This window comes from Amycolatopsis coloradensis, from assembly GCF_037997115.1.
Classification (GTDB): domain Bacteria; phylum Actinomycetota; class Actinomycetes; order Mycobacteriales; family Pseudonocardiaceae; genus Amycolatopsis; species Amycolatopsis coloradensis_A.
The window spans coordinates 3,356,444-3,468,350 of record NZ_CP150484.1; the positions used below are offsets into that span (position 1 = coordinate 3,356,444).

110 protein-coding genes, 3 tRNA genes and 2 pseudogenes (2 of these 115 cut by a window edge) are annotated in these 111,907 nt (G+C 68.5%); 73 read left to right on the forward strand and 42 right to left on the reverse strand.

What is annotated here, in order from left to right:
* Window positions 1–80: the end of a bifunctional 1-(5-phosphoribosyl)-5-((5-phosphoribosylamino)methylideneamino)imidazole-4-carboxamide isomerase/phosphoribosylanthranilate isomerase PriA gene (gene priA, locus LCL61_RS16050; RefSeq protein WP_007029948.1), read on the forward strand. Its footprint begins 658 nt before the window's first position; only the last 80 of its 738 coding nucleotides appear in the window; its start codon lies off the left edge, out of view; its stop codon occupies window positions 78–80.
* Window positions 81–160: 80 nt separating this feature from the next.
* Entirely contained in the window at window positions 161–508 is a 348-nt protein-coding gene (locus LCL61_RS16055) for a DUF1330 domain-containing protein (RefSeq protein ID WP_340687550.1), read from the forward strand.
* A 50-nt stretch (window positions 509–558) separates the two neighbouring features.
* Here the strand turns inward: LCL61_RS16055 and LCL61_RS16060 are convergent, their stop codons facing one another.
* Window positions 559–834: a MerR family DNA-binding protein gene (locus LCL61_RS16060; RefSeq protein ID WP_340687551.1), complete on the reverse strand. Its 276-nt coding sequence runs from the start codon at window positions 832–834 to the stop codon at window positions 559–561.
* On the reverse strand, window positions 756–935 hold the full coding sequence (locus LCL61_RS16065) for a MerR family DNA-binding transcriptional regulator (RefSeq protein WP_340688600.1): 180 nt from the start codon (window positions 933–935) through the stop codon (window positions 756–758). The genes LCL61_RS16060 and LCL61_RS16065 overlap by 79 nt, the downstream gene beginning before the upstream one ends.
* On the opposite strand from LCL61_RS16065, the gene LCL61_RS16070 reads away from it, so the two are divergent.
* The 3 genes from LCL61_RS16070 (at window position 850) to LCL61_RS16080 (ending at window position 3,360) form a co-directional block, all read left to right on the forward strand.
* Window positions 850–1,431, forward strand: coding sequence for a methyltransferase domain-containing protein (locus tag LCL61_RS16070; protein WP_340687552.1), 582 nt, complete (start codon window positions 850–852; stop codon window positions 1,429–1,431). The genes LCL61_RS16065 and LCL61_RS16070 overlap by 86 nt on opposite strands.
* Window positions 1,432–1,463: 32 nt before the next feature.
* On the forward strand, window positions 1,464–1,598 hold the full coding sequence (locus LCL61_RS16075) for a hypothetical protein (RefSeq protein WP_340687553.1): 135 nt from the start codon (window positions 1,464–1,466) through the stop codon (window positions 1,596–1,598).
* Between the two features lie 508 nt (window positions 1,599–2,106).
* Window positions 2,107–3,360, forward strand: coding sequence for a hypothetical protein (locus LCL61_RS16080; RefSeq protein WP_340687554.1), 1,254 nt, complete (start codon window positions 2,107–2,109; stop codon window positions 3,358–3,360).
* Window positions 3,361–5,099: 1,739 nt separating this feature from the next.
* On the opposite strand, the pseudogene LCL61_RS16085 reads toward LCL61_RS16080, so the two are convergent.
* Window positions 5,100–5,243: pseudogene (locus LCL61_RS16085) on the reverse strand (metal-sensitive transcriptional regulator); the annotation flags it as partial.
* A 171-nt stretch (window positions 5,244–5,414) separates the two neighbouring features.
* Here LCL61_RS16085 and LCL61_RS16090 point away from each other — a divergent pair.
* Window positions 5,415–5,777: a YciI family protein gene (locus LCL61_RS16090; protein WP_340687555.1), complete on the forward strand. Its 363-nt coding sequence runs from the start codon at window positions 5,415–5,417 to the stop codon at window positions 5,775–5,777.
* Here LCL61_RS16090 and LCL61_RS16095 read toward each other — a convergent pair.
* Window positions 5,774–6,442 (reverse strand): M protein, encoded by a 669-nt coding sequence (locus LCL61_RS16095; RefSeq protein WP_340687556.1) that lies wholly within the window; start codon window positions 6,440–6,442, stop codon window positions 5,774–5,776. The two genes, LCL61_RS16090 and LCL61_RS16095, sit on opposite strands and share 4 nt — an antisense overlap.
* A gap of 299 nt (window positions 6,443–6,741) precedes the next feature.
* Between LCL61_RS16095 and LCL61_RS16100 the strand changes: the two genes are divergently transcribed.
* Window positions 6,742–7,350, forward strand: coding sequence for a maleylpyruvate isomerase family mycothiol-dependent enzyme (locus tag LCL61_RS16100; protein WP_425342047.1), 609 nt, complete (start codon window positions 6,742–6,744; stop codon window positions 7,348–7,350).
* On the opposite strand, the gene LCL61_RS16105 is transcribed toward LCL61_RS16100, so the two are convergent.
* The 4 genes from LCL61_RS16105 to LCL61_RS16120 all read right to left on the reverse strand — a co-directional run bounded on the left by LCL61_RS16105 (window position 7,351) and on the right by LCL61_RS16120 (window position 10,943).
* Window positions 7,351–8,685, reverse strand: a complete 1,335-nt coding sequence (locus tag LCL61_RS16105; RefSeq protein WP_340687558.1) for a copper resistance CopC/CopD family protein — start codon at window positions 8,683–8,685, stop codon at window positions 7,351–7,353.
* Complete coding sequence (locus LCL61_RS16110; RefSeq protein ID WP_340687559.1) at window positions 8,682–9,260, reverse strand: hypothetical protein; 579 nt, start codon at window positions 9,258–9,260, stop codon at window positions 8,682–8,684. Before LCL61_RS16110 ends, LCL61_RS16105 begins: the two co-directional genes overlap by 4 nt.
* Window positions 9,261–9,375: 115 nt before the next feature.
* Window positions 9,376–10,062, reverse strand: coding sequence for a helix-turn-helix domain-containing protein (locus LCL61_RS16115; protein WP_340687560.1), 687 nt, complete (start codon window positions 10,060–10,062; stop codon window positions 9,376–9,378).
* A gap of 41 nt (window positions 10,063–10,103) precedes the next feature.
* Window positions 10,104–10,943, reverse strand: a complete 840-nt coding sequence (locus LCL61_RS16120; protein ID WP_340687561.1) for an AfsR/SARP family transcriptional regulator — start codon at window positions 10,941–10,943, stop codon at window positions 10,104–10,106.
* A 221-nt stretch (window positions 10,944–11,164) separates the two neighbouring features.
* On the opposite strand from LCL61_RS16120, the gene LCL61_RS16125 reads away from it, so the two are divergent.
* The 16 genes from LCL61_RS16125 (at window position 11,165) to LCL61_RS16200 (ending at window position 34,497) form a co-directional block, all read left to right on the forward strand.
* Window positions 11,165–13,438: a TOMM precursor leader peptide-binding protein gene (locus LCL61_RS16125; RefSeq protein ID WP_340687562.1), complete on the forward strand. Its 2,274-nt coding sequence runs from the start codon at window positions 11,165–11,167 to the stop codon at window positions 13,436–13,438.
* 42 nt (window positions 13,439–13,480) lie between these two features.
* A complete protein-coding gene (locus LCL61_RS16130) occupies window positions 13,481–14,926 on the forward strand; it encodes a SagB family peptide dehydrogenase (protein WP_340688601.1) in 1,446 nt (481 codons plus the stop codon).
* A 363-nt stretch (window positions 14,927–15,289) separates the two neighbouring features.
* Window positions 15,290–16,192: a helix-turn-helix transcriptional regulator gene (locus LCL61_RS16135; RefSeq protein ID WP_425342007.1), complete on the forward strand. Its 903-nt coding sequence runs from the start codon at window positions 15,290–15,292 to the stop codon at window positions 16,190–16,192.
* A gap of 170 nt (window positions 16,193–16,362) precedes the next feature.
* Window positions 16,363–17,307: a DUF1702 family protein gene (locus LCL61_RS16140; RefSeq protein WP_340687563.1), complete on the forward strand. Its 945-nt coding sequence runs from the start codon at window positions 16,363–16,365 to the stop codon at window positions 17,305–17,307.
* Window positions 17,304–19,268 carry a CRTAC1 family protein gene (locus tag LCL61_RS16145; protein WP_340687564.1) on the forward strand — a complete coding sequence of 655 codons (1,965 nt, stop codon included), beginning with the start codon at window positions 17,304–17,306 and terminating at the stop codon, window positions 19,266–19,268. The genes LCL61_RS16140 and LCL61_RS16145 overlap by 4 nt, the downstream gene beginning before the upstream one ends.
* Window positions 19,265–20,260, forward strand: a complete 996-nt coding sequence (locus LCL61_RS16150; RefSeq protein WP_425342008.1) for an enediyne biosynthesis protein — start codon at window positions 19,265–19,267, stop codon at window positions 20,258–20,260. Before LCL61_RS16145 ends, LCL61_RS16150 begins: the two co-directional genes overlap by 4 nt.
* Window positions 20,257–21,609 carry a cytochrome P450 gene (locus LCL61_RS16155; RefSeq protein WP_340687566.1) on the forward strand — a complete coding sequence of 451 codons (1,353 nt, stop codon included), beginning with the start codon at window positions 20,257–20,259 and terminating at the stop codon, window positions 21,607–21,609. Before LCL61_RS16150 ends, LCL61_RS16155 begins: the two co-directional genes overlap by 4 nt.
* 5 nt (window positions 21,610–21,614) lie before the next feature.
* The gene (locus LCL61_RS16160) at window positions 21,615–22,172 is read left to right on the forward strand and encodes a DUF5987 family protein (protein ID WP_340687567.1); all 558 of its coding nucleotides are present in this window, start codon (window positions 21,615–21,617) and stop codon (window positions 22,170–22,172) included.
* Window positions 22,169–23,836 (forward strand): GMC family oxidoreductase, encoded by a 1,668-nt coding sequence (locus tag LCL61_RS16165; protein ID WP_340687568.1) that lies wholly within the window; start codon window positions 22,169–22,171, stop codon window positions 23,834–23,836. The genes LCL61_RS16160 and LCL61_RS16165 overlap by 4 nt, the downstream gene beginning before the upstream one ends.
* Before the next feature lie 2 nt (window positions 23,837–23,838).
* Window positions 23,839–24,762, forward strand: coding sequence for a carboxymuconolactone decarboxylase family protein (locus tag LCL61_RS16170; RefSeq protein WP_340687569.1), 924 nt, complete (start codon window positions 23,839–23,841; stop codon window positions 24,760–24,762).
* Window positions 24,763–25,566: 804 nt separating this feature from the next.
* Window positions 25,567–31,395, forward strand: coding sequence for a type I polyketide synthase (locus tag LCL61_RS16175; protein WP_340687570.1), 5,829 nt, complete (start codon window positions 25,567–25,569; stop codon window positions 31,393–31,395).
* A 1-nt stretch (window position 31,396) separates the two neighbouring features.
* Entirely contained in the window at window positions 31,397–31,837 is a 441-nt protein-coding gene (locus LCL61_RS16180) for an acyl-CoA thioesterase (protein ID WP_340687571.1), read from the forward strand.
* 1 nt (window position 31,838) lies between these two features.
* Window positions 31,839–32,411: a flavin reductase family protein gene (locus LCL61_RS16185; RefSeq protein WP_340687572.1), complete on the forward strand. Its 573-nt coding sequence runs from the start codon at window positions 31,839–31,841 to the stop codon at window positions 32,409–32,411.
* A gap of 15 nt (window positions 32,412–32,426) precedes the next feature.
* The gene (locus LCL61_RS16190) at window positions 32,427–32,594 is read left to right on the forward strand and encodes a DUF6222 family protein (protein ID WP_340687573.1); all 168 of its coding nucleotides are present in this window, start codon (window positions 32,427–32,429) and stop codon (window positions 32,592–32,594) included.
* Window positions 32,591–34,294 carry an acyl-CoA carboxylase subunit beta gene (locus LCL61_RS16195; protein ID WP_340687574.1) on the forward strand — a complete coding sequence of 568 codons (1,704 nt, stop codon included), beginning with the start codon at window positions 32,591–32,593 and terminating at the stop codon, window positions 34,292–34,294. Before LCL61_RS16190 ends, LCL61_RS16195 begins: the two co-directional genes overlap by 4 nt.
* A gap of 26 nt (window positions 34,295–34,320) precedes the next feature.
* The gene (locus tag LCL61_RS16200) at window positions 34,321–34,497 is read left to right on the forward strand and encodes an acyl-CoA carboxylase subunit epsilon (protein ID WP_340687575.1); all 177 of its coding nucleotides are present in this window, start codon (window positions 34,321–34,323) and stop codon (window positions 34,495–34,497) included.
* A gap of 163 nt (window positions 34,498–34,660) precedes the next feature.
* On the opposite strand, the gene LCL61_RS16205 is transcribed toward LCL61_RS16200, so the two are convergent.
* Entirely contained in the window at window positions 34,661–34,837 is a 177-nt protein-coding gene (locus LCL61_RS16205; protein WP_340687576.1) for a hypothetical protein, read from the reverse strand.
* 306 nt (window positions 34,838–35,143) lie between these two features.
* On the opposite strand from LCL61_RS16205, the gene LCL61_RS16210 reads away from it, so the two are divergent.
* From LCL61_RS16210 to LCL61_RS16245, 8 genes are all read left to right on the forward strand, one after another.
* Window positions 35,144–35,266, forward strand: a complete 123-nt coding sequence (locus tag LCL61_RS16210; protein ID WP_340687577.1) for a hypothetical protein — start codon at window positions 35,144–35,146, stop codon at window positions 35,264–35,266.
* A gap of 92 nt (window positions 35,267–35,358) precedes the next feature.
* Window positions 35,359–35,667 (forward strand): DUF6235 family protein, encoded by a 309-nt coding sequence (locus LCL61_RS16215; protein WP_340687578.1) that lies wholly within the window; start codon window positions 35,359–35,361, stop codon window positions 35,665–35,667.
* Between the two features lie 221 nt (window positions 35,668–35,888).
* A complete protein-coding gene (locus LCL61_RS16220; RefSeq protein WP_125792998.1) occupies window positions 35,889–36,374 on the forward strand; it encodes a DUF6423 family protein in 486 nt (161 codons plus the stop codon).
* A gap of 8 nt (window positions 36,375–36,382) precedes the next feature.
* Complete coding sequence (locus LCL61_RS16225; RefSeq protein WP_340687579.1) at window positions 36,383–37,702, forward strand: FAD-dependent oxidoreductase; 1,320 nt, start codon at window positions 36,383–36,385, stop codon at window positions 37,700–37,702.
* Window positions 37,695–38,177 (forward strand): DUF6187 family protein, encoded by a 483-nt coding sequence (locus LCL61_RS16230; protein ID WP_340687580.1) that lies wholly within the window; start codon window positions 37,695–37,697, stop codon window positions 38,175–38,177. Before LCL61_RS16225 ends, LCL61_RS16230 begins: the two co-directional genes overlap by 8 nt.
* Window positions 38,149–38,694: a peroxidase-related enzyme gene (locus LCL61_RS16235; protein WP_340687581.1), complete on the forward strand. Its 546-nt coding sequence runs from the start codon at window positions 38,149–38,151 to the stop codon at window positions 38,692–38,694. Before LCL61_RS16230 ends, LCL61_RS16235 begins: the two co-directional genes overlap by 29 nt.
* Before the next feature lie 284 nt (window positions 38,695–38,978).
* Window positions 38,979–39,167, forward strand: a complete 189-nt coding sequence (locus LCL61_RS16240) for a hypothetical protein (RefSeq protein ID WP_340687582.1) — start codon at window positions 38,979–38,981, stop codon at window positions 39,165–39,167.
* 246 nt (window positions 39,168–39,413) lie between these two features.
* Window positions 39,414–40,022, forward strand: coding sequence for a response regulator transcription factor (locus LCL61_RS16245; protein ID WP_340687583.1), 609 nt, complete (start codon window positions 39,414–39,416; stop codon window positions 40,020–40,022).
* A 17-nt stretch (window positions 40,023–40,039) separates the two neighbouring features.
* On the opposite strand, the gene LCL61_RS16250 is transcribed toward LCL61_RS16245, so the two are convergent.
* The gene (locus LCL61_RS16250; protein ID WP_340687584.1) at window positions 40,040–42,361 is read right to left on the reverse strand and encodes a sensor histidine kinase; all 2,322 of its coding nucleotides are present in this window, start codon (window positions 42,359–42,361) and stop codon (window positions 40,040–40,042) included.
* A 357-nt stretch (window positions 42,362–42,718) separates the two neighbouring features.
* Here LCL61_RS16250 and LCL61_RS16255 point away from each other — a divergent pair, with 357 nt between their 5' ends.
* A complete protein-coding gene (locus LCL61_RS16255; RefSeq protein ID WP_340687585.1) occupies window positions 42,719–43,339 on the forward strand; it encodes an L-threonylcarbamoyladenylate synthase in 621 nt (206 codons plus the stop codon).
* Window positions 43,340–43,382: 43 nt separating this feature from the next.
* Here LCL61_RS16255 and LCL61_RS16260 read toward each other — a convergent pair whose 3' ends face one another.
* The 3 genes from LCL61_RS16260 to LCL61_RS16270 all read right to left on the reverse strand — a co-directional run bounded on the left by LCL61_RS16260 (window position 43,383) and on the right by LCL61_RS16270 (window position 45,671).
* A complete protein-coding gene (locus LCL61_RS16260) occupies window positions 43,383–44,069 on the reverse strand; it encodes a winged helix-turn-helix transcriptional regulator (RefSeq protein ID WP_340687586.1) in 687 nt (228 codons plus the stop codon).
* Between the two features lie 47 nt (window positions 44,070–44,116).
* A complete protein-coding gene (locus tag LCL61_RS16265; protein WP_340687587.1) occupies window positions 44,117–44,929 on the reverse strand; it encodes an AfsR/SARP family transcriptional regulator in 813 nt (270 codons plus the stop codon).
* A 163-nt stretch (window positions 44,930–45,092) separates the two neighbouring features.
* Complete coding sequence (locus LCL61_RS16270) at window positions 45,093–45,671, reverse strand: response regulator transcription factor (RefSeq protein ID WP_340688603.1); 579 nt, start codon at window positions 45,669–45,671, stop codon at window positions 45,093–45,095.
* Window positions 45,672–46,134: 463 nt separating this feature from the next.
* On the opposite strand from LCL61_RS16270, the gene LCL61_RS16275 reads away from it, so the two are divergent.
* On the forward strand, window positions 46,135–47,130 hold the full coding sequence (locus LCL61_RS16275) for a DUF1702 family protein (protein ID WP_340687588.1): 996 nt from the start codon (window positions 46,135–46,137) through the stop codon (window positions 47,128–47,130).
* 78 nt (window positions 47,131–47,208) lie between these two features.
* Here LCL61_RS16275 and LCL61_RS16280 read toward each other — a convergent pair whose 3' ends face one another.
* Entirely contained in the window at window positions 47,209–47,907 is a 699-nt protein-coding gene (locus tag LCL61_RS16280; protein WP_034313799.1) for a helix-turn-helix transcriptional regulator, read from the reverse strand.
* 465 nt (window positions 47,908–48,372) lie between these two features.
* Here LCL61_RS16280 and LCL61_RS16285 point away from each other — a divergent pair, with 465 nt between their 5' ends.
* Window positions 48,373–48,978, forward strand: coding sequence for a response regulator transcription factor (locus LCL61_RS16285; RefSeq protein ID WP_340688604.1), 606 nt, complete (start codon window positions 48,373–48,375; stop codon window positions 48,976–48,978).
* A gap of 12 nt (window positions 48,979–48,990) precedes the next feature.
* Here the strand turns inward: LCL61_RS16285 and LCL61_RS16290 are convergent, their stop codons facing one another.
* Window positions 48,991–50,070, reverse strand: coding sequence for a glutamate--cysteine ligase (locus LCL61_RS16290; RefSeq protein WP_340687589.1), 1,080 nt, complete (start codon window positions 50,068–50,070; stop codon window positions 48,991–48,993).
* A gap of 132 nt (window positions 50,071–50,202) precedes the next feature.
* On the opposite strand from LCL61_RS16290, the gene pip reads away from it, so the two are divergent.
* Complete coding sequence (pip, locus tag LCL61_RS16295; RefSeq protein WP_340687590.1) at window positions 50,203–51,138, forward strand: prolyl aminopeptidase; 936 nt, start codon at window positions 50,203–50,205, stop codon at window positions 51,136–51,138.
* Window positions 51,139–51,166: 28 nt separating this feature from the next.
* On the opposite strand, the gene LCL61_RS16300 is transcribed toward pip, so the two are convergent.
* Window positions 51,167–51,784: a tyrosine-protein phosphatase gene (locus tag LCL61_RS16300; RefSeq protein WP_340687591.1), complete on the reverse strand. Its 618-nt coding sequence runs from the start codon at window positions 51,782–51,784 to the stop codon at window positions 51,167–51,169.
* 236 nt (window positions 51,785–52,020) lie between these two features.
* Between LCL61_RS16300 and LCL61_RS16305 the strand changes: the two genes are divergently transcribed.
* Window positions 52,021–52,170 (forward strand): hypothetical protein, encoded by a 150-nt coding sequence (locus LCL61_RS16305; RefSeq protein WP_340685644.1) that lies wholly within the window; start codon window positions 52,021–52,023, stop codon window positions 52,168–52,170.
* A gap of 117 nt (window positions 52,171–52,287) precedes the next feature.
* Here the strand turns inward: LCL61_RS16305 and LCL61_RS16310 are convergent, their stop codons facing one another.
* Complete coding sequence (locus LCL61_RS16310) at window positions 52,288–52,701, reverse strand: VOC family protein (RefSeq protein ID WP_340687592.1); 414 nt, start codon at window positions 52,699–52,701, stop codon at window positions 52,288–52,290.
* A gap of 104 nt (window positions 52,702–52,805) precedes the next feature.
* Here LCL61_RS16310 and LCL61_RS16315 point away from each other — a divergent pair, with 104 nt between their 5' ends.
* A complete protein-coding gene (locus LCL61_RS16315; protein ID WP_340687593.1) occupies window positions 52,806–53,660 on the forward strand; it encodes a sigma-70 family RNA polymerase sigma factor in 855 nt (284 codons plus the stop codon).
* 4 nt (window positions 53,661–53,664) lie between these two features.
* Entirely contained in the window at window positions 53,665–54,063 is a 399-nt protein-coding gene (locus tag LCL61_RS16320) for a VOC family protein (RefSeq protein ID WP_340687594.1), read from the forward strand.
* Here LCL61_RS16320 and ligD (LCL61_RS16325) read toward each other — a convergent pair.
* Entirely contained in the window at window positions 54,041–55,006 is a 966-nt protein-coding gene (gene ligD / locus LCL61_RS16325; RefSeq protein ID WP_340687595.1) for a non-homologous end-joining DNA ligase, read from the reverse strand. The genes LCL61_RS16320 and ligD (LCL61_RS16325) overlap by 23 nt on opposite strands.
* A gap of 46 nt (window positions 55,007–55,052) precedes the next feature.
* Here ligD (LCL61_RS16325) and ligD (LCL61_RS16330) point away from each other — a divergent pair, with 46 nt between their 5' ends.
* The 5 genes from ligD (LCL61_RS16330) to LCL61_RS16350 all read left to right on the forward strand — a co-directional run bounded on the left by ligD (LCL61_RS16330) (window position 55,053) and on the right by LCL61_RS16350 (window position 59,809).
* The gene (ligD, locus tag LCL61_RS16330; RefSeq protein WP_340687596.1) at window positions 55,053–55,970 is read left to right on the forward strand and encodes a non-homologous end-joining DNA ligase; all 918 of its coding nucleotides are present in this window, start codon (window positions 55,053–55,055) and stop codon (window positions 55,968–55,970) included.
* Window positions 55,971–56,030: 60 nt separating this feature from the next.
* Window positions 56,031–56,303 carry a hypothetical protein gene (locus LCL61_RS16335; RefSeq protein ID WP_340687597.1) on the forward strand — a complete coding sequence of 91 codons (273 nt, stop codon included), beginning with the start codon at window positions 56,031–56,033 and terminating at the stop codon, window positions 56,301–56,303.
* A 105-nt stretch (window positions 56,304–56,408) separates the two neighbouring features.
* Window positions 56,409–56,942, forward strand: a complete 534-nt coding sequence (locus tag LCL61_RS16340; RefSeq protein ID WP_340688605.1) for a MarR family winged helix-turn-helix transcriptional regulator — start codon at window positions 56,409–56,411, stop codon at window positions 56,940–56,942.
* A 79-nt stretch (window positions 56,943–57,021) separates the two neighbouring features.
* Window positions 57,022–58,386 carry a pyridoxal phosphate-dependent decarboxylase family protein gene (locus tag LCL61_RS16345; RefSeq protein ID WP_340687598.1) on the forward strand — a complete coding sequence of 455 codons (1,365 nt, stop codon included), beginning with the start codon at window positions 57,022–57,024 and terminating at the stop codon, window positions 58,384–58,386.
* A gap of 34 nt (window positions 58,387–58,420) precedes the next feature.
* Window positions 58,421–59,809: an amino acid permease gene (locus LCL61_RS16350; protein WP_340687599.1), complete on the forward strand. Its 1,389-nt coding sequence runs from the start codon at window positions 58,421–58,423 to the stop codon at window positions 59,807–59,809.
* Here the strand turns inward: LCL61_RS16350 and LCL61_RS16355 are convergent.
* Complete coding sequence (locus tag LCL61_RS16355) at window positions 59,787–60,761, reverse strand: ROK family transcriptional regulator (protein WP_340687600.1); 975 nt, start codon at window positions 60,759–60,761, stop codon at window positions 59,787–59,789. The genes LCL61_RS16350 and LCL61_RS16355 overlap by 23 nt on opposite strands.
* Before the next feature lie 8 nt (window positions 60,762–60,769).
* Window positions 60,770–61,198: a winged helix-turn-helix transcriptional regulator gene (locus LCL61_RS16360; RefSeq protein ID WP_083649928.1), complete on the reverse strand. Its 429-nt coding sequence runs from the start codon at window positions 61,196–61,198 to the stop codon at window positions 60,770–60,772.
* Window positions 61,199–61,289: 91 nt separating this feature from the next.
* Between LCL61_RS16360 and LCL61_RS16365 the strand changes: the two genes are divergently transcribed.
* Window positions 61,290–62,738, forward strand: a complete 1,449-nt coding sequence (locus LCL61_RS16365) for an MFS transporter (RefSeq protein ID WP_425342009.1) — start codon at window positions 61,290–61,292, stop codon at window positions 62,736–62,738.
* On the opposite strand, the gene LCL61_RS16370 is transcribed toward LCL61_RS16365, so the two are convergent.
* Window positions 62,678–63,142: an SRPBCC family protein gene (locus tag LCL61_RS16370; protein ID WP_340687601.1), complete on the reverse strand. Its 465-nt coding sequence runs from the start codon at window positions 63,140–63,142 to the stop codon at window positions 62,678–62,680. The genes LCL61_RS16365 and LCL61_RS16370 overlap by 61 nt on opposite strands.
* Window positions 63,143–63,251: 109 nt before the next feature.
* Here LCL61_RS16370 and LCL61_RS16375 point away from each other — a divergent pair, with 109 nt between their 5' ends.
* On the forward strand, window positions 63,252–63,671 hold the full coding sequence (locus LCL61_RS16375) for a hypothetical protein (protein WP_340687602.1): 420 nt from the start codon (window positions 63,252–63,254) through the stop codon (window positions 63,669–63,671).
* Here LCL61_RS16375 and LCL61_RS16380 read toward each other — a convergent pair.
* From LCL61_RS16380 to LCL61_RS16390, 3 genes are all read right to left on the reverse strand, one after another.
* On the reverse strand, window positions 63,652–64,650 hold the full coding sequence (locus LCL61_RS16380; protein WP_340687603.1) for an aliphatic amidase: 999 nt from the start codon (window positions 64,648–64,650) through the stop codon (window positions 63,652–63,654). The genes LCL61_RS16375 and LCL61_RS16380 overlap by 20 nt on opposite strands.
* Complete coding sequence (locus LCL61_RS16385) at window positions 64,637–65,260, reverse strand: AmiS/UreI family transporter (RefSeq protein ID WP_340687604.1); 624 nt, start codon at window positions 65,258–65,260, stop codon at window positions 64,637–64,639. The genes LCL61_RS16380 and LCL61_RS16385 overlap by 14 nt, the downstream gene beginning before the upstream one ends.
* Before the next feature lie 84 nt (window positions 65,261–65,344).
* Window positions 65,345–66,370, reverse strand: a complete 1,026-nt coding sequence (locus LCL61_RS16390) for a substrate-binding domain-containing protein (protein ID WP_340688607.1) — start codon at window positions 66,368–66,370, stop codon at window positions 65,345–65,347.
* A gap of 138 nt (window positions 66,371–66,508) precedes the next feature.
* On the opposite strand from LCL61_RS16390, the gene LCL61_RS16395 reads away from it, so the two are divergent.
* A complete protein-coding gene (locus LCL61_RS16395; protein ID WP_340687605.1) occupies window positions 66,509–66,919 on the forward strand; it encodes a MarR family transcriptional regulator in 411 nt (136 codons plus the stop codon).
* Window positions 66,920–66,922: 3 nt separating this feature from the next.
* Here LCL61_RS16395 and LCL61_RS16400 read toward each other — a convergent pair whose 3' ends face one another.
* Window positions 66,923–67,540, reverse strand: a complete 618-nt coding sequence (locus LCL61_RS16400; RefSeq protein ID WP_340687606.1) for an MFS transporter — start codon at window positions 67,538–67,540, stop codon at window positions 66,923–66,925.
* A gap of 315 nt (window positions 67,541–67,855) precedes the next feature.
* On the opposite strand from LCL61_RS16400, the gene LCL61_RS16405 reads away from it, so the two are divergent.
* The 4 genes from LCL61_RS16405 to LCL61_RS16420 are packed head-to-tail and all read left to right on the forward strand — an operon-like array spanning window position 67,856 to window position 70,695.
* Window positions 67,856–68,170 (forward strand): hypothetical protein, encoded by a 315-nt coding sequence (locus LCL61_RS16405; protein ID WP_340687607.1) that lies wholly within the window; start codon window positions 67,856–67,858, stop codon window positions 68,168–68,170.
* The gene (locus LCL61_RS16410; RefSeq protein WP_340687608.1) at window positions 68,170–69,867 is read left to right on the forward strand and encodes an alpha/beta hydrolase; all 1,698 of its coding nucleotides are present in this window, start codon (window positions 68,170–68,172) and stop codon (window positions 69,865–69,867) included. The genes LCL61_RS16405 and LCL61_RS16410 overlap by 1 nt, the downstream gene beginning before the upstream one ends.
* Before the next feature lie 45 nt (window positions 69,868–69,912).
* Window positions 69,913–70,431: an LppA family lipoprotein gene (locus LCL61_RS16415; RefSeq protein WP_340687609.1), complete on the forward strand. Its 519-nt coding sequence runs from the start codon at window positions 69,913–69,915 to the stop codon at window positions 70,429–70,431.
* 33 nt (window positions 70,432–70,464) lie between these two features.
* Entirely contained in the window at window positions 70,465–70,695 is a 231-nt protein-coding gene (locus tag LCL61_RS16420) for a hypothetical protein (RefSeq protein ID WP_340687610.1), read from the forward strand.
* Between the two features lie 953 nt (window positions 70,696–71,648).
* Here LCL61_RS16420 and LCL61_RS16425 read toward each other — a convergent pair.
* The 3 genes from LCL61_RS16425 to LCL61_RS16435 form a co-directional block, all read right to left on the reverse strand.
* A tRNA-Arg gene (locus LCL61_RS16425) sits at window positions 71,649–71,722 on the reverse strand.
* A gap of 242 nt (window positions 71,723–71,964) precedes the next feature.
* Window positions 71,965–72,354, reverse strand: coding sequence for a peptidase inhibitor family I36 protein (locus tag LCL61_RS16430; protein WP_340687611.1), 390 nt, complete (start codon window positions 72,352–72,354; stop codon window positions 71,965–71,967).
* Between the two features lie 187 nt (window positions 72,355–72,541).
* On the reverse strand, window positions 72,542–73,591 hold the full coding sequence (locus LCL61_RS16435) for a LacI family DNA-binding transcriptional regulator (protein WP_340688608.1): 1,050 nt from the start codon (window positions 73,589–73,591) through the stop codon (window positions 72,542–72,544).
* A 121-nt stretch (window positions 73,592–73,712) separates the two neighbouring features.
* Between LCL61_RS16435 and LCL61_RS16440 the strand changes: the two genes are divergently transcribed.
* Together LCL61_RS16440 and LCL61_RS16445 are read left to right on the forward strand one after the other, a co-directional pair.
* A complete protein-coding gene (locus LCL61_RS16440) occupies window positions 73,713–74,891 on the forward strand; it encodes an MFS transporter (RefSeq protein WP_340687612.1) in 1,179 nt (392 codons plus the stop codon).
* A 62-nt stretch (window positions 74,892–74,953) separates the two neighbouring features.
* On the forward strand, window positions 74,954–76,126 hold the full coding sequence (locus LCL61_RS16445) for a sensor histidine kinase (protein WP_340687613.1): 1,173 nt from the start codon (window positions 74,954–74,956) through the stop codon (window positions 76,124–76,126).
* Here LCL61_RS16445 and LCL61_RS16450 read toward each other — a convergent pair.
* Complete coding sequence (locus tag LCL61_RS16450; RefSeq protein WP_340687614.1) at window positions 76,117–76,755, reverse strand: histidine phosphatase family protein; 639 nt, start codon at window positions 76,753–76,755, stop codon at window positions 76,117–76,119. The two genes, LCL61_RS16445 and LCL61_RS16450, sit on opposite strands and share 10 nt — an antisense overlap.
* A 42-nt stretch (window positions 76,756–76,797) precedes the next feature.
* Here LCL61_RS16450 and LCL61_RS16455 point away from each other — a divergent pair, with 42 nt between their 5' ends.
* The 9 genes from LCL61_RS16455 to LCL61_RS16495 all read left to right on the forward strand — a co-directional run bounded on the left by LCL61_RS16455 (window position 76,798) and on the right by LCL61_RS16495 (window position 91,087).
* Window positions 76,798–78,819, forward strand: a complete 2,022-nt coding sequence (locus tag LCL61_RS16455; protein ID WP_340687615.1) for a cytochrome c oxidase assembly protein — start codon at window positions 76,798–76,800, stop codon at window positions 78,817–78,819.
* Between the two features lie 93 nt (window positions 78,820–78,912).
* Window positions 78,913–79,461 (forward strand): hypothetical protein, encoded by a 549-nt coding sequence (locus LCL61_RS16460; RefSeq protein WP_340687616.1) that lies wholly within the window; start codon window positions 78,913–78,915, stop codon window positions 79,459–79,461.
* A 189-nt stretch (window positions 79,462–79,650) separates the two neighbouring features.
* Window positions 79,651–80,100: a single-stranded DNA-binding protein gene (locus LCL61_RS16465; RefSeq protein ID WP_340687617.1), complete on the forward strand. Its 450-nt coding sequence runs from the start codon at window positions 79,651–79,653 to the stop codon at window positions 80,098–80,100.
* Between the two features lie 96 nt (window positions 80,101–80,196).
* Complete coding sequence (ettA, locus tag LCL61_RS16470) at window positions 80,197–81,873, forward strand: energy-dependent translational throttle protein EttA (protein WP_125676410.1); 1,677 nt, start codon at window positions 80,197–80,199, stop codon at window positions 81,871–81,873.
* A 16-nt stretch (window positions 81,874–81,889) separates the two neighbouring features.
* Window positions 81,890–84,370 carry a hypothetical protein gene (locus LCL61_RS16475; RefSeq protein ID WP_340687618.1) on the forward strand — a complete coding sequence of 827 codons (2,481 nt, stop codon included), beginning with the start codon at window positions 81,890–81,892 and terminating at the stop codon, window positions 84,368–84,370.
* 346 nt (window positions 84,371–84,716) lie between these two features.
* Complete coding sequence (locus LCL61_RS16480; RefSeq protein ID WP_340687619.1) at window positions 84,717–89,690, forward strand: NAD-glutamate dehydrogenase; 4,974 nt, start codon at window positions 84,717–84,719, stop codon at window positions 89,688–89,690.
* Entirely contained in the window at window positions 89,690–90,109 is a 420-nt protein-coding gene (locus LCL61_RS16485) for a thioesterase family protein (protein ID WP_340687620.1), read from the forward strand. Before LCL61_RS16480 ends, LCL61_RS16485 begins: the two co-directional genes overlap by 1 nt.
* Window positions 90,102–90,737 (forward strand): hypothetical protein, encoded by a 636-nt coding sequence (locus LCL61_RS16490; RefSeq protein WP_340687621.1) that lies wholly within the window; start codon window positions 90,102–90,104, stop codon window positions 90,735–90,737. Before LCL61_RS16485 ends, LCL61_RS16490 begins: the two co-directional genes overlap by 8 nt.
* 62 nt (window positions 90,738–90,799) lie before the next feature.
* Entirely contained in the window at window positions 90,800–91,087 is a 288-nt protein-coding gene (locus tag LCL61_RS16495; RefSeq protein ID WP_340687622.1) for a hypothetical protein, read from the forward strand.
* A gap of 13 nt (window positions 91,088–91,100) precedes the next feature.
* Here the strand turns inward: LCL61_RS16495 and LCL61_RS16500 are convergent, their stop codons facing one another.
* Window positions 91,101–91,742: a DUF305 domain-containing protein gene (locus tag LCL61_RS16500; protein WP_340687623.1), complete on the reverse strand. Its 642-nt coding sequence runs from the start codon at window positions 91,740–91,742 to the stop codon at window positions 91,101–91,103.
* Between the two features lie 87 nt (window positions 91,743–91,829).
* Between LCL61_RS16500 and LCL61_RS16505 the strand changes: the two genes are divergently transcribed.
* Entirely contained in the window at window positions 91,830–93,290 is a 1,461-nt protein-coding gene (locus LCL61_RS16505; RefSeq protein WP_340687624.1) for a hypothetical protein, read from the forward strand.
* A gap of 112 nt (window positions 93,291–93,402) precedes the next feature.
* On the opposite strand, the gene LCL61_RS16510 is transcribed toward LCL61_RS16505, so the two are convergent.
* The 3 genes from LCL61_RS16510 to LCL61_RS16520 are packed head-to-tail and all read right to left on the reverse strand — an operon-like array spanning window position 93,403 to window position 96,349.
* Window positions 93,403–94,956: a glycoside hydrolase family 13 protein gene (locus tag LCL61_RS16510; protein ID WP_340687625.1), complete on the reverse strand. Its 1,554-nt coding sequence runs from the start codon at window positions 94,954–94,956 to the stop codon at window positions 93,403–93,405.
* The gene (locus LCL61_RS16515; protein WP_125676391.1) at window positions 94,956–95,351 is read right to left on the reverse strand and encodes a globin; all 396 of its coding nucleotides are present in this window, start codon (window positions 95,349–95,351) and stop codon (window positions 94,956–94,958) included. The genes LCL61_RS16510 and LCL61_RS16515 overlap by 1 nt, the downstream gene beginning before the upstream one ends.
* A gap of 20 nt (window positions 95,352–95,371) precedes the next feature.
* Window positions 95,372–96,349 (reverse strand): mechanosensitive ion channel family protein, encoded by a 978-nt coding sequence (locus LCL61_RS16520; RefSeq protein ID WP_340687626.1) that lies wholly within the window; start codon window positions 96,347–96,349, stop codon window positions 95,372–95,374.
* Window positions 96,350–96,760: 411 nt separating this feature from the next.
* Between LCL61_RS16520 and LCL61_RS16525 the strand changes: the two genes are divergently transcribed.
* Window positions 96,761–97,255 (forward strand): HNH endonuclease, encoded by a 495-nt coding sequence (locus tag LCL61_RS16525; protein WP_340687627.1) that lies wholly within the window; start codon window positions 96,761–96,763, stop codon window positions 97,253–97,255.
* Window positions 97,256–97,373: 118 nt separating this feature from the next.
* Here LCL61_RS16525 and LCL61_RS16530 read toward each other — a convergent pair whose 3' ends face one another.
* Window positions 97,374–97,709, reverse strand: coding sequence for a hypothetical protein (locus tag LCL61_RS16530; RefSeq protein WP_034313895.1), 336 nt, complete (start codon window positions 97,707–97,709; stop codon window positions 97,374–97,376).
* A 291-nt stretch (window positions 97,710–98,000) separates the two neighbouring features.
* Here LCL61_RS16530 and LCL61_RS16535 point away from each other — a divergent pair, with 291 nt between their 5' ends.
* Complete coding sequence (locus LCL61_RS16535) at window positions 98,001–98,258, forward strand: hypothetical protein (RefSeq protein WP_340687628.1); 258 nt, start codon at window positions 98,001–98,003, stop codon at window positions 98,256–98,258.
* Complete coding sequence (locus tag LCL61_RS16540; RefSeq protein WP_340687629.1) at window positions 98,245–98,727, forward strand: DUF5130 family protein; 483 nt, start codon at window positions 98,245–98,247, stop codon at window positions 98,725–98,727. The genes LCL61_RS16535 and LCL61_RS16540 overlap by 14 nt, the downstream gene beginning before the upstream one ends.
* A 64-nt stretch (window positions 98,728–98,791) precedes the next feature.
* Here the strand turns inward: LCL61_RS16540 and pepN are convergent.
* Window positions 98,792–100,597, reverse strand: a pseudogene (gene pepN, locus LCL61_RS16545) (aminopeptidase N); the annotation flags it as partial.
* A 170-nt stretch (window positions 100,598–100,767) separates the two neighbouring features.
* On the opposite strand from pepN, the gene LCL61_RS16550 reads away from it, so the two are divergent.
* On the forward strand, window positions 100,768–101,388 hold the full coding sequence (locus tag LCL61_RS16550) for a disulfide bond formation protein DsbA (RefSeq protein WP_340687630.1): 621 nt from the start codon (window positions 100,768–100,770) through the stop codon (window positions 101,386–101,388).
* Here LCL61_RS16550 and LCL61_RS16555 read toward each other — a convergent pair.
* Together LCL61_RS16555 and LCL61_RS16560 are read right to left on the reverse strand one after the other, a co-directional pair.
* Window positions 101,385–102,188, reverse strand: a complete 804-nt coding sequence (locus LCL61_RS16555; protein WP_340687631.1) for an MBL fold metallo-hydrolase — start codon at window positions 102,186–102,188, stop codon at window positions 101,385–101,387. The two genes, LCL61_RS16550 and LCL61_RS16555, sit on opposite strands and share 4 nt — an antisense overlap.
* The gene (locus tag LCL61_RS16560; RefSeq protein WP_340688609.1) at window positions 102,185–102,904 is read right to left on the reverse strand and encodes a 2-phosphosulfolactate phosphatase; all 720 of its coding nucleotides are present in this window, start codon (window positions 102,902–102,904) and stop codon (window positions 102,185–102,187) included. Before LCL61_RS16560 ends, LCL61_RS16555 begins: the two co-directional genes overlap by 4 nt.
* A gap of 45 nt (window positions 102,905–102,949) precedes the next feature.
* Between LCL61_RS16560 and LCL61_RS16565 the strand changes: the two genes are divergently transcribed.
* Both LCL61_RS16565 and LCL61_RS16570 read left to right on the forward strand, forming a co-directional pair.
* Window positions 102,950–103,423, forward strand: coding sequence for a ribose-5-phosphate isomerase (locus LCL61_RS16565; protein WP_340687632.1), 474 nt, complete (start codon window positions 102,950–102,952; stop codon window positions 103,421–103,423).
* 1 nt (window position 103,424) lies between these two features.
* A complete protein-coding gene (locus tag LCL61_RS16570) occupies window positions 103,425–104,234 on the forward strand; it encodes an Fpg/Nei family DNA glycosylase (protein ID WP_340687633.1) in 810 nt (269 codons plus the stop codon).
* A 187-nt stretch (window positions 104,235–104,421) separates the two neighbouring features.
* Here the strand turns inward: LCL61_RS16570 and LCL61_RS16575 are convergent, their stop codons facing one another.
* Complete coding sequence (locus LCL61_RS16575; RefSeq protein WP_340687634.1) at window positions 104,422–105,192, reverse strand: hypothetical protein; 771 nt, start codon at window positions 105,190–105,192, stop codon at window positions 104,422–104,424.
* A 110-nt stretch (window positions 105,193–105,302) separates the two neighbouring features.
* Here LCL61_RS16575 and LCL61_RS16580 point away from each other — a divergent pair, with 110 nt between their 5' ends.
* Both LCL61_RS16580 and LCL61_RS16585 read left to right on the forward strand, forming a co-directional pair.
* The gene (locus LCL61_RS16580) at window positions 105,303–106,178 is read left to right on the forward strand and encodes a TIGR03619 family F420-dependent LLM class oxidoreductase (RefSeq protein WP_340687635.1); all 876 of its coding nucleotides are present in this window, start codon (window positions 105,303–105,305) and stop codon (window positions 106,176–106,178) included.
* Between the two features lie 3 nt (window positions 106,179–106,181).
* The gene (locus LCL61_RS16585) at window positions 106,182–106,628 is read left to right on the forward strand and encodes a nuclear transport factor 2 family protein (protein WP_340687636.1); all 447 of its coding nucleotides are present in this window, start codon (window positions 106,182–106,184) and stop codon (window positions 106,626–106,628) included.
* Here LCL61_RS16585 and LCL61_RS16590 read toward each other — a convergent pair.
* The 4 genes from LCL61_RS16590 to LCL61_RS16605 all read right to left on the reverse strand — a co-directional run bounded on the left by LCL61_RS16590 (window position 106,625) and on the right by LCL61_RS16605 (window position 109,078).
* The gene (locus tag LCL61_RS16590; RefSeq protein ID WP_340687637.1) at window positions 106,625–107,839 is read right to left on the reverse strand and encodes an RNA polymerase sigma factor; all 1,215 of its coding nucleotides are present in this window, start codon (window positions 107,837–107,839) and stop codon (window positions 106,625–106,627) included. The genes LCL61_RS16585 and LCL61_RS16590 overlap by 4 nt on opposite strands.
* Window positions 107,840–107,866: 27 nt before the next feature.
* The gene (locus LCL61_RS16595) at window positions 107,867–108,376 is read right to left on the reverse strand and encodes a hypothetical protein (protein ID WP_340687638.1); all 510 of its coding nucleotides are present in this window, start codon (window positions 108,374–108,376) and stop codon (window positions 107,867–107,869) included.
* A 59-nt stretch (window positions 108,377–108,435) separates the two neighbouring features.
* Window positions 108,436–108,876 carry a GNAT family N-acetyltransferase gene (locus LCL61_RS16600; protein ID WP_340687639.1) on the reverse strand — a complete coding sequence of 147 codons (441 nt, stop codon included), beginning with the start codon at window positions 108,874–108,876 and terminating at the stop codon, window positions 108,436–108,438.
* Window positions 108,877–109,001: 125 nt separating this feature from the next.
* Window positions 109,002–109,078: transfer RNA gene (locus LCL61_RS16605), tRNA-Pro, on the reverse strand.
* A gap of 84 nt (window positions 109,079–109,162) precedes the next feature.
* Here LCL61_RS16605 and LCL61_RS16610 point away from each other — a divergent pair.
* The 3 genes from LCL61_RS16610 to LCL61_RS16620 all read left to right on the forward strand — a co-directional run.
* A tRNA-Gly gene (locus tag LCL61_RS16610) sits at window positions 109,163–109,236 on the forward strand.
* An 84-nt stretch (window positions 109,237–109,320) separates the two neighbouring features.
* The gene (locus tag LCL61_RS16615; protein WP_340687640.1) at window positions 109,321–110,856 is read left to right on the forward strand and encodes a 4Fe-4S dicluster domain-containing protein; all 1,536 of its coding nucleotides are present in this window, start codon (window positions 109,321–109,323) and stop codon (window positions 110,854–110,856) included.
* Window positions 110,857–111,054: 198 nt separating this feature from the next.
* Window positions 111,055–111,907 carry the 5' portion of a hypothetical protein gene (locus LCL61_RS16620; protein WP_340687641.1) on the forward strand. The gene runs 98 nt beyond the window's last position, so only the first 853 of its 951 coding nucleotides appear in the window; it begins with the start codon at window positions 111,055–111,057; the stop codon falls past the right edge of the window.

The window sequence follows — 111,907 nt, forward strand, 5'->3', positions numbered from 1 at the left end:
AGGGATCCATCGTCGGCAAGGCGCTCTACGCCGGCGCGTTCACCCTGCCCGAGGCGCTCGCGGCCGTCGCGGAGTTCTGAGCTTTACCTCCCGGGTAATCGACGCCACGCGCCGGCTCGGTCAGGATTCCTTCCAGGACAACGAAACCTGGAGGGACACCATGGCCGCCTACGGACTCGCCCACCTTCGCCCCGCCACTGTGCTGGCCGAAGAGGTCTTCGAGTACATGGAACGGATCCAGGCCACGCTCGATCCCTTCGGCGGCAGATTCCTCGTGCACGGAGCCGGGGTCCACGTCGTCGAGGGGGAGTGGCCGGGGGCGCTCGTGCTCATCGAGTTCCCGAGCCTCGACGCCGCGCGGGAGTGGTACGACTCGCCCGCGTACCGGGAGATCCTGCCGCTGCGGGCCGACCACATCCCCGGCGATCTGATCCTGGTGGAGGGATGCGGGCCGGACCACGACTCGGCGGCGCTGGCGGCCTCGCTGCGGGCGCTGCAGGCCTCGTGAGTGGTGAGGACGGTGTACGACGAGGACGGCAAGGCGTATCTCGACTTGGGTCATCCGGCCCGCGCCACCGCCTCCCGGAAGTACGCGCACTGGGTGAAGTCGTCGTGCTCGCACCCGAGCGCGCAGTCGGCGATCGCGAGCGAGGCCTGCGCGGCCGCGATACGTTGCTCGAGTTCTTTCTTGTGGCGCTTGAGGATCGCTTCGCGCTCGCTGGGCCAGCGGAACATCTCACGGATGCCATCGAGGCTCAGGCCCGCCTCCTTCGAGCGCAGAATGATCGCGATCCGGCCGCCCGCGCCGGCTTGAGGAGGCCGACGGACTCCCAATGGCGTAAGACATGCGTGGCCAGGCCGAAGCGCTCCGCGACCTCGCCGACGCTCAAGGTGCTTGACTTCATGTCGACATTAAGCCGGACGATCTGCGGTATGTCCATGTTGCAGCGGCTCGACGCCGCCGATGTCCTGCCGGCAGCCGCAGAACTTCGGGCCCGGACCTACGAACTGCTCCGGCTCGAACCTGGTTCCGCCGTGATCGACGTCGGCTGTGGTGCCGGGCCGGCCGTATCCGAGTTGTCGTGGCTGGGTTTCCGCGCTGTCGGTGTCGACCTTTCGGCCGAGATGCTGGAAGAGGCCCGGCGGCGCTCACCCGATCGCGATTTCCTGATCGGGGACGCTTACGCCTTGCCGGTCGACGGTGGATTCGCGGGTTATCGGGCGGACAAGGTGTTCCATGAACTCGCGGAGCCCGAGGTCGCCCTCGCGGAGGCGCGGCGGGTTCTGGTCCCTGGTGGACGAGGCGCTGGTGATCGATTCCTCAGATCCGGCGCTGACCCGGGAGATCGTGCGCGCGCGGGCTTCGGTGATCACCGCACCCCGGATCGCGCGGGGATTCCGACGGCTGCTCGCCGGAAACGGGTTTCGTGAGGTGTCGGTCGAGGGAGTGGTCGGATTCCTCGGTGGGGAGCCGTTCCTGCGCGGGCTGGTGGACGTTGCTGTCCGGGGCGATTTCCTTGGCGGAAGGGGAGCTTTGGCTGGCGGATCAAGTCGGTGATGTGGCGGTGCCGCAGTTCTTGGCTGCCGGGGTGGTGTGAGGTGGTCGACGCCGAAAATCGGCGACCATGGTGCCGCGTTGTGCGGAAGTCGCGCGGTGGCCGAAGATTTCCGTTGCTGTGTAACGGAAATGATCGTGGGTCCGGAGACTGTCGGTGGTCGGTTGTAGGTTCCTGTGTGTGGATACCCGCAACGCCGCTGTGGCGCTACTCAAGGAAATCACTGCTTCTGATGTATTGAAGGAGGTCAATGTCGCGCTGGATTCGTTGGAGGACGGCGATGCTGTCGACGCCGCTGTCGCGGCATCGGAAGGGATCNGCGGATATCGCTCCGGTGGGGGCGGTGCCGTTGTGGCCGTCGATTCCGTCGGATCCTGAGGGTGCTCGTGCTTGGGTGGATGGTGGTGGTGGGCTTTCGCGGCAGTTCGGCGAGGGTTCTGTCCAGGAGGTTCGGTCTTTCCTCGATCGGGCTGCGCGGATCGTGTCGCGGTTTCCTTGGGTGCCGGTGTGGGGTGAGAATCCGGGTCGGGAGTATGCGGACGCTGTCCGGTTGCACGATGCGGTGAAGGACGTCGTCGCGGGGTATCTGGCGAACGGTTTGTCCGAACAGGACGCTGAGAGGCTGGCTGAGGAGCTCGCGACGAAACTCGGCACCGCGCCTGCCGCTCTTCCTGGTAGCGCGGAAACCGGTGCTGGTCTTTCCGATGAGTCGCGGCTTGCTGATTTTGGTGAGTCGCCGCGTCGGTCAGAGCCAGAGCCGTTCACTGCTGTCGCACAGATGGAGGATGTGGTGCGGTGGCGGCCGGATCCAGTCGATGCGGCCGGGCCGAGAACATTTCGGGCTTACGTGGACACCCTTGTTCTTCCTGAAGGTATTTATTTCGACAAGGCTGCCGTGTTGCAGCTGAACAACAATTCCATGGCTTGGCTGCGGGCGTGGGCGCAGGGCCTGGCCGCGGAAAAAGACAGCGAAGGCCGGTGGCGTTATAAGCCGAAAGAAATTCTCGCTCTTGGCGGTGAGGGGCTTTTTTCCCCCCACACCGTCACAGTTTGGATCAGAGAGGCGCGCGGGGCTGTGGTGGATGCCGGGGCGGCGCGTGCTGGGGTGGGAGGGGCCCATCTGGCGCCGGCGGCTGCCGCGAAAAAGGAGGATGTGGCGCGGTGGCGGCCGGATCCGGTAAATGCGGTCGGCCCGAGGACATTGCGGGCTTACCTGGACACGGTGACCCTGCCCAAGGGTGTTTTCTTCGACAGGACCACCACGAAGCTGAACGATGCTGCTCGGGACTGGCTGCAGGCGTGGGTGCAAGGCATGGCTGCGGAAAAAGACAGCGAAGGCCGGTGGCTTTACTCGACGGGCGAAATTCTCGCTCTTGGTGGTGAGGGGCTCCTCAAGCGCAGAACAACCCAAAAATGGATCAGCGCGGTGCGCCAGCCTGTCGTGCCCGCTCAGCCCCTTGAGGAATCGGGCGGCCTTGGTTCTCCTGCCGAGGCTCCTTCGGATCGCGACGTCGTCGGCGACGCGGTACATGGCTCGGCGGACCGAGTGTCGCGGGTGCCGGAAATCGGTGACGAGCGTGGTGGATGGTGGTGGTGGGCTTTCGCGGCAGTTCGGCGAGGGTTCTGTCCAGGAGCTTCGGTCTTTCCTCGATCAGGCTACGCGGATCGTGTCGCGGTTTCATCGGGTGCCGGTCTGGACCGAGAGTCCTGGGCCGGAGCATGCGGACGCTGTCAGGCTGAACGATGCGGTGAAGGACGTCGTCGCGGGGTATCTGGCGAACGGACTGTCCGAGCAGGACGCTGAGAGGCTGGCCGAGGAACTCGCGACGAAACTCGGTACCTCGCCTGCCGTTCTTCCTGGTAGCGCGGAAACCGGTGCTGGCCTTTCCGATGAGCCGCGGCTTGCTGATCTTGGTGAGTCGCCGCGTCGGTCAGAGCCGTTCACTGCTGTCGCACAGATGGAGGATGTGGTCCGGTGGCGGCCGGATCCAGTCGATGCGGCCGGACCGAGAACATTTCGGGCTTACCTGGACACGCTTGTTCTTCCTATAGGCATTTCTTTCGACAGGGCCGCTGTGGCGCAGCTGAACAACAATTCCATGGCTTGGCTGCGGGCGTGGGTGCAGGGCCTGGCCGTGGAAAAAGACAGCGAAGGTCGGTGGCGTTACTCGCCTGGCGAAATTCTCGCTCTTGGTGAGAAGGGGCTTTTTGTCCCCCACACCGTCAGGGTTTGGACCAAAGAGGCGCGCGAGGCTGTGGTGGATGCCGGAGCGGCGCGTGGGGTGGGAGGGGCGCACCTGGCGCCGGCGGCTGCCGCGAAAAAGGAGGATGTGGTCCGGTGGCGGCCGGATCCAAATGATGCGGTCGGCCCGAGGACATTGCGGGCATATCTGGACACGGTGACCCTGCCCAAGGGTGTTTTCTTCGACAGGGCCCTCACGAAGCTGAACGATGCTGCTCGGGACTGGCTGCTTGCGTGGGTGCAGGGCCTGGCTGTGGAAAAAGACAGTGAAGGCCGGTGGCTTTACTCGACTGGCGGAATTCTCGCTCTTGCTGGTGGGGGGCTCCTCAAGCGCAGAACAACCCAAAGATGGATCGACGCGGCGCGCAAGCCTGTCGTGCCCGCTCAGCCCCCCGGGGAATCGGACGGTCTCGATTCTCCCGCTCTTGACGAAGTGGTGGGCAGGCCGGAGTCGTCCTCTGCTGTCGTGGCCGGTGTCGCGAAGATGGAGGATGTGGTGCGGTGGCGCCCGGATTCAGTCGATGCGGCCGGGCCGAGAACATTTCGGGCTTACCTGGATACGCTTGTTCTTCCTGTGGGCATTTCTTTCGACAGGGCTGCTGTGGGGCAACTGACCAATCATTCCATGGCTTGGCTGCGGGCGTGGGTGCAGGGCCTGGCTGCGGAAAAAGACAGCGAAGGTCGGTGGCGTTATGAGCCGGAAGACGTTCTCGCACTTGGTGGAGAGGGCGTTTTTGTCGCGAAGACCGTCAGAGTTTGGATCAGAGAGGCGCGCAAGACTGCGGTCGATGCCGGGGTGGAGAACGATCAGGTAGGAGGGTCGCACCCGGAGCCGGGCGAATCCGGCCTGGCGGCTGTCGCGACGATGGAGGATGTGACGCGGTGGCGGCCGGGCTCGGACGACGAGTTCGGTCCGGAAACCTTGCGGGCCTACCTGGACTCCCTGGTTCTTCCTAAAGGTATTTCTTTCGACAGGGCCGCCACGAAGCTGAACAACAATTCGGTGGCTTGGCTGCGGGCGTGGGTGCAAGGCCTGGCTGCCGAAAAGAGCAGCGAAGGCCGGTGGCGTTATCAGCCGAAAGACATTCTCGCTCTTGGTGGCGAGGGGCTTCTCAGGCGCGAATCGGTCCAGAACTGGATGAAGGCGGTGCGCCAGCCTGTCGCGCCCGCTCGGCCCCTTGAGGAATCGGGCGGCCTTGGTTCTCTAGCCGAGGCTCCTGCGGATCGCGGCGTCGTCGGTGACGTGGTACATGGCTCGGCGGACCGAGTGTCGCGGGTGCCGGAAATCGGTGACGAGCGTGCGCCTTCGTGGCCGCGGACACCTGCGTCAGGATGTCGATGCAGTACTTGTCCTCCTCCACCATCCGCTGCAAGCCGCGGATCTGTCCCTCGATCCGGCGCAGGCGCTTGAGATAGGCCTCCCGCTCGGTGCCGTAGCCCGTCATTCCGCACCCGTTCTCTCGTCGTTCCCTGCCACCGGCCACTATACCCTCCCCTCGTATGTGCCCGGGGGGCGCGGAATTTCCGGGTGCCAGGATGTCGAGGACGATCCGGCCGCTCCGACTTCCACGTGAGCGGCCGGGCACCGGCCGCCGGAACGACCAGGAGGAACCCCGATGAAGTACATGATCATGATCACGATGAACCCCACCGCCTGGGACGCGCTCCCCGAGGAGGAGCGCAACGAGGTGGTCGCCCGCATCGACCCTTTCACGAAGAAGCTCACCGAGAGCGGCGAACTGCTGGGGACGCAGGCGCTGGCGGAGCCGAAGGAGAGCACGGTGGTCCGGGTGCGTGACGGTGTCCCGGTGGTCACCGACGGCCCGTTCGCGGAGTCGAAGGAGTACCTGGCCGGCTTCTACCTGGTCGAATGCGACAGCAAGGAGCGCGCGATCGAGATCGCGGGCCAGATCCCGGACGCGCACATCAACGCGATGGAGATCCGGCCGGTCGTGTTTTCGTCGGGCGACCCCGCTTAGGTCGCGGCCGCTTCGGTGCCGGTGCGGGCTTCGGGCCTGCTCCGGCGCTGAACGGGCACTTCCGGTCTCGGTGAGTCGGGCACGGCCAGTACCGAGCCGGCCTCGGTGAGCAGTTCGCGGCAGCCGACCAGCTGTTTCAGCACGTCATCGCGCAGGCGGAGGGCCACGTCGGCCTTCTGCCGCGCTTCGGCGACCAGACGCTCGCTCTCTTCGGTGGCGTCGTCGAGCAGTTTTCGCGCCCGGGCCTGCGCGGCTTCGTCCTGTGCGGCGAGGGCGCGCATCGCCTCCGCGCGGCGCAGCGACATGGCGAGCTCGAAGTCTTCGGCGACCCGCTTCCGTTCCGCCTCGGCCTTGGCGGCCTCCTCGGCGGCGCGCGCGGTGATGTCCTCGGCTTCTTCGCGGGTGAGTTCGAGCATCCGGCGCGAGCGCTCCTGCAACGCGTCCGGCGCGATCGGGACACGGCTGATCCGGTCGACCGTCGCCTTCAATTCGCGAATGTCCTCGCGCGCGCCGGTGAGTTCGGCGGCGAGAACCTCTTCGCGGCGGAGGGCCTCGTCGCGTTCGGCTTTCACCCGTCGTAGTTCGGCTTCCACCTCGCGAACGAATTCCCGGACCTGAGCGCGATCGAAACCACGCCACGCCAGATCGAAGCCGGGCATCTCCATTGGTCACCTCCACAGTGGTCGATGTGTCGCCATTGGGCGCTTTCTCTTGCCACACGGGGCTTTCACCGACCAGTGTGCCTGAAGCCTCGGCGACACGCGCCACGGGTGGGTGGTCTTTGCTTTGAACGGTACGCGCAATCGGGAAGAAGGGTGAAGCTCCGAAGCGGTGGGAGAATGGACGACCATCGCTTACCCCTACTGGAGGTGGCCGCGTGACGATCAGCCGAATTCGGGTCCCTGGCTGGAATACGGCGACAGCGGCCGAAGGGTATCGGCAGGTCAGAGAGAACTTCGCGGTCTTGGTCGCCGACCATGCCGACGCCGCCGAGCGGGCCGTCCCGGCTTGTCCACAGTGGACTGTGCGCGAGTTGATCGCGCATCTGGCCGAGATCTGCGATCGGGTGATCACCCGGTTCGGTGGCGAGTCCTGCCCGGTGCCGGAGACGGCGTCGGCCGCCGAAGTGCTGAAGCTCTGGCTCGAACGCGGTCACGAAGCCGACACCCTCCTCGCCGCCGACAGCGACGGGAAGGGGCGCGGCGACATCATGGTGATGGACGCCTTCACTCACGAACTCGATCTCCGGTACGCGCTCGGCGTTCCGCCGCCCGGGGCGCACGCCGCTTGGCTGCGGGGATTCGAAGTGCTCGTCCGCGGCCTCGGCGACTCGCTGGGCAGGCACGGACTGCCCGGGATGCGGATCGAGACCGAGGGCGCGACCTGGATCGCCGGCACCGAGCCGGTCGCCGCGGTGCTCGCGGGCGCGCCCGTGGACCTGTACCGGTCGCTCGCCGGGCGCCGGAGCCCGGCCCAGATCGCCGCCATGGACTGGCTGGGCGATCCCGAGCCGTGGCTCCGGGCCTTCACCTGGGGGCCGTTCACCCCGCCGGACGCGGAGATCGAGCGGTGATCAGCCGGTCGGGGACATCGAGGACAGCGCCGCGGCCAGCGCGAGCACCACGGCCACGATCAGTACCTCGATCCCGACGCTGATCCGCAGTTTCCGCAGGTCGGCGGTCACCACGCCGGTACCGCCGCGTCCGGAGAGCCCGCGTCGCACGGCGTTGCGGCTCAGGTTCGCCACCAGCAGCAACGCGGCGAACCCGGTCAGCTTCAGCAGGAAGACGATGCCGTACGCGGACGTCCAGAGCGCCTCCACCGACGGCACGAGCCGGAAGCCCAGGTAGGCGCCGCTGACCACCATGATCACGATCGACCGGGTGGCGATCGGGTGGAACCGCGCCAGCGCCGGCTCGGCCTCGGACGCCGGGTACCTGCCGCGCAGGAGCACGGCCAGCTGGATCAGCCCGCCGACCCAGACGGCCATCGCGCCGAAATGCGCCAGGTCGGCGCTGACCGAGAGGAACATGATCTTGTCGGCCACCGCGTGCCCGGTCGCGGAGAAGCTCAGCATCACGATGAATCCGGCGGCGATGCCGAGGTTCTCGTAACGCGAGCGCAGCCGATCCGGCAGGTCACCCGCGAGCAGCCGTCGCGCGATCACGGCGAGCGCGACGATCGCGGCCAGGCGCAGGAGCAGGAGTTTCCCGTACGCCACCCGCAGGGTCGCCTCGATCAGCGCCGGATCGAAGATCGCGCCCACCCCGCGGCCCGCGACGTACGGACCTTGCAGCAGGAATCCGGCCACGGCCGTGACCCCCGAGAGCCACAGACCCGCGGTGATCAGCTTCCGCGCCGACGGGTCGGTGCGGCCGTCCGGACGGCAGACCAGCAGGAATACCAGTCCGCCCACCAGTGCGACACCGCCGAAGGAGCCCCAGCGGAAGATGGTGAACAGCGCGTCGGTCACCGGATCGGTCCCGGTGGAGGCGGACACCGCGCCCGCCGACGTGATCAGGGGGCCGGTGCCGATCACGAAGGCGATCGTGCCGCGCACGGGATGCGAATCGGTCGAGACGAAGGCGTACTCGACGAGGTAGCTGCCGTTCGGAAGGTCGGGTTCGAGTTCGACGGCGACCTCTTCGGCGACGTCACCCGGCTGGAACACCGGACCGGACACCACGTCGGTGCCCTGCTGGTCGACGACCTTGATCGAGTTCGGCTGGATGCCGATGTTCTCCGACAGGGTGAGCGAGACCCGGGCGGGGGCCGAGGTGAGCCGGGCGCCGTCGGCGGGGGTCGAGGACAGGAGTTCGACGTGAGCCGAGGCCGGGGCCGCGGTGAGCACCGCGACCCCGAAACACGCCGCCAGCAACGCCAGTAGCGCGAAGAGCCTCCTGGTCACGACGCCGCGGTCGCCAGCTCGCGCCGGCTTTCGGGCGAGCACGTGCACCCGGTCAGCTCCCGCTCGGCGGCGGGGGCCTTCCGGTGCACGATCATCGCGATGATCATCGGGATGGTGACGATCGTGTTGTAGAACAGGTGCAGTTCCACGCGCGGGATGAACAGCTGGATGATGCTGCTCGGCGCGGTGCCGCCGCCGAGGCGCCAGCCGGTCTGCGCCTGGATCAGCAGGAGCAGGTGCTCGATGTGGTGCCAGAACTGCAGGCCGAGCGCGAGGTTCCACCACTGCCGCGAACGGCCGGCGAAACCTTTGCGCAGGGCGAACAGGAAGACCAGCATGACGATGGCGTAGCCGTAGTGCAGCCATTCGGAGCTGATCAGTTTCGGGAAGGGGATCCCGAGTACGCCGCGCGCGTCCGGGGTCTTCCAGCCCAGGGCGTAGATCTGGAACGCCTGCACCAGGTGTTCCGCCCAGTGGGCCACGACCACCACCGCGAAGGCAAGGAGCGCCGCGCGGTGGTATTTCCCGTTGAGCGAGGCGAGCAGACCCGGACGACGCGAATCCAGTGTGGCCATGAAGGGCTCCTATGACGAAAGACCGACCGGTGACGGATCTTGACGATAGCTCGCGATCCGTAGTTTTCCGTTACTCCGGATTGCTGATCCGACCTGCGGTATTACGCCGGATGGCTCAACGAACGACGATTCCTTCCGTCACTTTCGGAGCCGCGGGAATATGGAACAGTTCCGCGAACAGTTCGAGGTATTCGAAGGCGCCTTCGAGGCGGATCTTGCCGGTTCGGGTCGCGTCGGCGGCGGTGAGGTCCCCGGTCAGCAGGTCCTTGATGAACGGGCCCAGTGGTTCGATGACCGCGTCGGCGCCGGGGTGCGCGCCCTCCGCGACCTTGAGCGCGCCGTCTTCGACGATCGCGTGCAGGAGCATCTCGCCCGGGTAGCGCAGTTCGTAGGTGACCTGGACGCCCTTGGCCTTTTCGCTCCGGAAGGTCGTGTACAGCGAGAGGATCGCCGAGTCCAGGGTGAAGACGTCGTCGGCGGACTGCTGCCCGAGCGACCGCGCGCCCCAGAGGCCGAGGTCCAGCACGATCTGGTCGAGTTCGCTGCCGTACTCGGTGAGTTCGTAGACCACCGCGGCGTCGAGCTGGGGGAGCAGGCGGCGGCGGAGCACCCCGGACTGCTCGAGTTCGTTGAGCCGCGCGGACAGCGTGCTCGGCGGGATCTTGGGCAGGCCGGCCTGCAGCTCGGTGAACCGCTTCGGGCCGAGGACGAGGTCACGGACGATCAGCAGCGACCAGCGTTCGCCGATGATTTCCAGCGCCCTGGCCAGACCGCAGAACTGCCCATAGGTACGAATGCTCATCCGTCGATCCTCACTTTCGTTTCCGTTGCCGGGAGTGGTGTTCACGCGGGTTCACCCTCGGAAAGCAGGCCATGGTGCAGTACCTGCAGTTCGTCACAGGGTTCGACGCCGAGTTCGTAGTTGAGGCGGGTCCGCACCTGACGGTACGTGGCGAGCGCGTCGGAACGCCGCCCGCTGCGGCCGAGCACGCGGATCAGCTGCCCGTGCAAGGCCTCGTCCAGCGGGTTCGCGGCGACCAGGGACCGCAGTTCGCCGATCAGCTCGTGCCGCATCCCGGCCGCGATATCCGCCTCGATCCGCAGGTGCAGCGTGCTGCGCCGCTGCTCGACCAGATCGACCGAGTACGCCGACAGCACCGGTCCACAGTGGACGTTCGCGAGCGGCGGGCCCGACCACAGGGCGAGCGCGGAACGGAAGGCTTTCGCCGCTTCGGGGTGCTCGCCCCGCTGCTGCAGCTCCCGGGCCCGCCGCTGCAGCTCCTGGAACTCGAACACGTCCACCTGCTCGGGGGCGATCCGGAACACGTATCCCGGCGGTTTCGTCGCCAGCATGGTCTCCCCGTACGGGGCGAGCTCGTTCTCCTCGATGCACTTGCGCAGCTGGTAGAGGTAGGTGTGCATGGTGGTGCGGACGCTGCGCGGCGGGTCGTCGGCCCACAGTTCCCGCACGATCGTGTCGATGGGGACGATCTTCCCCGGGCTCATCACCAGCAAGGCGAGCACCTGCAGCAGCTTCGGTGTCGTCGGCGCGTAGTCGATCCCGTCCCGCACGAGTTCGAGCGGGCCGAGGAGGGTGAAACGGACGGGGCTTGCGGGCGCGACCGGAATCGGGTTAGGTGCCGAGCCGTGGTGCGTGTCCGCTACTCGTGATCCGGTGTACATCGCAAGCGCCCTCCAGCTCGATACGCGTCGAGACCTGAATCCCAGTACTTCGACAGTGGCAGAGCGGCCCGGCGCGGGCCAGTGAGCCGTCCACCAGCTGTCGCGTGCGTGCGTCCCGGAAGAACGTGGGTTTTTCATATCCGAGGCGTGAATCGCGCACTGGCCGAGGCGGAGCCCGCCGAGCAGGATTCGAGAATCGGACCGACCTACTGGGGGTCTTCATGCGCGAGGCATCTTCCACGACCGGCTCGATCAACGGTGCCCTGGGGTTCAAACGGCATCTACGCGCGGAGATCCGCGAGGGGAGCGGTGCCTACCTGTTTTCCGAACAAGGGGTCATCGCGATGCGCGGCGCGCAGGTCGCGTCGGTGGCGGCCCTGCTCGACGGCACCCGCGACCTCGACGGGCTCTTGGCCGCCCGCCCGGACGGGATGAGCGCCGAACAGGTCACCGGCGTGCTGGCCAGGCTGGTCGAGGCCGGTCTGGTCACCGTCCACGTCCCGGACGAGATCAGCGGCGACGAACGCGCGCTCGCGTACTGGGACGCGTGCGGTCTCGACGCCTCCGCGGTGGCCGGCCGCCAGAAGCCGGCGACGGCGAGCCTGACCGCGGTCGGCCGGGGCGTCGACACCTCGCAGGTGGCGAACGGGCTGGCCGCGAGCGGGATCGAAGTGGTCGGCACGGCGTCCGAACTGGCCATCGTGCTGTGCGACGACTACCTCGACCCGCGGCTGGCGGAGATCGACGCCGAGCACCGGCGTACCGGGCGGCCCTGGCTGCTGGCCCGGCCGTCGGGTGCGCAGGTGTGGATCGGCCCGATCACGCAGCCCGGCCGGTCCGGCTGCTGGCACTGCCTGACGAACCGGCTGTGGGGGCACCGGCACGCCGAGGCCTGCGTGCAGGAAGTCCTCGGGCACGACGGCCCCGCGTCGTTCCCGATGCCCGCCGTGCCGCCGCTGACCGCGGCCGCGTCGCACCTGATCTCCCTCGAAGCGTCCAAATGGCTGGCGGGACACCGCTATCCGGGGCAGCAGGCCGTGTGGATCCTGGACACGCTCGACCTCCAGGGCCGCCTGCACGAACTGCGCCGCCGCCCCCAGTGCCCCGAATGCGGTGACGAGGGGATCGTCGCCGCGCGGACGGCCGAGCCGGTGGTGCTGCGGGAGGCCAAGAAGGCGACCTCGGGCGGTGGCGGGCATCGGACCCTCACCCCGGTCGAGGTGCTCGACCGCTACGGCCACCTGGTCAGCCCGGTCACCGGGATCGTCAAGGAGATCTCCCGCGACCCGCGGGCGCCTGCGTTCGTGAACGCGTACCACTCCGGCAAGAACGTCGCGCGCCGCGTGCGCGGTGAGGCGGGGCTGCAGGCCGGGCTGCGCGGGGAGAACGGCGGCAAGGGCGCGAGCCCGATCGACGCCGAGGTCGGCGCGCTGTGCGAGGCGATCGAGCGGTACTCGGCGAATTACCAGGGCGACGAGCTGCGGATCCGCGACACCTTCCACGCGCTCGGCGAGGACGCCGTCCACCCGAACTCGTGCATGCTCTTCGACGAGCGTCAATACGACGGCCGCGCCGAGTGGAACGCCCTGCACGCCGACTTCCAGTACGTCCCGGAACGGTTCGACACCGAGGCCGCCATCGACTGGACGCCGCTGTGGTCGCTCACGCGGCAGCGCCGGAAGCTGATGCCGACCGCGTACCTCTATTACGGGGTGCCGTGGGAATGCGGGCTCACCGGGATGCGCGCGGACTCCAACGGTTGCGCGGCCGGAAGCAGTATCGAGGACGCGATCCTGCAAGGACTGCTCGAACTCGTCGAACGCGACGCCGTCGCGATGTGGTGGTACAACCGGCTTCCCGTTCCCGGCGTGGACATCGCTTCGTTCGACGACCCGTGGGCCGAGGAGATGGTCGGCCAGTACGCGCGCGCCGGCCGGGAACTGTGGGTCCTCGACCTGACGGCGGACCTCGGTGTTCCGGTGATGGTCGCGCTTTCCAGGAGTATCGTCGGGCCCCGCGAAAACGTCATGATGGGTTTCGGCGCCCACCTGGATCCCAGGACGGCGCTGCGGAGGGCGGTCAGCGAGCTCAACCAGCTGATCCCGGCGGTGTTCGCGAACGACGTCGAACTCGACGATACCGACGCGGCACGGTGGCTCCGGTACGCGACGGTCGCGAACCAGCAGTATCTGCTGCCGGCGCCCGGCCGGTCGGCGAAACGGGCCGCGGACTTCAAGTTCGTCCGTCGTCCCGACGTCCGTGACGATGTGGAGTGCTTGGTACGGAGGCTTTCCGTGCTGGGAATGGAGACGCTGGTGCTGGACCAGACGAGGCCCGACATCGATCTCCCGGTGGTCCGGGTGGTCGTTCCGGGGCTGCGTCCGTTCTGGAGCCGCTTCGCCCCCGGACGGCTGTTCGACGTACCGGTGCGCCTGGGCAGGCTCGCCGAACCGACTCCCTACGAGCGGTTGAATCCGTTCCCCATGTTCTTGTAGATCAAGCTGGAGCAACAGTTGACGACAGATCCCCCCGGCGGCGTGGCCGAAACGATCCCCCTGTGGTCGCTCACCGACGACAGCCTCGTCGAAATCAGTGAGGACGGCTCACTGGTGGTCGTCACGCGCTGGGGTGAGCACGAATTCCCGCAGGCGGAACCGCTGGTGGTGGAATCGTTGCGGCGGATGGCCTTGGGGCCGGTGTCGCTGGCGAACGTGACGTCGTCATGGGAGCCCGTCGAACGGGAACCCGATCTCGAAGGCGAACTGAGCTGGACGGCCGAGGGCGCCGACGCGCTGCGGCAGGTGCTCAAGGAACTCGGCGGTTCCGTGGTGCGCTCGCTCGGTCTCGCCGACGGCCGCGGCCCGCTCCTGTCGGTGATCCCGGTCGTGCTCGCACCGGTGTTCGCACCGGTGGCGATCCCCGCCGCGCGCCCGATCCGGTTGTCCCGCTTCAGTTCCTTGCGTTCCGACGCCGACGGGATGGGGCTGGAGTCGCCGTCCGCGCGTTATCGCGTGGTGCTGTCCCAGCCGTGGGCGGTGCACGTCGCGGCGACCCTCGCGACGGCGAAGTCGGTCGGGGAGATCGTGACCACGACCGGGATCGATCGCGGCGTGGTCGGCGCGATCGTGTCCTATCTGGTCGCCGCGGGGGTCGTCCAGGCCGCCGAGGAGAACGGCAGGTTCGCCGAAGACGACGATCCCGAACTGGGCGTGTGGTCTCCGGACGAGTTGTCGTTCCACACCACGAGCCGCACCTGGCGGCCCGGCGGACCGGCCGACCTCGCCGGGCTCGGGAATCCGCCGGTGGTCAAGGCCCCCACCGGCGAAGGCCCGAGCTACTCGCTGTTCCGGCCGGATCTGGCCGAGCGCGCGGAAACCGATCCGACGCTGACGGCGTTGCTGGAGAACGACCACAGCTGCCCGGAGTTCACCGAAAGCGTGCTGTCGGCCGAGCAGATCGGCGAGTTCCTGTTCCGTGGCGCGAGAATCCGGTCGATCGGGCCCGCGCATCTTCCGAACGGGCCCGCGCACAGCGCCTCGCAGCGCCCGTATTTCAGCGTCGCCTGCCTGTACGAACTCGAGCTGTACTTGTCGGTGAACCGCTGTTCGGGGCTGGACCGCGGGATCTACCACTACGATCCGTTCGACCACCGGCTCAGCCTGGTCAACGACGACGTGGCCGATCTCGACGAGATGCTCGACATCGCGATGATCGGCGGCGGCAACCACCGGCGGCCCTCGGCGCTGATCACCGTCACCGCGCGGATGCCGCGGATGGCGTCCGTGCTCGGCGGTGGCGCGTACGCCACGACGCTGGCGCATGTCGGCGCGTTGCAGCAGACGCTCTACCTCGTCGCCCGCGCCATGGGACTGGCCGCGCACGCCGTCCCGGTGGACGCCGGCGACCGCGTCGACCGCGCACTCAAACTCGACTGGCCCGCCGAGGTCGGTGTCGGTGAATGCGTGCTCGATTTCCCGGGTTGAGGCCGTGGGGGTCGTGAGTGGTGCCAGAGCCGGCGGCACAAAGATCCGACGCGGCCAAGACTGTCCGTAAGGGACAGTTTCCGAGGTGCCAGTGCCCGAATTGCGATTTGTATCGTATGGCGAGGGTCGTGAGTGGTAAAGAGGGTTAGAACGACACTTGCCACTCACGACCCCCGCGCAAAGCCTGTCACGTTTGACGACCTCGTGCCGGAGCCGTTCGTGCCACCGGCCCGACCGCCCGCCGATAGCGCACGTTCGGACAAGACCGCAGGACCCATCTCGATCGCTCGTCGAGCCCGCTGAAATCGATGACGCGTTAGCTGGCGTACAGAGAAAAGCGACAGCGAATCCGAGGTTGGTCTGATGCAGCTACGAACAGTCGCCATGGCGGCGAACGAGAAAGGCGTCACCGAACCCGGTCGGCATCCTGAGCCGGCGTCCCCCTTGCAACCTGCGGTGCTGCAGGCCATCTCCGCGATGCACGCGAGGTATTTCGACCCGATCACCTTGAGCGACCTGGCACAGGAAGTCTTCGTCAGCCCGTTCCATTTCTCGCGGATCTTCGCAAAGGCGACCGGTGTCACCCCCGGCCGGTACCTCACCGCGATCCGGCTCTTCGAAGCGAAACGACTGCTGCTGACGACATCGCTGACGGTGTCGGACATCGTGTGCAGCGTCGGCTACAGCAGTGTCGGCACGTTCACGAGCCGCTTCACCCGTGCGGTCGGGATGACCCCGACCCAGTACCGCGATCCCGAGGTCGGCGAACTGCTCGTGGCGATGGCCCCGCACCTCCAGCGACTGCCGACCCTGGAAGCGTTGCACAGCGCCGGAATGGGCAGCCCCACGATGCGAACCGGTACCGGCACGATCAGCGTGCGGGTCGAGACCCCGCGCGGGGCCGGTCCGGCGACCGTCCTCATCGGACTGTTCGCCGAGTCGATCCCGCAGTGCGGCCCGGTCGCCTTCGGCGGCAGGGCGAACGTCCTGTCGGCGGACATCGAGATCCAGAACGTCCCCGAGGGCCGGTGGACCGTCATCGGGGTGGCCGAGCACGCCGCCGGGACCGCGGCGTCCTCGTTCTCCATGGGGACCTTGCCCAGCCGCGTCGACATCACCCGGTACGGCATGGTCCACCTCCGGATGCCGATGCGCGCCCCGCTGCCGACCGACGCGCCGATGGCGATCACCCTCGCCGGTGGCCCGACGTCGGCGGGGAACCGGATGGTCGCGCCGGCGCCAGGGTACCTGCGCGCGGTGGCCTGACCGAAGTCGTTCCGCGTTCTCTCGGTCTCGCAAACCGGGAGAACGCGGACGCAACCGTGGAGTAGCTGGGCTATCACCACGCATGTGACGCTTTAAGCGATCCGGAATTCGAATCCACCCGTTAGGGGGAGAGTGCGTTGGGCAATGGTTGGCGCACGATCAGACGTCGCATGATCACGCCGGACGTCTCCGAGACGTCACTGGACAAGCGCGGTTTCCACAAGAAGAGCCCGGCCGCTCAAGAATTGCTGGAGACCGTCGGTGAGAAATTCCTGCTCGGTTACGCGCACGCGGTCGAAGCGCGTTCCGTCGGGCAGGCGGAAGAATGGCTCGAACGTATTCCGGTGAAATACCGCGGCTTCGCCTACGAAGGCGCGGGAATGGGTTACGGAATGCTGGACGGGCTGCCAGGCGGCGGACGCCGTCACATCGAGGAGTTCCTCGCCGGGCCCGGTGAGAAGCACGACTACATCATCTACGTCGGCGTCGGATGGGCGATGGCGCGGCTGCCGCGCTTCCGCTGGCCCTCCGCCGAGGACTTCGATCCGTTGCTGCGCTGGCTGGTGCTCGACGGTTACGGCTTCCACCAGGCGTACTTCAAGACGGCGAAGTACATCGACGGGCAGTTCCAGGACCCCGGTTTCTCGTGGCCGCCCGGCAATGGCGGCTACGCGCTGCGGGCGATCGACCAGGGCATCGGGCGGGCGCTGTGGTTCATCTGCGGTACCGACGTCGATCTGGTCGCCGACGCGATCGCGCGCTTCCCGGAGCGGCGCCACGGAGACCTCTACGCCGGCGTCGGGCTCGCCTCGACCTACGCGTGCGGTGTCACTTCCGACGAACTGCTGAAGCTGGCCGAGTTCGCCGGTGAGCACCGCGGGAACCTCGCCCAGGGCAGCGCTTTCGCCGCCGAAGCCCGCGTCCGCGCCGGGCTGCTGATCCCCGAGACGGAGGTCGCCACGCAGGCGATCTGCGGGCTGCCTGCCGAGCGGGCGGCGGCCATCACCCAGGAGGTGCGCCCCGCGACCGTGGTCGACGGCGAACTCCCGGCATTCGAAACCTGGCGACAGCGCATCGCCACCGAGGTACTCACTTCTGGAGGTGCAGGGAAATGACCGCGACCTTGGGCTGGCTCCGCAAGCAGCTTGCGGGCATCGTGGCGTTGTTGCTGATGGCGGGTCTGTTCGTGGTGGCGCAGCTGCCCACGGTATCGACCGCCGAGGCCGACACGATGGCCTCGAAGTACGCGTTCGAACCACTGACGATCGCCCTGCCGGAAGCGGCGAAGAGCCAGTCGATCCGGACAGTGAACAAGGACTACGAGCACATCCGGGCCTGGATCTCGTCGGTCGGCGCCGCGATCGCGGTCAACGACCTCGACGGCGACCGGCTCGCGAACGATCTGTGCTTCGTCGACCCGCGCAGCGACCAGGTCGTCATCACCCCGACGCCGGGCAAGGGCGGTGACCGCTACGCGCCGTTCGCGCTCGACGCGGCGCCGCTGCCGATGGGCAAGTACATCGCGCCCATGGGCTGCGTGCCCGCCGACTACAACGAGGACGGCCGGGTCGACCTGCTGGCCTACTACTGGGGCCGAACCCCGATCCTCTTCCTCTCGAAGCCGGGCGCCACGAAGCTGGAGCCGAAGGCCTACGAGCCGGTGGAGCTGGTACCGGGCAACAACTCCAAGAACGGCGAATACGCCGGTCCACTGTGGAACACGAACGCCGCCTCGGTCGGTGACTTCGACGGCGACGGCCACCAGGACATCTTCATCGGCAACTACTTCCCCGACAGCGCGGTGCTGGACGAGCGCGTGCAGGGCGGGGTCGAGATGAACAAGTCGATGTCGCACGCGGACAACGCGGGTGGCAAGTACATCCTGCGGTTCACCGGCGCCACCCAGGGCGCGAAGCCGACCGCGTCGTTCGCGCTCGACGACAAGGCCATCCCGGCCGACGCCCAGGGCGGCTGGTCGCTCGCGGCGAGCGCGACCGACGTCGACGGGGACAACCTGCCGGAGCTCTACATCGGCAACGACTTCGGGCATGACCGCTTGCTGTACAACAAGTCCCGTCCCGGTCACATCGAGTTCGCCGAGGTGAAGGGCGTCCGCGGGCCCAACGAGCCGAAGTCCAAGGTGATCGGCAACGACTCCTTCAAGGGCATGGGCGTCGACTTCGCCGACCTCGACCACGACGGTCTCTACGACCTGTACGTCAGCAACATCACGACGTCGTGGGGCATCGAGGAAAGCCACTTCCAGTTCATGAACACCGCCAAGGACACCGCGGATCTGCGCGGCCGTCTGCAGGGCGGCGAGGCGCCGTGGGTCGACCGCAGCGCACAGGCGGGCACCGCGTGGTCCGGCTGGGGCTGGGACGTCAAGATCGCCGACTACAACAACAGCGGCGAATCGGTGATCACGCAGGCGACCGGGTTCGTCAAGGGCGACGTCAACCGCTGGCCGCAGCTGCAGGAACTGGCGACCTCGAACGACGAACTGCTGAAGCACCCGTCCTTCTGGCCGAACATGGTCGCCGGTGACGACGTCGGTGGCGACCACACCCTGCACTTCTGGGCGAAGAGCTCCGACGGCCGCTACACCGACCTGGCCCCGCGCCTCGGGCTCGCGGTCCCGGTGCCCACTCGCGGTATCGCCACCGGCGACGCCGACGGCGACGGCAAGCTCGACTTCGCCGTGGCACGCCAGTGGGAGCAGCCGATTTTCTACCGCAACGTCAGCCCCGACTCCGGGTCGTACCTGAACCTGAAGCTGGTGCACGACAAGGCTTCGGCGGACGGACCGCTCAAGGCGGCGGGCACCGCGGCGATCGGCGCGCAGGTCACCGTCATCACCCCCGACGGCAAGAAGTACATGGACCGGGTCGACGGCGGCAGCGGCCACTCCGGCAAACGCAGCCACGAGATCCAGATCGGACTCGGCAAGGTCACCGGGCCGGTGAAGGTCTGCCTGCAGTGGCGCGACCTGACCGGGCAGATCCGCACGCAGGAAGTCCAGCTGACCCCGGGCAGCCACACCTTCCAGCTCGGCGCTCAGGCTAAGGAGAAATGACCGTCATGGCTGAGCAGACACTCACGGCACCGAAGAGCAACAAGACGATCACGGCCCTTCGCCGGTTCGCGATCTCGATCACCATCTTCAACATCATCGGCTACACCGTGCTCGGTTTCGAGCAGCCCTACACCTATCCGTTCATCGCGCTGGCCACGGCCTACGCCACGGAAATCCTGCTGGAGATCATCGGCGCCCGGACACAGGGCCGGGGCGTCCGCTTCCGGGGCAACGGTTTCAAGGGGCTCGTGGAGTTCCTCTTCCCAGCGCATATCACCGGTCTCGCGCTGAACATGCTCACCTACGTCAACGACCAGGTGCTGGTCATGATGTTCGGTGTCGTCGTCGCCGTCGGCGCCAAGTGGGTGCTGCAGGCCCCGGTGCGCGGCCGGTTGCGGCACTACATGAACCCGTCGAACTTCGGCATCACGATCATCCTGCTGGTGTTCCCCTGGGCGAGTATCGCGCCGCCCTACCACTTCACCGAGCAGGTCGACTCGTGGGTCGGCTGGCTGATCGTCGGCATCATCATCGTCTCGGGCACCGTCCTCAACGCGATGCTGACGCAGCGGATGTGGCTGATCGGCGCCTGGCTGATCACCTTCGCGCTCCAGGCGATCATCCGTGGGTGGATGTTCGACACCGCGATCCCCGGCGCGCTCGGGATGATGACCGGTGTGGCGTTCGTGCTCTACACGAACTACATGGTCACCGACCCGGGCACGACCCCGTCGAAGCCCGCGTCGCAGGTCCTGTTCGGTTCGGGTGTGGCGCTGGCGTACGGGTTCTTCATGGTCGTGCACGTGGCCTACGGCCTGTTCCTCGCCACCGCGCTGGTCTGCCTCATCCGCGGCGCGTTCCTGTGGGGCCTGCACTTCTCCAAGAAGGCCACCGAGAAGTGGGAGGCCGAGCAGGCGAAGTCGGCCGAAGTCACGTCCCTGCCCAAGCCGGCCGAGAAGCCGGAGACGGAAACCGGGGCCGTGGCGGCATGACCCACGGTGCGGAAACCAGCCGGGCGGCGCGTCTCGCGCCGCCCGGCCCGCCGCGCCGGGCGACCTTCGGTCTGCTGAAGAAGCTCTTCACCGACCGGCTGACGCTCATGTCGGACTCGGCGGAGGCGCACGGGGACGTCGTCCGGATCGCGATCGGTCCCAAGACGATGTACCTGGTGAACCACCCCGACCTGGCGAAACACGTGCTCGCGGACAACGCGGCCAACTACCACAAGGGAATCGGCCTCCAGGAGGCGAGGCGGGCGCTCGGTGACGGGCTGCTCACCAGTGACGGTGACGTCTGGAAGAAACAGCGCCGGACCATCCAGCCCGTGTTCCAGCCCAAGCGGATCGCGCGGCAGGCCTCGGTCGTCGCGAACGAGGTCGAAGGGCTCGTGAAACGCTTGCGGGACACCGAAGGACCGGTGGAGATCCTGCACGAGATGACCGGGCTGACCCTCGGTGTGCTCGGCAAGACCCTGCTCGACGCGGACCTCGGCGGCTTCACCTCGCTGGGGCATTCGTTCGAAGCCGTGCAGGACCAGGCGATGTTCGAAGCCGTGACGCTGAGCATGGTCCCGCAGTGGGCCCCGCTGAAGAAACAGCTGCGGTTCCGGGAATCGCGGGCCGACCTCCGCCGTATCGCCGACGAACTCGTCGAACAGCGGCTGGCGAACCCGGTCGAGAACGGTGAGGACGTGCTCTCCCGTCTCATCGCGACCGACGGGACCCGCGAGCAGATGCGAGACGAGCTGATCACGCTGCTGCTGGCCGGGCACGAGACGACGGCGAGCACGCTGGGCTGGGCGTTCCACCTGCTCGACGAACATCCGGAGATCGCGGCGAAACTGCGCGCCGAGGCGGACGCGGTACTGGGCGACCAGCTGCCGACGCACGACGACCTGCACCGGTTGCCGTACACGGCGAGGGTGGTCGAAGAAGTCATGCGGCTGTATCCGCCGGTGTGGCTGCTGCCGCGGGTGGCGCAGGCCGACGACGAGATCGGCGGCTATCACGTCCCCGCCGGATCCGACGTAGTCGTCGTGCCCTACACGCTGCACCGGCATCCGGAGTTCTGGCCGGAGCCGGAGCGGTTCGACCCGGACCGGTTCGATCCGGACCGGCCGAGCGGACGGCCCCGGTACGCCTACATCCCGTTCGGCGCCGGGCCGCGGTTCTGCATCGGCAACAGCCTCGGCGTGATGGAGGCCGTCTTCGTGCTGACGATGGTCCTGCGGGACCTCGAACTCAGGAAGCTCCCCGGCTACGAAGTGGTGCCCGAAGCGATGTTGTCGCTCCGGGTGCGGGGCGGGCTGCCGATGACCGTGCACACCAGGAACAGGAGGTAGGTTCCGTGGATTCGGACGAACAGGTCAAGGTGTCCACTTTGGAGGCCTACGCGGACACGATCCTGCCGGGGGAGAAGCGATTCCCCGGCGACCACGCGATCGCCGGCGCGGCGGAGGGGCCGGGCGCGGTCGTGGCGGGTGCGCTCGAACTGCTGCACACCGACGCGACCGGGGTGACCGTCGGGCTGCCGTATCTGGCGCAGTCCCTCAACGAACACGCGAAGGGCTACGCCAAGGAGCACGACCTCGCGCTCGACGAGTCGCTGCCACCGTTCGTCGCGTTGTCCTTCGCCGACAGGACGGCGCTCGTGCGGTCGCTGACCGCGCCCGGCCATCCGGAGAAGGACGGCTGGGTGAGCCTCGCCTTGTTCTGCAACATGTCCTTCGACAGCGCCGCGCACAAGCACACCGCCGAAGCCATCGCCGAGGGCCACCCCGGCCTGCTGGCGATGGGGTACACCGCGCCGGACGAAGACGGGCTGTGGCGGTTCCCGAAGTTCTCCTATCGCCGCGAGCTGGCGCGGCTCCACCCTGACACGACACCTTCCGGGAGCCCGGCATGAACGCCTACGACAAGACCGACGTCGTCATCGTCGGCAGCGGGTTCGGTGGCTCCATCCCCGCTTACCACTTGGCCGCGGGCGGGGCGAAGGTCACCGTGCTGGAACGCGGGCCGTGGCTGGAGACGAAGGATTTCGAGCACGACTATCTGCTCGGCTCGTCCTACACCCGGGCTTTCGACTTCGTCGTCGGCGACGGGATGAGCGTGCTCGGCGGGAACTGCGTCGGCGGCGGCAGCGTGGTGTACTTCGCCGCGATGCCGCGCGCCCCGAAGTTCGTCTTCGAACGGCACGGCAGCATCGGCCGTCGCATGTGGCCCTCGGCGATCACGCGGGACTCGCTGGAGCCTTGGTACGACCGGGTTTCGGAATCGCTTCCGGTGTCCAAACAGGACTGGAACGACGTCTCGTACGCGGGCGGGCTGTGGGCGTCGTTCTGCGACCACTCCGGCCGGACCGCCAACCCGGCGCCGGTCGCGGTGGACAACGACCGGTGCGTGAACTGCAACTTCATGATGGCGGGCTGCCGGTTCGACGCGAAACGCTCGCTGCTGACCAACTATCTGCCCGCCGCGCTCGCGCACGGCGCGAAGATCCGGCCGCTGCACGAGGTCCAGCGGATCGAGCGGATCGACGGCGGTGACTACCGCGTGCACTTCAACGTCGTCGACGACGAGGACTACCGCCTCCAGTCCGGCAGTGGGACGATCGACGCGAAGATCGTGATCATCGCCGCGGGTGCCGGCGCGACCCCGGTGATCCTGCAGCGTTCCGAGGCGGCGCTGGGCACCATGCCGCACGGGGTCGGCCGGTACTTCTCGGGCAACGGTGAGCGGCTCAACACCGCGATCATCAACGAGGAACGGGTCCGCGAGGTGCTCGGACTGTCCCGTGAGGACGGGAAGGTCTACGAGGCCAACCACATCGGCAAGGGCCCGACCGTGGCGAACTGGGACAAGCTCGACGGTTCGCTGCCGGAGTACGAGCGGTACTCGCTGGAGCAGCTGTACTTCCCGCCGGGGCTCGGCACGATTCTCGCCCAGGTGCCCGACGGTGCTGGATCCGATAAAGATGTACCGCGCTGGTTCGGGGTGGAAAAAAAGGAGATCCTCAAGAAGTGGGCCTCCTGGCTGACCATCTTCCTGATGACCGAGGACGACAACGAGGGTGTCTTCGGCACGCCGCCGCCCACCGGCAACGCCTACCGCATCTCGCAGCAGATGCTCGGCCGCGGTCCGCTGAAGTACGACCCGACGCCGAACACCCGGCACGGCTGGGCGCTGGCCGACGCGGAGTGCAAGGAGATCCTCGAGAAGGACGGCCTGGCGAAGGTGGCGCCGTGGACCAACGACGTCGTCGGCGCGTACACCGTGCACCCGCTGGCGTCGTGCCGGATCGGTGACGACCCGGAGACCTCGGCGCTGCACCCGAACCACGAACTCCGCGATCACCCCGGGATCTTCGTGACCGACAGCGCCTCCGTGCCGGGCGCGCTGACGGTGAATCCGGCGATGACGATCGCGGCGCTGGCCGAACGTTCGGTGCCGGGTATCGTGCGGGCGCTTCAGGCACGTGGCGTCGACGTCACCTACGGCGCTCCCGCCCCGGACGGCTCCATCACCGGGCGGCGCGCCGTCAGCAAGCTGTCGCTGGTGTCCGGGACCTGATCATGGCGCCTGCGCTGGTGAAGCTCGCGCTGCGGCGGGCGTTGCACGAAGTCCGGTACGTCCGGCCGGTGCCCTTCGGCCGGGCGACCGGACTCGTGCGCGACGTCTACGGGCAGCTGGAACGCGACTTCGGCATGCTGGCCCCGCCGGTGGCGCTGCATTCTCCGTCGCCGGCGGTGCTCGCGGCGAGCTGGGTGATGCTGCGGGAATCGCTGGTGGCGAAGGGAGAGACGAGCCGGGCGGACCGGGAGGTCGTCGCGACACTGGTGTCGCGAGAGAACTCTTGTCCGTACTGTGTCGAGGTCCACGGGATGGCGCTGGACTCGCTCGGGCGCTCTTCGGAGGCCGATCCTCGTGCGGGGTCCTTGACGGCGGGTGCCCGTGCGGAGCTGACCGCCGTCGCGTTCGCGTTCCACTACCTGAACCGGGTGGTGAGCGTGTTCCTCGGGCCGTCGCCGTTACCTTCGTCCGTGCCGGATTCGGCGCGTGCCAAGGCCAAGGCGGTCCTGGGGCGGTTCCTTCGTCCGGTGGAGGATGCTTCGCCGGGGGAGTCGCTGGAGCTGCTTCCCCCGGGTTCGGGAGATTTCGGCTGGGCCGCGGGCAATGCTGTGGTCGCGGACGCCTTCTCCCGTGCTTCGTCGGTGTTCGGCGCATTGGCGGTGCCTTCGGCCGTTCGGGAGGCCGTGGAGCGCGATCTGTCCACTTGGGACGGTTCGCCACCTGGGCTGAGCCGGTCTTGGGTGGACGCGTTCGACAATCCCGGTGTCCGGTTGGCCTTGGTGGTCGCGAAGGCGCCTTACCAGGTCGACGAAGCTTTGGTCGCGGCCGCGGGGCTGGCTGATCGAGAGCTGGTCGAGCTGGTGGGGTGGGCGAGTTTCACGGCCGCCGCTCGTGCTGTTTCGGTCGCTTCGCTGCGTGGTCGGTGAGGCCGCGCGGTCGGTGTTGTGTCGCGAAAGCCACTTTCCCAACGTTCAACGTTGCGAAAGTGGCTTTCGCGACGTCGTCGGCCCGCCCTCGGGACGTGATTCTGGGCGCCGGCGGGGTCCCGTCCGTCCCTTGAGGACAGTGGTCGGCTCCTGAGTGCCCGATCTGGGGCGATATGTGCGGTTTCGAGCGGGGTCGTGAGTGGTAATGAGGGTTATTGACAGGTAAATCAAAGGTGTCGTGTTCAGACTCGGCGCCGGACGCCTCCCTTCGTCGGACCGCGTCCCTCACTGTGTGGATTTTGGTGCGTTGGATGACCCGAAATCCACACAGTCCGGCGAGACCGTCCCTGTCGCGACCAGTGCAGGACGGGTGTGGAAATAGGGATACTCAACGTCCCTATTTCCACCCGCCCCCAACCGGCGACACCTTTGCCTTGCCCCTCAATAGAGCGCTCTTTTGTCACTCAAGACCCGGTCGAGAGGCGCTCGAATCGGGCGCTTCGATCTCGACACTGTCCCTAGTGGACAGTCGAGGTCGCGTCGGGCCTCTTTGGGTGTTTGCGCTCCCGGCCCACCCGGTTCACGACGGAGGCACTGATGCCGACATCCGAACGTGCCTGGCCCTGATCGCTCGGCCAGATGACCGATCCCGGTCAACAAGCAGAGAGAAGACTTCGCGCCTGCCGCCGGTTCATGCTTGACCGGACTGCGCGAACGGACGGCGGCCGCGTTTCTGGGAACAGAGCCCGGCGCCGGGACCGGATTCCGTGACTTGAGTCTTGAGAGCTAGGGGAGTGCGGTGGCATGAGCGTTGAGCGGATTTCGATTGTCGGTATCGGTCTCCGATACCCGGACGCCGGTTCCCCGGAAGAACTGTGGGAGAACGTCCTCGCCGGCCGCAGGGCGTTCCGGCGACTGCCCGACGAGCGGATGAACCGCGAGGACTACTACTCGCCCGACCCGAAGGCGCCGGACCGTTTCTACGCCCAGAAGGCCGCGGTGCTCCGCGATTGGGAATTCGACCGGATCAAGTACAAGGTCGCGGGCAGCACGTTCCGGTCGACCGACACCACGCACTGGCTGGCGCTCGACGTCGCCGCGCAGGCGCTGGCGGACGCGGGGTTCCCCGAGGGCGAGGGGCTGCCGCGGTCCGCCACCGGCGTGGTCATCGGCAACAGCCTCACCGGCGAGTTCTCGCGCGCCAACATCATGCGGCTGCGCTGGCCGTACGTGCGCCGCACGGTCGCGGCGGCCCTCGCCGAGCGCGGCTGGGCCGAAAGTGACACCGCCGAGTTCCTTCACGACCTCGAGGCGCAGTACAAGGCCCCGTTCCCCGCGATCGACGAGGACACGCTCGCGGGCGGGCTGGCGAACACGATCGCCGGCCGCGTCTGCAACTTCTTCGACTTCGGTGGCGGCGGGTTCACCGTGGACGGCGCCTGCTCGTCTTCGCTGCTTTCGGTGGTCACGGCGGCGAACGCGCTTTCCGAGGGCGACCTCGACGTCGCCATCGCGGGCGGTGTCGACTTGTCGATCGACCCGTTCGAGGTGATCGGTTTCGCCAAGACCGGCGCGCTCGCCAAGCGGGAGATGAAGGTCTACGACGCCGATTCCAACGGTTTCTGGCCCGGCGAAGGTTCCGGCATGCTCGTGCTGATGCGCGAGGACGACGCGATCGCGCAGGGCAAGCGGATCTACGCCAGCATCGGCGGCTGGGGTGTCTCTTCCGACGGCAAGGGCGGCATCACCCGTCCGGAGGCCTCGGGTCACCGTCTCGCGCTTCAGCGGGCGTACGAGAAGGCGGGCTACGGCGTCGAAACCGTTTCCTACTTCGAGGGCCACGGCACCGGGACCGCGCTGGGCGACGCCACCGAGATCGAGGCGCTCTCCACCGCCCGCCGCGACGCCGACCCGCTCGCCGATCGCGCCGCGCTGAGCACGATCAAGGGCAACATCGGCCACACCAAGGCCGCGGCCGGTGTCGCCGGGCTGATCAAGGCGACGCTGGCGGTGTACCACCAGGTCATCCCGCCCGCGACCGGCCACTACGAGCCGCACGAGTCGCTGGTCGGCGACTCCGCGCGGATGTACGTCCCGACCGAGGCCGGGCTGTGGCCCGCGGACCACCCGGTCCGCGCGGGTGTCTCCGCGATGGGCTTCGGCGGCATCAACTCGCACGTCACCGTCACCGAGGCGCCGGGCGCGGCCCGGCGCAAGGACCTCGACGAGCGGACCCGCTCGCTGGTCGCCGGACGGCAGGACAGCGAACTGCTGCTCCTCGACGCCGACGACGCCGCGTCGCTGCGCGGCAGGCTGACCGGTCTGCTGGAAGTCGTGCCGAAGCTCTCGCTGGCGGAGCTCGGGGACCTCGCGGCCACGCTTTCCGCGGAACTGTCCGGGAAACCGGTCCGCGCCGCGATCGTCGCGACCAATCCCGAGGACGCCGAGCGCAAGCTGGCCAAGCTGCTCGACCTCCTCGGCGAGGGAGAGCCGGAAGTCTTCTCCACCGGCGACGGCATCTTCGCGGGCTCCCGCGTCAAGGACCCGAAGATCGGGTTCCTGTTCCCCGGCCAGGGTTCCGGGCGCGGTACGGTCGGCGCGCTGCGCAAGCGCTTCGCCCACGCCGACGACATCTACCGCGCGGCGGGCCTTTCGACCGGCGCCGACCAGGTCGCCACCGAGGTCGCGCAACCGCGCATCGTCACCGGTTCGCTCGCCGGGCTCCGCGTCCTGAAGAGCCTCGGCATCGAAGCGCAAGCGGTCGCCGGCCACAGTCTCGGCGAGCTCACCGCCCTGCACTGGGGTGGCGCGCTCACCGAACGCGAAGTCCTCAAGCTGGCCAAGATCCGCGGCAAGGTGATGGCGACCGCGAGCGACGGCAACGGCGCCATGGCGGGGATCGCCGCCGGCCCGGGGGTCGCCGAGCGCTTCGCCGAGGGTGAGGACGTCGTCATCGCGGGCTACAACGCGCCCGAGCAGACCGTCCTTTCCGGACCGTCGGAGGCGATCGACCGCGTGGTCGCCCGTGCCCGCGCGGAGGGCGTCACCGCCACCCGCATCAACGTCTCGCACGCGTTCCACTCGCCGGCGGTCGTCCCGGCCGCCGAGGCGATGACCGAGGAGCTGGCCGCGTTCGACTTCGCCAGGCTCGACCGGCCCGTCGTCTCGACGGTGACCGGTGACGTCCTGCACGCCGCCGAGGACCTGCGCGATCTGCTCCGGGACCAGGTGGTCCTGCCGGTCCGTTTCCGCGAGGCGGCCGCGAAGGTCGCCGAGCGCAGCGACCTGGTGATCGAGGTCGGCCCGGGCCACGTGCTCACCGGACTGTTCGGCGAGATCGCGTCCGGCACGCCGGTGCTCGCGATCGACACCGACAGCCCGAAGCTGGCCGCGCTGCTGAAGGTCGCGGGCGCCGCGTTCACGTTCGGCGCCCCGCTGGACACCTCCGCGCTGTTCGACGGCCGGATCGTGCGGACCCTGCCGGTGGACGGGGAGTTCTCGTTCCTCACCAGCCCGTGTGAGGCCGCGCCGTCCATCGGTGCCGACCTTACCCGCGACCGGGTCGCCGACCCCGCCGCGCCCGCCGAGGCCCCGGCCGGAACGGCTTCGGAAAGCGGTGGCAGCAGCACTCTCGACCTGCTGCGCAAGCTCGCTTCCGAGCGGGTGGAACTGCCCCTCGAAGCGGTCACCGCCGACACGCATCCGCTCGACGACCTGCACCTTTCGTCGATCACGGTCGGCCAGCTCGTCAACGACGTGACCCGGGCGCTCGGCCGCCCGGCGCTGGAGGGCATGCCGAACTTCGCGACCGTCTGTCTCGGCGAACTCGCCGAGATGATCGACGAACTCGCCCAGACCGCCAAACCCGCCGACAGCAACCAGGCCGAGGTCACCGGCGTCGGACCCTGGGTCCGGCCGTTCGGGGTCGAGTACGTCGTCGCGCCGAAACCGTCGCCCGATCTCACGCCGGGGCTGTCCACCGCCGAGTGGACGGCGTTCGCGCCGGACGGCCATCCGCTGGCGGAGCCGCTGCGCGCGGCACTGGCCACCGCGGGCGTCGGCGACGGTGTCCTCCTCTGCCTGAACTCCGACAGCGGTTCCGGCGACGTCGGCCTGTTCCTCGACGCGGGCCGCGCCGTGCTGGCCGCGCCCAACGGCACGCGATTCGTCGTGGTGCAGCACGGTCTCGGTGCCTCCGGTCTGGCGAAGACGCTGCGCCTGGAGGACCCGTCGGCCCGCACCACGATCGTCGATCTCGCCGACGTCGGCCCGGTCGACCCCGAGGCCGTCAGCGCCGCGGTGTCCACCGTGGTCGCCGAAGTGGCGGCGACCACCGACTTCAGCGAGGTCCGCTACGACGCCGCCGGGGTCCGCACGGTGCCGAAGCTCGCGGCCATGACCCCGGCCGAGGCCGAGGGGACCCCGTTGGACTCCGGCGACGTCCTGCTCGTCACGGGTGGCGGCAAGGGCATCACCGCCGAGAGCGCGTTGGCGCTGGCCAAGGACTCCGGCGCGAAACTGGCGCTGCTCGGCCGGAGCGACCCGGCCGACGACGCCGAACTGTCGGAGAACCTCGGCCGGATGGCGGCGGCGGGCATCACCTACCGCTACGAACGCGCTGATGTCACCGACGCCCGTCAGGTGGCCGACGCGATCGGCCGCGTGCAGGCCGAGTTCGGCCCGGTCACCGCGGTCCTGCACGGCGCGGGCCGCAACGAGCCCGCCGCGCTGTTCTCCTTGACCGAGGAGAGCTTCCGCAAGACGCTGGCCCCGAAGATCGGCGGCCTCAACGCCGTCCTCGACGCCGTCGACCAGGACAAGATCAAGCTGCTGGTGACCTTCGGCAGCATCATCGGACGGGCGGGCCTGCGCGGCGAGGCGCACTACGCCACGGCCAACGACTGGATGACCGAACTGACCGTCCGCTTCGGCCAGGAACACCCCCAGGCCAGGGCGATCGCCCTCGAATGGTCGGTCTGGTCGGGGACGGGCATGGGCGAAAAGCTCGGCGTCGTCAGCGCTTTGATGCGCGACGGCATCACCCCGATCCCGACCGAGGAGGGTATCGAGATCCTCCGCCAGGTCGTCGGCGATCCGACCGCCCCGTCGGTGCTGGTCGTCTGCGGCCGGACCGGGGGGCTGGCCACCCTGCCGGTGGAGAAGCGCGAACTGCCGCTGACCCGCTTCGTCGACCGGGCGGTCGTGCACTACCCGGGTGTCGAGCTGATCACCGAGGCCGACCTGTCCGCGGGCAGCGACCCGTATCTGGCCGACCACCTGCTCGACGGTCAGCTGCTGTTCCCGGCGGTGATCGGGATGGAGGCGATGACCCAGGTCGCGAAGGCCGCCCTCGGCGCGGAAACGCTGCCGGCGCCGGTGCTCTCCGACGTCGAGTTCCTGCGCCCGATCATCGTCTCGCCGGGCGGGTCGACCACGATCCGGCTCGCCGCGCTGGCCAGGGACGCCGAAACGGTGGACGTGGTGCTGCGCAGCGGGGAGACCGGGTTCAGCGCCGACCACTTCCGGGCCCGGCTGCGGTTCTCCCGGCCGGATCCGCTCGGCGAGACCGTCGTCCGCGACGTCGCGCTGCCGCCCGTCCCGGTCGACCCGACGACCGAGCTGTACGGCACGGTCCTGTTCCAGGGCAAGCGATTCCAGCGGGTCACCGGCTACCGGCGGGCCAGCGCGCGGCACGCGGTCGCGGAGATCGCGACCGGCGCCGAGGTCGACTGGTTCGCGCCGTTCCTCCCGCAGGAGAAGCTGCTGGCCGACCCGGGCACCCGCGACGCGATGATGCACGCGATCCAGTGCTGTGTCCCGGACGCGACCCTGCTGCCGCAAGGGATCGAGCGGCTGTACCTCGCCGAACCCGGCGAGCAGGACCCGGAGTACGTGCTCCTCGACGCCCGCGAGCGTTCGCAGGACGGCGACAGCTACCTCTACGACCTCGACGTCCGCAACCCCGACGGGAAGCTGGTCGAGCGCTGGGAAGGGCTGAAGCTGCGCGCGGTGCGCAAGCGTGACGGCGAAGGACCGTGGGTTCCGTCGATGCTCGGGTCCTATTTGGAGCGTTCCGTGGAACGGCTGCTCGGCTCGTCCCGCGCGATCGTCGTCGAACCGGACCCGGTGGGCGTTTCCGTGGAGACCACGCCGGAACGGCGGGCGCAGACGGCACTGGCCGCCGGCCGCGCCGTCGACGCCCCGCTCGAGATCCGCTACCGCCCGGACGGCAAACCGGAGGCCGACGGGGTCGAGGTGAGCGCGTCGCACAGCGCCGACCTCACCCTGGCGATCGCGGGCGGCGGGCGGGTCGCGTGCGACGTCGAAACCGCGATCGAGCGGACGCCCGAGGACTGGGCGGGGCTGCTCGGTGAGGATCTGCTGGCGGTGGGCGAACTGCTCGCCGCGGACGCCCGCGAGCCGCTTTCGGTCGCGCACACCCGGGTCTGGAGCGCGCTGGAATGCGTGCGCAAGACCGGGGACATGACACAGGCGCTCACCGTGCACCGGGTCGACCCGGACGGCTGGGCGGTGCTTTCCCACGGCGGTGCCCGCATCGCCACCTGGGTGACGACCGTCAACGACCGGCCCGATCCCGTCGTCTTCGCGGTGCTCCAGGGAGAGGAGAACTGACATGGCCGACTACTACGAGATCCTGCATACCGTCGGGTTCGAAGAGACCAACCTGGTGGGCAACGTCTACTACGTGAACTACGTGCGCTGGCAGGGCCGGTGCCGCGAAATGTTCCTGAAGGAGAAGGCGCCCGCGGTGCTCGAAGAGGTCCGTGACGACCTCAAGCTCTTCACGCTCAAGGTGGATTGCGAGTTCTACGCGGAGATCACCGCGTTCGACGAGCTGTCTATCCGGCTGCGGCTGGAAGAGCTGACGCAGACCCAGGTCCAGTTCACCTTCGACTACGTCCACCTCACCGACGAGGGTGAGCGGCTGGTGGCCCGCGGAAGGCAGCGGATCGCGTGCATGCGCGGCCCGAACACGGCCACGGTGCCCAGCCGGGTGCCCGAGCAGCTGCGTGAGGCGCTGGCCCCGTACGCGGTCGACGGCAAGGGGGAATGACGTGGGCACGCTGGACGAGCCTTCGCGGCCCGTGCTGAAACGCCTGCCGTCGCCCGTGGCCCGCCGCCGGTTGTCCGCTCAGGCCGGGCTGCGGGAGGTGATGGGCCAGTTCGCCACCGGGGTCACCGTGCTGACCGCCGGGGGCGAACGGGCCCACGGGATGACCGCCAACGCCGTCACCTCCGTGTCGCTGGAGCCGCCGATGGTGCTGTGCTGCGTTTCCCGCGCGGCGCGGATGCACGAGGCGATCGTGACGGCGGGTTCGTACGCGGTCACGGTGCTGGCGTCGGACCAGAAGGAACTGGCGAAGTACTTCGCCGACTGGCGCCGCCCTGCCGGGCTCGCCCAGTTCGACTCGGTGGACTGGACGGCCGGTCCGCAGACCGGCGCCCCCCTGCTCGACGGCGCGCTGGCGTGGCTGGAATGCGAGCTGGCCGAAGTCTACGAAGGCGGTGACCACTCGATCTTCCTCGGCAAGGTGGTCGCCTCCAGCCGCGGCACCGCGCAGGACTCGCTGGTCTTCTACAGCGGCGGCTACCACCAGATCGACGGCCGGATCCGGGCATCGGCTTGACAGGAGAGGAAAGTCATGACCATCAACGAATCCACCCCGTCCGCCCCGGCGCCCACGGTCGAGCGGCCGCCAGTGGTGACCACCATGCCCCGTCTCGGACGGGGGGTGTGCTGGCGCGACATCATGCGCGAGATCGAGCTTGACGAACTCGAGCGTGATGCACGGCTACGGGACGCGGCGTGACCCTGCAAGGTGACCCGGGAGCACAACGCGCGGAGGACTCCGAGGTGGTGCCGCTGCCGGAGGACCGGCTGCGGCGCTCCCGGGTCCCGAGGGCGACCGACGGGCGGGTGATCCCCCTCGCCCGCGGCGCCGAACCGGTGCACCCGCCGCAGCCGACGATGCCGTTGCTGCGCGCCCAGCGCGACGAGCTGCGCGAGCACATCGTCGACGGGCGGCTCGACGGCGTCCGGCGGCAGCACTCGCTCGGCAAGCACACCGCGCGCGAGCGGCTGGAACTGTTGCTGGACGTGGATTCCTTCACCGAGATCGAGCTGTACCGGCGGCATCAGGCGAGCGGGCTCGGGCTGGCGGAGAACCGGCCGTACACCGACGGCGTCGTCGCCGGGTCGGGCACCATCGACGGACGGCGGGTGTTCGTCTACGCGCAGGACTTCACCGTCTTCGGCGGTTCGCTCGGCGAGGCGCACGCGGCGAAGATCCACAAGGTGCTGGATCTGGCGATCGCCACCGGTTCGCCGCTGATCGGGCTCAACGACAGCGGGGGAGCGCGGATCCAGGAAGGCGTCATGGCGCTCGACGGCTACGGCGGAATCTTCCGCCGCCAGGTCGAGGCGTCCGGCGTCATCCCGCAGATCAGCGTGGTGCTGGGGCCGTGCGCGGGCGGGGCGGCGTATTCGCCCGCGCTCGCGGATTTCGTGTTCATGGTGCGCGACACCGCCCGCATGTACCTGACCGGGCCGGACGTCGTCGAGACCGTGACCGGGGAACGGGTCAGCCACGACGAACTGGGGGGCGCGGACGTGCACGGCGCGTCGTCCGGCGTGGCGACCGTGGTGCACGACGACGAGGAGAGCTGCCTCGCCGACGTCCGCTACCTGGTGTCGCTGCTGCCGTCGAACTACTTGGAGCCCGCGCCCCGCGAGCCGTCGCAGGACGCGGGCAAGGACCGGCGGCCCAGGTTCGCCGAACTCGTCCCGGTGGAGCCGAACAAGCCGTACGACATGCGCGAGGTGTTCGCGGAACTGGCCGACGACGGCGAGTTCTTCGAACTGCACGAGCGATGGGCCGGCAACGTGCTGTGCGCGCTCGCGCGGATCGACGGGCGGGTGGTCGGCCTGGTCGGCAACCAGCCGGTGGTGTTCGCCGGCGTGCTCGACGGCCCGGCGTCGCAGAAGGCGGCGCGGTTCGTGCGGTTCTGCGACGCCTTCAGCATCCCGCTGGTGACGCTCGTGGACGTCCCCGGCTTCCTGCCGGGGGTCGAGCAGGAGCACTCGGGGATCATCCGGCACGGGGCCCAGCTGCTGCACGCCTACTGCGAGGCGACCGTGCCACGCGTCCAGGTGATCCTGCGCAAGGCGTACGGCGGCGCGTACATCGTGATGGACTCGCGGTCCATCGGGACCGATCTCTCGCTGGCGTGGCCGACCAACCAGATCGCCGTGATGGGCGCCGAGGGCGCGGTCAACGTGCTGTTCCGCAAGGATCTCGCCGCCGCGCCCGATCCGGACGCGCTGCGCGCGCATCTGGTCGCCGAATACACCGAGGAGTTCATGAACCCGCAGTATTCGGCCGAACGCGGGCTCGTCGACGACATCATCGACCCCGCGGACACCCGGTCCGCCGTCGCCAGGGCGCTGGACATGCTGCAGGACAAGCGAAAGGCGGCGCCCCAGCGCAAGCACGGCAACCACCCGATCTGAACGGGGGAACCATGTCACCGTCCGGAATGGACAGTGCGCCCGTCTTCCGGGTCCTGCGCGGGGACCCGGAAGACGCCGAACTGGCGGCCCTCGTGGCCGTCTTCACCGCGTTGGCCTCCGTCGCGCCCCCGCCCGCGGCGCCGGCCCGCTCCGCCTGGTCGCCGCTCGCCGCGCCGACCTGGCGTACCTCGACGCTGCGCTAGAACACACGCGGGCGTTTGGTCGTAACGCGTGTCTGGAGCCGTAACACGCGTGTTTCCGGGCGCATCTGCGAGTTACGCGTTCAATCACGCGTGTGCGGTCTTCGATCACGCGCGCCCAGGCCTCCTTGGGGACCCAGAGTCCCTCAAGGAGGCCTTCACTGACTCACGCGAGACGTCGCGCCGCCTCGATTTCCCGCCGCGGCGGATACGTACTGTGGCGGGCGTGCACCGCGACGTAGAGGATCTCTCCGTCGAGCACGGCCTCCAGACCCGTTCGCTCCCCGGGCCGGAACGGGCCCCCGCAGGCCGCACAGGTCCGCTGCCGCTCCGCGGCGCTCATTGCCGGCCCCGCTGCTCGGGGACCGCGGGGTCGGGCCACGACAGGCCCAGCAAGTCGACGTCGACTTCGTCGTCGGCGTAGATCTCGTACGGGTCGAGGCGTTCGGTCATGGTGGTCTCCCTGGGTTCCGAGTTACCTCAAGGGCACTACCGGCGGCCCTCCGGCGGCGACTTTTCCTTTGCTCACCGAGGCCTCCGCCCGTCCTCGAGCGGGTCACGATCGGACGGGTCCATCCTTGGTTGTCAAGTGAGTCGTTCATCGAAGGCCGGGAGGAACGTCATGACGGCACAGGTGCGAATTTGGGTCGTGACCGATGATTTCGACCCGCGCGGGGGCGCGGAGGCCGGCGCGGCGGTGGTCGTCCCGGAGCCGAGGCAGGCCACCGAAAACGATTTCCCGGCCGAGCACATCGTCCTCGGTTACAACTAGGCACGGCGCACGGACGAAGAAGACCATCAGGTATCGCGCGCGCGACCATGAGGATCGCCCGCGAACCGACCAGACCTCGAGGAGGCCTCCGGATGGCTATGCGCCTCCAGCTCACGTCGGGTTTGCAGGTGTTGGAAGAATGGGCGATCAATGCTCCGCAGGCCGACAGGAATGTCGTCTACGAAGCGCTTTTCGCGGTGGCGGACGGCTCCGCCTTCCTCATCTACGACATTTTCGGCGACAGCAGGGAACCGCATCAGTTTCTTTTTCTGGTGAAACACGACCTCGTCCTCCGTATCGGGATCGATCGCGCCGATTCCTCGTTCGAGATCGTCTACATCGGGGCGCTGGAGCAGGGCACACCCGCGGCGGCCTGGGCTGAGGAATCCGACGAATCCTGACCCGGGTACCGCCGAACGGCCCAGTCCGGGCGGGGAGTGGATCATGTGTTCCTCATCTTGACATCGCCCAGTTCAGCGTGAAATTCTTCCGGTGTTTGCGGCTGGGGGGATCATGCCGGGGATTGAATTGCGATATCGAGGTCTGGGAGGCGTGAAAGATGTCATCACCTGAATTCCCGGGATTGGATGTTTCCACTCGGGTACGCGCACGTGACATTCAGATGGCCGGGGTCGCCGACGTCCGGCGGCGGGTGCTGATGATCTCCGGGGCGATCGACACCACTGATCACGACATCTCGGTGAGTGTCAATCTCCCGGAACCGGGCCGCTGGCAGGTCATCAAGTCCGAGACCAACCTGACCGACAAGACCTGGGTCGCGATGCAGGTCGTCACCGACGAGGACTCGACCTTCGTCAACGACGCCGACACGCTCGTCCTTTCCCGCCAGTTCTCGAAGTCCTTCATGACGCCGGATCAGCGCCGCCTCACCTTCTACGACGGTGAAGTCCGGCCTGGCGAAGCGGTGCTCAAGGTGTACTCGCTCGACGCGGGCGGCCGGAAGCCGACCTACTCCTACTCCCGCTACAGCCCGATCGCGACCGACACCGCCGAGCAGTCCCAGCAGACCCTGGACGAAATGATCAGCAACGGGATGAAGCAGCGGCCCGTGATCGAGCTGATCGTCCCGGTGACCGTGATCGGCTGAGCACACCGGTGATCACCTTCGTCCCGGAACCCCACCTCCTCGAATCGCCGCGCGGGCGTGAGTGGCCGGCACTCCCCGGTACCCGCGTGGCGGTCACCGCCGAACCGCCGTCCGCCGCCGACGTGGTCGTCGTCGGGGCGGGCCCGGCCGGGCTCGCGGTCGCTTCCGCGCTGTGGCACCACGGCGTGACCGACATCGTCGTCGTCGACCGCGACGGCCGTCCCTGCGGCCGCTTCTTCGACCGCGTCGATCTGCTCGGCCAGCGCGTGCTGCGGTCGCCGTACGAGCACCACCCCGGCGTCGAAGGGTACCGCGACTGCGAACTCCTGGACTTCGCCCGGCTGCACTGGTCGGTGCTCACCCCGGTGGAACGGCGGGAGATCCGCATGGCGCAGGCCGGGCATCGCTCGGTCGTGCCCGTCGACGTCTTCGAGGCCTACTGCCGTCATCTCGCGGCGAGTCATCACGTCACCGAGCGGACCTGGCGCGGTTCGGTCCGCGAGGTGCTGCCGACCGCGGACGCCGTCACCGTCCGCGCCGACCGGTTCTCCGTCACCGCGCGGCACGTCGTGCTGTGCCTCGGAGAGGAGCGCCGGTCCGCCCCGGACACCTGGTGGGGCGGCGGCCGTCCACCGCGCGGGGTGAGCTACTGGGACGAACCCGTTCCCGATGGCGGGAAGCGGCTCGCCGTCGTCGGTGCCGGCCTCACTGCCGCGCACCTGATCTCCAACGGTCTCGCCCAGGGCCGCGAGGTGCACTGGGTGGTCCGCGAAGCGGGCGAACGCTACCAGTGCGCCGACGTCAACTCGTCGTTCTTCCGGCCCGAAGGCCGCGCTCGTTTCGACGGCGTGAGCTGGTCCGAGCGGCTCGAACTGATGGGCCGGTTCCGGCGCGCGTCGATCATGTTCGAGTTCCGACCGATGCTCCAAGCGGCCGAAGCCGAAGGCAGGCTGATCGTGCATCGCGGCAGGGCGGTCACGAAGGTGACGCCCGGTGTCGGCCTCCACCTCGAAGACGGTTCGCGGGTGCCCGTGGACCACGCCGTACTGGCGCTCGGCACCACGCCGTCGATCGGGGACGGTCTGATGCCCGACGAGGCCGTCCTCGACCGTGGCGGCTGGCCGCGGCTGGACGAACGCACCTTCGCCTACCTTGGCGCGCCCCGGGTCTTCGCCGTCGGCGCGGCCGCGGGGATGGCGCTGGGGCCCGCCGCCCGCAACATCGACGGTCACCGCGTCGCCACCGCACGGGTCGCGGCCACCGTCGCCGAGAACCTGCGGCGCGACCTCCCGCTGCGGACGGCCACGAAGGACGTCGCCCGTGTCTGAGCCTTACGACTCCCGCTTCACCCTGCCGTCGATCGACGACGCTCCCTCGACCGAGGCCGGGGTGATCCTGCTGGGGCTGGACGCCGAACGCCTGCTCGCCGGCGTCGGGCTCGCCCGGATCGCCGACGAGCCCGCGCTGGTCGCCCTCGCCGTGGACCAGGCCCGGCACGACGCGCTCGACCTCCGCACCGAAGCGCTGGTCGAGGCCGGCATCCTCCGCTGGCGCGCGGTCCGCCCGCTGATCGAAGCAGGTCCGGAGATGGCGTCGGCGGGTTCCCTGCGCCGAGAATGGGAACACGCGACCGCGCGCGTCACCGCCACGGTGACCGGGCTGGGACCGGCATCGGTGTCCTGCCTCGCGGCCTGCTGGCTGCGGCGCGACGACATCGACGACGCGGTCCGGTCCGCCTCGACCATGCGGTCGCCGGAACAGGGGAGCGCACAAGATGTCCTATCTCGGGTCTTTGCCGACTGACGCCACTCTGCTGCAGGTTTTCCAGCGGTTTCCCGCCCCGGCGGCGAAGCTGCTGGACTTGCACGAGCTGATCATGCGGGCGCCGTCGGCGTTCGGCGCGGGGGAGCGGGAGCTGATCGCGGCCTACGTCTCCGGCGTCAACGACTGCGGGTACTGCCACGGGGTCCACACCGTCACCGCGGAGGCTTTCGGTGTCCCGGAAGGACTTCTGACCGCCGCACTGGACGACCTCGGTTCCGCGCCCGTGGACGAGCGCATGAAGCCCGTGCTGGCCTATGTGGGCAAGCTGACGCGTACGCCGTCCCAAGTGACCGAAGAGGACGCTGAGGCCGTCTTCGCGGCGGGCTGGGACGAAGCCGCGCTGCACGACGCGGTGCTCGTGTGCGCCCTGTTCAACTTCATGAACCGGATGGTCGAGGGGCTCGGGATCCGCGCCGACGCCGCGTACGCGAAGACGTCCGGCGTGCGCCTGAAAGAGGGCGGATACGCCGGCCTGGCGACCCTGCTCGGCTCCTGAAACCTCTGTCCATAGTGGACGCATCGATTGGTCTGTTCGGGGTAGTCCCGTGACTATCGGTGATCGTGGCATAAAGAGATCGCTTCGGCGCGCACCGTCACCGATGACGGTGCGCGTTACTCCATTCGATGGCGTTGATCGCGGGAATGGAGCAATCGCGAGAACCTTCCGGAGTAGGCAAAAAGCATATTCCCGCGATGATGCACGGCACTGGTTGGGAAACGGACATGCGGGCACGATCGTCTCATTGAAAGAAAGCCCCGACCAGCCTGGGAGTCATTTCGATGCAGAACGCTGCGACCGACAACGTCCGTTCGCTCTTCGCCGTCCGGGGAATCGACACCACTTCGGCCGGGCACCAGGTCGAGCTGGTGATCGACCGGTTCGACAACTGGTCCAACCGGCAGGGTGGGCAGGTCTTCGGCTGTTTCACCACCTGTGAGGTCCCTCCGCCTCTGGTCGAGGCGAGCTGAAACCCGGCCACCCGCTCCGCCGACCGCCTCTCACATCGCGAACGTGAGAGGCGGTCGGCTTTGTGAGCTTACGGAAAGTCGCCAATGAGTGCGGCACTCGTATCCGGGTAACTCGTTCGCCGCGTAATCCACCAAGTCGGATATCCCTTGGCAGAGTCGACTCATCACTCGAATGGTGGAACGCATTTCGGTTGGCCGTGTTTAAGTTGGGTGACGGGGGCAGCGTGCGCGGAGGGGGCGGCGCCGATGGTGATCAGAGTTCTCATAGCCGAGGACATGCATATCGTCAGAGGGGCCCTGGTAGCGCTCCTGCGGCTGGAGCCGGATATCGAAGTGGTGTCCGAAGTGGCGTCCGGAGACGAGATCCTGGCCGCCGCGCGGAGTTCGCGGATTCAGGTCGCGATCATCGACATCGACCTTCCCGGCAAGGACGGGCTCACCGCGGCCACCGAAATCCACGAGCAGCTTCCCGAGGTCAGGACGCTGATCCTGACCAGCCTCGGCAGACCAGGCACTCTTCGCCGGGCGCTGGCGGCCAAGGTCAACGGTTTCCTGTTGAAAGACGCCCCCGCGGAGAAGCTCGCCAACGCGGTGCGCGGGGTGGCCGCCGGACGGAGGATGGTCGACGGCGAGCTGGCGCTGGCCGCCTGGGACACCGTGGACTGCCCGCTGACCCCGCGCGAGATCGACGTCCTGCGGTTGACCGCGGAGGGCCGCGACACCCTGGAGGTCGCGGCGAAGGCGTTCCTCTCCACCGGAACGGTGCGCAACTACCTGACCACGATCGTGGCAAAGCTCAACGCACGCAACCGGGTCGACGCGATCCGGATCGCGAAGGAATCCGGCTGGCTCTGAGCGGTGCTGGCCGTGGTCTAGACCGGCACCACGGCACGCAACCGGAACCGTCCGTCGGCCTCGACACCGGCGGTCAACTCGCCACCCAGCCCGGCGACGCGATCCGACATGTTCGTGATGCCACTGCCCGCGACCTCGACCCGCGCCGGCTTGTCCGGATTCCGAGGTTGCCCGTTCACGACGCCGTCGTTGACGATGTCCAGCGCGACCCCGTTGCCGACCCGCCGCACCGCGATCTCGCATCGTTCGACCTTGCTGTGCCGCAACACGTTCGTCACGCTCTCGCGCAGCACCACGGCCAGCACCGTGCGCACCGGGGCAGGCAGATCCCCGTGTTCCATCTCCAGCCGCACCTGGACGTCAGCGGCCGTCAGTACCGCCTGTGCGGACCGCGACTCCTTGTCCAGCGACAGTTCGCGGTAGCCGCTTGCCACCGAGCGGACGTCGGTCAGTGCCTGCCGGGTCAGGCCGAGGATCTCCAGCAGCTCGTCGGAGGCCCGCGTGGTGTCGATGTCCATGATCCGGCTGGTCAGCTCGCTCTTCAGCGCGATCGCCGAGAGGCTCATGCCGAGCAGGTCGTGCAGGTCGCGGGCGAAGCGCAGCCGTTCCTCGGCGACCGCGACCTCGGCCAGCCGTTTCCTGGTCTCACCCAGTTCGGTCACCAGCCGGGTCAGCCAGATGAGCCCGAAGACCATCAGGCCGGTGTTCAGTTGGGACGCGAAGGTGTTGAACGCGTCGAGGAAGCCGGCGCCGGACTCGATCCGGATGAGCACGGGCCCGGCGACCGTCGCGGCGAACGCTGACCATCCCGCGATCGGCGGAAGCACCAGCAGGGCGGTGCCGGCGAACAGGCTGGGCAGGCTCACCCAGGCGTTCCCGAGCGGGATCAGCGGCAGAAAGACCAGACAGGCCTGGACGAACAGCAGCGCGTAGCTCCGCCGTGAGCGCAGCCGGACGTTCGGCCGGGCGAAATAGGCCAGTTGCAGGGTGACGAGTGCGGTGAGGGGGCCGGCGACGAGCGCGATGCGCCAGCCGTCCCCGGTCAGGTTGAAGACCCGGGACATGGCCGAGAGACCGAAGACGATGAAGACCGCCGTCAGCATCCACTGGACGTTCCTGGCGTCGATCCGGGACCAGTGACTGGGACCCCGCGCCAGTGCGGCTTCGGCGGGGTCGGCCTGCTCGGGCACCGGCAGTTCGGCATGGAGGCGCCATCGTCCGGTCGAGTCGGGACCCGCGCTGAGCGTCCCGCCGTGTCCGATGATCTCGTCTGTCACCTCGCGGAGGCTCTCGGCCGTCTCCGCCGGGACGTCCTCGTGCGCCGTGCCGTCGTGGACGATCTCCAGCGCGACGCGGCCCTCGCTGGTGCGCACGGCGATCTCGCAGTGTTGGACGCCGGTGTAGCGGAGCACGTTCGTGACGCCCTCTCGCAGCACCTTCGCCAGCAAGGTGCGCAGCTTCACCGGCAGCTCGACCTGTTCGAGATCGACCCGCACCGCGACGTTCGAGGCTGAAAGCAACGACACCGCGGTGCGCGATTCCTTGTCCAGCGACAGCTCACGGTACCCCCTGGCCACCGACCGCACGTCGGACAGCGTGCGCTGCGCGATCCCGGTGATCTCGGCCAGTTCCTCGCGCGCCCGCTGCGGTGACTTGCGCAGGAGCCGGTGCACCAGTTCACCCTTGAGCGAGATCGCGGACAGACCGAGCCCGAGCAGGTCGTGCAGGTCCTTGGCGAAGGCCAGCCTCTGCTCCGCCACGGCTCGCCTCGCCAGTTCGGTGCGGGCCTGATGCAGTTCGTTCACCAGCCTCGCGAGCCAGGTCAGCAGATACGTGACCAGCCCGTAGACCACCGCGCTGACCGTGTCGATCGTCGCTCCGAGCGCGGAGTCGGCATGGATCCACAGGATCCACGACGTGGCCGCGATGAGGGTGGTGAACACCGGCCAGCCGACCCGCGGGCGGAGGATCAGCAGCGAACTGCCGGCTGCGATGGTGGTCAGCGAGGTCAGCGCCTCGTCGAAGTGCAGTACCGGCAGATAGGCGAGACCGGTCTGGACCCCCAGAGTCGCCTTCGCCCGCCGGGTGTCCAGGCGGATCGCCGGGCGGCTGAAGTACAGCAGCTGGATCGCGAGCACGGGCCCGACGTACAGCACGGCCAGCAAGCCGTGCTGAAGGTCCATCCCAGGCTGAAGCAGGACGCCGAGCAGACCGAAGAGGCAGGCGTTGACGAAGACGACGGTGATGACCAGCCCGGCGAGGAACAGCGCCCGGCGAGGACGCCGGTCGATGCCGGCGGTTCCGAGAGGTTCGGCGGTCACAGCGAGCTGGTCCGGCACAGGCACCCCAGTCGTAACAGAAAGACGGCTCGATCTGGTCCGTTCCCCCTCGCGACGGCCCGGGCCTTGACACGGCCTTCCATCGCTATGATTCGGATCATAGCCCATGTTCGTTACCCGGGTCGGTCCCTTCGGATAACGGAAGAACGGCGAACAGGGAGACGCTTTCCCTGCTGGGGACGGGAAAAATCCGGTGTTCACCCGCACGGGTGTGGGCTGTTCGCACCACCGCGTTCATCGCGGAACATACCACGATGGAAGACGCGGCGGCCGGGAACGGGCGCGGAGATCCACTGTGTACGCGGCCCGCGACAGCCTCTCGCGGCGGGCGGGGCCCAGTGGCCTTAAGCTCTGCGCATGGCCAGGTATTTCGACGTACATCCGGAAAATCCGCAACGGCGCGCGATCGGACAGGTCGTCGACATCCTGCGCGAAGACGGGCTCATCGCGTATCCGACGGACTCCTGCTTCGCCCTCGGCTGCCAGCTGGGGAACAGGCAGGGCATCGACCGCATCCGGAGCATCCGCAAGCTGGACGACCGCCACCACTTCACCCTGGTGTGCCAGGATTTCGCTCAGCTGGGCCAGTTCGTGCACGTGGACAACGCGGTCTTCCGCGCGGTCAAAGCGTCCACCCCCGGCAGCTACACGTTCATCCTCCCGGCCACCAAGGAGGTTCCGCGCCGGCTGCTGCACGCCAAGAAGAAGACCGTCGGCGTGCGCATCCCGGACCACGTGGTCACCCAGGCGCTGCTGGGCGAACTCGGCGAACCGCTGCTGTCGAGCACGCTGCTGCTGCCCGACCAGGAGGAGCCGATGACCCAGGGCTGGGACATCAAGGAACATCTGGAGCACGTGGTGGACGCGGTGATCGACTCCGGTGACTGCGGGGTCGAACCCACCACCGTCATCGATTTCTCGTCGGGGGAACCGGAGATCGTGCGGCGGGGCGCCGGCGACACCGCACGGTTCGAATAGGAACGGCGGGACCGGCGTCCCGGCCCCGCCGCTGGAACGGTCCTCAGTGCGTGACGAGCCCTTCGGTCTTCGTCGGCGCGGAGGGGATGTGGAACATCCGGGTGAACAGCTCCAGCTTGTCCGGATCGCCCTTGACGGCCACGGCGCCGCTGGTGAGCGCGCTCGCCGCGTCCATCTCGCCGTTCAGCAGCTTCAGCATGTACGGGCCGCGCGGCTCGATGACGAGGTCCGGGTCCGGGTGCGTGCCCTCGCCCGCGGTCAGGGCGCCGTCCTCGATCACCGCGTGGATGACCATCTCGCCGCCGTAGTGCATTTCGAACGCGCAGTGGACGCCATGGGCCGCGTCCGGCTGGAACGTGGTGTACAGCGACAGGATGGCCGAGTCGAGGGTGAACAGGTCGTCCGCCGTCTGGTCGCCGAGCGAACGGGCACCCCACAGGCCCAGCTGCAGCAGGATCTGGTCGAGGTCGTTGCCGTACTCGGTCAGCTCGTAGACCACCCCGGCGTCGAGCTGCGAGAGCACCCGGCGCTGGACGACACCGTGCTGCTCCAGCTCGTTGAGCCGGGTCGACAGGATGCTCATCGGGATCTTCGGCAAGCCCTGTTGCAGCTCGTCGAACCGTTTCGGGCCGAGTACCAGGTCACGGATCACGAGCAGGGACCAGCGTTCCCCGATGATCTCGAGGGCGCGGGCGAGGCCGCAGAACTGGCCATAGGTGCGAGCGGTCATGCTTGACTCCTCATATTCCTGGATCTGGTCGTGGCGGTGGTGCTCGGTCAGCGGACCGGGTGTCCCTCGGAAAGCAGTTCGCGGTGCAGCTCTCGCAGTTCGGCGCTGGGTTTCACCCCCAGTTCGTCCTCGAGCCTGGAGCGCAGCCACTCGTAGGACGCCAGGGCGTCGCTGCGTCGTCCGCTGAGCCCCAGTGCGCGGATCAGGTGGGCGTGCAGGGTTTCGTCGAACGGGTCCGCGGTGGTCAGCGACCGCAGGACGCCGAGCATCTCCCGGTGCCTGCCGGCGCGGATCTCGGCCTCGATCCACAGGTCGCGGGCATCGCGCCGCTCCTCCAGCAGATAGACGGTGTAGGCGGCGAGGGTCGGTCCACAGTGGATGTTCGCCAGCGGGGGACCGGACCACAGGTCCAGTGCGGTACGGAAGGCGTGCGCGGCCGCCGCGTCGTCGCCTGCTTCGAGCAGTTCACGGCCGACCCGGTGGAGCCGCTGGAATTCCGCCACGTCGACCACATCCGCGTCGATCTCGAGCCGGTAGCCGGGCGGGCTGGTGACCAGCAGATCGCCGGTACCACCGGGGTCGAGGTGACGGCGGAGGTGGTGGACGTAGGTGTGCAGGGCCCGGCGGGCACTGCGGGGCGGGGCTTCGTTCCACAGTTCGTGCACGAGGGAGTCGACGTGGACCGTCCTGCCGGGGCGGATGAGCAGCATCGCCAGCAGTTGCAGGAGTTTCGGCGTGCTCGGCGCGCGATCGGTGGCATCGATGTGCAGTTCGAGCGGGCCGAGGAGCCGCGCGCGCACGCCGTGCGGCGCATCGGTCGAGGCGACCGTGTCACCCGGTTCGATCGTCATCGCGTACATCCCCTGCCCCTCCGGACTCCCCTCAATGACGGTGACAGAGGCGGAACCTTCGGAACAGTGCCGGAAACACACGACGGACCGTGATTTTTTCTTTGCCCCGTATGCGATCGTCACGAATTTGAGCGCTGAACCGGTTGTGGCAAAAGAGAAGACGCGAACCGGGTCAGAGCCAGTCCGAATCGCGGGCGATGCGGATGGCGTCCACCCGGTTGCGGGCGTTGAGTTTCGTCACCACGGTGGCGAGGTAGTTCCGGACGGTTCCCGGTGACAGGAACAGTTCCGCCGCGATGTCGGCGACCGTGTGCCCGTTCGCGGCGAGGCGGAGGATCTCGACCTCCCGCGGGGTCAGCGGGCAGTCCTCGGTTCCCCATGCGGACAAGGCGAGTTCGCTGTCGATGACCCGGCGGCCGGTGGCGACCAAGCGGACGGCGTTGGCGAGTTTGTCGGCGGGCGCGTCCTTGAGCAGGAAGCCGTTGACCTTCGCGTCGAGGGCGCGGCGTACGGTGCCTGGGCGGCCGAGCGACGTGAGGATCAGCGTGCGGACGTCCGGAAGTTGCTGGCAGAGTTCGGAAGCGGCGGTGAGCCCGTCTTTGGCGGGCAGATCGATGTCGATGATCGCGACGTCCGGCAGGTACTCCGCCGCCATCGGGAGGATCTTGTCGCCGGAACCCACCTCCGCGACGACCTCGATGTCTTGTTCGAGGTTCAGCAGGGCGACCAAGGCGCCGCGGACCAGGTGCATGTCCTCGGCCAACAGGACTCGGATCACTCCGACCTCCTCTTCCCCAGAAACACGGTAACTCTCAGTGTACCCAGCAAACCCGCAAGAGTGAATCTGATTCGCACGATACAAGGTTACGCATTTTCCGGTGGTAGATCGGCAAGATCGATTCCCTGGTGAGCTGCGACGATGGCGTGACTTCGAAGGTGGTGAAACTGCGACCAATCGATTACTCACCGTCAGGTAAGGAGTTGGCAAAAAATGGTGTCCCGAGTGGTTTTCATTTTCTGTTGAGTACTTGTATTCCGGTGAATTAGTCCGGCGAACGGGTGAACCCGCCCTTTCCGGGAGTCCGGGATGGCCTGTTCGGCGGTACCGGCGCCGATCTCGATCGGTCGTCGAGCGGGGGGAGACCGCGTCGTGGTGTCCTCGGCACGAGCCGGTTCGTGCGCGAATTCGCCACTATCCACAAAGGACGTATGTGATGAGCTCATTGCTGGGTGCTCTGCGTAAGGTGTTGTTCGCGCCTTCGCTGGCTTCGGTCGGTTTCGAGGGGCGCGGATTCGGAGTGCCGCCGACGCCGGCGACCGCACGCCTGGAGTCGATCCCGCAGTCGGTGGTGTGCGGGTTCGAATGGGGGATCGACGCGCCGGCGCTGTGGGAGGCCGAACGGCGGCTGGACATGGTCGAGCCCGAGATGCGCGGGTTCGCCTACGAGGGCGCGGCGATGGCGTTCACCATCCTCGACGTGATGCCCGGCGGCCGGAAGCACCGCACGGCCGAACTGATGAGCGGCCCCGGCCTCCCGCACGTCTTCCTGACCTACATCGGCATCGGGTTCGCGATGGCCCGCCTGCCCCGGCCGCTGTGGAAGAAGGTGCTGCCGGAGCTCGACGGCGTCCCGTTCCACCCGACGATGAGCTGGCTGGCCGTCGACGGCTACGCCTTCGACCGTGCCTACTTCGACACGGACAAGTGGGTCGGTGAGCAGTTCGTGCCCAAGCCATACCCGTGGGCGGGCGCCCCCGCGTACTTCCCCCGCGCCTGCGACCAGGGCATCGGGCGGGCGTTGTGGTTCATCAACGGCGGTGATCCGGTGAAGGTCGCCGAGGCGGTGGACCGCTTCCCCGCCGGACGCCGCCCGGACCTGTGGAGCGGTGTCGGGCTGGCCTCGACCTTCGCGGGCGGCTGTGACCAGGCCGGGCTGGAGAGGCTGCGCGAGGCGGCGGGTGAACACCAGGACGAACTCGGTCTCGGCGTCGTCTTCGCGGTGAAGGCGAGGACGTTCTCGTCGTTCGTCCCCCCGCACACCCGCCTCGCCGCGCGGACGCTCGCCGGGCTGAGCATCGAGGAGGCCGTCGACCTGGCCGACTCGACCGAGGTCACCGAGGACGCCGCGGACGGGACGCCCGCGTACGAGCTGTGGCGGCAGAACATCCGGGACGGTCTCGCCCCGTCGGCGGGCCGCCTGGCCGCCTGAGGGCCCCTGGATGTCACGAAAGGGTCGTTCAAGACGTCCGGCGTCTTGAACGACCCTTTCGCGACACGCGGGTGAGGCTCAGGCCGCCTGCCTGACCGGCTGCGGCCGGTGCCGCAGATCGGGGAGCGCGAGCAGGACCGGCGGGTCGAACAGGCGCTTGGGGCGCACCCGCAGGTCCGCCAGCCGCGCGGTGACGCCCGGTTCGACGGTGATCGGCCCGTGGTGCCCGGTGAGCCCGGTGCCGCGGCGCGTGAGCGGCCCGGTCACGCAGTGCGCGACGAGGTGCCAGGTGCCTTCGGGGACGTCGGTCAGCTGATAGGGGCCGGGGACGTCGATGACCGTGTGCCGCACGGGCGCGCCCTCGGGGATACGGGTCGGGAAGAGGCCGACGAACACGAGACCAGGTGAGATCTCCGGCGGCGCGGACACGAAACCGCGGACGATCGCCGGCTTCGCGCCGGGCAGGGGCTCGCCCGCCAGTCGGTGCTGGAAACCACCCTGCCGGCGGTACGCGGAGGGAGAGAGGCCCACGCGGTTACTGAACCGCGTGCTGAAGGTGCCGACACCGTTGTAGCCGACGCGGTGGCTGATGTCGGCGACCGAGATCGAGGTCGTCAGCAGCAGGCGTTTGGCCTCGTCGAGCCGCAGCGCGGACAGGAACCGGCCGGGAGAGACGCCGGTGGCCTGCTGGAACACCCTGCTGAAATGGAATTTGCTGAAGGTCGCGGCGCGGGCGATGTCGTCGATAGTGAGCTCTTCGCCCAGTTTCTCGTGCATGGCCCCAATGGCTCGCTCCACGGCTCGCCGGACAGTCTCATCCATTGTGCCGTCCTTTCGCTCGAGGATTTCTGGGATGTTTGTGGTTTCGACACTACTGTTCGCGACCGCTACTCCTGAAGTGCTTGATTCATCGTCCGATATGAATTCATGTGCTCGGCGACATGAAAATTTCACGGTCGCCCGTACCTCGGCAGGCCCATGCGAAAACCACAGTCCGGCAATGGTGTGCGCACTGGATCCCCGCGCCGGGTGGCCGCAGAATTCCTGGTAGCGCATTCACGTCGGAACCACCCCGACCGTGTTGGCGTGGTGCGAAGAACGTATTCCCGCGACAACACAGAACCGGCTCTTGACCACGCACCCCTCGGTGGTCAAGGGCCGGTTTCCATTTCGCGGAACGGTGTGTGAGGATAGTATCGTCGGCTCGGGGGAGCGACGCGGGCGGAAAGGCAGATGGGGTCGATGATCAAGGTCCTGGTGGCCGAGGACATGCACATTGTCCGGGGGGCACTGGTCGCGCTGCTCGGCCTGGAAGCCGACATCGAGGTCGTCGCCGAATGCGCGAGCGGCGACGAGATCCTCCCGCTCGCCCAGTCCACGCGCCCCGACGTCGCGCTCATCGACATCGACCTGCCGGGCAAGGACGGTCTCACCGCGGCCGCCGAGCTGCATGAGCAGCTTCCCGGGGTTCGCACGCTGATCCTCACCTCGCTCGGCAGCCCCGGCACCCTGCGGCGGGCGCTGGCCGCGAAGGTCAACGGCTTCCTGCGCAAGGACGCGCCCGCCGACCGGCTCGCCAACGCGGTCCGCGGGGTCGCCGCCGGACGGCGCGTCGTCGACGGCGATCTGGCGCTCGCCGCCTGGGACAGCGAGGATTGCCCGCTCACCACCCGCGAGATCGAGGTGCTCCGGCTGGCGTCGGTCGGCTCCGACCCGACCGAGATCGCCGCCGAGTTGTTCCTGTCCGCCGGTACCGTGCGGAACTACCTGACGACGATCGTTTCGAAGCTCAGCGCCCGCAACCGGGTCGACGCGGTGCGGATCGCCAGGGAGTCCGGCTGGCTGTGACGCGGGGGCGCCTCACCTGGCCGGGACGGGCATCGTGGCGTGGGCGAGCTCCGCGGCGAACTCGCCGGGGGAAGCCGCTTCCGCGAGCAACCGGCGTTGCCGGGCCGCGCCGGTGCCGTGGTCGAACAGCGCTTCCAATCCTCGTTCGACGTCGTCCGCGTCGCCCGCGGCTCTGAGCGCCGGCCGGACGAACTCGACGAGGTCGCCGAGCAGATCACGCTGTTCGGCCTCCCTGCCGGTGAAGACGTCGACGCCCGGCCCGTCCAGCCCTCGGCGCGCGGCCGCCGTCAAGGCCGCGCCGATCCGGGCACCGCGGGCGCGAGGCGGTCTCGTCGTCGCCGCGCAGGTCGCGACCAGTCCGCGCACCAGCGCGGCGAGCAGCACCGCGTCGTCGACGGACAGGCAGACGTCGGCGATCCGCACCTCGACCGTGGGGTATCGAGGGGAAAGGCGGGCATAGAAGTACACCCCCGCCGCGTCGAGGGCGGCGCCGTGGCGCACGGCCTCCCCGATGCTCCGGTCGTACGCGGCCGCGCCGGACCATTCGTCGGGTGGTCGCGCCGACGGCCACCGGTCCCAGAGCGGGAAGCGCCTGCTCGACCATCCGGAGTCGATGCCGTTTTCGACCGGGGAGTTGACACTGAGCGCCAGCAACGGCGCGAGCCACGGCCGCAGCCCGGCGAGAACCCGTGCGCCGAGATCCCGCGACGGCAGACCGACGTGCACATGGCAGGCGCAGGTCCCCGCCTCGCGGATCAGGTCCGGGAACGCCTGTGCCATCCGCAGGTACCGGGGCTCGGGCGTGAGCGTGTCTCCCCGCAGGCCGCAGGGCGGGATGCCCGTCGCCACCATCAGGCAACCGTCGGCCCGCGCCGCCGTCGCGACGATCTGCCGCAGCCGCGTCAGTTCCGAGCGCACCTCGTCCAGGCCGCGGCAGACGCCGGTCGCGGTCTCGATCTGGAACCGCATCAGCTCACCGGTGACGTCCGGCCCAGGGGCGAGACCGGCGAGTAGTTCGGGGGCTCGCAACGCGACCGAGCCGTCCACCGGGTCGAGCAGGACGAACTCTTCTTCCATACCAAGGGTGAACATGGTTCCCCGTTCCGTGGTTTCGCCGATGTCACTGAATCTGCCCGCTCTGGCGCGGCGAGGAAAGGGCCGGTGTGCTGAACTTCGTTGCGGCGAAAGTGTTTCGGGGTCTCACTGACGGTCTAGGCTGGGTTCATGATCGATCTGTATCCCCCAGTCGAGCCGTATGACAAAGGACTGCTCGATGTAGGTGACGGCAACCTCGTCTATTGGGAGACCTGCGGGAATCCGGCCGGGAAGCCGGCGGTGATGCTGCACGGCGGCCCCGGGCAGGGCTGTACGCCGGGCATGCGGCGGATGTTCGACCCGGCCCGCTACCGCGTGGTGCTGTTCGATCAGCGCGGTTGCGGCCGCAGCACCCCGCACGCGAGCGACCCGGCGACCGACCTGCGGCACAACACGACGGATCATCTCGTCGCCGACATGGAACGGCTGCGGAAGCATCTGGGTATCGAACGCTGGCTCGTCACCGGAGGTTCGTGGGGCACGACGCTCGCGCTCGCCTACGCCGAACGGTTCCCTGAGCGGGTCACCGAGATCGTCGTCATCTCGATCAGCACGACACGGCCGTCCGAGATCGACTGGCTGTATCACGGCGTCGGCCGGTTCTTCCCCGAAGAATGGGCCCGCTTCCGCGGTGATCTCACCGGCGATCTGGTCGCCGCCTATGCCCGGCTCATGGAAGATCCCGACGCCCGGGTGCGGACCGAGGCCGCCCGCTCCTGGTGCGTCTGGGAGGACACCGTGCTGTCACTGGAACCCGGCGCGACCGTCCACAATGGCCCGATCGGCGAGTGGGAACTCGCGTTCGCGCGCCTCGTCACGCACTACTACTCCCACGCGGGCTGGCTGGAGCCCGGCGCGCTGATCCGCGACGCCGGTCTGTTGCGGGACATTCCCGGCGTGCTGATCCACGGCCGCCGGGACCTGAGCTGCCCGGTGGACACGGCCTGGGAACTCGCCCGCGCCTGGCCAGGAGCGGAGTTGCTGATCGACGACGACTCGGGACATCACTCGAGCGACGTGAAACGAACGTGGAAGCTGGCGGCGCTGGAGCGGTTCGCGGTCTGAGGGTACTGGGACGCGTTTGCCTTACCTCTCAAGAGGAAAGCAGGCGGTTCCGCACCTGCGCGAGCTGGGCATGGGTCGCTCCGCCCTTCAGCAAGTACGCGTGCACGCCTCCGTGACGGTCGTTCAGATGAGCCAGCGTCCGGAGGATCGTGTCACCGCTGCAACCATCCGTGCGTGCGTAATCCTCGGCGATCGAAGCGGGTGGAACGTCCGCGACGCTCAACGCGAGCGCCACGAGCACACCCGTCCGGTCGCGACCCGCGCCGCAATGCACCGCGAGCGGGCCGGGCGGTGCGTCACCCAGCTGAACGAAGACGCCGGTGATCCGGCGCCGGTTTTCGTCGAGCATGGTCCGGTAGGCGTCCGGCATGGTGGTGCCTTGCTCGGCCAATTCGGCGATCAGGGGAGTGTTGCGGTACACGGGATCGCCGGCGAACGGGCTGGGGCCCGACACGGTCTCCCGTGCCCACCGGAGGTCCAGTATGCGACCGATCCCCGCGCCGCGGACCGCGGCGATTCCGTCGTTCGTCAACCGGTCGTGGCTGTCCGATCGGAAAAGCGCGCCGAATCGGATCCGCCGGCCATCGGCCGAGGGCAGTCCGCCTACGTCGCGGCCGTTGAGGCAGCCATCCCAAACCAGCTTCATCACGCGACTCCAAGGTGAGTTGTCGTCGAGCTTAGACGGTTTCTCGCTGGGGTCGGCCTATGTCCTGAGGTACATGGTGTTGCGTCTTGGTGTGCCGGTGGGGTCGAGGTAGGTGGGTGGGGTGAAGNACGTCTGATTTGTCCGATTACCGAGCCTCCCCGCGCCGACAGGATGCGAAGCGCAATTCCTTTCGACAACAAGGAGAACCGCGTGAGCATCGGGCAAGAGGTCGGATCGTGGCGGGAACTGGGCCGCCATACGAGCACCGGCAGGCGGCGGCCACGATCGCGACGATCCTGGCGATGTCGACCGCGTTCGGCGCGGCGGTCGCCGGTCTGCTGGTCAACTTCGGTGGTCACGTCTGCGAGGTGGCTGTTGCGGCCTGAGTCCGGTCAGTTCCGGGAGCGCCTCGTGCGCACGCGCGGGGGCGCTTCCGGACAACGGCCGTCGCACCGGATGTGCGCCCAGACGATCTTCCCGCCCCGCACCGGCTCACGCGGTGTTCACTCCGCGTACGGCTGATCCGTGCCCTTCGCGCTGTAGCCGATGCTCCAGATATAGCCGTCCAGGTCCGCGAAGGTGCCGCCGTACCCGCCCCACGGCAAGGCGCCTGCGGGTTTCAGGATCGTGGCGCCGGCCTTCTCCGCCTCCGCGACGACCTCGTCGACGCGGGTTTCGCTGCGGACGACGTAGGTGAGGACCAGCCCGCTGAACCCGCTGCCTTCGGGGCTCGTGCCCACCTGACCGGCCAGTCCTTCGCGGCCGTAGAAGCCGACCCGCGAGCCGCCGTCCGGTTCGAAGAACACCGAGACGCCGTAGTCGTCCTTGATCTTCCAGCCGAGCCCCTCCGTGTAGAACGCCTTGGACCTGGCCAGGTCCTGGACACCGAGGAGGATCGAGCTGACGTGCGCTTTCATGATGTTCTCCTGTGGACTCGAAAGGTGGTCGGACCGGCGATGTCACATCGGGACGGGCTCACCGGTCATTCGATGTGACAGACCCGGACGGAGGAATGTGACAGATGGCCGAGCACGATTGGGTGAGCGAGCGGTTCGCCGAGCACCAAAGCCGCTTGCGGGCGGTGGCCTACCGGATCCTCGGCTCACCCGGGGAGGCCGAGGACGCGGTGCAGGAGGCGTGGCTGCGGGTCAGCCGCGCGAACACCGACGAGATCGAGAATCCGGCGGGCTGGCTGACCACGGTCGTCGCCAGGGTGTGTCTGAACATGCTGGAATCCCGCCGCGCCAGGCGGGAGGAGTCCGCCGGGGCGCTGCCGCCCGAGCCCGCTGTGCCGGACACCGGCCAGGAAGACCCGGAGGACGAGGCGTTGCTGGCCGACTCGGTCGGTGTCGCGCTGATGGTGGTGCTGGACAAGCTGACCCCCGCCGAGCGGCTCGCGTTCGTCCTGCACGACGTGTTCGCCGTGTCGTTCGGCGAGATCGGCACCGTCCTGGGCCGTTCCCCGGCCGCGTCCCGGCAGCTCGCCAGCCGGGCGCGGCGCCGGGTGCAGACCGCCTCCGACGAGACCGACGCCGCGCGATCCCCGAAGCGGGAGGTCATCGCCGCCTTCCTGGCCGCGGCCCGGAACGGGGATTTCGAAGCCCTGCTCGAACTGCTCGACCCGGACGCCGTGGTCGGCGAGGTCCGCGGCGGCCAGGCGGTGGCGGCCTTCTTCTCCGGACGCGCCGAGGCGGCCCGGCTCGCCCTGGTCGACGGCGTTCCGTCGGCCGTTTGGTCGCATCGCGGCGAGGCGAAGGCCGTCTTCACGTTCGGCTTCGGCAACGGGAAGATCACCCGGATCGACATCGACACCGACCCGGAGCGCCTCCGGGGCCTCGACATCGCCTTTCTCAGCGCCAAAGTCAGCGAAGTCTGACGGCATGGACCTCCGGTTCTCCTCCTGCACGCTCGCCGTCCACGATCTCGACGGCGCGCTTGGCTTCTACCGTGACGTGCTCGGCTTCACCCTGTGGAACGACGGACCGGTGAGTGTCGGTCCGCCTTCGCAGCCGGACGTGCGGATCATCCTCGAACCACCCGGCGCCGACCGTGGTGTCTCACCGGCGGACCGGTCCGCGATCGAAGACCTGATGTCCAAAGCCTTGCTGAGCCGTCTCGTCTTCGCGACCGACGACTGCGACGGCACTTTCGAGCGCATCGAGGCCGCGGGCGCGGAAGTGATTCAGGAACCGATCGACCGCCCCGGCGGAGTCCGCGACTGTGCCTTCCTCGACCCCTCCGGCAACATGCTGCGCTTCATCCAGCGGAGGGAAACTTGACGTCCTCGGGCGTCTTGTCCGCCCGCAGTCCTCGCCAGGTCGTGTGCCGCAGACGGCCGTCCGGGGTCCAGTTCCGGTGCACGACCTCCCCGACGAGTTCGGGCTCCACCCAGTGCACCCGCCGTGCCCGGTCGCGGGGGACCTCCGAAGCGAACGGTGGCTTCTTCCGTTCCAGCGGGGTGAGCCGGGCGTGCAGGTCTTCGAGGACCTTGTCGCTGAATCCGGTCCCGACGTCGCCGATGTACCGAAGGCCGCCGGAGTCGTCGTGCGCGCCCAGCAGCAGCGCGCCGAGTGTTCCCGAGCGCCGTCCGTCGCCGGGGCGCCAGCCGCCGATCACGACCTCTTGGGTGTGCCACAGCGCCCGTTTGATCCACTGCCGCGTCCGCTTGGCGGGGTAGTACCGGCTGTCGAGCTTCTTCGCGATCAGCCCTTCTAGTCCGTGTTGCCGGACGACTTCGAGCAACTGATCGGGGGAGATGTCGCCGTCGGTGTACCCCGGCGGGACGGCGATGCGGCCGCCTGCGCCCAGGGACGTCAGCATCTCGCGCCGGGCTTCGTACGGCTCGTCGAGCAGGACGTCTCCATCGAGGAACAGCACGTCGAAGGCGAAGAAGTGCACTGGGCTGCGTTCCAGCAGCGACTCGTCCGGAGTGCGCAGATGCCGCGTTTGCAGCAGCGGGAAGCTGGGCCGTCCCTGGTCGTCGAGGACGACGATCTCGCCGTCGAGGACGGCCTCGCGGCCGCTGAGCGCCTCAGCGGTCACGTCCGGGTACGTCGCCGTGACGTCGAGGCCGCGGCGGCTGGTCAGGCGCGTCTCGCCGTCCCGCGCGACACGCAGGCAGCAGCGGTAGCCGTCCCATTTGTATTCGTAGCCCCATCCGCCGGTGGGCAGGTCACCGTCGGTCGCCAGCATCGGGGCGATCGCGTCCGGCACGGTGCTCATGCCTCACGGTACCCCGGAAACCCCGCCGGTGATCTATCGTCGAAGGGTGCCTGAGGAGCGGATAACGGTCGAGGTCGAGGGGCGGCGGCTGGGCCTGTCCAATCTGGACAAGGTGCTCTACCCCGCGCACGGTTTCACCAAACGCGAGGTCCTCGACTACTACCGCCGGATAGCCCCCGTCATGCTCCCCCATCTGCGCGACCGCGCAGCCACGTTCCGCCGGTTCCCCGACGGTGTCGACGGCGAACCGTTCTACGAGAAGAACGTTTCCCGGCACGCCCCCGACTGGGTGCGCACGGCGCGGCTCACCAACCGCGGCCGCCGGGGCGGGGACGAGACGCTCGACTACCCGGTCGTCGGCGACCTGCCGACCCTGATGTGGGCGGCCAATCTCGCCGCGCTGGAACTGCACATTCCACAGTGGATGGTCGGCCCCCGCGGCGCGCGGAAATCGCCTGATCTGCTGGTGTTCGACCTCGATCCCGGGCCGCCCGCGGACGTCGTCGACTGCTGCCGGGTGGCCGAGACCCTCAGCGACCTGCTCATCGGAGACGGTCTCACGGTGTACGCGAAGACGAGCGGCAACAAGGGAATGCAGCTGTACTGCCCGGTGCGCACGCGGTCCGACGAACGCACCTCCGAGTACGCCAAGGCCGTCGCGGAGGAACTAGCGCGCCGCTCACCGGAAACCGTGGTCGCCAGGATGACGAAGGCCATCCGCCCCGGTCGCGTGTTCATCGACTGGAGCCAGAACAACACCGCCAAGACCACCATCGCGCCGTACTCGCTGCGGGGCCGTGCCATCCCGACCGTCTCCACGCCGGTGACCTGGGAGGAGGTCGAAGCCTGCCGCAAGGCCGAGGACCTGCTGTTCACCGCCGAGCAGGTGCTTGAGCGCGTGGAGGAGATGGGTGACCTGTTCGGCGACATCGCCGAGCATCGGGCGGCCGTCCCCCAACGGTGACCGGTGTCATGTTTGAACCGTGGCCGACGGGAAACTCCCAGTTCAGAGGAGTGACCCCGAATGAACGAAACAGTCAAAGACCCCGAAGACCTCTCATGCCGGGCCCTGGCCATGCTGCGAGCCGTGGCTCAGGGCCGGGCTGAAATCACCATCAGCCTGGAACCGGACCTCTATGTCGACGGCCTGCCGTGCAGCGACCAGAGCACGGCCCACCGCCTCGCCCACGCCGGGCTGATCCGGCTGCCCGCCGGTGGCGTTCCCGGCAGCCGGGTACCTGCGGAATTGTCCGAAACAGGACAAGATCTCCTGGAGCCGCTGGCGTCCGCCGCCTAGGCCCGGAAAGGCCACTGTGGACTCACGCCCGTTCCGCATACGATCTGCGGAGCGGGTGCGCGGGGGTGCGTGCCCATCGGGCTGGTACCTCCGGGGCCGGTGAGGATGTGGCTGTTGACCGGGTATCACACACTGGCCGAGACCGAGAACGCGGTGCGGGCCAAACTGGGCGGGATCCCGCTGCTGTGGGAGCGGATGGAGGCGGTGGCCAATCTCCACCGCGCCGCGACGGCCGTCCGGCTGCATTTCGAGAACTCGGTTCTGCGCACCGCCGGTCTCACCTGGACCGCGTTCGTGGTGCTGTGGGTGGTGTGGATCTTCGGTGAGAAGGAGACCAGGCACGTCGCCGCGGAATCCGGCATCACCAAGGGGACGCTCACCGGGGTCATGAAAACCTTGGAAGCGCACGGACTGGTCACCCGGCGCAAACATCCCGTCGACGGACGTTTGGTGCTGCTCGCGCTGACCCCGGAAGGGGAGCGGCTGATGCGGGAGCTCTTCCCGGAGTTCAACCAGGAGGAAGCGTTCGTCACCGAACGGCTCAGCCCCGCGGACTGCACCGCGCTGGCCGGTTCGCTGCGGGAGATCGTCAGGCAACTGGAGGAGAAGGGCGAGGAACGGCGTACCCGGAAAAACTGACCCCTACCGAAGACGGTTGCGTGAGGCCTCCGCCGACTCCTACGTTTTTTGGAGCCGAACGAAGCGAAGGGCGCGCTTGATGGACTTCCGGTACTGGCTCGGTCAGGCGTTGACGTCGAACGAGGCGTGGGCGGAGACGTTCGGCTCCTTCCGGCCGCATCCGTCGCTGGAGATCTCCGACGGGCGGTTCGAGGCCGCGTTCGAAGAGCTCACGGAGCGGTTGAAGGACAACTATCCGTTCTTCCACCCGTCCTACGCGGGCCAGATGCTCAAACCGCCGCATCCGGCCGCGGTGGTCGGCTACCTGGCCGCGATGCTGGTCAACCCCAACAACCACGCCCTCGACGGCGGCCCGGCGACCGCCGAGATGGAACGCGGGGTCGTCCGGCAGCTGGCCACGATGTTCGGCTACACCGAGCATCTGGGGCATCTGACCACCAGCGGCACGGTGGCGAACCTCGAAGCGCTGTTCGTCGCGCGGGAAACGCATCCGGGCAAGGGGATCGCGTACAGCGCCGAGGCGCACTACACGCACGGCCGGATGTGCGGCGTGCTCGGCGTCGAGGGGCATACGGTGCCTGTCGACGCGCGCGGCGCGATGGATCTCGACGCGCTCGAAAAGCTGCTGCGCACCGGGAAGATCGGCACCGTGGTGCTCACCGCCGGCACGACCGCGCTCGGCACGGTGGAGCCGGTCCACGAGGCGCTGGCGCTGCGTGAACGCTACGGCGTCCGGGTGCACGTCGATGCCGCCTACGGTGGGTTCTTCCGGCTTCTGTCCGGGTTGGACGGTCCGGAAGGGCTGCCCGAAGCCCCGTGGCTCGCCATCGCCGAGGCCGATTCGATCGTCATCGACCCGCACAAGCACGGCCTCCAGCCCTACGGTTGCGGCGCGGTGCTGTTCAAGGATCCCGCGGCGGGCCGGTTCTACCTGCACGATTCGCCGTACACCTACTTCACCTCGGAAGACCTCCATCTCGGCGAGATCAGCCTCGAATGCTCCCGGGCGGGTGCGGCCGCCGCCGCGTTGTGGCTCACTTTCCGGGTGCTGCCGCCCACACCCGACGGGCTGGGCCGGGTGCTCGCGGCCGGACGCCGCGCGGCCTTGCGGTGGGCGAAGCTGCTGGAGGACTCCGAGAGGTTCGACCTGTACCAGCGACCGGAACTCGACATCGTCACCTACTTCCCCCGCACGGAACCGCTTTCGCTGTCGAGTATCGACCAGGCGAGCGCGCGGATCCTGCGCAACGGCATGGCCGCGGCGAGGGAACCGGTGTTCCTCAGCACGCTGCGGGTGAGCGAGCCGCAGTTCGGTCTGCGTCACACCGGGTTCGACGCGGACGCGGACGGCGCGCGGATCCTGCGTAGCGTGCTGATGAAGCCCGAAAGCGAGGACCACGTCGACCGGCTCCACGAGCGGCTGGAAGAGTTGTCCCGCGGTTGAGCTTCCGGATACACCGCAGACGAATGGATTCGCCATGCCCGCACCACGTCCCGCCGAACCCGTGACCGCGATCGAGACCCGGTCGCTCGGTACCGGTTTCCGGCGGCGGCACGTCACCATGCTGGCCATCAGCGGCGCGATCGGCGCCGGGCTGTTCGTCGGCACCGGCGCGGGGATCAAGACCGCGGGCCCCGGCATCCTGCTGTCGTACGTGGTCGCGGGTCTGCTCATGGTGCTCGTGATGCGCATGCTGGGTGAGATGGCCGCCGCCGAGCCGAGCAGCGGCTCGTTCTCGGTGTACGCGGAAAAGGCGCTCGGTCGCTGGGCCGGGTTCACCGTCGGCTGGCTGTACTGGTCACTGCTGGTGGTCGTGGTCGCGGCCGAGGCCACCGCGGCGGCGGGGATCGCGAACGGCCTGCTGCCGCGGATTCCACAGTGGACCTGGGTGCTGCTGTTCATGGCCGTGCTGACCGTGGTGAACCTGTTCGCGGTGCGCTCGTTCGGGGAGTTCGAGTTCTGGTTCGGCGCGATCAAGGTGACCGCCGTGGTCGGCTTCCTCGTCCTCGGCACGCTCGCGGTGTTCGGGATCCTGCCGGGCACGACGCCGGTCGGCCTGGACAACCTCACCGGGCACGGTGGTTTCCTGCCCAACGGCCTCCAAGGCGTGCTGACCGGCCTGCTCGCGGTCGCGTTCTCCTTCGGCGGCATGGAACTGGTCACCATCGCCGCGGCGGAGTCCGAGGACCCGGCGGATTCGATCCGCCGCACCACGCGCACGGTCATCGTGCGGCTGCTGCTGTTCTACGTCGGTTCCGTGGCGCTGATGGTGTTGTTGCTGCCGTGGGAGACCGCTTCGGCCAACACCAGCCCGTTCGTGACCATCCTGGAGCGGATCGGGGTGCCGTCGGCGGCGCTCTTGATGAGTTTCGTCGTGTTGACCTCCTTGCTCTCGGCGCTGAACGCGAATCTCTACGGCGCTTCGCGAATGGTGTTCTCCCTGGCCGGCCGCGGTGAAGCGCCGCGCGCGATGCTGAAGCTGTCCTCCGCGGGCGTCCCGCGGACGGCGGTGCTCGCTTCGGTGGCCTTCGGTTTCGTGGCCGTGCTGCTGAACTTCCTCGCCCCCGAACACGTCCTGCCGTTCCTGCTGAACGCCATCGGGGCGAATATCCTGCTGGTCTGGATCTTCGTCGCCGTCTCGCAGTTGCGGCTGCGGAAAGCGGCGGAACGGGACGGCACGGCCGCGGAACTGCCGGTGCGGATGTGGGGTTTCCCGTGGCTCAGCTGGGTCGCGCTGATCGCGATGGCGGGCGTGCTCGTTCTCATGTGGACGGACGCCGACGCGCGGACGCAGCTGTTCACCAGCGGTGCGGTGGCCGTGCTGATCGTGGTGATCAGCCTGCTCAGGCGACGTCCGCGACGCTGAACAGGTCGCGCTCCACCCGGCTCAGCGCCAGCCGGACCGCGCCGAGCGCCACCGAGTCTTCGCCGAGGGCCGCCGTCTCGACGCGGACCGGGAAGAGGCACAGCCGGGCCAGTTCGGCGCGCAGCGGCGTCGTCAGCGAATCTTCGGAGCCGCTGATCACCACCAGCCGCGGGTCGACGGCGAGCACGGTCGCGGCGACGAGTTCGACGAACCCGCCGGCCTGGCGCAGGGCGCCGATCTCGCCTGCCGCGCCGTGGTGGCCCGTGTGCAGCTTCCCGCCGAGCAGCAGGCCCAGCGAGACGGTGCGCCCGGCCCGCACGTAGACGACGTCGTCGACGCCGCGCGCGGCACCGCGCCAGTGTTCGGCCAGCGCCGCGAGTCTGGTGTCGTTCCCGGCCAGCACCGGGCAGCCGCCGCCGAACTCCGCGGGCAGGTCGACGCCGGTCCAGCCGGGAAGACGGTCGTCGCGGAGGACTTTGCCGCCGGACACCACGCCGGTGGTGCCGATGCCGAGCACCCGCACGTTGACATGGCCTTCGACGGCCGCGGCGAGCACCCGGTGCGCGGTGCCGAGCCGGTCCGCGGCGGCCGCTTCCGGGGTGAGCCCGGCTTTCGCCCGTCCGACGACCTCGCCCCGCAGGTCGGCGACCAGGCACAACGCCTGATGCGGGCCGATCTCCAGCCCGGCGACGTGCCCGGACTCGTGGCGGAAGCGGTACCGCTTGGCGGGGCGTCCCACCGGCCGCGGCGTGCCGGGGGGAAGCGGGACCTCCTCGACCAGCCCCTGTTCACCGAGGTCGGCGGCGATCTCCTCGACCGTCGGGCGGGAGACCTCGCTCGCCTTGACCAGTTCCGCGAGGGTGAGCTCCTCGGCCGCGTACAGCGCCCGCAGGACGGCGATGGCGTTGAGCCGCCGCAGCAGTGACGGATCCCCTCCGGACAGTCTGGCCATGCGGCTCCCTAGGCGGTGACGCGTTTGTCGTACTGGGCGCGCGCGAGGGCGATCTCGCTCTGGTGGTCCTCGGTCCAGGTGACCAGCGACTGGATGGTCTGATGCAGCGTCATGCCCAGCGGTGTCAGCGCGTACTCGACCCGCGGCGGCACGACCGGGTAGACGGTCCGGTTCACCAGCCCGTCGCGTTCCAGATGCCGCAGCGTGGTGGTGAGCATGCGCTGGCTGATGCCGTCGATCTTGTACTTGAGTTCGGTGAACCGCAGCGTGTTCCGGTCGAGCAGCGCGATCACCAGGAGCGACCACTTGTCCGCCACCCGGTCGAGGATCTGGCGGACCTCGCAGTCCTCGCGCGTGTCCCACTGGAAGGCCTCGTAGTCCTCCTCGGTGAGTTCGCAACGACTGGGTGAGTTCAAAGTGCCTTCTTCCATGGTCATCGATAGTGACGGACGATCCCTTTGGTTACAAGAGGGAACCGACCGGCTGATGAGTAACCGTCGGTTCCCGTTCACTGAGGGAGAGTCGATCTTGAGCAACACACGAACGCCGCCGCGCGCCGACCGGATGGGCGGGCGGGCCTGGGGCGTGCTCCTGGTGCTGTGCGGCGCCATCTTCCTGGAGGGCATCGACGTCGCGATGCTGAACGTGGCGCTGCCGTCCATCCGGGCCGAACTCGGGCTGTCGACGGCGACGCTGAGCGGCGTCGTGAGCGCCTACGTGCTCGGCTACGGCGGGTTCATGCTGCTGGGCGGACGCGCCGCCGACATGTACGGCCGCCGTCGCATGTTCCTCGCCTGGCTGGTGGTGTTCCTCGTCTTCTCCGGGCTGGGCGGATTCGCCACCGAAGGCTGGATGCTGCTGCTCGCCCGGTTCGTCACCGGCGTCGCCGCGGCCTTCATGACCCCGGCCGGGCTGTCCATCATCACCACGAGCTTCGAGGAAGGCCCGAAACGCAACAAGGCGCTGCTGTTCTACGCCGGCACCGGAGCGGGCGGTTTCTCGCTCGGCCTGGTCATCGGCGGCCTGCTGACCAGGATCGACTGGCGATGGGTGTTCTTCACACCGGTGATCCTGTCCGCCGTCATCCTGCTCGCCGCGCTGTGGCTCATCAAGGAACCGGCGGGCGAGGAACGCGTGCCGCGTCGCCTGGACTTCCCCGGAGCGCTCACCGTGACCGTGGCGATGCTGCTGATCGCCTACGCGGTGGTCCGCCTGGAACACCCTGGACAGGGCTGGGGCTGGACCCTCGCGTCGTTCGCCGGGGGAGTGGCGGCGCTGGCGGCCTTCGTGGCCGTCGAACGCCGCTCGCCCGCGCCACTGGTGCGGTTGGGCATCCTGAAGTCGGGGACGCTGGTGCGGGCGAACGCCGGCGCCCTGCTGTTCGCGGGATCGTTCTTCGGGTTCCAGTTCCTCGTCACGCTGTATCTGCAGGAACTGCGGGGCTGGTCGACGCTGGAGACGAGCCTGGCGCTGCTGGCCGTCGGGATCGACGCGATCCTCGCGCCGACGCTGACCCCGCGGCTGGTGGCGAGGTTCGGCAACACCCGGCTGATCTTCGGCGGACTCGTGCTCGCCGCCGTGGCGTACGCGCTCTTCCTGCCGCTGGGCCTGGACTGGACATATGCGGCGATGTTCCCGTCGATGATCATCCTGGGCCTCGGGTTCGCGCTCGCCTACGGTCCGCTGACGATCGTCGCCACCGACGGGATCGCCGAGGAAGAACAGGGACTCGCGGGCGGGTTGCTGTACACGGCGTTCCAGTTCGGCGCGGCGCTCGGGCTGTCCGCGGTGACCGCCGTCAACGTCGCCGCGCTCGGTGACGGTTCGCGAGAGGCCGCGCTCGGCGGTTTCCGGGCTGCGCTGGTCGTGCCGCTGGTCATGGCCGTCCTCGCCGCGATCGTGATCGCGTCCGGCCGTCAGCGCGTTTCGGCGAAGGAGGCCAGGTTGGCCAGTGAAGAGGCGATACCGGCCTCGTGATCGGCCTGGCCGATGCCGGACGGCACGTCCGTCGCGGTGACGGTCACCTCGGTGGCGTGATCCGCGGCGGCCAGGCTCCAGGTCATCGTCATGGTGCCCGCGAACGCCGGGTCTTCGGACTCGAAGACGGCCTTTTGCACCACGCGTTCCGCGGGCACCAGCTCGGCGAACCCGACTTCGACCACGTCCGTCGCGTCCGACGATTTGCCGGGCGCGGCGGACGCGTCGAGGTAGGTGAGGACCATGCGGAAACCGCCGCCGGGACGCGGATCCCAGTGCTCGATCCGGCCGCGCATCCCCTCGGGCGGCAGCCAGGCTTCGAGCGACTCGCGGTCCAGGAGTGCCTGGTAGACGGTCTCGGGCGGGGCGGCGATCGTCCGGCTGCCGCTGTCGATCCTGTCCATGACGCCGAGTCTAGGGGCGGATAGGCTGATCATCGCGGATCACGGACGGCGGTGGTCCGGGGAAGGGTGATCCGCCTTCCTCGGCGGCTGGCTCCTCGTCGCCGGGCCCATGTACCAGGGCGCGCTCGAACTCCGTGAGGAGAGCGAGCGCTTTCGCGACCTGCGGTCGGTCGAGGTGCCCCGGCCCGATTTCGGGGAGCCCGTTTCCCGCTGGTGGTGGCTGCTGCCGCCGGTGGCCGTCGCCAAGGAACGGCGACGGAGGCGCAAGGTGCACCGCGAGGTCATGAAGTCGTTCACGGCCGAGCAGCGGCGCACCATGGCCACCTTCGCCAACAAGGCCCGCGGCTGGTTCATCGTGACCGCGGGCGCCTTCTTCATCGCCCTCAAGGAAACGTGGCACCTGAACCATCTGTACCACTGGCCTTTGTGGACCTACTTCGCGCTCGTGCTCGTCCCGCTCGCGCTGAGTTTCGCCCACACGTCGAGGGGTGTCCGGCTCACCGTCCTCATCATGGGTGCCGAGGAGTGATGGTGTCGCGGGTGATCGACTCGACCTTCTCCTGCGCCTTCTTGGCGTCGGTGACCCAGAGCTTGTAGAAGTCGAACGGGCACTCGGCCACGCCCTTGTCGCCTTCGTCCGCGTCCCGCACCCCGGTGTAGCCGCGGTGCAGCAGCTTGAAGATGTGGTTCTGCGACTGGTCGTAGGTGCGCGCGTCGCGGATCGCCGAGACCGACAGTTGCGCGTACTGGATCCCGTATTCCTCTTCGCCGGTCTCGCCGAGGGTGCGGCCGTCGAAGCCGATGATCGCGGAATGGCCGAAGTACGAGTACACGCCGTCGAAACCGGCGGCGTTCGCCACGGCGACGTAACAGTTGTTGGCCCACGCCATCGCCTTGGCCATCAGGATCTGCTGCTCCTTGGCCGGGTACATGTAGCCCTGGCAGCGCACGATCAGTTCGGCGCCCTTCATCGCGCAGTCGCGCCAGATCTCCGGGTAGTTCCCGTCGTCGCAGATGATCAGCGAGATCTTCATGCCCTTCGGGCCGTCGCTGACGTAGGTGTCTTCGCCCGGGTACCAGCCTTCGATCGGGCACCACGGCAGGATCTTGCGGTACTTCTGGACGATCTCGCCGCGGTCGTTGATGAGCACGAGCGTGTTGTACGGCGGCTTGTTCGGGTGGTCCTCGTGCCGCTCGCCGGTGATGGAGAAGACGCCCCAGGTCTGGGCTTCCCGGCACGCGGCCGCGAAGATCTCGGTCTCCTCGCCGGGGATCGTCGCCGCGGTCTCGTACATTTCCTTCGGGTCGTACATGATGCCCTGCGTCGAGTACTCGGGGAACACCACGAGATCCATGCCGGGAAGCCCGGACTTCATGCCCACCACCATTTCGGCGATCTTGCGGGCGTTGCCGAGGACTTCGGCCTTGGTGTGCAGCCGCGGCATCTTGTAGTTGACCACCGCGACACCGACCGTGTCCGGGCTGGCGGAAATGTCACCGTGTCGCATGAAGACTCCTTTTCTCCGAACGGTTTTTCAGGACGTCGAGGGAACCGGCGGCCGCGACCAGCGCCACCGCGATCGCCGCCGCCAGCAGCGCGGTGCCGCCGTCGCTGCGGTAAGCGCCGGTCAGGCCGAGGAAGGCGGGCACCGTGCACGTCGGCTGGCTGAGCAGCAGGACGGTCCAGCCGGTGAAGCGCGTCAGATGGTCTTTCCCGAGGCCGAGCACCAGGAAGAACAACGTCCACAGCAACGCCCAGGACAGCCAGATGACCCCGAACACCGGGTCGTTGTCGTGCCAAAAGGCGATTCCCGCGTACACCATGGCCGCGCCCGCCACGAAGAGCGAGAACCAGCCGATACCTTCGGGTGCCAGGCCCGCGAGGTTCGCGATGCCGACGTACAGGTAGGTGAAACCGAACAGGTACAGGCCGGACGCGGCGAGGATCGCGTCCGGATTCCCGTTCGCCTGGACGATCAGCACGGTCGGGGTGACGCACTGCAGCGCGCCGACGAACAGGTTCAGCACCGCCGCCGAACGCGGTGGTACCCGTCCGAGCAACATCAGGCCGTTGATCATCAAGGCGGCGCCGACGTAGAGCAGGCCCACGTTGCCCATGCTCACCTCCGCATAACGTGCGTCATATGGAATAATTTCAAATGAAACTAAGTGGTGTGCCGGAGCGAGTCAAGAGGGTGGATTTCAGAGCCGGGTGAGGACTTCGAAGTCGTAGCCGTCGGCGACCGCGAGATGGACGTGCTGATCGGCCTGCTGCCCGCGGAACTCGATCGTGCCGCGCGGTCCGTGATAGGCGACGCCGTCGATCGCCGCGTTGAGCGCCGGAAGCTCCGACGTCCCCGCCCTGCCGACGAGTTGGGCCAGCGTATGCAGCCCCTCGTAACAGGATTCGGCGGCGTTGTTCAAGGCCGGCGCGCCGGGGCCGTTGCGGCCCACGTAGCGGCCGAGGAGGTCCATCGCGTCGGCGGTGACCATCGAGCGGAAGTAGGCGGCGGAGACGTAGAGGTTGCCGGTGGCGTTCGCGCCACTGGCGAGAAGCATGTTCTCCTCCATCAGCGGGCTGAAGCGGAGCAGCCGGTCGCTGAGCCCGTGCGCGGCGAAAGCCCGGTTGAAGCGCACCGCGTCCTGTCCGACCAGCAACATGAGCACACCGTCGCTTATGGACTGTTCGACCTCGCGGACCACTGTGGACATATCGCCCGCGCCGAGCCCGACGAAGGCCTCTCCGGTGATGCGCAGATCGAGATCCTTGGCGTACTGGTGGATCGCGCGGGTCGATCGGTGTGGCCAGACGTAGTCGGCGCCGACGACGAACCAGCGCCGGGCGCCGAGGTGATCGCGCAGCCAGCGCAGTGCCGGCTCGATCTGGCAGCGCGGCGTCTCGCCCGTGCAGAAGATGCCCGAGCGGCGCTCGCCGCCTTCGTAGAGCGAGGTGTAGACGTATGGCACCCTGTCGGCCACCACCGGCGCGAGCGCGTGCCGGATCGACGAGATATGCCAGCCGCTCACCGCGTCGACCCGCCCACCGGCGACCAGGCGCCGCACTTCGTCGGCTACTCGCGCGGGAGTGCCGCCGCCGTCGACCACCTCGGCCTCGACCTGCCTGCCGAGGATGCCGCCGGATTCGTTGAGTTCGTGGACGGCCAGCTCCGTGATCGCCTCGCACGACGGGCCGAACAGCCCGGCCGGTCCCTGCAACGGGACCACCATGGCCACACGCCAGGTGTCGTCGCGGGGCCGGGTGGCGAGGCGTGGGGGCATGGCGCTCCGTGCGGTGGCCCGGTAAGGTCAAAGTGCTTTCACCTGGAAGTATTGCGAGGGTGTCCGGTTTTGGCAAGGGGACGGGATATGGGGACACGCGGCGTCACGACCGCCGGAACGTCGCTCACCGGCTCGCTCACCCGCGCCGCCCGCGCCGTCGCCGCCAGGGTGGAGCAGGTGCTCGCCAAGGAAGGTCTCACCCTGGACCAATGGCTGGTGCTGGACACGCTGAGCGGCAAGGGCGGCCTCGCCATGGCCGACCTCGCCGACCGGACGCTCGCCACCGCCCCGACGTTGACCAGGGTGGTCGACAAACTCGTGACCACCGCGCAGGCCTACCGCGAGGTCGACGCCGCCGACAGACGCCGCGTCCTCGTCCACCTCAGCGCCCGCGGCCGGGCGACGCACCGGCGCGTGGCCGCGAAGGTGTCAGAGGTGGAAGCCCGGCTCGACGTGCCGGACGAAGTGCTCGTGGCGTTGCGGGAGCTCGGCGACTGAAGGTCAGGGGTGTTTCGGCCTGGCCAGCGCGACGATGCCGATCACCCCGGCGACGACGAGCGCGACGAACACGAACAGCGCGGCCACCACGAACACCACGCGGAAGCCGGTGGCGTCCGAGAGCAGCCCGCCGAGAACCGGTGCGGCCACCAAGGCGAGGACGCCGAGGCCCGCCGTCACGCCGGCCGCGACGCCGCGACCGGTTCTGAGACGCCGGATCAGCGCGACGGTCACACCGAGGACGGCGCCCGCGCCGAGTCCGTTGAGCGCCCGCCCGACCAGGAGCAAGCCGCTGCTGGGCCCGAAGGCGACCAGCAGCACGCCGAGGAGCATCAAGACGATCGCGGGCACGGTCACCGACGTCGGAAAGCGCGCGCCGAGCAGCAGGCCCGCGGGGAAGGCGATCGCGGCCGCGACGACATACGCCACGAGACCGTTCAGCAGCAGCGACTGGCTGGACATGCCCAGATCGATCTGCAGGGCCGACTCGCCGTCAAGCCGGTAGATCACGGTGAGCAGGAACAGGCCGATGAGCGCGGCGAACCCCGGTCCGATGACGAGCCACCAGGGAGGCGCGGCGGTCGGCTGCGAGTCGCGCTGGGTCGGCGTTGGCACGTACATGGGCACAACCTATAGCGCACGGCGAGGTGGGTGGACCACTTCACGGGGAAGTCACTACTGCCTCCCTGCCTGGCGAGCGTGCGGGCCTTGATCGACGGGCTCGAGCAGGCCGCCTCGCGCCCGCTGACAGCCGGAAACCGCCGGATTTCGGTGATCCGGCAACTGGCGCCGAGGAATGAGTAGTCCTACCTGCCTGGTTGTGGGTAAAACCGCTCGGAACGCTGTTTTCGCTGCTCATGGGTCATCTGACGGGTTGAATGGATACGCGTCGCTGTCGTAGGGTGACCATTGGTTACCGACGACGGGGAGGCGTTTGTGACGGGTTATCAGGTGGTGGTCGACAAGATCCGCGGCACCGGTCATGCCGCGGGGCGCGTCGTCGACGGGTTGCGGGGCGCCGGGTGTCCGGCCGCGGTGCCAACGGGTGATCTCGGTATGCCTGGGTCGAGGGCGGCGCTGGCGATGGCTCGGGTCAAGCACATGTTGGTGTCTCGGCAGATGGGCTTCGAATCCCGGCTCGCTACCCACGCCGGGAACATGGCGAAGGCCGCGGACCACTATGCGGGCCGGGAGGATGCCGCGGCGGCGGATCTGAGTGTGCGGGCCCTGGGGCCGGTGAAGCCGAGCTGATGGTCAGCTGGGGTGAGGCGGCGCGGTGGAATCCAGCAGTGTTGCAGGAGGCGGTCGGACGGATCAACGCCGCCTACAACAAGCTTGTTGCTTGTTCGGATGATCTGCGCGACATCAACACGCCTGAGGGCTGGCATGGTGACGCCGCCGGCGCGGCGGCGGCCGAGGTCAACCAGATCATCGATGGCCTAGAGGAGTATGCCGCCGACATCGCGGCACTGCGCCGAGCGGCAGGTGATAGCGGGGACGCGATCACCGGTGTGCAGAACGGGGTGCGGGAAGCCGAAGCGATCGCCTCGAGTAATCACTTCACGATCGCCCCGGACGGAGAAATCGTCGACAACGGGGTGCCGGACGCACCGCCGGAGCAGACTCAACTGATCGCAGAGGAAAGAACCCGGCTCGCCGAGGAGCTCAAAGACCGGGTCGTACAGGTTTTGCGGCAGGCCACTGACATCGATGACGACTTGTGCGCGGTGTTGGAGCGGATCGAAGCCGGCAATGTCATCGATGCCACGGGGAACGACAACGAGAACACCAGCTTGGCCGCGGCCGGCAATTCGGGAGCTGTGAACGGTGCTTTGTCGGTCTTGGCTCCACCGCCGGTGGGGGCGGATCCGTCGACGAACGCCGCATGGTGGGCTGCTTTGTCCGAGGCGCAGCGCAAGCAGTTGATCGCGCAGCACCCGGACTGGGTCGGTAACCGGGACGGGGTGAAGGCCGCCGATCGCAGCAAGGCCAACCTGAACCTGCTCGAGCAGCAGAAACACAGCTTCACCGAGGAGTTGGAGCGGCTCCGGCGGGAGGGGGGCGATTCTGATGAGATCGCGCGCCTTGAGCAGCGGGTGAAGGCGATCGACTCGATCACCGGCATGATGCACAACCCGGACGGCAGCCTGAACCCGAACCGGCAGCTGATGTCGCTGGATCTGACCGGTGATCACCCGAAGGCGGCGATCGCCAACGGTGATGTCGACACCGCACAGCATGTCGCGGTGTTCACCCCCGGTATGAACTCCACGGTCGACGGGAACATGCCGGGCTACGTCAACGACATGCAGGGCGTTCGTCACAGCGCGGAGGACATGCTGCGCCGCGGCGGTGACATGTCGAACGTCGCCACGGTGACCTGGATCGGCTACGAGCCGAGCACCGGCGACGACCCCGGCTCACTGTTGGGGTTGGCCACCGGCGAGAACTCGGCTCTCGGCGGAGACAAACTCGCGAAGTTCGATCAGGGAATCAACGCTTCCCGCCCGACAGATCCGCACTTGACCGCGTTGGGGCATTCGCAAGGGTCGATCGTGACTGGGATCAGTCTCACCCATGGTGGTACTGGGGTCGATGACGCGGTGGTGTTCGGCTCGCCCGGTGTGGCGGATCATTTCGGGATCGACAACACCGCACGCGATCTGAAGGTCCCCGAGGGGCACGCCTACAACATCAAGGCCGACGGGGACCATGTCGCCCAGTACGTTCCGGAGATCTGGCGGTACGGACGTGCCCCGTATGCGATGGAGGGGATGAACCAGCTCTCGGCGGACGCGGCCACAGGCCCGGACGGTGGCCGGCTCGCGGCATCGCATGGGCACAGTGAGTACACCCGGACGACGCCGGAAGGCGTCGACAGCACCAGCAAGCACAATATCGCCGCGATCGTGGCCGACAGGCCGCAGCTGGCGATCCCCGCCCACTAGGAAGTTGATCACGTGTTGTCACGAGTTGGGCTGATCGCGGCCGGGTTGACCGGCGTCGTGCTGCTGGCCGGGTGCAGCGATGGTCATGAGTATCTTGATCCACAACCCACGGGACCTTCGATGTCGAAACAGCAGCAGCAGGCGCAGTTGGCGACCCGGTCGACGCTGGACGAAGCCGTCGCGGGCTATGAGAAGCTTCGCGTCACGCTCCGAGACCGCCTCACCGCCGAGTTCGGTGTCACGCAGTGGATCGAGGAAACCGGGTCAGCCGAGTTCAGCGGATGCTCTCCGCAGTTCGCCGCGTTGAACCAGCAGGAAGCGGCTAAGAAGTTCCTGCCGCGGTGGTATGCGCCAACTTCGTTGCTCGCTCGGTGGGACCAGGTCAAGTCGGTGGTCCGCGAGGTCGCGGGCGGATCCGGGTTCACCACTGTGACACTTGACGTGAACAAGGCCGGAGACGCCGAGCTCAACCTCACCGATCAGTTCGGTGCGCAGCTATCCGTCGGATCAGGAACGAACACTGTCGTGTCTCTGACCACGGGGTGCCACCTGATCAAGAAGTAGCGCCAGCTCCGACGATCGGTGAAGGAAAGCCGCGTGAACAAGTTCTCGACGTTCGGGCTCGACCGCGACGATGCCTCGTCTGTGCCTCGCACGCTGTTCGCGGTGGTATGCGTGGTACTGATGACGGTCGGTGGGCTGGTCGCGTTCACGCTCGGTGCGGGCGGGGCGATGAGCAGCGCCTCGTGCAGGCCGGGTGAGGAGTCATTTCTGTGCACCAGCAAGGGTCAGAACGTCGTGTTTGGCTCCCGCTCGTCGGCTGGGTAGTGTCGATCGTTCTCGCCTGGCTGTGCGTCGCGCGCCTCGATCGGTGAAGCAAGTCGCTGTGGCTAGGTGTTGCTATGGGGGTGGCGGTCTTTTCTGTCGTCGTGGTTGTCGACTGGCTTATCGTGACCGATTGAGCTACTGCGGGACCGAAGCCGGCAGGCAGCAGGGGGGCGCACACCTGACTCGCGACGCGCATGCAGGCTTCAGCCTGGCTCGGCCAGCAAGCGGCATCTGATGTCCGGGCGAACGTTCAGGTCCGAGACATGCGACGAGTGTCCATTGCGAACAAAGTACTTACGTCCATTCGGGATTTTAACTGGGAGTGCTGCCGCGAAACTGGGCTCGCACTGTCCTGACAGCGATGTGCGCGCTGATGTCCGCCACGACGCGTTCGACGACAATCCGGTTCGTGAAATCGAGTCGCTGAGCTTGAAGCGGACGTCCGCCTGCTCCTTACGATCAGGGGATGCCGCGCGATGGGTCCTCGTCGACATCCAGGCCCTCCTGTCCGGCCTCGGCTCCGGGATGGTGAATTGCTGGCGCTGGACTGGGGTACTCCGGTGGACCTTGACCAGGGGACCATCTGGATCCACCGCACAGTGACCCGGGTCACCAGCGTCGGACTGAAAGAGCACGGCCGGGATGCGCCGGATACACCGTCCGACTGGGTGATGGCCATCTGGAAGCGGCGATACGAGGCCTCGACGTCGGAATGGTGCGTCCCGTCCTCCATAGGCACGCTGAGGGACCCGGATAACACCTGAAAGCACGCCCCGTCGCAGGAAGGTCCTTGAAGAGCTGCACCCCGTGACCGGCGTGGTGTCGTGAGCGAAGCAGCCAACGCGGAGCTCCCCGTCCGACGCTGGAAGCCGGAATCAGGTGGGTTTGAAGTGGGTCGTGCGGATGAGGAACCCCTGGCCACTTGCGTGACCAGGGGTTTCCCTCTGGCGGCGTGCCCCCGGCAGGACTTGAACCTGCGACCTAGAGATTAGAAGGCTCTTGCTCTATCCAGCTGAGCTACGAGGGCCGACGTCGGCGACGTTGGGTGTCGCCCAGCATCGGCAGCTTAGCCGTCGCCAATCTGTCGATCGTTCGACACCGCCAGATCGTTTCAGGTCGAGCCCACCCTTTTTTGGAACGCCCGTGAGCGCGTCACGACGCGGGGTGACGCGCTCACGGGCCGGGGCCGCTTCGGGGGAGCGGCCCCTGGGTTCGCGCAGGTCGCGAGTCGACTCTTCCGCGAGCGACCGGCGCGAACCGCCGGGGTGGTCAGTCCCAGATCTTGAGGGCGCGAATCACGAACGGACCCTGGGGTACGTAGGTGCCGCCACCCGGATAGGTGATGAAATCTCCTTCGGTCGTGCACTCCTCGCTTTGGTAAATCGTCACGTCCCTGCTCAGCCGGTTGACGAACGAATGCCCGTCGAAGCCTTCGGGTAAGGGAATGCATTCGTCGGGATTGGAGGTGCGCAGGTCGAATTTGTGCACCGCGCCGCCGTACGATTCTTCGCCCCAGACGCAGAACTCGCCCTTCTGGCAGGCGGGTTCGGGTGGCGCCGTGGCGGCGCTCGCGACTCCGGCGCTGGTCAGAAGGCCGACCATGGCCAGCAGGAGCACGTGCGGGAGGCGGGCGCGCAGGTTGGTCAAACGTCGTTGCATGGCTGGGTTCTCCCCCGTGAATCGGCGGCTCGATCGCCGTCGGTGAATGTGTGATTCCACGATGGCGCGCGGGGAAGGGTTTGTCTGCCCGCATTTCTACTTCTGTGGATAAGTAGTTGTGCGCCGCTCGATCGGGGCGAGTTGTCCACATATCACCGGGGCGCCTTGCGCGCGCTGGAATCGGCTGCTAAGCGGGCGCGGTGGAATCCCGGACGACCAGTTCGGCGGGTACCTCGGCGGGCGCGGGGACCTTCTCCCCGCGCAGCAGGCCCAGCACCAGTTCGCCGGCCGCCCGTCCTTTGGCGGCCAGGTCCTGCCGGACCGTCGTCAGCGGTGGTTCGGACCACCGCGCGGGTGGGACGTCGTCGTAGCCCACGACCGAAAGATCGCCCGGGACGGACAGGCCGAGCTGTCTGGTGGCCGAAATCGCCGCCACGGCCAGCAGATCCGACATGCACAGCAGCGCCGTCGGCCGTGGCCGCCGATCCAACAGGCCGAAAGCGCTCGGGAGAGCTCCTTCGACCGAGAGCCCGGACGCCTCCCAGATCGGCACGTCCGCCGCCGGGATCCCCGCCTCGGCCAGCGTCTCCAGGTAGCCGGCCATCCGTTCGCGGTTGTCGTGGAACCGGCTGTTCCCGGCCTCGGCCGCGCTCAGTTCGCCGCCACGCGGCGCCGAGAGGCACTGCGCCGAGAAGATCCCGATCCGCCGGTGCCCGAGTTCCAGCAGGTGCCGGGCCGCCGCGGCCGCTCCCGCCCGGTCCGCCACGCCGATCCTCGCCGAACCGCGGATATGCGGCTGGTCGATCACCACCAGTGGCAGGCCCCTGTCCTGGACCGCGGTCAGCGCCGGCGCGCCGTCGGCCAGCGAATACGCCACCGCGATGTCGGCCTGCGCGGTCAGGATCCGCTCCGCGCGCGGGCCGCCGCTCTCGCCGTCGCCGGGCAGCAGCAGAAGGGCGTGCCCCTCGGGATCGACGACGGTCGAGAGCGCGTCGAGGGTGACCGACAACGCGGGATCCGAGAACGCCGTCGAAAGATTCGTGTCGAGCAGGACGGCGATCGCGCCGGTGCGGCTGGTGGCGAGACTGCGGGCGGTCGGGTTCGGCCCCGCGTACCCGATTTTCTTGGCCGCGCGAAGCACCTCTTCCCGCAGCTGGGCGGACAGCTGATCGGGCCGGTTGTAGGCGTTGGAGACGGTCGCGCGCGACACCCCGACGGCGTCGGCGACATCGTCCAACGTCGGCCTTCGCCGTCGCGTGCTGGTCACCGCCGCAGTCTAGGCGCTGACGGCGCCGGTGGACTTTCTGAAGCGCTTAAGTCATTCTGGAGGAAGAGGAATCGAAAGGAGACTGGGGTCTATGCGTGACCGTACGGCCGTTTTCGTCGTGTTCGCGCTCAACGGGGCCGCGCTCGGCTCCTGGGCGCCGAGGACTCCGGCGTTGTCGGAAAGAGTGGACGCCTCGCCGGGTGTCTTCGGGCTCGCCCTGCTGGGCGCCAGCGTCGGCATGCTGATCGCGGCGTCGGTTTCGGGGCGGCTGATCGAGCGGTACGGCGCCCGCGCGGTGGTCGCGGGCAGCACGGTCATCGCCTGCGCGGCGTTGCCGATGATCGGTTTCTCGACGTCGGTCGTCCTGCTCGCCGGGGCGTTGTTCGTCCTCGGGGCGAGCGTCGGCGCGCTCGACGTGGCGATGAACGTCGCCGGAGTGGAGGTGGAGCGCCGGACCGGACGCGCGATCATGCCGATCCTGCACGCCGGATTCAGCTTCGGCGCGTTGGCGGGCTCCGTCGCCGCGGGATTCGCCGCGTCGCACCACTGGTCGCCGGGGAGGCATCTCACGGTCGCCGCGCTGGCCGCCCTGGTGGTGCTCGCCTTCGTCATCGCCGCCGTGCCCGGCGCGCGACCCGTACACACCGAACCCGTCGAGAAGCCGAGAGTGGCGCCGATCAAACGTCCCGTCCTCTGGCTGCTCGCCGCCATCGCGCTGTTCTCGGCGATCGCGGAGGGGGCGAGTTCGGACTGGTCCGCCCTGCTGATGACGTCCGTGCACGGGGTCGGCGACGGCGCCGCCGCTTTCGCGTACTCGGGATTCGCCCTGGCCATGGCGCTCGCCAGGCTCGCGGGTGCCTGGCTTCAGAACCGTTTCGGCGCGACGCGTGCGCTGGCGGTGGGTGCCGGGATCGCCGCCGCCGGCCTCGTGCTCGCCGCACTGGCCCACGTTCCGGTGTTCGGCTTCGTCGGCTTCGCGCTGGCGGGTGCCGGGCTCGCCGCGGCCTTCCCGATCGCGTTGAGTCTCGCGGGCGCGTCGGGCAAACGCGCCGACGGGACGGGAGGCGAGCGCGAACTGGCCTTCGTCACGGCGATCGCCTACACCGGTTTCCTCGCCGGACCGCCGCTGATCGGCGGGATCGCGCAGGTGACATCGCTTTCGGTGTCGTTCCTGTTCGTCGGGCTGACCGCCGCGCTGATCGTGCCGTCCGCGGTGGCCGCGGCGCGGGCGCGGAAACGTGAGGAGGCGGTCGAACCCGTCGCCCGTTGACATCTCGGTAAACTGAAATGAATGCGCTTCGGTCGCTGTTTCAGTGAGGCTAATCCGGGAGGGTGCTGATGCTCGGTGGCGGCAGAGGTATCCCTGCGCGACTGGTGCGGACCACGGTGCCCTGGCTGGTCCTGGTCCCGGTGGCGTTCCGGCTGGCGATGCTGGTGCAAGCGCTGTGGGTGGCGGGCCTGGGGTCTTCGGTGCTGTGGACGTTCGTGGCGCTGCATCTGGTGCCCAACGTCGTCGCGACCGTCTGGACCTTCCGCTGGTCCGCTGCCGGGACGAGGCTGGTTCCGTTGGTGGACAGCGCGTTCGCCGCGCTCTTCGTCCTCGGGGCGGCGCCGTTCGCGCAGGACACCGCGATCACGTCGATCACCTGGACCCATCTGATGGGCACGGTGATGGTCTGGACCCTGCTGCGCGGCGCGGCGGCCGGGGCACTGGCCATCGGGGCCGCGGTGGTACCGCACGTCCTGCTGGATCCGGCATCCTCACTCGGTCTCCTTCTCACGCTCGCGACCGCGCTGGTGGTGTCACTCGCGGTCGCCGGCCTGGTCGGCGCGTCGATGCGGTTCGCGGTCGGGTTCGGGGAGCAGCAGGGCCGGGCCGCGGAACGTGAGAGGCACCGCCGCGACGTCCACGACACCGTCCTGCAGGTGATGGAGTCGTTCGCGATCCCCGCGCCCGCCGACGAACTCGACCCGGCGGCCAGCCTCGACCGCGTCCGCCGTACCGCACGCGCTCAGGCGATGCGCATCCGGATCAGCCTCGAACACGAATCCACCGAAGGAATCGGACTGCACCAGCGGCTGCGGCTGCTCGCCGCCGAAATGGCCGCGGAGGGGCTGCGCGTCGAGGTCGTCGTTCAGGACGACGCCGCGCCGGAGCTTTCGGAGGAGGCGGCCATGGCGCTGCACGACTCCGCCAGGGAAGCCCTGCGCAACACGTTGAAGCACTCCGGGACCAGACGGGCCGTGGTGAGCGTCGAAGAGATCGGCGGCGGGGTTTCCTTGACGGTGCGCGATCACGGCGCCGGTTTCGACGTCGGGTCCCGGCGGCGTGGCTTCGGCCTCGAGAACTCGATCATCGCGCGGATGGCGGAGATCGGCGGATTCGCGCGGATCGAATCCAGCCCTGGGCTGGGAACGAGGGTGGTGCTCCTCGCCCCTCCGTCCATGCCCCCGCCGCCGCCCTCAAAGGGGGCGCTGCGCGCCGCTGAACTGATTCAAACCTGAGTCTCCCCGTCGGGTGAGTCCCGCCACTGGCGGAACGGGTGATCCAGTGTCCACTTGCCGTCGACCCGCTCCACGACGCGGTATTCGCAGGTCTTCGGGTTGGACAGGGACTCGAACAGCTCGATGCTCCAGCCGAAGAGCCGTCGGCACAGCAAGCGGATGGTGAGCCCGTGTGAGACGACCAGCACGGTTTCGGGGTGATCTTCGCCGCACGCCGCCAGCTCGCTGAGGAACGCCGCGACCCGGTCGTCGACGTCCGCCCCGGACTCGCCGAACGGGAGCCGGTAGAAGAAGTGGCCGAACTCGTGGCGGCGTTGTTTCTGGACCTCCTGCTCCAGCGGGTCCTGGAGGTTGCCCCAGTCCTGTTCCCGCAGCCTCGGCTCCGGCACGATCCGCTCGCAGGCCTCCCGGATGTCCAGCAGCCGCAACGTTTCCCGTGTCCGCAGATAGGGGCTGACGTAGACCGCCGTCCGCTGCCCGCCGAGGACCTCCTTGAGCTCCGGGCCCGCCAGCTTCGCCTGCTCGCGACCGGCGTCGGTCAGCGGCAGGGCGTGGTCGGGGATCCGGGTGTAGGCGAGTTCGTCGACGTTGCCGAGTGACTCGGCGTGCCTCAGCAGGATGATCCGCACGCCGCCATCTTGCCGGTTGCGCGTTCGGCATACCCTCGTGACGTGCCTTCAGACCCCGAGACGAAACCGGCCCCACCCGCGCGGAAGGCCGGTGTCCTGCCGCTGGTGTCGATCGGGGCGCTCCTGGCCGCGGTGGTGGCCGTCGGCCTCGTCGCGCTGACCGGTGGCGCCGGTTACGTCATCGCCGGACTCCCGGACCCGGGCCTGGTGACCCGCTACGGCATCACCGTCGTCCGGGTACTGGCCGAAGCGGCTTCGGTGCTGTGCGTGGGTTCGCTGCTGCTCGCCGCGTTCCTCGTCCCGCCGCAGAAGTCCGGCACGCTCGCGGCCGACGGTTACGCCGCCATCCGGGTCGCCGGCGTCGCGGCGTGGGTCTGGTTCTTCGCGGCCGCCACGTCGATCTTCTTCTCCGCGGCCGACGGCGCGGGCCGCCCGTTCACCGAGGTGCTCTCGCCGCAGGTGCTGGTCGACCTCGTCGACGCCATCGAGCAGCCGAAGGCCTGGCTGTTCACCGCGTTGATCGCGTTGCTGGTCGCGCTCGGCTGCCGTCTCGCGCTGACCTGGGGCTGGACGACGGTGGTCTTCTTCCTGTCCGTCGGCGGCCTGGTCCCGGTCGCGGTCACGGGGCATTCCGCGAGCGGCGGCTCGCACGACATGGCGACCAACAGCCTGCTGTACCACCTGGTCGCCGCCGCGTTGTGGGTCGGCGGGCTGGTGGCGCTGCTGGCACTCGGCTGGCGCCGCGGCGAGAACCTCAAGCTCGCCGCGACGCGGTTTTCGAAGCTGGCGCTGGTGTGCTGGATCGTGATGGCGGTCTCCGGCATCGTGAACGCGCTGGTGCGGATCAGGATCGCCGACCTGTTCACCACCGACTACGGCCTCCTGGTGGTCGCGAAGGTCGTCGCGTTGCTGCTGCTCGGCGTCTTCGGCCATCAGCAACGGCAGAAGGGCGTCGCCGGGCTGGTGAACGGAGCGGGCGGTGGTCAGCTGCTGCGGCTCGCCGCGGTCGAGGTGCTGATCATGTTCGTCACGATCGGCATCGCGACAGGGCTCGCGAAGACCCCGCCGCCGCAGGAATCGCTGACCCAGCCGTCGACAACGGAACTGCTGATCGGCTACGACCTCTACGGTCCTCCGACGGTCTTCCGGCTGCTCACGGACTGGCGGTTCGACCTCGTCTACGGCACCCTCGCGCTCGTTCTCGCCGGGCTGTACCTCGCCGGGGTCCGGCGGCTGCGGCGCCGCGGTGACACCTGGGCCACCGGCCGGACGGTCGCGTGGCTCGCGGGCTGTTTCGTACTGCTGATCGCGACGTCGTCCGGTATCGGCCGGTACGCGCCCGCGATGTTCAGCGTGCACATGGGCAACCACATGTTGCTGTCCATGGTGGCGCCGGTGCTGTTCGTGCTCGGCGGGCCCGTGACGCTCGCGCTGCGCGCGCTGCCCACGGCGGGCAAGGACGCCCCGCCCGGACCGCGTGAATGGCTGCTCGCCTTCGTGCACTCGCCGCTGTCGAGGTTCCTGACGCATCCGATCGTCGCACTACTGCTGTTCGTCGGTTCCTTCTACGGCCTGTACTTCTCGGGCCTGTTCGATTCGGCGCTGAACTACCACTGGGCGCATCTGGCGATGAACGCGCACTTCCTGCTCGCCGGGTACGTCTTCTATTGGCCGGTGATCGGTGTCGACCCGGCGCCACGACGGCTCGCGCCGCTGGGACGGCTGGGGATGATGTTCGCGGCCATGCCGTTCCACGCGTTCTTCGGGATCGCGCTGATGAGCATGCAGACCGTGCTCGGACAGGACTTCTACCGCGGGCTGAAACTGCCGTGGGTCACCGACCTCCTGACCGACCAGCGGCTCGGCGGCGGGATCGCGTGGGCGTCCGGTGAACTGCCGGTGCTGCTGGTGCTCGTCGCGCTGCTGGTGCAGTGGGCGCGGCAGGACGAGCGGGAGGCGCGGCGCCGGGATCGCCGCGAAGAGGCCTCCGGTGACGCGGATCTGAACGCCTACAACGCGATGCTGAAGAAACTCGCCGATCAGGGGCGGGGGCCCGGCTCCTAGAGCTTTGGCCGCAACCGGACAACGGGGCGGCGGCGCCCGTCACGGTGGGAGCCTGGGTTTCAGTGGCAGGTTCACCATCGTGGGGAGACCGCAGTGGCAGACGAAATCGGAGCAACCGTCCGCAGGCTTCTGGAGCAACGGAAGCTCTTTCTGAAGCCGGAACACGACGACTTAGGGAAGGTCGTGTACGTCTGCGTCGACGACAGGACACCGGGTGGTTTCCCGGTCGGCCATGTCATCGCGACAGCGGGTGGCAGGGCGTGGCTCGCCTACGCCCGTATCCCCAAGGGCGGCTTCCACGAAATCGCCCAGGTGGCCGCCGGGTTGCCGACGTTCGACGCGGCCATCCGTGCCGTTCTCGACCACGCTCGGTCCGCCGACATCCTCCGGGCCGTCGAACGGAGTCCACGAGCGGCCGCGAAGACCTACACCGCGATCGTGGACCCGGGGCACGCCGAATGGCTCACCACGCTGGAAGAACCCCAGGGCATCACCCACCTCGGCAACGGCAGGGTCCGGTTCACCGAGGCCGCGGTCGCGTATCTGCGGAATCCGCCGTCACCGCTGTCGCTCTACGTCCAGGTGCAGGGCGACGAGCTGGTGGTCGATCTGGTGCCCTACAAGCTGACACGCGATCGGTAGTGCCCCTTACCACGCCTCGCCGACAAAGCCCGCTCTTCCGCTCCGAGTTGTCCACAGGAAGCCTTTAACGCCCGGAGTTGTCCACAGATCCGGTTTTCGTCCCTTTCCGCCCTTGAGTCCGAGGCACTCTGTGATCAAGGGAAACGCCGGGAAGGTCCCGGAACGAGGAGAAGGGCGAGTGTGATGGCGATGGGCGAAACGTGGGTGACCATGATCGGCAACCTGACCAGCGAACCGGTCCACCATCCGGAGCGGGGGCACGGGCACGACGTCGTGTCGTTCGGCTTGCGGAGTGTCGAACGCCGGTACGACAAGGAAAGAGGGGAGTGGGGCGAGGGACGGCAGCTCGCGGTCAAGGTCACCTGCTGGCGCAAGCTGGCGATGGCGGCGTTCTCCTGCCTGAGCAAAGGCGACCCGGTGATCGTGGCCGGGCGGTTGCGCGGCGCCGAGACCGCGGAGGAGATCCCGGCACCTCTGGGTCTACCTGAGCTTGAGGCCTTCTCCATCGGCCCCAACCTGGCGCGTTGCTCGGCCGAGATCCACCGGTTGGGACGTGACCGGCCCAGGGCGATCCCGTCGGTGCCGCCGCCCGCCGGGAATCCCATGGTCACCGCGCTGGAGGAGGCGCCCGTGGGCTGAGGTTCCGATGCTCACTCAGTGATATCGGGCTGACTGTCGGTAGCTCGGTGGTGACCGCCGTCAAGGCCGCGATCGCCTCGCTCTACGATCGTTTGCATGGCCGAGTTCATCTACACCATGAAGAAGGTGCGCAAGACCGTCGGGGACAAGGTCATCCTCGACGACGTCAGCACCGCGTTCTACCCCGGCGCCAAGATCGGCGTGGTGGGGCCGAACGGCGCGGGTAAATCCACCGTTCTGAAGATCATGGCGGGGATCGAGCAGGCCAGCAACGGCGAAGCCTTCCTCCAGCCTGGCGCCAGCGTCGGCATCCTCATGCAGGAGCCGGAGCTCAACGAGGAAAAGACCGTCCGCGAAAACGTCGAAGAGGGCCTTGGCGACATCAAGGTCAAGCTCAACCGCTTCAACGAGGTCGCCGAGCTCATGGCGACCGACTACAGCGACGAGCTGATGGAAGAGATGGGCAAGCTCCAGGAGGAGCTCGACCACGCCGACGCGTGGGAGATCGACTCCACGGTCGAGCAGGCCATGGACGCGCTTCGCTGCCCGCCGCCGGACGAGCCGGTCACCCACCTCTCCGGTGGTGAGCGCCGCCGGGTCGCGCTGTGCAAGCTGCTCCTGTCCGCGCCCGACCTGCTGCTCCTCGACGAGCCCACCAACCATCTGGACGCCGAAAGCGTGCTGTGGCTGGAGCAGTTCCTCGCGAACTACGCCGGCGCCGTCCTCGCCGTCACCCACGACCGGTACTTCCTGGACAACGTCGCCGAGTGGATCATGGAGCTCGACCGCGGCCGCGTCGTCGGCTACGAGGGCAACTACTCGACATACCTGGAGAAGAAGCGCGAGCGTCTCGAGGTCCAGGGGAAGAAGGACGCCAAACTCGCCAAGCGGCTGAAGTCCGAACTCGAATGGGTCCGGTCCAACGCCAAGGCGCGCCAGACCAAGTCGCGGTCCCGGCTCGACCGCTACGAGGAGATGGCCGCGGAGGCGGACAAGCACCGCAAGCTCGACTTCGAAGAGATCCAGATCCCGCCGGGGCCCCGGCTGGGCAGTGTGGTCGTCGAGGTCGAGAAGCTGCGCAAAGGTTTTGACGACCGGGTGCTGATCGACGGGCTGTCGTTCGACCTGCCGCGCAACGGCATCGTCGGCGTGATCGGGCCGAACGGTGTCGGCAAGACGACCCTGTTCAAGACGATCGTCGGGCTCGAGGAGCCGGACGACGGCCGGGTCAAGATCGGCGAGACGGTCAAATTGTCCTATGTGGACCAGAACCGCGGCGGGATCGACCCGAAGAAGACGGTATGGGAGGTGGTTTCGGACAAGCTGGACTACATCCACGTCGGGCAGACCGAAATGCCCTCGCGTGCCTACGTCAGCGCGTTCGGTTTCAAGGGGCCGGACCAGCAGAAGCCGGCGGGCGTGCTCTCCGGTGGCGAGCGCAACCGGCTGAACCTGGCGCTGACCCTCAAGCAGGGCGGGAACTTGATCCTGCTCGACGAGCCGACGAACGACCTGGACGTCGAGACCTTGGGTTCGCTGGAGAACGCTCTCGAGCAGTTCCCCGGCTGCGCCGTGGTCATCTCGCACGACCGGTGGTTCCTCGACCGGGTCGCGACGCACATCCTCGCCTGGGAAGGCACGGACGAGAACCCCTCGCAATGGTTCTGGTTCGAAGGTAACTTCGAGGGCTACGAGAAGAACAAGGTCGAACGCCTCGGTGCCGAGGCGGCTCGTCCGCACCGCGTCACCCATCGCAAGCTGACCCGCGACTGAGGGCCGGGGGTTCCCCGTGGAAGCCAGCAAGCGCCAACGGCCGGGCTCGCCCACCACCATGGTGGGTGGGCGGACGGCTGCCACCGGGGGAACCCTGTCCGCTGTCGGCAGGCTGATCGAACGCGCGGACGCCCTGTACCTGAGGGCGCCCGAGCTCGCACTGGTCCTCGGGGAGCGCGCGGCCGCGCTCGCCGAGGCCGCCGGTGCCGACGAGCAGTGGATCCGCGCGGAGAGCCTGGTGGTGAGCGCCCGGGTCCGGCTCGGTGGCCGTCCCCGGACGGTCGGCCGGGCCGTGGCCGCCCTGCGCGCCGCGGAACACGCTGGCTACGGCGACATCGCCGCCCGGCTGAGGATCGATCTGGCGGTCTGCGCGCGCAGCGTGGGCATCCCGCTGACGGGTCTGGCCGCGCTGCGTCCGTTGCTGGCGGATCCGGCGGTTTCGCCCTCGCATCGGGCGGAGGCGTTGTGTCACCTCGTGGGCTGCTTGGCGCAATTCGGCCGCAAGGCGGAACTGGACCGGGTGCTCGCCGAAGCGGACAAGCTCGTGCTCGGCGACGGCTCGATGGCGGCGGATTCCCAGTTGCTGATCCGCGCGCTGCTGAGGGTCGGGGTATCGGCGCACCGTCGACGGCATGGTGACCTGACGTCGGCCGCCGACGCCGCGCGGACCGGGCTCGGCATGCTCGAAAAGCTCGGAAACCCGGAGGACGACGGAGGTCTCGTCCGGATCAGGCTGATCCTGCAACTCGTCTGCACGTTGCTGGACCGGGGCGACACGGAGATGGCGCAGGAGGTCGCGCAGCCGATCCTCGACGCGCCCGTCCGTGCCGCCGGGATCGCGCCCGCCGCGTGGCTGCGGCTGGCGGTGGCCACTCGTGTCCTGCTGCCCGCGGGATCCGGTGAAGCCGCGGGAATGCTCGTCCGTGAGGCGGTCGCTGGGGCCGAGGACCACAACCTGCACGCCGTCACGGCACGGCTGTGGCTGGAACTCGCGCAGATCGAGGAACGGCTCGGCCGGGCCGAGGAGGCCATCGGCTGCCTGCACCGTTCGCGTGCCGCCGAACATCTGCACGCCCGTGCGCGCAGGCAGGCGTGCAACGTCCTGGTCGGCGAATTCGGCGCGGCCGAGAACGCGGCGGTCGACCTCGACGACGTCCTGCGTGCCGTCGCCGCGCGGCCGGCCGCCGCCGCGGCGCCCGTTCCCGCGCCGGAACCGGCCGAGGTGACCGCGGTGATCCCGGCGATCGACGCGGCACCCCCGAAGCGTGCCGCTGCCGAGCCGCCGGTTCGCCGTGAGCCGCCGCAGCCCGTGCGGCAGAGCAGGCATGCCGAATCCGTGTCTGCGCGGTACACGCCGGTCGAACCTCCGCGCTCGGTGGAGCCTCCCGTGGCGCCGGTCGCGGAAAAGAGCGAAGCGCCGGTGCTGAAGCCGCCGTCCCGCCCCGAGCCCGCCAGGGAAGCGGTGGCGTCCGACAGCGACTGGCGCCGTCGCGTGCCGAAGAAGGCCAAGCCGTCGATCAGGTTCGAGCCCAAGGCCGAACCCGTCGCGCCGAAACTGCTGCCCCCGCCGAAGCCGGAGCCCGTGCCGCGCCCCGAACCGGTGTCGCGTCCGGAACCGGAGCCCGTGCGCCGTCGCCGTCAGGAGGAGCCCGCGGCTCGCGAGACCGTCGCCCCCGAACCGGCGATCGCCCGGCCGGAAACCCCGGCTCCGGTCACGCGGCGCCGGGCCGAGGAGCCGGTGCCCGTCGCGGCGTCGGAAACCGTCCCGCCTGAACTGCTTCTCGCTCCCGAACCCGCCGCCGAACCACGGCCGCGCGTGGCCGCGGAGACCCGTCCGCCGGGTACCGCCGCGCCGTTGTGGGAGAGCGACGAGTGGGCGGCCGAAGAGCGTGCGCGCCGATCCTCGGCGCCGGTCTCGCGCAAGACCAGGCACGACGTCGAACACGGGTCCGTGGCGGCGAAATCGGTACTGGACCGGCTTGGGATCTCCAGCACGGGCGGGCAGGGCGGTGGCCGCCGCCGCGCGGACGGCGTCGCGGATCCCGTGCGCCCCGAACCTGTCACCGAAGAACGCGCCGGCACCGGCCGTGCCCGCCGGGAGCAGCCTCCCGTCGAGTACAGCGAACCCGCCGTCCCGCTCGCGCCGCCGCCTCGGGAGGACCCGGCCGGGGTCCAGGAAAGCTCTCGTTCGAGCGCCAAGGAAGAGGTCGCTGATCCGTGGCTGCCGCGATTGCGGATGCCGCCGGCGCTGGACCCGCTGACCGATACCGGCTCCTGGCGGCCGATCACGCCGTTTCCGGAGAGCTACGCTCGCGCGATCGCGGAGGACGAGCCGCCGCCGGACGCCGGTCTCGCCGACCTGCTCGCCCGCGCGCTCGCGGAGCACCAGGCGGGTACCGCCAGTGCCGCCGCGCTCGTGAAGCAGCTCGGTTCCCAGGACTCGGGAAAGCGTCCCGTCAACGGCCACGACCGGCACCGCGCCAACGGCAGCGACTGACCCCGGGCGGTAGCAAAGGTCCCTTGCTTCCCACTTCAGTGGAGGCGGCGGTCGGCTTGAACGATTCAGCTAGCCGGGTGAGGTCATCCGAAGCGGCACCGCGCGGCAATGGGTGCTGGTCACCCCGGTGCGGCGGGCCGCCGCGAGGCCCGGACAGACCGCCGATGTGACCCGCGAGTAGCTGAACCGATCACGGCGATTCCGGTATCTGAGCAGGGAAATCTTCGACGGCCGGGAAGGACCCGGCCTTGTGGAGCCGACTGTCCGGAGCTGTAGGTTGGGTCTGGGCCGGTACAGAGTCGTGCCGGTCGCGGTGTCAATCTCGCTACAGTGGAGAGTTGCCTCAATGAGCTCGACGGGAGTCTCGTCCCCGCCCGGAAAAGATGTCGGCACCGAGGATGGCGCCCGGCGCCGGTCGGCGAACCCGGAGCAGATCCGGGACGACCTGATCGACGCCGCCGCGGCATACGCCCCGGAGATCGGCGACTTGATCCGCTTGTACTACCGGCACATCCCGGCCGAAGAGATTCTCGGTGACGACCCGGTCGACCTCGTCGGCGCCGTCCGCTCGCATCTGCAGCTCGCGAAGGACCGGATGCCCGGCCGTCCCGCGGTGCGGTTGCTGAACCCGACGGGCCCCGAAGACGGCTGGACGCGTGAGGCCACCGTCGTGCAGGTCGTCACGGACGACATGCCGTACCTGGTGGATTCGGTCGCGGCCGAGTTCGCGCGGGACGGGGTGCAGGTGCAGCGCATCGTGCACCCGATCGTCGTGGTGAGCCGGGATCTGACCGGTGAGCTGCTGGAGGTCCACCCGGACGCGGATCCGGCGGAGCCGCCGTCGAATTCGGCGGCCGAGTCGTGGATGTACATCGAGATCGACCTGGTGACGGACCCGAACCGTGCCCGCGAGCTGGACAACCGGCTGTCGTCCGTGCTGGGCGATGTGCGTGAGGTCGTCGAGGACACCGACAAGATGGCGGAGACGGCGCGCCGTCTCGCCGACGAGCTGGACGGGAACCCGCCGCGGCTGCCCGCGCACGAGGTCGCGGAGGGCGCCCGGCTGTTGCGCTGGCTCGCCGACGGCCACTTCACCTTCCTCGGTTACCGCCGTTACGAGCTGATCGACAACCCGCACCCGGACAGCGACGAGCCCGCCCTGCGCGCGGTGCTCGCCACCGGGCTGGGTGTGCTGCGCCAGGACAGCCTGGCCGCGCGCGGTCTCACCGCCGGTCCGGACACGGCGGCGTCCGCGCTCGCGCCGACGCTGCTGGTGCTGACCCAGGCGAGTGCGCCGTCCACGGTGCACCGCCCGGTGTATCCGTACTACGTCGGTGTGAAGACGTTCGACGACAACGGAAACGTCACCGGCGAGCACCGATTCCTCGGCATGTTCACCACCACCGCGCTGCACGAGAACGTGCTCGACATCCCGGTGGTCTGCAACCGGGTCCGCGAAGTCATCCACCGCGCGGGCTTCCCGATGGAGTCCTTCTCCGGCCAGCGGATGCTCGAAGTGCTGCAGAACTGGCCGCGCGCGGACCTGTTCTCGGCCGACACCGACTCGCTGTACTCGACGACGACGGGCGCGATCACGCTTTCGGATCGCAGACGGCTGCGCCTGTTCCTGCGCCGCGACCCGTACGGCCGTTTCTACTCGTGCCTCGTGTACCTCCCGCGTGACCGCTACACGACCCGTTCGCGGCTCGCGATGCAGGAGGTCCTGCTCGAAGAACTCGAAGGCACGCAACTGGAGTACAGCGCGCGCATCGGCGAGACCGTGCTCGCGCAGGTGCACTTCATCGTGCACACCGATCCGTCGCAGCGGTCCGAACCGGACACCCTGCGCATCCAGGAACGGCTCAACGAAGCCGTGCGCAGCTGGGACGACCGGATGGTCGAGGCGATCCTCGCCGAACGCCGCGGGCGCGCCGGGGACGGCGGCGCCCCGATCGGCCTGATGGGTGAAGAGTCCGCCGGTGAGCAGGGGCAGCGGTTCGCCGCTGTGTTCCCCGAGGGCTACAAGGAGGACTTCACCGCGCTCGAAGCGCTCGCCGACCTCCGTGCCCTGGAGTCGCTGACCGATGAGGGCGACCTGTCGATGTCGTTCTACCTGCCCGCCGACGCGGAGGCGGGGGAGCGGCGCTTCAAGCTGTACCTGCGCGGCGAGGGCGTCACCCTCTCTCAGGTGCTCCCGGTCCTGCAGCGGATGGGCGTCGAGGTCGTCGACGAACGGCCGTACGAACTGCGCCGCGAGGACGGCGGCCGGTCGTGGATCTACGACTTCGGCCTGCGGATCGACCCGCAGGTCCTCGACCACGCGGACAGCGACCTCCGTACCCGCTTCCAGGACGCCTTCCACGCCGCGTGGCGCGGCGACTGCGAGGTCGACGGCTTCAACGGCCTCGTCCTGCGCGCCGGGCTCACCTGGCGCCAGGCGGCCATCCTGCGCGCCTACTCGCGGTACCTGCGCCAGACGAAGATCCCGTTCTCGCAGGAGTACATCGAGAACACCGTCCTCGCGCACACCGACATCGCCACCGCGCTGGTGCGGCTGTTCGAGACGCGGTTCGACCTCGCGCTCGGCGACGAGGCCCGCGCGTCGCAGGCCGAGCAGCTCACCACCGAGATCGGCAAGCTGGTCGACGAGGTGACGAGCCTCGACGAGGACCGGATCCTGCGACGGCTGATGTCGGTCATCCTCGCCACGTTGCGGACGAACTACCACGTCACCGACGAAGACGGGAACTCCCGCCAGTACCTGGCGCTCAAGCTCGACCCGAGCGCGGTGCCCGAACTGCCCGAGCCGCGGCCGAAGTACGAGATCTTCGTGTACTCGCCCCGGATCGAGGGTGTGCATCTGCGCTTCGGCGACGTCGCGCGCGGTGGCCTGCGGTGGTCCGACCGCCGTGAGGACTTCCGCACGGAGATCCTCGGCCTGGTCAAGGCACAGGCGGTCAAGAACGCGGTCATCGTGCCTGTCGGCGCGAAGGGCGGCTTCGTCGTGAAGCGCCCGCCGGCGGCCACCGGTGACCCCGGGCTGGACCGTGACGCCCAGCTGAACGAGGGCATCGCCTGCTACCGGATGTTCATCTCCGGTCTGCTGGACGTGACCGACAACCGCGTCGAGGGCAAGACCGTCCCGGCGCCGCGGGTGGTACGCCACGACGGCGACGACAGCTACCTCGTGGTCGCGGCGGACAAGGGGACCGCGAAGTTCTCCGACATCGCGAACGAGGTCTCGGCGAACTACGGGTTCTGGCTCGGCGACGCCTTCGCGTCCGGTGGCTCGGTCGGCTACGACCACAAGGCCATGGGCATCACCGCGAAGGGTGCTTGGGAGAGCGTCAAGCGCAACTTCCGCGAGCTGGGCAAGGACACCCAGACCGAGGACTTCACCGTCGTCGGCATCGGCGACATGATGGGTGACGTCTTCGGCAACGGCATGCTGCTTTCGGAGCACATCCGGCTCGTGGCCGCCTTCAACCACATGCACATCTTCCTCGACCCGAACCCGGATTCGGCGACCTCGTTCGCCGAGCGGCGCAGGCTGTTCGACCTGCCGCGGTCGTCGTGGGAGGACTACGACCGCTCGCTGATCAGCGAGGGCGGCGGGATCTACTCGCGGTCCGCGAAGACGATCCCGGTCAGCCCGCAGGTCCGCGAAGCGCTCGGGCTCGCCGGGGACGTCACGAAGCTGGCGCCGAACGACCTCATGCAGGCGATCCTGCTGGCCCCGGTCGAACTGCTGTGGAACGGCGGCATCGGCACCTACGTCAAGGCCGAGACCGAATCCCACGCGGACGCGGGCGACAAGGCCAACGACGCCCTGCGCGTCAACGGGAAGCAGCTCCGCGTCAAGGTCGTCGGCGAGGGCGGGAACCTGGGCCTGACCCAGCTCGGCCGGATCGAGTTCGCCCGCGCGGGCGGCAAGATCAACACCGACGCGCTCGACAACTCGGCGGGCGTCGACTGCTCGGACCACGAGGTCAACATCAAGATCCTGCTGGACCACCTGGTCTCGACCGGATCGCTGGACGCAGAGCAGCGCAACGAACTGCTGGAGCAGATGACCGACGAGGTCGGCGAGCTGGTGCTGGCCGACAACTACCGGCAGAACGCCGTGCTCGGGGTCAGCCGGGCGCACGCCGGCCCGATGGTCTCGGTGCACCAGCGGCTCGTCGCGGCGCTGGTCGCGAAGGGCGCTTTCGACCGCAAGCTCGAAGCGCTGCCGAGTTCGGCGGAGTTCCGCGCGCTGGAGAAGGCGGGCGAAGGCCTCACCTCGCCGGAGCTGGCGACGCTGCTCGCGCACGTCAAGCTCGACCTGAAGGACGAGCTGCTGGCGAGCGAGCTGCCGGACTCCGAGGTGTTCTCGCGTCGTCTGCCCGAGTACTTCCCGAAGCCGCTTCGGGAGCGCTTCGGCGACGCGATCTTCCAGCACCCGCTGAAGCGCGAGATCATCACGACGATGGTGGCCAACGAGGTCGTCGACGGCGCCGGCATCTCGTACGTCTTCCGCCTGATGGAGGAGATGAACGCGACCGCGACCGACGCGGTCCGCGCCTACGCCGTGGTCACCCACGTGTACGACCTGCCGTCGCTGTGGGCCCAGATCGACGCGCTGGACAACGTCGTGCCGACCGAGGTCGCGGACGAGATGATGCTGGAAACCCGCAGGTTGCTCGACCGGGCCGCCCGCTGGTTCCTCACCAACCGGCCGCAGCCGCTGGCCCCGCTCGCCGAGATCAACCGGTTCGGCCGCGTCGTCGGTGAGCTGGCCCCGCGGGCGCACGAGCTGCTTCGCGGTGTCGAGCGCGCTTCGGTGGACGCGAACACCGAGCGGCTGATCGAGAAGGGCGTCCCGGCGGAACTCGCCGGACGGGTGGCGTTGCTGCTGCACACCTACGGCCTGCTCGACGTGACCGACGTCGCGGAGCTGGCCGAGCAGCAGGTGGGGATCGACGCGGTGCACACCCCGGCGGAGACCGCGGGCCTGTACTACGCGCTTTCCGACCACCTCGGCATCGACAAGATGCTGACGTCGATCAGTGGCCTCGAACGTGGCAACCGCTGGCACGCGCTCGCGCGGCTGGCGCTGCGGGACGACGTCTACGGTTCCTTGCGGACGATCACGCTGGACGCGTTGCGGCACAGCGATTCGGGTACCGACCCGGACGAGAAGATCGCCCATTGGGAGAAGACGAACGCTTCGCGGCTACAGCGGGCTCGCGTCGCACTGGACGAGATCAGCCAGTCCGGCAAGCTCGACCTGGCGACGCTGTCGGTGGCGGCGAGGCAGATCCGGAGCACGGTGAGGTAGTGGCGTACATTTCCCTGATCCGGCCGCGCTGGTCGGATATGGACGTCTACGGGCATGTCAACCACGCGAATCTGGTGACCCTGCTCGAAGAGGCACGGATCCCCCTGCTGTTCGGGGACGCCGTCCGCGCGGGGCTCACCGAACTGCCCAAGGGCATCGTGGTGGTGAAGCTGGCCGTCCATTACCGTTCGCCGATCGTGGTGTCCGATCAGGACATCCGGGTGGAGATCTCGTTGAAGGACTTGAAGCACGCCAGCTTCACCCTCGGTTACCGGGTGCACGGTGGCCCGGCAGAGGCCGACAAGGTCGCGGTCACCGCCGAGACGGTGCTCGCGCCGTTCGACACCGCGTCGGAGCGGCCCCGGCGGCTGACCGAGGACGAACGTGCCTTCCTGGAGAAGGGGTTCGCGGATGCCTGAGCTCGTCATCCCGGACGCGGGCGACCGCGAAACGCTCGGCGCGTTCGTGGCCAGGGCGGTCCGGCTCGACCAGAACACGCTGGTGCGCTTGCGCCAGCGCGGTGACGGCGTCGTCGAGGCGTGGTGCGCGACGCCGTTCGAGGTCCTCGCGACCAGGGCCGTGGCCGGTGACATCTCGCCTTCGGACATCACGGTGTCCGGCAACGAGCTGCTCGCCGCGCTGACCGTCGCCGGCGGCGAGCGCATGGATCCGGGGCCTGCCCGCGACCTGATGTGGCACTCCGAGCTGCCCGCCCCCGGCCGCTGGCAGCTGGTGGACGAGCTGCCGGCGACGGTGATCTCGGAGCTGGCCGATCGAGGGGTGACCCTCGCCCGCGACAACGTCGGCCCGCACGGCACGCCGCCGGCGTCGTTGATGGACCAGGCGGTGCTCACCGTTTCGGGCAACGAGCTGGAGATCAAGGTCCAGATGCGGTGCCTGTTCGCGCTGTCGGGGATGGGCTTCGTGGACTCGTCGATCGACGGCGACGTCGTCCGCGTCACCGCGACGGATTCGTGGATGCGCATCGACGCGCGGTACGGCGCGGTCCTCAAGCGCCGTCACGCGCTCCTGCCGCTGCTCTTCTGACGGCTTCCTTACGCTTCGCACCGCGGGTGGCTTCCGGCCGCCCGCGGTGTCAGGCTGTCTCCATGAGCGATAAGGACGCCGGTAAGGACGGGGAAGACCCGACCGCGGACTTCCTCGCCGAGGTCCGGCCGGAGGAGACCCCGTGGCGGACCGAGCGCCCGCCGGGTGAGGAGGCGCCGGAACGCGCCGAACGCCCGGAGAAGTGGGGACGTGCCAGATCCGCCGGACGGGCCGCGGCGAAGGCGGCTCCCTACGTCCAGGCCGCCGCGCTGGCGACGTGGATCGTCTCGGGCACCCTCGACGACTCGGGCGACTCCGGGTTCGACATGGGCTCCTCCGGCGACGCCTGACTCCCCCGAGGGTTCAGAGCTTTCCGCGCATGGTCTTCATCCGCTCGATCTCGGCGGACTGGCCGGTGATGACCTCCTGCGCCATCTCCTGCGCCTTGATCTCCACACCCTTGCCGAGCTGGGCTTCGGCCATGGTCAGCGCGCCCTGGTGGTGCGCGATCATGAGGTCGAGGAACAGCTTTTCGAACGCCACCCCGTTCGCCGCGCGCAGCTCCGCCAGCTGGGCCTCGGTCGCCATGCCCGGCATGAGCGCGTGATCGTGCCCGCCACCGTGGCCCGCGTGCCCTTCGCCCGGCACCGGCTTGCCGCGGTCGGACAACCAGGTCTTCATCATCGTGACCTCGCCGTCCTGCGCGACCGAGATCCGCCCGGCGATCGCCCGGATCTGCTCGTTCGCCGTCTTTCCCGGCACCAGATCGGTCATCACCTTCGCCTGCTGGTGATGGGGGATCATCATCGTCATGTACTCGACGTCGGCCTCGTTGGGCTGATCGCGGTTCACTGGGGCGGGGGAGCCGGTCCCCGCCTGCTCTCCGGGCTTCCCGGGCACGATCACCGGAGCGCTTTGGGCCGGTTGCGCCGGAGTTTCGTCGCCGGTGCAGCCCGAGACTACGAAAGCAGCGGCGACCAGTGCCGATGTCAAACTTTTTCTCATCCCGGGAGTTCCTCCGTTGGTCGGTATCTGTTGAGCCTAAATAAGGAATAAGGTGCGCGTAAAGCTGGGTGGAAGGAGAGCCATATCGTGCTGCAGCCTGGGCTGAAACGCCGCTTGACCAGGGTCTTCGTGTCGGCGGCCGCAGTCGCCGCCCTCGGGGCTTCCAGCGCGCTCGCCGCGCCGGCCGTCATCGCCGAACCGTCGGCGACCGCGATTCCGGGCGTGGACGAGATCGTCCACAGCCCCAACCTCCGGTCGATCGCGAACGTCCCGCAGCAGGGACCGTTCACCAAGGACTCGACCGGCACCGACATCGCGTTCACCAAGGGACACGCGATCGTCGGCACCTACGACGGGTTCAACGTCTACGACGTCCGCAACCCGTACCGCCCGAAGATCGTCAGCCAGGTCCTGTGCCCCGGCGGGCAGAACGACGTGTCGATCTCCGGCGACCTGCTCTTCCTGTCGACCGACTCGTCGCGCAGCGACAACTCGTGCAACAGCGTCTCGAAGCCCGCCTCGGAGAAGTCGGCGTGGGAGGGCATCAAGATCTTCGACATCTCGAACCTCGCGGCGCCGAAGTACGTAGCGGCGATCGAGACCGACTGCGGTTCGCACACCAACACCCTGGTGCCGGACAAGCGCGGCAAGGACGTCTACATCTACGTCTCGTCGTACGCGCCGGCGGCCAACCTGCCCGACTGTCAGCCGCCGCACGACAAGCTGTCGATCATCAAGGTACCCGTGAAGGACCCGGCGAAGGCTTCGCTGGTCGCGACGCCGGTGCTGTTCCCGGCGGACGACGGCGGCGGCAACCCCGGCGGCACCAACCCCGACGGCACCCGCCGGTCGGCGACCACCGGCTGCCACGACCTGACGGCGCTGCCGGAGAAGGACCTGATGGCCGGTGCCTGCATGGGTGACGGCGTCCTGCTCGACATCTCCGACCGGCTCAAGCCGCGGGTCCTCAACCGCGTGCAGGACAACGTGAACTTCGCGTTCTGGCACAGCGCCACCTTCAACAACGACGCCACCAAGATCGTCTTCACCGACGAGCTCGGTGGCGGCGGGATGGCGACCTGCCTCGAGAAGTTCGGCTCCACCCGCGGCGCCAACGGCATCTACCAGATCACCGGCCGCGGCGACGACCGCAAGCTGGAGTTCGTCAGCTACTACAAGATCCCGCGCCTGCAGTCCGAGACCGAGAACTGTGTGGCGCACAACGGTTCGCTGATCCCGGTGCCGGGCAAGGACATCATGGTCCAGTCCTGGTACCAGGGCGGCGTCTCGGTGTGGGACTTCACCGACGCGAAGAACCCGAAGGAGATCGCGTTCTGGGAGCGTGGCCCGCTCTCGAACGAGAAGCTCGTCGGCGGTGGGACGTGGTCGGCTTACTGGTACAACGGCCACATCTACTCGTCCGACATCGTGAAGGGCCTGGACGTCCTGGACCTCAACGACTGGCGGACCTTCCCGGCGAAGCTCGTCCGGCAGAACGAGTTCAACGCCCAGACGCAGTACAAGCTGCACCCGGGCTTCAACAAGTGATCGCCTAGCGTGCAATGAAAGGCCCCTTCATCGCAAAATTTGCGATGNTCCTGCGGCCGCTGCCGAAGCTGAGTCTCGCCGGCCGCGCCTTTCATTGCGTTCGAGGGGCCGCTCAGACGAGCCAGGCGGCCGCGTCCGGCGGCAGTTTGCCGTTCACCAGCGGAACGCTCGACAGCAGTACCTCACCCGGCGGCAGTGCGATCGGGCTCGCCGACGTGTTCAGCGCGCACACCAGCCCGCCGCCGCGCCGCCGGAACGCGAAACATCCCGCGGGCGCGCCGTACCATTCGAGGTCGTCGCCGCGGAAAGCCTTGTGCGACTTACGGATCTCGATCGCCCGCCGGTACAGCGACAGCGTCGACGCCGGATCCTCCAGCTGCGCTTCCACGGTCACCGAGGCCCACGAAGCGGGCATCGGCAGCCACGTGCGCGGATTGCGCGAGAACCCGAAGGGCGGCAGGTCGCCTTCCCACGGCAGCGGCACCCGTGACGCGTCCCGGCCGAACTCGGCGCCGGAGGTCTTGGCCCGCGGGTCCGCGAGCGCTTCCGGCGGGAGGTCGACGTTGCCGAGCCCCAGTTCTTCGCCGTTGTACAGATAGACCGCCCCGGGCAGCGCGAGCTCGACGAGCGCCATCGCCCGCGCGCGCCGGACGCCGCGTTCACCGTCGCCGTACCGGCTGACCTGCCGCCAGACGTCGTGGTTGCTCAACGTCCAGGTGGCGGGCGCTCCGGCGGACTTCGGCACCGCCAGCGACCGCTCGATGGCCGTCCGCAGCGCGTCCGCGTCGAAATGCGTGAGCACGAGCCGGAAGTTGAACGCCAGGTGCAGCTCGTCGGGCCGCAGGTAGCGCGCGAGACGTTCCTCGTCGGTCACCCAGATCTCGCCGACGGCCATGGTGCCCGGGTACTCGTCGAGCACCTTGCGGATCATCTGGTGGATCTCGTGGACACGGTCGTTGTCGAACCGCGGATCGTAGAACTCGCTCGGCCCGAGCGCGTTCACCCGTGGGTCCATGTCCGGCAGGCCCGGCGGTTTCGCCATGCCGTGCGCGACGTCGACGCGGAAGCCGTCCACACCGTGGTCCAGCCAGAACCGCAGGGTCCGCTCCAGATCGGCGGCGACCTCGTGGTTGGTCCAGTTCAGGTCCGGCTGCTGCGGCGAGAACAGATGCAGGTACCACTGGCCGTCCGGGACCCGCGTCCACGCCGGGCCGCCGAAAGCGCTGATCCAGTTGTTCGGCGGCTGGTCGCCGCGCGGGCCGAGCCCGTCGCGGAAGATGTAGCGATCCCGTTCCGGGCTGCCCGGCGGCGCCGCCATCGCCGATTTGAACCAGGCGTGGGTGTTGCTGGTGTGGTTGGGGACGACGTCGACGGTGACCTTGATGCCGCGTTTGTGCGCCTCGGTCAGCAGGACGTCGAAATCGCCGAGGGTGCCGAACATCGGGTCGACGTCGCGCGGGTCGGCGATGTCGTAGCCATGGTCGGCCATGGGGGAGCGGTAGAACGGCGCCAGCCACAGCGCGTCGACCCCGAGCAGCTCCAGGTACCCGAGCTTGCCGCGGATGCCTTCGAGGTCACCGACGCCGTCCCCGTCCGAATCGGCGAACGAGCGTACGTAGACCTGGTAGAAGACCGCCTGAGCCCACCAAGCCACGTCGCGTTCCATCACACGAAGCTGTTCATCATGCTGTTGGCGGCCATCTCCAGGTACGCCCACAGTTGCGAGCGGTAGGGCTCCTCGATGTTCTCCTCGTCGACCGCGATCTTGATGCAGCGCAGCCAGGCGTCGCGTTCGATCGGGCCGATCTTGAACGGAGCGTGCCGCATCCGCAGCCGAGGGTGACCGCGCTGGTCCGAGTAGGTGTGCGGGCCACCCCAGTACTGCATGAGGAACAGCCGGAAACGTTCCTCGGCCGGGCCGAGGTCCTCCTCCGGGTACAGCGGGCGAAGCACCTCGTCGACCGCCACTTCGGCGTAGAACCGCGCGACGATCCGGGTGAAGACCGGTTCACCGCCGATCGCTTCGTACAGGGTGGTGGGGTCAGGTTCGGTCACGGACACAGCTCCATTCTGCCCTTGTCCTACTGCGCGGCGGGGCCGGACGACATAAAGCGCCCCAGAGGAGGCTCGAAGCCCGCTTCGTCGAGCGCGGCGAGCAGATGCGCACGCAGCGCACGCTGCACGGCCCACTGCTTGCCCGGCCGGACCTTCACGGTCAGGCGAAGCTTGATGCTCTCGGGGGTGACGGTCTCCACGCCGAGCATCTCCGGCGGTTCCAGCACGTTCGGTGCGAGCCCTTCGCTCTCCAGGAGCGTCTTCGCCTTCTCGGCCATCAGCTCGGTGGCCTTCTCGACGTCGGCCGAGTAGCTGAGCGGAACGTCGACGACGGCGACCGCGAAGCCCTGGCTCGAGTTGCCGACCCGCAGCACCTCGCCGTTGCGCACGTACCAGACGGTGCCGTTGATGTCACGCAAGGTGGTGATCCGGAGGCCCACGGCCTCGACGGTGCCGGACGCCTCGCCGACGTCGACGACGTCACCCACGCCGTACTGGTCCTCGATCATCATGAACATGCCGGACAGGAAGTCCTTGACCAGGTTCTGCGCGCCGAACCCGAGCGCCACGCCGACGATGCCCGCCGAAGCGATGATCGGCGCGAGGTCGATGCCCAGTTCGCCCAGCACCAGGATGAACGCGAGGCCGTAGATCAGGAACGTCGCCATCGACTTGAGCACCGAGCCGATGGTGGCGGCGCGCTGACGGCGCCGTTCCATCACCGCCGACCCGAGCACTTCGGGAGCCTTCTCCCGCAGCGGTCTCAACAGGGCGGGCAGTTTCGACGAGCCGCTCGGCATCCGCGTCACGCGGTTGATCAGGCGTCGCACCAAATACCGCAGCAGGAACGCCACGGCGATGATCATCAGGATCCTGAGCGGCTTCGTCAGCAGCCAGCCCGCGGACGCGGAGAGCCATTCGTTCTTTGTGACCTGGAACACCTGGTAGCACAGGCTGCCGGCCTCGCGTGTGCAGGCCGGGGGTTCGGTGGGCAGCAGGTTCACGGAGAGGAAATGTCCTTTCGTACTCGGCGGGGGATCGGTCACGCCGCTCGGCCCCGGCGGAGGCGGAACAGCCAACTTCATGTGGCCGCCGGGTCGCGCGCATGTGACACGTCCAGTAACACACGTGCACTTTGGGGCTGATCTGTGGTCGACTATGCCTGCACCGGTGGAGGTGGTCGAGTGCCAGACCGACAACCCATCCCCCTCGGCGTCCCGAGCCAAGCCTTGGCCGGACAGGCGCCGGAGGCCGTGTTGCGCGCCCATCCGGGAGGTGCCCCCTCGCACGGGGCTCCACCGGGCGGGCCGGGAACGCGGCCAGGGGGTGTTGCCCGCCCGCCCGGACAGCGTAGAGGGCGGGACCCGTCGACTACGGCGGCACCCACTACGACATCGTGGGGCCGCAGACGGGTATTGCTGTTGAACGCCACGTTCGAACCGCTCACGGCGCTGCCGTTGCGGCGCGCGGTGGTCCTCGTGATGTGCGGCAAGGCCGAGGTGGTGCACGGAGACCCGGCGGGGATCGAATTGCACGCCGCCACGGTCTCGCTGCCCGTGCCTTCGGTGATCCGGCTGAGCACCTACGTGCGCGTGCCCTACCGCGCGCAGGTGCCGCTGACCCGGGCCGGGCTGATGCACCGCGACCGGTACCGCTGCGCCTACTGCGGAGGGCGGGCCGAGACCATCGACCACGTCGTCCCGCGCAGTCGCGGTGGCCCCCACAGCTGGACGAACTGCGTGGCCTGCTGTGCCAAGTGCAACCACCGGAAGGCGGACAAGCTGCTTGCCGAGATCGGCTGGCGCCTGCGCGTCGTGCCGAGGGCCCCGCACGGGCCGCACTGGCGGCTGCTCGCGCATTCGAAGGAGGCCGACCCGTTGTGGCGGCCGTACCTGGGAACCGCGGCCTGATCAGACCGCGAACACGTCGGCGCCCCGGCTGCCTTTCGGCGGCCGGGGCGGGCCGATGATGCCGTGATGAAGCTCGTTACGAGTACGCCGTCCCCTGCTTAGCCGGTCGTGCTCGATCTCAGGCGGCGAGCGAGAAGTCGCTCTGGCAGGTGACGCGGGTGCCACGGGTGACCCGGGTGCCGCGAGTGACACGCGTGCCGCAGGTGACGCGCGTTCCGGCGGTCACGCGGGTGCCTCGGGTGACGCGGGTGCCGCGGGTGACCCGGGTTCCGGCGGTGACGCGGGTGCCTCGGGTGACCCGGGTGCCGGCGGTGACCCGCGTACCGCGAGTGACACGAGTACCGCGCGTAACCCGTGTGCCCGCCGTCACACGCGTACCGGGGACGAATTCAATTTCGAAGAGTGACGAAATGTCGTCGATGATCGCCTGGCCGGGTGTCTGGGTGCTCTGCATGACATGTCCTCCTGCGACCGGTGCGTTACCTGCTGGGGTGGGGGAGCTGGGCGCAAGGCCCGTACAGGTGAAAAAGCTACGAGGATTTCAAGGCCGCGACAAGACGACAGCGCCGGGTGCGGCCGCCCGTACGTTGAGTTGCAACCTTTCGGCCTTGCGGGCTTCGCCCCAACGTGGGAGCGCTTTCGCGGCAAGCGGCGGACGGCCCCCGCCGGACGACGAGCGGTAGGTGCCGCGGCCCATACCCGTGCGAGCGGGTGCGGCCCCGCGCCATCGGATACGCTCACGCGCGTGAACCTTGTCGAGACGATCCTGGTCTTCGCGGTGATCCCCTTGGTCATCTACGCGCTTTGCGGGGTGGCCACGCTGCGGTCGAAGGGCGCGGGCGCCGCCCGGTACCGGCCGGGGCAGCCGTGGGAGTACCCGGCCATGTGGTGGAGCGCCAACCCCGACGGTGTCGGCGCCAGGCATTCGCACGCGGGCGGCGCGACCGCCGTCGGTGCGGCGGACGGAGCTTCGGTGACGGGAGGCGCTCGTGGCAACTGGTGAACTGACCCATTCGTCCACCGCTGTTGACGAAGAGCCCGGTTACGGCGCCGCCGTTACTTCGAGCGGCCGGATTTCCGCCGCCAAGATGTACGAACCGGCTGGTCCGAACAGCCCATTCACGACCCAGCAGCTTGCCCGGCTGGACGAGGCGCTGACCCTGGCCAGCCGCGAGACCGGCCTGGACTTCAGCGTGTATCTCGGCGACCTCGGCGAGGACACCCGCGTCACCGCCGAAGGCCTGCTGAGCTCGACCGACAACCCGGCCGACGGCGTGATCGTCGCCGTGTCGCCCGGCCAGCGCGTCATCGAGATCGTGACGGGCTCGCAGGCCCGGCACCGCCTGCCCGACCGCGGCGCGAAGCTCGCCGTGGCCAGCATGGTCGCCTCCTTCAAGGAAGGCGACCTCATCGGCGGCCTCGTGAACGCCCTCCGCATGCTGAGCGACCAGGCAGGCGCTCCGCAGCACTGACGGAGCTGAAGGGGACTTTCCCCGCATAAGACGCAGCAAAGGGGCCCTTCACCGCATCCGCGGGTTCGCGAAGCAGCTNGCGCTGCACCAGGGTGACGAAGTCGCGGGCCTTGAGCTCGGCCTCGCGCGTCATCTCCCACGCCGCCGACCAGCACAGCGTGCGGGGCAGCGGTTCGGTGATGTCGGCGATGCGGTCGATCAGGGTGGTCAGCGACGCCGGGTCGAGCCGCATCGTGCAGTAGGTCAGGTCGTCGTCGTTGACCAGCACGAGCTTGCCGGCCGGGAGACCGATCAGCCCCGGCACCTCGGTGCGCTCGCCGTCGACGTCGAGTTCGACGCGGTGCTTGCGGACGATCTTGCCGTTCTCGTCCTCGTCGTAGACGCCGACCGCGACCCGGTGCGTGCGCAGCTCACCGGCACCCGGCTTGGCACCGGTCTGGGTGACGGCGAACGAGGTGTACGTGCCGTCGGCGCCGACCTCGTAGCGCGGGCTCAGCGAGTTGAGACCGGTGGTCTCCAGCCACTGCGCGCTCCACCACGACAGGTCGCGGCCCGAGGCCGCTTCCAGCGCGCCCAGCAGATCCGACAGGGTCGCGTTGCCCCAGGCGTGCTTGCCGAAGTAGACCTTGAGGCCTTCGAGGAAGTGCTCGAGCCCGACGTAGGCGACGAGTTGCTTGAGCACGCTCGCGCCCTTGGCGTAGGTGATGCCGTCGAAGTTCACCTCGACCGCGTGCAGGTCGACGATGTCCGCGGCGATCGGATGCGTCGAGGGCAGCTGGTCCTGCCGGTACGCCCACGACTTCTCGATGTTCGCGAAGCTGGTCCACGCGTTCTTGTACTCGGTGGCCTCGGCCTGGGCCAGCACACTCGCGAAGGTCGCGAACGACTCGTTCAGCCACAGGTCGTCCCACCAGCGCATGGTGACCAGGTCGCCGAACCACATGTGCGCCATCTCGTGCAGCAGCGTCTCGGCGCGGCGCTCGTAGGCGTAGCGGGTGACGCGGCTGCGGAAGACGTAGTCCTCCAGGAACGTGACCGCGCCGGCGTTCTCCATCGCGCCCGCGTTGAACTCCGGCACGAACAGCTGGTCGTACTTGGAGAACGGATACGGGGTCGCGAACTTCTCGTGGTAGAAGGCGAAACCCTGCTTGGTCTCGGTGAAGAGCTTGTCCGCGTCCATGTGCTCGGCGAGCGAGGCGCGGCAGTAGATGCCCAGCGGGATGGTGCGGTGCTCGTCGGTGAATTCGTCGCGCCACTCGCTGTACGGGCCCGCGATCAGCGCGACCAGGTAGGTCGAGATCCGCTCGGACACCTTGAACACGGTGCGGACGGCCCCTTCCGGGGTCTCCTCGGCCGACTCGACCAGCGCGTTCGAAATGACCTTCCAGTCCTTCGGCGCGGTCACGGTGAGCCGGTAGACCGACTTGAGGTCGGGCTGGTCGAAGCAGGCGAACATGCGCTTCGCGTCCGCGGTCTCGAACTGCGTGTAGAGGTAGACGCCGTCGTCGACCGGGTCGACGAACCGGTGCAGGCCCTCGCCGGTGTTCATGTACCGGCAGACCGCGTCCACGACGAGCTCGTTCGACTCGGCGAGCGCGGGCAGCTCGACGCCCTTGTCCTCGACGTACCCGCTGACGTCGAGTTCCGTTTCGTTGAGGACGGCCGACTCGATCCCCTCTGCGACGATGTCGACCCACGACGCCTCGCCGCTTCTGACGCTGGCGAACTTGATCGTCGTCTTCGACGTGAAGGTCTTCTCACCGGGACCGCCGCGGCCGTCGGTCAGATCCAGCTCGATGTCGTAGGACTCGACGTCGAGCAGCTCCGCGCGCAGCTTGGCTTGGTCTCGGGTCAGGTTGGGGGCGGGCACTGGCACCTCTGGTCATCGGTATCGGTTTTGGTTTCCAACTACAGGCATCCAATCATGTCGAGGCCCGTGCTGACGACGGGAACAACGCCGACGGCCGCGATGTTGGCTCGCTGTGTAGCACCCTGTGTGTGTACCGGCCCACCCCAAGACGATGGCACTGGGAGAACCTGATGACCGCCCCGTCCGAGAAGACCAAGGTCGACTTCTACTTCGATCCGATCTGCCCCTTCGCCTGGATCAGCTCGCGCTGGATCCTCGAAGTGGAGAAGCACCGCGACCTCGACCTGAGGTTCCGGATCATGAGCCTGTCCGAGCTCAACAGCGGCCGCGACGACCTGCCTGAGCAGTACAAGGAGCTCTTGGACCGCGGCTGGGGCCCCGTCCGCGTCGCCACCGCGCTCGCGCAGAAGAACGGCGAGGAGGCCCTGCGCGACTTCTACACGGAGTTCGGCACGCGCCACCACAACCAGGGCGACAAGGACATCCCGAAGGTCATCAAGGAGACCCTCGAAGCCATCGGCGCGCCGGCCGAGCTGGCCGACGCCGCGGAGTCGGCCGAGTACGACGAAGCGCTGAGGAAGAGTCACTACGAAGGTATGAATCCGGTCGGAATGGACGTCGGCACCCCGACCATCCACATCGACGGAGTCGCCTTCTTCGGCCCGGTGCTCAGCTCGATCCCGCGTGGCGAGGACGCCGTCAAGGTTTTCGATGGCGCCCGCGCGCTGGCGAGCTACCCGGACTTCTTCGAGCTGAAGCGCACCCGGTCCGGTGAGCTGAACTTCGACTAAGGCGTTTCCAGGGCGGCCTTGGTGACATCGCCGGGGTAGGAGGACCTCGCGACGGCTTCGTCCGTCGTGAGGTCTCCGGCCGCGATCCGGTTCTTGAGCGCGACAAGCTCGCGCAGCCCGTCGCGGTGCTTCTCGATGAACGCGGTATCGACGGGGTCCCCGTGCCCGGCCACGATGATCTTCGGCTCCAGCGCGAGGATCGCGTCCATCACGCCGGGCCATTCGGCCAGGAAACTGCCGTCGTTGAACGAGAACGCGCTGAAGCCTGCTTCGGCGTTCTCGACGGCGTCGCCCGCGTAGACGACTCCCGCGTCCGGCACGTGCACGAACAGGTCGTGGTCGGTGTGCGCCCGGCCGAGGAACCGCAGCACGGCGGTGCGGCCGCCGAGGTCGATCTCGGCGCTGTCCGTGACCGGCTTGTCCGGCAGGGTGATCTCAGTGCGCTCCAGCGCCTCCGCCATCTCAGGCCGGTTTTCGCCGAGGTAGTACTGGATCCACTTGCGCCGCGCGCCCTCGCCGTCGGTGGTCAGCTCGGTCAGGCACCGTTCGTGCGCCCAGACGTCGCACGGCAGGAACGCCGTCGTGCCGAAGGCGTGGTCGAAATGGGCGTGGGTGTAGACGACCGACCACGGCAGCGGCGTGATCTCCCGTACCGCCGCGGCCAGTTCGGCGCCCTGGTCGACATCGCCGCGGACGTCGACGACCAGGCAGCGCTCACTGCCCACGACGAGGCCGACGGTCAGGTCCAGCTCCTCGTAACGGCGGGCGTACACGCCGTCCGCGAGTTCGAGCCAAGTCACGAATCCTCCAGAATTCCGTTGCGCAGCACAGGAATCGTGCCGCTGCTATCGAGCATCGCGGCGAGCCGCACGTCGTTCGCGTGCCCGGCCGCGGCGAGCTCGCGTCCTGAAGAACACTCCGTCAGTGCTTCGGCGATGTCGATCGCTTTTGCCGCGACGGCGGCGAGACGGGCTTCGGCGGACGGCCGGCCGTAGCCGTCCAGCGCCGAGACGATCGCTCCCGCGCCGAGCTGGTCCTCGACGCACGGCCGCAGCGGCCCGAACGTCTTGGTTTCGGTGCGGATGTCGATGCCCCAGCGTTCCCCGGCCGGGACGACGCCGATCGGCCGACCGTTCGCCAGCTCCGCCGCGCGGGCGGCGACGGCGGTCGCGTTGCGCAGGCATCCCGTCAGGACGATGGCACCGGTCGTGGCGGCGGTGTCGCATAGCGTGGCGCCGTTGGGCGAGGGGAGCGCCAGGAGGGTGCCGGAAGGGATTTCCGTCACAGACGAAGGTCGTAAGGTCCAGCGTTTTTCACCCGCGAGGATGGCGCCTCGCGCTTTCGCGGCCTTCTCACCGCGCTGGTCGCGCCAGCGGACCGGCAGCACGCGGCCGCCGTTGCCGAGCACGAGATCCGTTGTGGTGCAGAAGGAAAGCACGTCGACGATGACGAGAACGGCACAGTCCGCGCCCAGGGCGGTGACGCCCTCGCTTCCCCATTCGAGTCTGATGTCCACCCCCACAGCATGCTCGCCCCGGAACGTGATGGCAGACTCCGCGCTGTGCGTGTTTACCTTGGCTCTGACCATGCCGGTTTCGAACTGAAGAACCACCTCGTGGCCCACCTCAAGGAGCGGGGCCACGACGTCGAGGACGTCGGTCCCTTCGTCTACGACGCGGCCGACGACTACCCCGCCTTCTGCATCGAGGCGGCCCGTCGTGTCGTCGCGGACGAGGGCAGCCTCGGAATCGTCGTCGGCGGCTCCGGCAACGGCGAGCAGATCGCGGCCAACAAGGTGAAGGGCGCTCGCGCCGGCCTCGCGTGGAGCGTCGAGACCGCGAAGCTCACCCGCGAGCACAACCACGCCCAGCTGATCGGCGTCGGCGCGCGGATGCACACCACCGAAGAGGCCACGGAGATCGTCGAGGCGTTCCTCGCGACCCCGCCGAGCCCGGACGAGCGCCACGGCCGCCGCGTCCAGCAGATCCTGGACTACGAGAACACCGGCTGGCCGCCGCCGCTGCCCGAGCACTGACATGCCCGAGGGGCACACGCTCCATCGCTTGGCACGTCTGCACAAACGCCGTTTCGCCGGGCACCCGGTCGAGGTGAGCAGTCCGCAAGGACGCTTCGCCGCCGAAGCGTCCCGTTTGGACGGCCGGGTGCTGGTGAAGGCCGAGGCGTACGGAAAGCACCTGTTCCACGACTACGGTCCACACGGGACGGTGCATGTCCACCTCGGCCTCTACGGCACGTTTTCCGACGTGCCGCTGCCCGCTCCGGAACCGGTGGGGCAGGTGCGGATGCGGCTGGTCGGCCCGACGCATTCGGCCGATCTGCGCGGCCCGAACCAGTGCGAATTGATGGACGGGCCCCAAGTCGACGCGATCAAGGCGCGGCTGGGCCCGGATCCGCTGCGCCGGGACGCGAAGCCGGAGAAGGCGTGGGAGCGGATTTCGCGGTCGAAGACGTCGATCGCGGCACTGCTGATGGACCAGTCGGTGCTGGCGGGCGTCGGCAACGTGTATCGCGCCGAAGTGCTGTTCCGGCACGGTGTCGCCCCGCTCGTCCCCGGCCGCGCGCTCGATCGCGGGCTGTGGGACGACATGTGGGCGGATCTCGTGACGCTCATGCGGCACGGTGTCCGGGTGGGACGGATCGACACGGTCGCGCCGGAGCACCTGCCCGAGGTCACGGGCCGCGCGCCGCGGCAGGACCGGCACGGGGGCGAGGTCTACGTCTACCGGCGCGAGGGGATGCCTTGTCTCGTGTGCGGGACGGCGGTGCTGCGGAGCGATCTGGCGGCGCGGAACCTCTTCTGGTGCCCGACCTGTCAGCCCGCCTGACGTCGGCACCGACCCCTACCCGACCGACGGCCACGCTCGCCAAGGTTTGCGAAAGCCGCTTTCGCAACCTGCCACAGTGGCCTGACACCCGCGATGTCGGCGGGGGCGGATCGCGCAAAGCCGTGAAGGCCTCCTTCCCTACCTTGAGAGTAGGGAAGGAGGCCTTCACGGACCCGGCAGCAGCGGGCTAGAAGTCGAACCCGCCGCCGTCGAAACCGCCGCCATCGAAGCCGCCGCCGTCGAAGCCACCGGCGTCCCCGCCCATGTCGCCTCCGGCGTCGCCGCCCGCGTCCGCGGCCGCGTCCTCCTGGCCCGCGTCATAGCCCGATTCCCAGGCCGACGCGCTCGCGATCCCCGCCATCCCGGAGAACATCGCGCTGAACAGCAGCATCGAACCGAGCCCCCAGGCACCGGCGACGAGCGCGGGCTTCCACCACGGCTCGCTGTACCAGCCCTGCGGCACCGGACGGCCGGCCACGCGGCCACCGGGGTAGTAGTGCGGCGTCCGCTGGCTCGGGTCCGGCGAAGCCTCGTAGTGCTCGCCCTCGACGTCGACCGAGCGGTACTCGGTGACCTTGCCCGCCCGGTCGCGCTCTTCGCTGCCGGGCAGTTCCGGACCGGGGTCCATGCCCATCGCGAGACGGGCCGCGCGGACGTAGTAGAGCCCTTCGATGGCGGTCTCGCGAACCAGGCGGGCCTGTTCGATGGTCTGTGCCTGCTCCATCTGGGAGCCCGCCGCGGTGAAGCGTTCGGACGCGTCCGCCATCGCCTGCTGGGAGGCGGTGTCCGTGCCGGTGAGGTTCATGACCTGACCGCCGAGCCGCTCGACGAGACGCCGCGCGTCGGCCTTCGCGTCGTCCAGCTGGCGCTTCTTGGCCGCCGCCTGGGATTTCGCGAAGTAGATGCCGCCGCCGACCACGACGACGAGGAGCACGATCAGGAAGATCGCGGTGCCCATGGGTTCACTCCAGGAATCGTTCGGCCTTTGCCCGGATCAACGCCGAGAGCCGGCCGGTGGTTCCCGCGCGCACTGGCGGGAGAAACTAGAACACGTTATAGTTCGGCTCCATGAAGTTCACCCTGTCGATCGCGATGAACCCGCTCGATCAGCTGGGCGAGCTCGCCCGTGCGGCCGAAGAGGCGGGTTTCTCCTCGATCGCGCTCCCGGATTCCCTGTTCTATTCCGAAACGGTCTCGGCCGACTATCCGTACACGCCCGACGGCAGCCGCTTCTGGACCGAGGAGACGCCCTGGGCCGATCCGCTGATCGCGGCCGCGTCGATGGGCGCGGTCACCGAACGGCTCACCTTCTACACCTCCGTGCTCAAACTCGGCTCCCGCAACCCGGTCCTGCTCGCGCGTCAGGTCAACTCGGTCGCGGCGCTGACGGGCGGCCGCTTCGGGCTCGGTCTCGGCGTCGGCTGGTCGCCGGAGGAGTTCCGCTGGTGCGGCGCGCCGTACGAAAAACGCGGCAAACGCGTGGACGAGGCCATCGAGGTGCTGCGCCTGATCCTCGACGGCGGGATGGTCGAATTCCACGGCGAGTTCTTCGACTTCGACAAGCTCCGGATGAGCCCGACGCCGCCGTCGCGGGTGCCGTTCTACATCGGCGGGCACACCGACGTGGCGCTGCGCCGGGCCGCACGCGTCGCCGACGGCTGGTCGTCGGCGATGATGAAGTTCGACGACCTCCGCGACACGATCGCCAAACTGCGCGGGCTGCTGGCCGACCTGGGCCGCGCCGACGATCCCTTCGAGTACCAGGCCGTCTGCATCGACAAGTTCGGTCTCGACGGCTACCGCGAGCAGGGCGACATCGGCGTCACCGACATCATCACCATGCCGTGGGTGTTCGACGGCCTCGGTTTCGACGCAGAAGTCGGCCCCAAGCTGGATTCCATCAAGAAGTTCGGCGACGAGATCATCGCGAAGATCGGAGACTGAACCATGGGTGTCGACGTCTGCTGGGATCCGTCCGCCGCGCAGCCGCCCGCGCGTCAGGCCGCGTTCCGCTCGATGACCGCCGTCACCGCCGGGGACAAAACCGCCTGGCTCGCGCTCTTCGCCGGAGACGCCGTCGTCGAGGACCCGGTCGGCCCGTCCATGTTCGACGAGGTGGGCAAAGGGCATCACGGGCAGGACGGGATCAGTGCCTTCTGGGACAAGACGATCGCGAACGTCGAACGCTTCCGGTTCACCATCCGCGATTCGCACGCGGCCGGTGACGAGGTCGCGAACGTCGGCACGATCACGACGTACTTGCCCGGCGGCTACCGCGTCGACACCGACGGCGTGTTCGTCTACCGGGTGCGCGAAGACGGGCTGATCGTGTCGATGCGCGCGTTCTGGGAAACCGAGCGTGCCATGGCCACGGCCCGCAAGGACACGGCCTAGCCGAGCCGCTCCGCGCGCCGCGTCAGGTACTGCTTCTCCGGTTCGCTCGCGGTCTTGCCGGCGGCCCGGAGGTAGGCCTCGCGCGCGGCGCCGGTGTCCCCGGCCAGTTCCAGCAGATGTCCTCGCACGGAATCGAGCCGGTGGGTCTGGCTCATCCGGCTGTCGTCGTCGAGCGTGGCCAGCAGTTCGAGGCCCGCTTCCGGCCCGTTGACCTCGGCGACCGCGACGGCGCGGTTGAGCGTGACGACCGGGCCGGGCGAGACCTTCTCGAGCACGTCGTAGAGCGCGAGGATCTGCGACCAGTCGGTGTCCGCCGCGGTGGGCGCCTCGTCGTGGACGGCGGCGATCGCGGCCTGCACCTGGTACGGCCCGACCGGGCCCGCCTCCAAGGCCTCGCTCACCAGCGACACACCTTCGGCGATCATTTCCGCGTTCCAGCGCGAACGGTCCTGCTCGGCGAGAGGGACGAGCGAGCCGTCCTCACCGGCGCGGGCGCCGCGGCGCGTGTCGGTCAGCAGCATGAGCGCGAGCAGGCCGGTGACCTCGTCCTCGTCCGGCATGAGCCGCCGGAGCAGCCGGGTCAGCCGGATCGCTTCGGCGGTCAGGTCCGCGCGGTGCAGGTCGGGGCCGCCGCTGGTCGTGTAGCCCTCGTTGAAGATCAGGTACAGGACCTGGAGGACGACGCGGAGCCGTTCGGCCAGTTCTCCGGCGGGCGGCAGGACGAACTCGGCGCCCGCCTTCTTGATGGTCTGTTTCGCCCGGCTGATCCGCTGGGCCAGCGTCGATTCCGGGACCAGGAAAGCGTTCGCGATCTCGCCCGTGGTCAGGCCGCCGACGGCGCGCAGGGTGAGCGCCAGTTGCGACGGCGGGGACAGGGAAGGATGGCAGCACAGGAAGAGGACGGTGAGCGTGTCGTCCGAATCGGACACAGTGGACGGGGCGAGGTCCAGCAGCGCGTTGTTCTCCTCGCGCCGCCGTCGCGCGCTCTCGCTGCGCCACTCGTCCACCAGCCGCCGGGAGGCGACCGTCGCGAGCCAGGATTTCGGACTGTCCGGGATGCCCTGCTCCGGCCATTGCTGCGCGGCCGAGAGCAGGGCTTCCTGGACGGCGTCCTCGCAGGCGTCGAACTGCCCGTGCTTGCGCACCAGCAACCCGATGACCTGCGGGGCCAGCTCCCGCAGGAGCGCTTCCACCTGACGATCGTCCTTCACGACGCCAGTCTTACCTCATGCGCGCCGTCAGGCGACGGGGGAGTAGTGCGAAGCGTCGCCTTCGAGGGATTCGCTCGGCAGCGCGTCGATGCCCACCGGGACGTCGCCCGCCACGGTCACCCGGTTCAGACGGCGGGGCAGGTCGTCGTAGTTGTCGACGGCGTAGTGCTGGGTAGGACTGCGGCAGCCGCAGGATGTCCCGCGACTCGCCCTTGGACAGCCCCGCGCTCGCCGGTCACCGGATGCACCCGCACCACCGGGTGGACCGTGCGGAACTTCTGCCTCCGCCTCGTCGAGGGTCTCCGGCGCCTTCGCGCAGTCGTAGTCGTTGGTGTGCTCGGCGCGCAGCGTGTCCGCGAACGCCCGGAGCGGTTCGGGCAGGTCGCGGTAGGCGGCGGCCGAGTTGGCGATCAGCGTTTCTGGCCTTCGGCGGGTCGAGCACGAAGGTGACGTCGGTGTGCCACTGGTTCGCGCGGCGCGATGGTGCTGCGCGCGATCGCCCCTTCGTCCAGCACTGGCGCTCCGCCTGCCGGTCACGGTGCCGATGTTCGCAAGCGGGTGCGGGCGGGCCTAGGGCTCTCAGCATCCGGGAGTGGTCAGGCGGTCAGCCGCCGGATGAACCGGGCGCTGTGCTCGCAGCGGTCCTCGTATCCCCGCGCGCGATAGAAGGCGTGCGCGGCCGTCCGATGGCGGGAACTGGTGACCTCCATGGTGTCGCAGCCCAAGCGCAGCGCCTCCGCTTCGGCCGCGGCGACCAGCTCGCGTCCGATACCCGAGCCTCGCCGGGTCTCGTCCACCACCAAGGCCACGATCCGCCCGCCGGAACCCGGCCGCTCGAGCAGCGGGATCGCGACCACCGCGACGACACCGACCACCTTGCCGTCCGCCTCGGCGACGAACGCGGCACCCTCGGGATGACGGGCCCACCGTTCGAGCCGGCCGCGCACGTCCTCCACGTCGTTGTCCGGGTAGCCCAGCTCGGTGAGGAGGGCGGTCACGGCGGGGGCGTCGGTGCTGAGGGCGTGGCGGATTTCCATGATCCTCATCCTGCCCGGATCTGCGACGGCCGCATCGGAGCTTCGAGAACGTGGTGGGGCTGAGCGTTCCGACGTCGCCGAGCGGCGGAATCCGAAAGGGCCGAACCCGCAGGTCCGGCCCCATCTGGTCGGGATGACAGGATTTGAACCTGCGACCCTCCGCTCCCAAAGCGGATGCGCTACCAAGCTGCGCCACATCCCGTGACTTCCCCGATCTTCCGGGGGGTGTGCGCACAGCCTAGCGGGTCACGCTAAGCTGTTTTCGCACCCGGTACTCCGGGGGCACGCGGGTGTAGCTCAATGGTAGAGCCCTAGTCTTCCAAACTAGCTACGCGGGTTCGATTCCCGTCACCCGCTCCACAGCTCCACCTCCGAACCCGCAGGCGCCTGGCCTGCGGGTTTTTTCGTGTAGAGGGAAGCATCGGCCCGGCCTTCGAGCGCGGCATGGCGCTGCACGCCAGGTACACGATCTTCGCCGAAGGCGCGCGCGGCCACCTCGGCCGCCAGCTGATCGCCCGCTACAAACTGGACGAAGGCAAGGACCCGCAGGCCTACGGCATCGGCATCAAGGAACTGTGGCAGATCGACCCGGCCAGGCATGAGCCGGGGCTGGTGGTGCATGCGGCCGGCTGGCCGCTGGACAGCGACACCTACGGCGGCGCGTTTCTGTACCACGCCGACGGCGGCAAGGTCGCCATCGGCTACGTGGTCGGCCTGGACTACAGGAACCCATGGCTGAGCCCGTTCGAGGAGTTCCAGCGTTTCAAGACCCATCCCTCCATCCGCAAGCACCTGGAGGGCGGCACCCGCATCGGTTACGGCGCCCGTGCAATCACCGCCGGTGGCCTGCTGTCGCTGCCCAAGACGGTGTTCCCCGGGGGCGCGCTGGTCGGCTGCGAGGCCGGTTACCTCAACGCCAGCCGCATCAAGGGCAGCCACGCCGCGATCAAGACCGGCATGCTGTGCGCCGACGCCGCGTTCGACGCGCTGGCTGCTGATCGCCAGCACGATGAACTGAGCGCCTACCCGAAGGCGTTCGAAGCCAGCTGGCTGTTCACCGAACTGCAGCAGGCCAAGAACTTCAAGCAGTGGTTCAAGAAGGGCCAGACCGTGGCCACGCTGATGACCGGCGTGGAGCAGTGGCTGCTGCCCAAACTGGGCGTGCGCAACCCGCCGTGGACCCTGCATCGCACCCAGCCGGATCATGCCTGCCTGGAGCCGGCGGCCAAGCACACCCGCATTGCCTACCCGAAGCCGGATGGCGTGCTGACCTTCGACCGCCTCAGCTCGGTGTTCCTGAGCAGCACCAACCACGACGAGAACCAGCCCAGCCACCTGACGCTGAAGGACCCGAGCATTCCGGTGAAGGTGAACCTGGCCGAGTACGCCGGTCCGGAAGCGCGCTACTGCCCGGCCGGCGTGTACGAGTTCGTCGGCGAAGCCGACAGCGCGCAGGCGCTGATGGCCCTGCTCGGCAGCCAGCCCTGCGACCTGCTGGTGACCGACTACTCCATGCCGGGCAGCCCGCAGGCCGACGGCTTCGCCATGATCGGCATGATCCGCCGCCGTCATCCAGACCTGCCGGTGCTGATGCTCAGCGTCTCCAGCAATCTGGCGATCCTGCGCATGGTGCTCGACAGCGGCGTGCTCGGCCTGGTCGACAAGAGTTCGTCGATGGACGAGCTGCCGCAGGCCATCCAGTCGGTCTACCGCGGCCAGCCCTACATCAGCCGCAGCCTGCGCGAGCGGGTCGAGGCTGCCGGCAGCTGGCGCATGCGCGAGGGTGACGGCAAGCCGCTGTCGCCACGCGAGGTGGAGGTGCTGCGGCTGCTCGGCACCGGCATGACCGTGAAGGAAATCTCGCTTCAGCTGCACAAGAGCGTCAGCACCATCAGCCGGCAGAAAGGTGATGCCATGCTCAAACTGGGCCTGAAGGGCGACGCCGAGCTGTTCGATTACCTGCGCGACGGCAAGATCTGAGAGCCAGATCGCACAGGAAGGGCATCTGGCACTGCCCTCTTTGACGGGCCGCCGATCTGTGCCAAGATGGTGGGGCATGAGTTCCCAATGCGAGGTCGAAGGAATCGACCGGCTCATGTCCTCGCTCCCGTCCCTGGTGGACGTGGCGCGGTTCCCTGCCGGCCGTCTGGCCCGGCAATGCTGACCATGGAGAGGCGCATGCAACATCCCCCCAAGCTACGCTGGACCCTGCCGTTGCGGCCTCTGCGCGCATTCGCGGCGTGCCTGCTCGTCTCTCTTTCCGCTGCCGCCTGCAGCGCCGCCGATCCGGTCCCCTCGTCCTCCCAGCCCGGCGCCCCTGCGCAGGCTGCCAATGCGCCCCGACAGGATGTTGCCACGATGCAGAACACCTCTCCCGACACCGCCATTACCCCGCCCGACGCGCCGACCGTGATGTATTTCACCTATCAAGTGGATGGCGATGGCGCGACCTCCTATGAGGTCCAGAACGGCAGCGTGGCGACCTTCTGGTTCGGCCACACCTTCACTCTCGATGGCACTACGTACTACACGGGTTTCTCCTGGGATACCCGCGAGCACTACGGCAAGCCTGGCGAGCAGACGCAGGCCGGTCCGGACGACCGCGCCAACCTCGCCGAGGCCACCTTCGTGCTGGTCGGCACCGACGCGAAGAAGCCGTGGAAGTTCCGTGGCCAGGAATGGACCATCGGCGCACTGGGCGCGTACGACAAGGCCGACGACGTCGATACCCGGCGCAAGCCGCTTGAACATCGCACCGCCGACGGCCGCCTGCTGCTGGCGGTGCCGACCAGCAGCTTCGACCGCGGCGTCAGCAGCACCGGCTATGCGCTGCTGCTGTTCAACCCCAGGCGCAGCGAAGACGACGTGGACAGCAAGGTCTGGCGCTATGTCGGTACGGTGCGCACAGGCGAAGACAACAGCGCCGCCTGCGACGAAGGCAACGTGATGCCCTGCACCGGCAGCGACGGCGAACTGGCCTTCGCTGCCGATGGCAACGGCCTGCCGCGACTGACCGTGACCTTCAAGGGCA

Excerpts from the sequence above, each read along its gene's own strand:
- LCL61_RS16055 (WP_340687550.1), top strand. The coding sequence starts at position 161 with ATGGCCGCCTACGGACTCGCCCACCTTCGCCCCGCCACTGTGCTGGCC.
- LCL61_RS16090 (WP_340687555.1), top strand. The coding sequence starts at position 5,415 with ATGAAGTACATGATCATGATCACGATGAACCCCACCGCCTGGGACGCG.
- LCL61_RS16095 (WP_340687556.1), bottom strand. The coding sequence starts at position 6,442 with ATGGAGATGCCCGGCTTCGATCTGGCGTGGCGTGGTTTCGATCGCGCT.
- LCL61_RS16110 (WP_340687559.1), bottom strand. The coding sequence starts at position 9,260 with ATGGCCACACTGGATTCGCGTCGTCCGGGTCTGCTCGCCTCGCTCAAC.
- LCL61_RS16115 (WP_340687560.1), bottom strand. The coding sequence starts at position 10,062 with ATGAGCATTCGTACCTATGGGCAGTTCTGCGGTCTGGCCAGGGCGCTG.
- LCL61_RS16120 (WP_340687561.1), bottom strand. The coding sequence starts at position 10,943 with ATGTACACCGGATCACGAGTAGCGGACACGCACCACGGCTCGGCACCT.
- LCL61_RS16125 (WP_340687562.1), top strand. The coding sequence starts at position 11,165 with ATGCGCGAGGCATCTTCCACGACCGGCTCGATCAACGGTGCCCTGGGG.
- LCL61_RS16135 (WP_425342007.1), top strand. The coding sequence starts at position 15,290 with ATGCAGCTACGAACAGTCGCCATGGCGGCGAACGAGAAAGGCGTCACC.
- LCL61_RS16140 (WP_340687563.1), top strand. The coding sequence starts at position 16,363 with ATGATCACGCCGGACGTCTCCGAGACGTCACTGGACAAGCGCGGTTTC.
- LCL61_RS16145 (WP_340687564.1), top strand. The coding sequence starts at position 17,304 with ATGACCGCGACCTTGGGCTGGCTCCGCAAGCAGCTTGCGGGCATCGTG.
- LCL61_RS16150 (WP_425342008.1), top strand. The coding sequence starts at position 19,265 with ATGACCGTCATGGCTGAGCAGACACTCACGGCACCGAAGAGCAACAAG.
- LCL61_RS16155 (WP_340687566.1), top strand. The coding sequence starts at position 20,257 with ATGACCCACGGTGCGGAAACCAGCCGGGCGGCGCGTCTCGCGCCGCCC.
- LCL61_RS16165 (WP_340687568.1), top strand. The coding sequence starts at position 22,169 with ATGAACGCCTACGACAAGACCGACGTCGTCATCGTCGGCAGCGGGTTC.
- LCL61_RS16170 (WP_340687569.1), top strand. The coding sequence starts at position 23,839 with ATGGCGCCTGCGCTGGTGAAGCTCGCGCTGCGGCGGGCGTTGCACGAA.
- LCL61_RS16175 (WP_340687570.1), top strand. The coding sequence starts at position 25,567 with ATGAGCGTTGAGCGGATTTCGATTGTCGGTATCGGTCTCCGATACCCG.
- LCL61_RS16180 (WP_340687571.1), top strand. The coding sequence starts at position 31,397 with ATGGCCGACTACTACGAGATCCTGCATACCGTCGGGTTCGAAGAGACC.
- LCL61_RS16190 (WP_340687573.1), top strand. The coding sequence starts at position 32,427 with ATGACCATCAACGAATCCACCCCGTCCGCCCCGGCGCCCACGGTCGAG.
- LCL61_RS16200 (WP_340687575.1), top strand. The coding sequence starts at position 34,321 with ATGGACAGTGCGCCCGTCTTCCGGGTCCTGCGCGGGGACCCGGAAGAC.
- LCL61_RS16205 (WP_340687576.1), bottom strand. The coding sequence starts at position 34,837 with ATGAGCGCCGCGGAGCGGCAGCGGACCTGTGCGGCCTGCGGGGGCCCG.
- LCL61_RS16215 (WP_340687578.1), top strand. The coding sequence starts at position 35,359 with ATGGCTATGCGCCTCCAGCTCACGTCGGGTTTGCAGGTGTTGGAAGAA.
- LCL61_RS16220 (WP_125792998.1), top strand. The coding sequence starts at position 35,889 with ATGGCCGGGGTCGCCGACGTCCGGCGGCGGGTGCTGATGATCTCCGGG.
- LCL61_RS16235 (WP_340687581.1), top strand. The coding sequence starts at position 38,149 with ATGTCCTATCTCGGGTCTTTGCCGACTGACGCCACTCTGCTGCAGGTT.
- LCL61_RS16240 (WP_340687582.1), top strand. The coding sequence starts at position 38,979 with ATGCAGAACGCTGCGACCGACAACGTCCGTTCGCTCTTCGCCGTCCGG.
- LCL61_RS16245 (WP_340687583.1), top strand. The coding sequence starts at position 39,414 with ATGGTGATCAGAGTTCTCATAGCCGAGGACATGCATATCGTCAGAGGG.
- LCL61_RS16255 (WP_340687585.1), top strand. The coding sequence starts at position 42,719 with ATGGCCAGGTATTTCGACGTACATCCGGAAAATCCGCAACGGCGCGCG.
- LCL61_RS16260 (WP_340687586.1), bottom strand. The coding sequence starts at position 44,069 with ATGACCGCTCGCACCTATGGCCAGTTCTGCGGCCTCGCCCGCGCCCTC.
- LCL61_RS16265 (WP_340687587.1), bottom strand. The coding sequence starts at position 44,929 with ATGTACGCGATGACGATCGAACCGGGTGACACGGTCGCCTCGACCGAT.
- LCL61_RS16270 (WP_340688603.1), bottom strand. The coding sequence starts at position 45,671 with ATGCACCTGGTCCGCGGCGCCTTGGTCGCCCTGCTGAACCTCGAACAA.
- LCL61_RS16275 (WP_340687588.1), top strand. The coding sequence starts at position 46,135 with ATGAGCTCATTGCTGGGTGCTCTGCGTAAGGTGTTGTTCGCGCCTTCG.
- LCL61_RS16280 (WP_034313799.1), bottom strand. The coding sequence starts at position 47,907 with ATGCACGAGAAACTGGGCGAAGAGCTCACTATCGACGACATCGCCCGC.
- LCL61_RS16285 (WP_340688604.1), top strand. The coding sequence starts at position 48,373 with ATGATCAAGGTCCTGGTGGCCGAGGACATGCACATTGTCCGGGGGGCA.
- LCL61_RS16290 (WP_340687589.1), bottom strand. The coding sequence starts at position 50,070 with ATGTTCACCCTTGGTATGGAAGAAGAGTTCGTCCTGCTCGACCCGGTG.
- pip (WP_340687590.1), top strand. The coding sequence starts at position 50,203 with ATGATCGATCTGTATCCCCCAGTCGAGCCGTATGACAAAGGACTGCTC.
- LCL61_RS16300 (WP_340687591.1), bottom strand. The coding sequence starts at position 51,784 with ATGAAGCTGGTTTGGGATGGCTGCCTCAACGGCCGCGACGTAGGCGGA.
- LCL61_RS16310 (WP_340687592.1), bottom strand. The coding sequence starts at position 52,701 with ATGAAAGCGCACGTCAGCTCGATCCTCCTCGGTGTCCAGGACCTGGCC.
- LCL61_RS16315 (WP_340687593.1), top strand. The coding sequence starts at position 52,806 with ATGGCCGAGCACGATTGGGTGAGCGAGCGGTTCGCCGAGCACCAAAGC.
- LCL61_RS16320 (WP_340687594.1), top strand. The coding sequence starts at position 53,665 with ATGGACCTCCGGTTCTCCTCCTGCACGCTCGCCGTCCACGATCTCGAC.
- ligD (WP_340687595.1), bottom strand. The coding sequence starts at position 55,006 with ATGAGCACCGTGCCGGACGCGATCGCCCCGATGCTGGCGACCGACGGT.
- LCL61_RS16335 (WP_340687597.1), top strand. The coding sequence starts at position 56,031 with ATGAACGAAACAGTCAAAGACCCCGAAGACCTCTCATGCCGGGCCCTG.
- LCL61_RS16340 (WP_340688605.1), top strand. The coding sequence starts at position 56,409 with ATGTGGCTGTTGACCGGGTATCACACACTGGCCGAGACCGAGAACGCG.
- LCL61_RS16345 (WP_340687598.1), top strand. The coding sequence starts at position 57,022 with ATGGACTTCCGGTACTGGCTCGGTCAGGCGTTGACGTCGAACGAGGCG.
- LCL61_RS16350 (WP_340687599.1), top strand. The coding sequence starts at position 58,421 with ATGCCCGCACCACGTCCCGCCGAACCCGTGACCGCGATCGAGACCCGG.
- LCL61_RS16355 (WP_340687600.1), bottom strand. The coding sequence starts at position 60,761 with ATGGCCAGACTGTCCGGAGGGGATCCGTCACTGCTGCGGCGGCTCAAC.
- LCL61_RS16360 (WP_083649928.1), bottom strand. The coding sequence starts at position 61,198 with ATGACCATGGAAGAAGGCACTTTGAACTCACCCAGTCGTTGCGAACTC.
- LCL61_RS16370 (WP_340687601.1), bottom strand. The coding sequence starts at position 63,142 with ATGGACAGGATCGACAGCGGCAGCCGGACGATCGCCGCCCCGCCCGAG.
- LCL61_RS16375 (WP_340687602.1), top strand. The coding sequence starts at position 63,252 with ATGTACCAGGGCGCGCTCGAACTCCGTGAGGAGAGCGAGCGCTTTCGC.
- LCL61_RS16380 (WP_340687603.1), bottom strand. The coding sequence starts at position 64,650 with ATGCGACACGGTGACATTTCCGCCAGCCCGGACACGGTCGGTGTCGCG.
- LCL61_RS16385 (WP_340687604.1), bottom strand. The coding sequence starts at position 65,260 with ATGGGCAACGTGGGCCTGCTCTACGTCGGCGCCGCCTTGATGATCAAC.
- LCL61_RS16390 (WP_340688607.1), bottom strand. The coding sequence starts at position 66,370 with ATGGTGGTCCCGTTGCAGGGACCGGCCGGGCTGTTCGGCCCGTCGTGC.
- LCL61_RS16395 (WP_340687605.1), top strand. The coding sequence starts at position 66,509 with ATGGGGACACGCGGCGTCACGACCGCCGGAACGTCGCTCACCGGCTCG.
- LCL61_RS16400 (WP_340687606.1), bottom strand. The coding sequence starts at position 67,540 with ATGTACGTGCCAACGCCGACCCAGCGCGACTCGCAGCCGACCGCCGCG.
- LCL61_RS16410 (WP_340687608.1), top strand. The coding sequence starts at position 68,170 with ATGGTCAGCTGGGGTGAGGCGGCGCGGTGGAATCCAGCAGTGTTGCAG.
- LCL61_RS16430 (WP_340687611.1), bottom strand. The coding sequence starts at position 72,354 with ATGCAACGACGTTTGACCAACCTGCGCGCCCGCCTCCCGCACGTGCTC.
- LCL61_RS16440 (WP_340687612.1), top strand. The coding sequence starts at position 73,713 with ATGCGTGACCGTACGGCCGTTTTCGTCGTGTTCGCGCTCAACGGGGCC.
- LCL61_RS16465 (WP_340687617.1), top strand. The coding sequence starts at position 79,651 with ATGGGCGAAACGTGGGTGACCATGATCGGCAACCTGACCAGCGAACCG.
- ettA (WP_125676410.1), top strand. The coding sequence starts at position 80,197 with ATGGCCGAGTTCATCTACACCATGAAGAAGGTGCGCAAGACCGTCGGG.
- LCL61_RS16480 (WP_340687619.1), top strand. The coding sequence starts at position 84,717 with ATGAGCTCGACGGGAGTCTCGTCCCCGCCCGGAAAAGATGTCGGCACC.
- LCL61_RS16490 (WP_340687621.1), top strand. The coding sequence starts at position 90,102 with ATGCCTGAGCTCGTCATCCCGGACGCGGGCGACCGCGAAACGCTCGGC.
- LCL61_RS16495 (WP_340687622.1), top strand. The coding sequence starts at position 90,800 with ATGAGCGATAAGGACGCCGGTAAGGACGGGGAAGACCCGACCGCGGAC.
- LCL61_RS16500 (WP_340687623.1), bottom strand. The coding sequence starts at position 91,742 with ATGAGAAAAAGTTTGACATCGGCACTGGTCGCCGCTGCTTTCGTAGTC.
- LCL61_RS16510 (WP_340687625.1), bottom strand. The coding sequence starts at position 94,956 with ATGGAACGCGACGTGGCTTGGTGGGCTCAGGCGGTCTTCTACCAGGTC.
- LCL61_RS16530 (WP_034313895.1), bottom strand. The coding sequence starts at position 97,709 with ATGCAGAGCACCCAGACACCCGGCCAGGCGATCATCGACGACATTTCG.
- LCL61_RS16550 (WP_340687630.1), top strand. The coding sequence starts at position 100,768 with ATGACCGCCCCGTCCGAGAAGACCAAGGTCGACTTCTACTTCGATCCG.
- LCL61_RS16570 (WP_340687633.1), top strand. The coding sequence starts at position 103,425 with ATGCCCGAGGGGCACACGCTCCATCGCTTGGCACGTCTGCACAAACGC.
- LCL61_RS16575 (WP_340687634.1), bottom strand. The coding sequence starts at position 105,192 with ATGGGCACCGCGATCTTCCTGATCGTGCTCCTCGTCGTCGTGGTCGGC.
- LCL61_RS16580 (WP_340687635.1), top strand. The coding sequence starts at position 105,303 with ATGAAGTTCACCCTGTCGATCGCGATGAACCCGCTCGATCAGCTGGGC.
- LCL61_RS16585 (WP_340687636.1), top strand. The coding sequence starts at position 106,182 with ATGGGTGTCGACGTCTGCTGGGATCCGTCCGCCGCGCAGCCGCCCGCG.
- LCL61_RS16600 (WP_340687639.1), bottom strand. The coding sequence starts at position 108,876 with ATGGAAATCCGCCACGCCCTCAGCACCGACGCCCCCGCCGTGACCGCC.
- LCL61_RS16615 (WP_340687640.1), top strand. The coding sequence starts at position 109,321 with ATGGCGCTGCACGCCAGGTACACGATCTTCGCCGAAGGCGCGCGCGGC.